The 115,088-nt window shown below is 61.6% G+C and carries 108 protein-coding genes and 1 pseudogene (1 of these 109 running past the window's edge); 58 read left to right on the forward strand and 51 right to left on the reverse strand.

What is annotated here, in order from left to right:
• The 4 genes from IF199_RS26305 to IF199_RS26320 form a co-directional block, all read left to right on the forward strand.
• Positions 1–632 carry the 3' portion of a hydroxymethylpyrimidine/phosphomethylpyrimidine kinase gene (locus IF199_RS26305; protein WP_039771996.1) on the forward strand. Its footprint begins 166 nt before the window's first position, so the window shows 632 of its 798 coding nt (coding positions 167–798); its start codon lies off the left edge, out of view; the stop codon is at positions 630–632.
• Positions 633–650: 18 nt separating this feature from the next.
• Positions 651–1,274, forward strand: a complete 624-nt coding sequence (gene thiE / locus IF199_RS26310) for a thiamine phosphate synthase (protein WP_096820800.1) — start codon at positions 651–653, stop codon at positions 1,272–1,274.
• 17 nt (positions 1,275–1,291) lie between these two features.
• Positions 1,292–2,575, forward strand: a complete 1,284-nt coding sequence (hemL, locus tag IF199_RS26315; RefSeq protein ID WP_064599654.1) for a glutamate-1-semialdehyde 2,1-aminomutase — start codon at positions 1,292–1,294, stop codon at positions 2,573–2,575.
• Positions 2,576–2,800: 225 nt separating this feature from the next.
• A complete protein-coding gene (locus tag IF199_RS26320; protein ID WP_096820799.1) occupies positions 2,801–3,355 on the forward strand; it encodes a tetratricopeptide repeat protein in 555 nt (184 codons plus the stop codon).
• Between the two features lie 18 nt (positions 3,356–3,373).
• Here the strand turns inward: IF199_RS26320 and IF199_RS26325 are convergent, their stop codons facing one another.
• Positions 3,374–3,703: a DUF1820 family protein gene (locus tag IF199_RS26325; RefSeq protein WP_077045543.1), complete on the reverse strand. Its 330-nt coding sequence runs from the start codon at positions 3,701–3,703 to the stop codon at positions 3,374–3,376.
• Between the two features lie 134 nt (positions 3,704–3,837).
• Between IF199_RS26325 and miaB the strand changes: the two genes are divergently transcribed.
• The 5 genes from miaB (at position 3,838) to lnt (ending at position 9,164) form a co-directional block, all read left to right on the forward strand.
• Entirely contained in the window at positions 3,838–5,166 is a 1,329-nt protein-coding gene (gene miaB, locus IF199_RS26330; protein ID WP_015096961.1) for a tRNA (N6-isopentenyl adenosine(37)-C2)-methylthiotransferase MiaB, read from the forward strand.
• Between the two features lie 123 nt (positions 5,167–5,289).
• The gene (locus tag IF199_RS26335) at positions 5,290–6,294 is read left to right on the forward strand and encodes a PhoH family protein (RefSeq protein ID WP_192559071.1); all 1,005 of its coding nucleotides are present in this window, start codon (positions 5,290–5,292) and stop codon (positions 6,292–6,294) included.
• Positions 6,287–6,781 carry an rRNA maturation RNase YbeY gene (ybeY, locus tag IF199_RS26340; protein ID WP_102620844.1) on the forward strand — a complete coding sequence of 165 codons (495 nt, stop codon included), beginning with the start codon at positions 6,287–6,289 and terminating at the stop codon, positions 6,779–6,781. Before IF199_RS26335 ends, ybeY begins: the two co-directional genes overlap by 8 nt.
• A gap of 5 nt (positions 6,782–6,786) precedes the next feature.
• Entirely contained in the window at positions 6,787–7,626 is an 840-nt protein-coding gene (locus IF199_RS26345; protein ID WP_007909641.1) for an HlyC/CorC family transporter, read from the forward strand.
• A 14-nt stretch (positions 7,627–7,640) separates the two neighbouring features.
• On the forward strand, positions 7,641–9,164 hold the full coding sequence (lnt, locus tag IF199_RS26350) for an apolipoprotein N-acyltransferase (protein WP_102620845.1): 1,524 nt from the start codon (positions 7,641–7,643) through the stop codon (positions 9,162–9,164).
• A 35-nt stretch (positions 9,165–9,199) separates the two neighbouring features.
• Here lnt and IF199_RS26355 read toward each other — a convergent pair whose 3' ends face one another.
• Positions 9,200–9,979 (reverse strand): YdcF family protein, encoded by a 780-nt coding sequence (locus IF199_RS26355; RefSeq protein ID WP_192559072.1) that lies wholly within the window; start codon positions 9,977–9,979, stop codon positions 9,200–9,202.
• A 104-nt stretch (positions 9,980–10,083) separates the two neighbouring features.
• Positions 10,084–10,407, reverse strand: a complete 324-nt coding sequence (locus IF199_RS26360; RefSeq protein ID WP_096820794.1) for a hypothetical protein — start codon at positions 10,405–10,407, stop codon at positions 10,084–10,086.
• 254 nt (positions 10,408–10,661) lie between these two features.
• On the opposite strand from IF199_RS26360, the gene leuS reads away from it, so the two are divergent.
• The 5 genes from leuS (at position 10,662) to IF199_RS26385 (ending at position 16,727) form a co-directional block, all read left to right on the forward strand.
• Positions 10,662–13,268 (forward strand): leucine--tRNA ligase, encoded by a 2,607-nt coding sequence (leuS, locus tag IF199_RS26365; protein WP_096820793.1) that lies wholly within the window; start codon positions 10,662–10,664, stop codon positions 13,266–13,268.
• 87 nt (positions 13,269–13,355) lie between these two features.
• Complete coding sequence (locus IF199_RS26370) at positions 13,356–13,961, forward strand: LPS-assembly lipoprotein LptE (RefSeq protein ID WP_096820792.1); 606 nt, start codon at positions 13,356–13,358, stop codon at positions 13,959–13,961.
• Positions 13,962–14,000: 39 nt separating this feature from the next.
• Entirely contained in the window at positions 14,001–15,038 is a 1,038-nt protein-coding gene (gene holA / locus IF199_RS26375; protein ID WP_096820791.1) for a DNA polymerase III subunit delta, read from the forward strand.
• 140 nt (positions 15,039–15,178) lie between these two features.
• The gene (gene arfA, locus IF199_RS26380) at positions 15,179–15,343 is read left to right on the forward strand and encodes an alternative ribosome rescue factor ArfA (protein ID WP_007958672.1); all 165 of its coding nucleotides are present in this window, start codon (positions 15,179–15,181) and stop codon (positions 15,341–15,343) included.
• 61 nt (positions 15,344–15,404) lie between these two features.
• Positions 15,405–16,727: a lytic murein transglycosylase gene (locus IF199_RS26385; RefSeq protein WP_096820790.1), complete on the forward strand. Its 1,323-nt coding sequence runs from the start codon at positions 15,405–15,407 to the stop codon at positions 16,725–16,727.
• A 48-nt stretch (positions 16,728–16,775) separates the two neighbouring features.
• Here the strand turns inward: IF199_RS26385 and IF199_RS26390 are convergent, their stop codons facing one another.
• The 13 genes and pseudogenes from IF199_RS26390 to IF199_RS26450 form a co-directional block, all read right to left on the reverse strand.
• Positions 16,776–17,723 carry a S66 peptidase family protein gene (locus IF199_RS26390; RefSeq protein WP_192559073.1) on the reverse strand — a complete coding sequence of 316 codons (948 nt, stop codon included), beginning with the start codon at positions 17,721–17,723 and terminating at the stop codon, positions 16,776–16,778.
• Between the two features lie 174 nt (positions 17,724–17,897).
• Entirely contained in the window at positions 17,898–18,896 is a 999-nt protein-coding gene (gene lipA / locus IF199_RS26395) for a lipoyl synthase (RefSeq protein ID WP_162130488.1), read from the reverse strand.
• A 25-nt stretch (positions 18,897–18,921) separates the two neighbouring features.
• Positions 18,922–19,569 carry a lipoyl(octanoyl) transferase LipB gene (lipB, locus tag IF199_RS26400; protein ID WP_096820788.1) on the reverse strand — a complete coding sequence of 216 codons (648 nt, stop codon included), beginning with the start codon at positions 19,567–19,569 and terminating at the stop codon, positions 18,922–18,924.
• Positions 19,569–19,844, reverse strand: a complete 276-nt coding sequence (locus tag IF199_RS26405; protein ID WP_007958664.1) for a DUF493 domain-containing protein — start codon at positions 19,842–19,844, stop codon at positions 19,569–19,571. Before IF199_RS26405 ends, lipB begins: the two co-directional genes overlap by 1 nt.
• Before the next feature lie 84 nt (positions 19,845–19,928).
• A complete protein-coding gene (locus tag IF199_RS26410) occupies positions 19,929–21,086 on the reverse strand; it encodes a D-alanyl-D-alanine carboxypeptidase family protein (RefSeq protein WP_096820787.1) in 1,158 nt (385 codons plus the stop codon).
• Between the two features lie 189 nt (positions 21,087–21,275).
• Positions 21,276–22,287, reverse strand: a pseudogene (locus tag IF199_RS26415) (septal ring lytic transglycosylase RlpA family protein).
• Positions 22,287–23,297, reverse strand: coding sequence for a lytic murein transglycosylase B (mltB, locus tag IF199_RS26420; protein WP_096820785.1), 1,011 nt, complete (start codon positions 23,295–23,297; stop codon positions 22,287–22,289). Before mltB ends, IF199_RS26415 begins: the two are co-directional and overlap by 1 nt.
• A gap of 17 nt (positions 23,298–23,314) precedes the next feature.
• Entirely contained in the window at positions 23,315–24,418 is a 1,104-nt protein-coding gene (rodA, locus tag IF199_RS26425; protein ID WP_085712360.1) for a rod shape-determining protein RodA, read from the reverse strand.
• Between the two features lie 31 nt (positions 24,419–24,449).
• Positions 24,450–26,345 carry a penicillin-binding protein 2 gene (mrdA, locus tag IF199_RS26430; RefSeq protein WP_096820783.1) on the reverse strand — a complete coding sequence of 632 codons (1,896 nt, stop codon included), beginning with the start codon at positions 26,343–26,345 and terminating at the stop codon, positions 24,450–24,452.
• Between the two features lie 10 nt (positions 26,346–26,355).
• Entirely contained in the window at positions 26,356–26,823 is a 468-nt protein-coding gene (gene rlmH, locus IF199_RS26435) for a 23S rRNA (pseudouridine(1915)-N(3))-methyltransferase RlmH (RefSeq protein ID WP_009051038.1), read from the reverse strand.
• A gap of 10 nt (positions 26,824–26,833) precedes the next feature.
• Entirely contained in the window at positions 26,834–27,328 is a 495-nt protein-coding gene (gene rsfS / locus IF199_RS26440) for a ribosome silencing factor (protein WP_008087903.1), read from the reverse strand.
• A gap of 70 nt (positions 27,329–27,398) precedes the next feature.
• Positions 27,399–28,121 carry a nicotinate-nucleotide adenylyltransferase gene (gene nadD, locus IF199_RS26445; protein ID WP_244142414.1) on the reverse strand — a complete coding sequence of 241 codons (723 nt, stop codon included), beginning with the start codon at positions 28,119–28,121 and terminating at the stop codon, positions 27,399–27,401.
• A complete protein-coding gene (locus IF199_RS26450; RefSeq protein WP_192559074.1) occupies positions 28,090–29,361 on the reverse strand; it encodes a glutamate-5-semialdehyde dehydrogenase in 1,272 nt (423 codons plus the stop codon). The genes nadD and IF199_RS26450 overlap by 32 nt, the downstream gene beginning before the upstream one ends.
• Positions 29,362–29,538: 177 nt before the next feature.
• Between IF199_RS26450 and IF199_RS26455 the strand changes: the two genes are divergently transcribed.
• Entirely contained in the window at positions 29,539–30,234 is a 696-nt protein-coding gene (locus IF199_RS26455) for a DNA-3-methyladenine glycosylase (RefSeq protein WP_096820781.1), read from the forward strand.
• A gap of 54 nt (positions 30,235–30,288) precedes the next feature.
• Positions 30,289–31,605, forward strand: coding sequence for a bifunctional DedA family/phosphatase PAP2 family protein (locus tag IF199_RS26460; protein WP_192559075.1), 1,317 nt, complete (start codon positions 30,289–30,291; stop codon positions 31,603–31,605).
• Here IF199_RS26460 and IF199_RS26465 read toward each other — a convergent pair.
• Both IF199_RS26465 and IF199_RS26470 read right to left on the reverse strand, forming a co-directional pair.
• Positions 31,602–32,180: a hypothetical protein gene (locus tag IF199_RS26465; protein WP_192559076.1), complete on the reverse strand. Its 579-nt coding sequence runs from the start codon at positions 32,178–32,180 to the stop codon at positions 31,602–31,604. The two genes, IF199_RS26460 and IF199_RS26465, sit on opposite strands and share 4 nt — an antisense overlap.
• A 55-nt stretch (positions 32,181–32,235) precedes the next feature.
• Positions 32,236–32,430 (reverse strand): hypothetical protein, encoded by a 195-nt coding sequence (locus IF199_RS26470; protein WP_192559077.1) that lies wholly within the window; start codon positions 32,428–32,430, stop codon positions 32,236–32,238.
• A 184-nt stretch (positions 32,431–32,614) separates the two neighbouring features.
• On the opposite strand from IF199_RS26470, the gene IF199_RS26475 reads away from it, so the two are divergent.
• Entirely contained in the window at positions 32,615–36,061 is a 3,447-nt protein-coding gene (locus IF199_RS26475) for a calcium-binding protein (protein WP_244142415.1), read from the forward strand.
• Positions 36,062–36,308: 247 nt separating this feature from the next.
• Positions 36,309–37,745 (forward strand): hypothetical protein, encoded by a 1,437-nt coding sequence (locus IF199_RS26480; protein WP_244142416.1) that lies wholly within the window; start codon positions 36,309–36,311, stop codon positions 37,743–37,745.
• Positions 37,746–37,757: 12 nt separating this feature from the next.
• On the opposite strand, the gene IF199_RS26485 is transcribed toward IF199_RS26480, so the two are convergent.
• The 3 genes from IF199_RS26485 to IF199_RS26495 are packed head-to-tail and all read right to left on the reverse strand — an operon-like array spanning position 37,758 to position 39,437.
• Entirely contained in the window at positions 37,758–38,348 is a 591-nt protein-coding gene (locus IF199_RS26485; protein ID WP_192559079.1) for an LON peptidase substrate-binding domain-containing protein, read from the reverse strand.
• A gap of 10 nt (positions 38,349–38,358) precedes the next feature.
• Positions 38,359–39,075: an LrgB family protein gene (locus IF199_RS26490; protein ID WP_096820777.1), complete on the reverse strand. Its 717-nt coding sequence runs from the start codon at positions 39,073–39,075 to the stop codon at positions 38,359–38,361.
• On the reverse strand, positions 39,075–39,437 hold the full coding sequence (locus IF199_RS26495) for a CidA/LrgA family protein (RefSeq protein WP_007958636.1): 363 nt from the start codon (positions 39,435–39,437) through the stop codon (positions 39,075–39,077). Before IF199_RS26495 ends, IF199_RS26490 begins: the two co-directional genes overlap by 1 nt.
• Before the next feature lie 193 nt (positions 39,438–39,630).
• Here IF199_RS26495 and IF199_RS26500 point away from each other — a divergent pair, with 193 nt between their 5' ends.
• The 4 genes from IF199_RS26500 to IF199_RS26515 all read left to right on the forward strand — a co-directional run bounded on the left by IF199_RS26500 (position 39,631) and on the right by IF199_RS26515 (position 45,431).
• Positions 39,631–40,086: a MaoC family dehydratase gene (locus IF199_RS26500; protein WP_007909575.1), complete on the forward strand. Its 456-nt coding sequence runs from the start codon at positions 39,631–39,633 to the stop codon at positions 40,084–40,086.
• A 110-nt stretch (positions 40,087–40,196) separates the two neighbouring features.
• Positions 40,197–41,924, forward strand: coding sequence for a C13 family peptidase (locus IF199_RS26505; protein WP_192559080.1), 1,728 nt, complete (start codon positions 40,197–40,199; stop codon positions 41,922–41,924).
• 27 nt (positions 41,925–41,951) lie between these two features.
• Entirely contained in the window at positions 41,952–42,593 is a 642-nt protein-coding gene (locus tag IF199_RS26510) for an oxidoreductase (protein WP_096820775.1), read from the forward strand.
• Between the two features lie 243 nt (positions 42,594–42,836).
• Positions 42,837–45,431, forward strand: coding sequence for a hypothetical protein (locus IF199_RS26515; protein ID WP_192559081.1), 2,595 nt, complete (start codon positions 42,837–42,839; stop codon positions 45,429–45,431).
• Between the two features lie 42 nt (positions 45,432–45,473).
• Here IF199_RS26515 and IF199_RS26520 read toward each other — a convergent pair whose 3' ends face one another.
• The 4 genes from IF199_RS26520 to IF199_RS26535 all read right to left on the reverse strand — a co-directional run bounded on the left by IF199_RS26520 (position 45,474) and on the right by IF199_RS26535 (position 49,715).
• The gene (locus tag IF199_RS26520; RefSeq protein ID WP_039771878.1) at positions 45,474–45,758 is read right to left on the reverse strand and encodes a YceK/YidQ family lipoprotein; all 285 of its coding nucleotides are present in this window, start codon (positions 45,756–45,758) and stop codon (positions 45,474–45,476) included.
• Positions 45,751–46,383, reverse strand: coding sequence for a flavin prenyltransferase UbiX (gene ubiX, locus IF199_RS26525; protein ID WP_192559082.1), 633 nt, complete (start codon positions 46,381–46,383; stop codon positions 45,751–45,753). Before ubiX ends, IF199_RS26520 begins: the two co-directional genes overlap by 8 nt.
• Positions 46,380–47,729, reverse strand: coding sequence for a UDP-N-acetylmuramate:L-alanyl-gamma-D-glutamyl-meso-diaminopimelate ligase (gene mpl / locus IF199_RS26530; RefSeq protein WP_007958628.1), 1,350 nt, complete (start codon positions 47,727–47,729; stop codon positions 46,380–46,382). The genes ubiX and mpl overlap by 4 nt, the downstream gene beginning before the upstream one ends.
• A gap of 69 nt (positions 47,730–47,798) precedes the next feature.
• Complete coding sequence (locus IF199_RS26535) at positions 47,799–49,715, reverse strand: sigma-54-dependent Fis family transcriptional regulator (RefSeq protein WP_192559083.1); 1,917 nt, start codon at positions 49,713–49,715, stop codon at positions 47,799–47,801.
• A gap of 301 nt (positions 49,716–50,016) precedes the next feature.
• Here IF199_RS26535 and exaC point away from each other — a divergent pair, with 301 nt between their 5' ends.
• From exaC to IF199_RS26590, 11 genes are all read left to right on the forward strand, one after another.
• Complete coding sequence (gene exaC, locus IF199_RS26540) at positions 50,017–51,537, forward strand: acetaldehyde dehydrogenase ExaC (protein ID WP_096820773.1); 1,521 nt, start codon at positions 50,017–50,019, stop codon at positions 51,535–51,537.
• Positions 51,538–51,741: 204 nt separating this feature from the next.
• Positions 51,742–53,112, forward strand: a complete 1,371-nt coding sequence (gene eat / locus IF199_RS26545) for an ethanolamine permease (protein WP_096820772.1) — start codon at positions 51,742–51,744, stop codon at positions 53,110–53,112.
• Between the two features lie 80 nt (positions 53,113–53,192).
• Entirely contained in the window at positions 53,193–54,587 is a 1,395-nt protein-coding gene (locus IF199_RS26550; protein ID WP_192559084.1) for an ethanolamine ammonia-lyase subunit EutB, read from the forward strand.
• The gene (gene eutC, locus IF199_RS26555) at positions 54,584–55,417 is read left to right on the forward strand and encodes an ethanolamine ammonia-lyase subunit EutC (RefSeq protein WP_371858315.1); all 834 of its coding nucleotides are present in this window, start codon (positions 54,584–54,586) and stop codon (positions 55,415–55,417) included. The genes IF199_RS26550 and eutC overlap by 4 nt, the downstream gene beginning before the upstream one ends.
• 115 nt (positions 55,418–55,532) lie before the next feature.
• Complete coding sequence (locus IF199_RS26560; RefSeq protein WP_096820770.1) at positions 55,533–55,994, forward strand: GNAT family N-acetyltransferase; 462 nt, start codon at positions 55,533–55,535, stop codon at positions 55,992–55,994.
• Positions 55,995–56,232: 238 nt separating this feature from the next.
• Positions 56,233–56,883 (forward strand): DedA family protein, encoded by a 651-nt coding sequence (locus IF199_RS26565; RefSeq protein ID WP_096820769.1) that lies wholly within the window; start codon positions 56,233–56,235, stop codon positions 56,881–56,883.
• Positions 56,884–56,887: 4 nt separating this feature from the next.
• Positions 56,888–57,700: a M90 family metallopeptidase gene (locus tag IF199_RS26570; RefSeq protein WP_192559085.1), complete on the forward strand. Its 813-nt coding sequence runs from the start codon at positions 56,888–56,890 to the stop codon at positions 57,698–57,700.
• A gap of 112 nt (positions 57,701–57,812) precedes the next feature.
• The gene (gene ppa, locus IF199_RS26575; RefSeq protein WP_007990564.1) at positions 57,813–58,340 is read left to right on the forward strand and encodes an inorganic diphosphatase; all 528 of its coding nucleotides are present in this window, start codon (positions 57,813–57,815) and stop codon (positions 58,338–58,340) included.
• A 221-nt stretch (positions 58,341–58,561) separates the two neighbouring features.
• Entirely contained in the window at positions 58,562–59,299 is a 738-nt protein-coding gene (locus IF199_RS26580; RefSeq protein WP_192559086.1) for a S24 family peptidase, read from the forward strand.
• Positions 59,300–59,752: 453 nt separating this feature from the next.
• A complete protein-coding gene (locus tag IF199_RS26585) occupies positions 59,753–60,184 on the forward strand; it encodes a hypothetical protein (RefSeq protein WP_244142417.1) in 432 nt (143 codons plus the stop codon).
• A 121-nt stretch (positions 60,185–60,305) separates the two neighbouring features.
• Positions 60,306–61,481: a GGDEF domain-containing protein gene (locus IF199_RS26590; RefSeq protein ID WP_192559087.1), complete on the forward strand. Its 1,176-nt coding sequence runs from the start codon at positions 60,306–60,308 to the stop codon at positions 61,479–61,481.
• Here the strand turns inward: IF199_RS26590 and IF199_RS26595 are convergent.
• The 6 genes from IF199_RS26595 to IF199_RS26620 are packed head-to-tail and all read right to left on the reverse strand — an operon-like array spanning position 61,468 to position 71,641.
• Positions 61,468–62,280, reverse strand: coding sequence for a YfaP family protein (locus IF199_RS26595; protein ID WP_192559088.1), 813 nt, complete (start codon positions 62,278–62,280; stop codon positions 61,468–61,470). The two genes, IF199_RS26590 and IF199_RS26595, sit on opposite strands and share 14 nt — an antisense overlap.
• Before the next feature lie 3 nt (positions 62,281–62,283).
• Complete coding sequence (locus IF199_RS26600) at positions 62,284–63,903, reverse strand: DUF2300 domain-containing protein (protein WP_192559089.1); 1,620 nt, start codon at positions 63,901–63,903, stop codon at positions 62,284–62,286.
• A 1-nt stretch (position 63,904) separates the two neighbouring features.
• Entirely contained in the window at positions 63,905–68,470 is a 4,566-nt protein-coding gene (locus tag IF199_RS26605) for an alpha-2-macroglobulin family protein (RefSeq protein ID WP_192559090.1), read from the reverse strand.
• Positions 68,467–69,132 (reverse strand): DUF1175 domain-containing protein, encoded by a 666-nt coding sequence (locus IF199_RS26610; protein ID WP_192559091.1) that lies wholly within the window; start codon positions 69,130–69,132, stop codon positions 68,467–68,469. Before IF199_RS26610 ends, IF199_RS26605 begins: the two co-directional genes overlap by 4 nt.
• Positions 69,102–70,814 carry a DUF2138 domain-containing protein gene (locus IF199_RS26615; RefSeq protein ID WP_096820762.1) on the reverse strand — a complete coding sequence of 571 codons (1,713 nt, stop codon included), beginning with the start codon at positions 70,812–70,814 and terminating at the stop codon, positions 69,102–69,104. The genes IF199_RS26610 and IF199_RS26615 overlap by 31 nt, the downstream gene beginning before the upstream one ends.
• A 35-nt stretch (positions 70,815–70,849) precedes the next feature.
• Positions 70,850–71,641: a YfaP family protein gene (locus IF199_RS26620; RefSeq protein ID WP_096820761.1), complete on the reverse strand. Its 792-nt coding sequence runs from the start codon at positions 71,639–71,641 to the stop codon at positions 70,850–70,852.
• 277 nt (positions 71,642–71,918) lie between these two features.
• Here IF199_RS26620 and IF199_RS26625 point away from each other — a divergent pair, with 277 nt between their 5' ends.
• The 5 genes from IF199_RS26625 (at position 71,919) to IF199_RS26645 (ending at position 78,292) form a co-directional block, all read left to right on the forward strand.
• Positions 71,919–73,064, forward strand: coding sequence for a Fic family protein (locus IF199_RS26625; protein WP_192559092.1), 1,146 nt, complete (start codon positions 71,919–71,921; stop codon positions 73,062–73,064).
• 88 nt (positions 73,065–73,152) lie between these two features.
• The gene (locus IF199_RS26630; protein WP_007894317.1) at positions 73,153–73,395 is read left to right on the forward strand and encodes an exodeoxyribonuclease VII small subunit; all 243 of its coding nucleotides are present in this window, start codon (positions 73,153–73,155) and stop codon (positions 73,393–73,395) included.
• Positions 73,392–74,279, forward strand: a complete 888-nt coding sequence (gene ispA / locus IF199_RS26635) for a (2E,6E)-farnesyl diphosphate synthase (RefSeq protein ID WP_192559093.1) — start codon at positions 73,392–73,394, stop codon at positions 74,277–74,279. Before IF199_RS26630 ends, ispA begins: the two co-directional genes overlap by 4 nt.
• A 91-nt stretch (positions 74,280–74,370) precedes the next feature.
• Positions 74,371–76,269, forward strand: coding sequence for a 1-deoxy-D-xylulose-5-phosphate synthase (gene dxs / locus IF199_RS26640; protein ID WP_102620867.1), 1,899 nt, complete (start codon positions 74,371–74,373; stop codon positions 76,267–76,269).
• A 139-nt stretch (positions 76,270–76,408) separates the two neighbouring features.
• Positions 76,409–78,292 carry a TonB-dependent receptor domain-containing protein gene (locus IF199_RS26645; protein WP_192559094.1) on the forward strand — a complete coding sequence of 628 codons (1,884 nt, stop codon included), beginning with the start codon at positions 76,409–76,411 and terminating at the stop codon, positions 78,290–78,292.
• Between the two features lie 3 nt (positions 78,293–78,295).
• Here the strand turns inward: IF199_RS26645 and IF199_RS26650 are convergent, their stop codons facing one another.
• The 12 genes from IF199_RS26650 to nrdR form a co-directional block, all read right to left on the reverse strand.
• Positions 78,296–79,096 (reverse strand): cobalamin-binding protein, encoded by an 801-nt coding sequence (locus IF199_RS26650; protein ID WP_192559095.1) that lies wholly within the window; start codon positions 79,094–79,096, stop codon positions 78,296–78,298.
• Positions 79,096–79,515: an MFS transporter gene (locus tag IF199_RS26655; protein ID WP_192559096.1), complete on the reverse strand. Its 420-nt coding sequence runs from the start codon at positions 79,513–79,515 to the stop codon at positions 79,096–79,098. Before IF199_RS26655 ends, IF199_RS26650 begins: the two co-directional genes overlap by 1 nt.
• Positions 79,512–80,129, reverse strand: a complete 618-nt coding sequence (ribA, locus tag IF199_RS26660; RefSeq protein ID WP_065259552.1) for a GTP cyclohydrolase II — start codon at positions 80,127–80,129, stop codon at positions 79,512–79,514. The genes IF199_RS26655 and ribA overlap by 4 nt, the downstream gene beginning before the upstream one ends.
• A gap of 133 nt (positions 80,130–80,262) precedes the next feature.
• Positions 80,263–81,000, reverse strand: coding sequence for a substrate-binding periplasmic protein (locus tag IF199_RS26665; protein ID WP_192559097.1), 738 nt, complete (start codon positions 80,998–81,000; stop codon positions 80,263–80,265).
• Positions 81,001–81,028: 28 nt separating this feature from the next.
• Entirely contained in the window at positions 81,029–81,532 is a 504-nt protein-coding gene (locus IF199_RS26670; protein ID WP_096820753.1) for a phosphatidylglycerophosphatase A family protein, read from the reverse strand.
• Entirely contained in the window at positions 81,529–82,494 is a 966-nt protein-coding gene (gene thiL / locus IF199_RS26675; RefSeq protein WP_096820752.1) for a thiamine-phosphate kinase, read from the reverse strand. Before thiL ends, IF199_RS26670 begins: the two co-directional genes overlap by 4 nt.
• An 18-nt stretch (positions 82,495–82,512) precedes the next feature.
• Positions 82,513–83,013, reverse strand: coding sequence for a transcription antitermination factor NusB (gene nusB, locus IF199_RS26680; RefSeq protein WP_096820751.1), 501 nt, complete (start codon positions 83,011–83,013; stop codon positions 82,513–82,515).
• Positions 83,010–83,486 (reverse strand): 6,7-dimethyl-8-ribityllumazine synthase, encoded by a 477-nt coding sequence (gene ribH / locus IF199_RS26685; protein ID WP_003228649.1) that lies wholly within the window; start codon positions 83,484–83,486, stop codon positions 83,010–83,012. The genes nusB and ribH overlap by 4 nt, the downstream gene beginning before the upstream one ends.
• Before the next feature lie 91 nt (positions 83,487–83,577).
• The gene (gene ribBA / locus IF199_RS26690; protein ID WP_065259547.1) at positions 83,578–84,669 is read right to left on the reverse strand and encodes a bifunctional 3,4-dihydroxy-2-butanone-4-phosphate synthase/GTP cyclohydrolase II; all 1,092 of its coding nucleotides are present in this window, start codon (positions 84,667–84,669) and stop codon (positions 83,578–83,580) included.
• A gap of 16 nt (positions 84,670–84,685) precedes the next feature.
• Positions 84,686–85,348 carry a riboflavin synthase gene (locus tag IF199_RS26695; RefSeq protein ID WP_085712322.1) on the reverse strand — a complete coding sequence of 221 codons (663 nt, stop codon included), beginning with the start codon at positions 85,346–85,348 and terminating at the stop codon, positions 84,686–84,688.
• Positions 85,349–85,395: 47 nt separating this feature from the next.
• Complete coding sequence (gene ribD, locus IF199_RS26700) at positions 85,396–86,529, reverse strand: bifunctional diaminohydroxyphosphoribosylaminopyrimidine deaminase/5-amino-6-(5-phosphoribosylamino)uracil reductase RibD (protein ID WP_192559098.1); 1,134 nt, start codon at positions 86,527–86,529, stop codon at positions 85,396–85,398.
• Positions 86,526–86,990 carry a transcriptional regulator NrdR gene (nrdR, locus tag IF199_RS26705; protein ID WP_003228656.1) on the reverse strand — a complete coding sequence of 155 codons (465 nt, stop codon included), beginning with the start codon at positions 86,988–86,990 and terminating at the stop codon, positions 86,526–86,528. Before nrdR ends, ribD begins: the two co-directional genes overlap by 4 nt.
• Positions 86,991–87,118: 128 nt before the next feature.
• On the opposite strand from nrdR, the gene IF199_RS26710 reads away from it, so the two are divergent.
• The 3 genes from IF199_RS26710 to trxA are packed head-to-tail and all read left to right on the forward strand — an operon-like array spanning position 87,119 to position 89,148.
• The gene (locus IF199_RS26710; protein ID WP_096820929.1) at positions 87,119–87,583 is read left to right on the forward strand and encodes a YbaY family lipoprotein; all 465 of its coding nucleotides are present in this window, start codon (positions 87,119–87,121) and stop codon (positions 87,581–87,583) included.
• Complete coding sequence (locus IF199_RS26715) at positions 87,580–88,236, forward strand: class I SAM-dependent methyltransferase (RefSeq protein WP_192559099.1); 657 nt, start codon at positions 87,580–87,582, stop codon at positions 88,234–88,236. The genes IF199_RS26710 and IF199_RS26715 overlap by 4 nt, the downstream gene beginning before the upstream one ends.
• Before the next feature lie 39 nt (positions 88,237–88,275).
• Entirely contained in the window at positions 88,276–89,148 is an 873-nt protein-coding gene (gene trxA, locus IF199_RS26720) for a thioredoxin (protein ID WP_102620873.1), read from the forward strand.
• Between the two features lie 4 nt (positions 89,149–89,152).
• On the opposite strand, the gene IF199_RS26725 is transcribed toward trxA, so the two are convergent.
• Positions 89,153–89,509, reverse strand: a complete 357-nt coding sequence (locus tag IF199_RS26725; protein ID WP_192559100.1) for a hypothetical protein — start codon at positions 89,507–89,509, stop codon at positions 89,153–89,155.
• Between the two features lie 134 nt (positions 89,510–89,643).
• On the opposite strand from IF199_RS26725, the gene IF199_RS26730 reads away from it, so the two are divergent.
• From IF199_RS26730 to IF199_RS26750, 5 genes are all read left to right on the forward strand, one after another.
• Entirely contained in the window at positions 89,644–90,246 is a 603-nt protein-coding gene (locus IF199_RS26730; protein WP_102620874.1) for a DUF2796 domain-containing protein, read from the forward strand.
• Positions 90,247–90,261: 15 nt separating this feature from the next.
• Positions 90,262–90,972, forward strand: coding sequence for an ABC transporter ATP-binding protein (locus tag IF199_RS26735; RefSeq protein ID WP_192559101.1), 711 nt, complete (start codon positions 90,262–90,264; stop codon positions 90,970–90,972).
• A 1-nt stretch (position 90,973) separates the two neighbouring features.
• Positions 90,974–92,239: an ABC transporter permease gene (locus IF199_RS26740; RefSeq protein WP_096820743.1), complete on the forward strand. Its 1,266-nt coding sequence runs from the start codon at positions 90,974–90,976 to the stop codon at positions 92,237–92,239.
• 11 nt (positions 92,240–92,250) lie between these two features.
• Complete coding sequence (locus tag IF199_RS26745) at positions 92,251–92,769, forward strand: DUF3299 domain-containing protein (protein ID WP_192559102.1); 519 nt, start codon at positions 92,251–92,253, stop codon at positions 92,767–92,769.
• A 158-nt stretch (positions 92,770–92,927) separates the two neighbouring features.
• On the forward strand, positions 92,928–93,626 hold the full coding sequence (locus IF199_RS26750; protein ID WP_007955593.1) for an OmpW/AlkL family protein: 699 nt from the start codon (positions 92,928–92,930) through the stop codon (positions 93,624–93,626).
• 190 nt (positions 93,627–93,816) lie between these two features.
• On the opposite strand, the gene IF199_RS26755 is transcribed toward IF199_RS26750, so the two are convergent.
• Both IF199_RS26755 and IF199_RS26760 read right to left on the reverse strand, forming a co-directional pair.
• Complete coding sequence (locus IF199_RS26755; RefSeq protein WP_192559103.1) at positions 93,817–94,746, reverse strand: NAD-dependent epimerase/dehydratase family protein; 930 nt, start codon at positions 94,744–94,746, stop codon at positions 93,817–93,819.
• Positions 94,739–95,623: a sugar nucleotide-binding protein gene (locus IF199_RS26760; RefSeq protein WP_096820741.1), complete on the reverse strand. Its 885-nt coding sequence runs from the start codon at positions 95,621–95,623 to the stop codon at positions 94,739–94,741. The genes IF199_RS26755 and IF199_RS26760 overlap by 8 nt, the downstream gene beginning before the upstream one ends.
• 178 nt (positions 95,624–95,801) lie before the next feature.
• Here IF199_RS26760 and IF199_RS26765 point away from each other — a divergent pair, with 178 nt between their 5' ends.
• From IF199_RS26765 to IF199_RS26785, 5 genes are all read left to right on the forward strand, one after another.
• Complete coding sequence (locus IF199_RS26765; RefSeq protein WP_192559104.1) at positions 95,802–100,097, forward strand: DEAD/DEAH box helicase; 4,296 nt, start codon at positions 95,802–95,804, stop codon at positions 100,095–100,097.
• 132 nt (positions 100,098–100,229) lie between these two features.
• Positions 100,230–101,441: an MFS transporter gene (locus IF199_RS26770; RefSeq protein ID WP_096820739.1), complete on the forward strand. Its 1,212-nt coding sequence runs from the start codon at positions 100,230–100,232 to the stop codon at positions 101,439–101,441.
• Between the two features lie 186 nt (positions 101,442–101,627).
• The gene (locus tag IF199_RS26775) at positions 101,628–102,425 is read left to right on the forward strand and encodes an endonuclease/exonuclease/phosphatase family protein (protein WP_192559105.1); all 798 of its coding nucleotides are present in this window, start codon (positions 101,628–101,630) and stop codon (positions 102,423–102,425) included.
• A complete protein-coding gene (clsB, locus tag IF199_RS26780) occupies positions 102,422–103,708 on the forward strand; it encodes a cardiolipin synthase ClsB (RefSeq protein WP_192559106.1) in 1,287 nt (428 codons plus the stop codon). The genes IF199_RS26775 and clsB overlap by 4 nt, the downstream gene beginning before the upstream one ends.
• Positions 103,705–104,694: a lysylphosphatidylglycerol synthase domain-containing protein gene (locus tag IF199_RS26785; protein ID WP_192559107.1), complete on the forward strand. Its 990-nt coding sequence runs from the start codon at positions 103,705–103,707 to the stop codon at positions 104,692–104,694. The genes clsB and IF199_RS26785 overlap by 4 nt, the downstream gene beginning before the upstream one ends.
• Here IF199_RS26785 and IF199_RS26790 read toward each other — a convergent pair whose 3' ends face one another.
• The 3 genes from IF199_RS26790 to IF199_RS26800 all read right to left on the reverse strand — a co-directional run bounded on the left by IF199_RS26790 (position 104,695) and on the right by IF199_RS26800 (position 107,726).
• A complete protein-coding gene (locus IF199_RS26790) occupies positions 104,695–105,453 on the reverse strand; it encodes an alpha/beta hydrolase family protein (RefSeq protein ID WP_007955615.1) in 759 nt (252 codons plus the stop codon).
• Complete coding sequence (locus IF199_RS26795) at positions 105,443–106,552, reverse strand: DUF3182 family protein (RefSeq protein ID WP_192559108.1); 1,110 nt, start codon at positions 106,550–106,552, stop codon at positions 105,443–105,445. Before IF199_RS26795 ends, IF199_RS26790 begins: the two co-directional genes overlap by 11 nt.
• Positions 106,553–106,730: 178 nt before the next feature.
• Complete coding sequence (locus IF199_RS26800) at positions 106,731–107,726, reverse strand: GlxA family transcriptional regulator (protein WP_102620882.1); 996 nt, start codon at positions 107,724–107,726, stop codon at positions 106,731–106,733.
• 101 nt (positions 107,727–107,827) lie between these two features.
• Between IF199_RS26800 and IF199_RS26805 the strand changes: the two genes are divergently transcribed.
• From IF199_RS26805 to IF199_RS26835, 7 genes are all read left to right on the forward strand, one after another.
• A complete protein-coding gene (locus IF199_RS26805; protein WP_192559109.1) occupies positions 107,828–108,382 on the forward strand; it encodes a cysteine hydrolase family protein in 555 nt (184 codons plus the stop codon).
• Positions 108,383–108,536: 154 nt separating this feature from the next.
• Positions 108,537–109,205, forward strand: coding sequence for a YjfI family protein (locus IF199_RS26810; RefSeq protein ID WP_192559110.1), 669 nt, complete (start codon positions 108,537–108,539; stop codon positions 109,203–109,205).
• A 17-nt stretch (positions 109,206–109,222) separates the two neighbouring features.
• A complete protein-coding gene (locus IF199_RS26815; protein WP_192559111.1) occupies positions 109,223–109,921 on the forward strand; it encodes a PspA/IM30 family protein in 699 nt (232 codons plus the stop codon).
• Positions 109,922–110,044: 123 nt separating this feature from the next.
• Positions 110,045–110,680, forward strand: coding sequence for a DUF2491 family protein (locus IF199_RS26820; RefSeq protein WP_192559112.1), 636 nt, complete (start codon positions 110,045–110,047; stop codon positions 110,678–110,680).
• 13 nt (positions 110,681–110,693) lie between these two features.
• Positions 110,694–111,119, forward strand: coding sequence for a DUF350 domain-containing protein (locus tag IF199_RS26825; protein ID WP_085712345.1), 426 nt, complete (start codon positions 110,694–110,696; stop codon positions 111,117–111,119).
• A gap of 17 nt (positions 111,120–111,136) precedes the next feature.
• Positions 111,137–111,838 carry a DUF1190 domain-containing protein gene (locus IF199_RS26830; protein WP_192559113.1) on the forward strand — a complete coding sequence of 234 codons (702 nt, stop codon included), beginning with the start codon at positions 111,137–111,139 and terminating at the stop codon, positions 111,836–111,838.
• A 2-nt stretch (positions 111,839–111,840) separates the two neighbouring features.
• Positions 111,841–112,998, forward strand: a complete 1,158-nt coding sequence (locus IF199_RS26835; RefSeq protein ID WP_192559114.1) for a glutathionylspermidine synthase family protein — start codon at positions 111,841–111,843, stop codon at positions 112,996–112,998.
• Between the two features lie 75 nt (positions 112,999–113,073).
• Here the strand turns inward: IF199_RS26835 and IF199_RS26840 are convergent, their stop codons facing one another.
• Positions 113,074–113,592: a single-stranded DNA-binding protein gene (locus IF199_RS26840; protein ID WP_007966163.1), complete on the reverse strand. Its 519-nt coding sequence runs from the start codon at positions 113,590–113,592 to the stop codon at positions 113,074–113,076.
• A 9-nt stretch (positions 113,593–113,601) separates the two neighbouring features.
• A complete protein-coding gene (locus IF199_RS26845; RefSeq protein ID WP_192559115.1) occupies positions 113,602–114,999 on the reverse strand; it encodes an MFS transporter in 1,398 nt (465 codons plus the stop codon).
• Between the last annotated feature and the right edge of the window lie 89 nt (positions 115,000–115,088).

The following is a 115,088-nucleotide window of genomic DNA, read 5'->3' on the forward strand; positions in this document are numbered from 1 at the left end:
TTCGCGTCCTCGACCGTGAGTGGGTACTGGCCCAGGCCAATGCCGTGCTCAACGATTCCGAAGTCGCGGCAGTGAAACTGGGCATGCTCGGTTCCCTGGAAATGGTCGACACCGTTGTCGAACTGCTTCAGGCGCACCCGCACTTGCCAGTGGTCTGCGACCCGGTGCTGCGCGCCGGCGGCGGCGGACGCCTGGGCAAGGACGAAGTCGGCTACGCCATGCGCGAACGCCTGCTGCCGCTGTCGATCATCGCCACTCCCAACCTTCCCGAAGCCCGGATCCTCGCCGAACTGCCAGAAGGCACCGCGGACGAGTGCGCTGAAAAACTCCTGCCGTTCATCAAGAACCTGCTGATCACCGGCGGTCACGGCGACGAAACCGAAATCCACAATCGCCTGTACAGCCGCGACGGCCTGCGCGAAACCTTCAAGTGCCAGCGCCTACCCGGCAGCTACCACGGCTCCGGCTGCACACTGGCCAGTACCCTCGCCGGTCGACTGGCACTGGGCGAAAACCTTGCCAGCGCCGTGCGTACCGCGCTGGATTACACTTGGCGCACCCTGCGCGATGCCGAACAACTGGGCAAAGGCCAGTTCGTGCCGCGTCGTCTGCCGCTGGATTTCTGCTCGTAACGTCGTGAGGTCTGCCTGATGAAACTACGTGGCCTGTACGCCATTACCGACGGTCCGTTGCTGGCCGGCAAGTTCCTGCCGTACGTGGAGGCGGCGCTGGAAGGCGGCGTCACCCTCCTGCAATACCGCGACAAGAGCAGCGACGAAGCCCGCCGCTTGCGTGAGGCCGAAGCCCTGCGCGATCTGTGCGAACGCTACAAGACCCAGTTGATCATCAACGATGACGCCGAACTGGCCGCACGCCTGAACGTCGGCGTGCACCTGGGCCAGACCGACGGTCCGTTGTCACCGACCCGCGCCCTGCTCGGCTCCAAGGCAATCATCGGTTCGACCTGCCACGCGCAGCTTGAACTGGCCGAACAGGCCGCCAAAGAAGGCGCGAGTTACGTCGCCTTCGGCCGCTTCTTCAACTCCAACACCAAACCCGGTGCGCCGACCTGCAGCCTCGATCTGCTCGATCAGGCCCGCCAGACGCTGCACCTGCCGATCTGCGCGATTGGCGGCATCACCCTCGACAACGCCGCGCCGTTGGTGGCCCACGGTGTCGATCTGCTGGCCGTGGTCCATGGCCTGTTCGGCGCTGACAGCACAGCCGAAGTGACCCGCCGCGCCCGTGCATTCAACGAATTGTTCAAATCCTGATTTTTGAGAGCCCGATCATGTCTCGTTCCGAAACCCTGTTTGCCAACGCTCAGAAACACATTCCCGGTGGCGTGAACTCGCCGGTTCGCGCGTTCAAGAGCGTCGGCGGCACGCCGCTGTTCTTCAAGCACGCCGAAGGCGCCTACGTCACCGACGAAGACGACAAGCGTTATGTGGATTACGTCGGCTCCTGGGGCCCGATGATCCTCGGCCACAGCCACCCGGACGTGCTGGACGCCGTGCGTAACCAACTGCAACACGGCCTGTCCTACGGCGCGCCGACCGCGATGGAAACCGAGATGGCCGACCTGGTCTGCTCGCTGGTGCCGTCGATGGAGATGGTGCGCATGGTCAGCTCCGGCACCGAAGCGACCATGAGCGCGATCCGTCTGGCCCGTGGCTTCACCGGCCGCGACAGCATCATCAAGTTCGAAGGCTGCTACCACGGTCACTCCGACAGCCTGCTGGTCAAGGCCGGTTCCGGCGCACTGACCCAGGGCGTGCCAAGCTCGGCCGGCGTACCGGCCGCGTTCGCCAAACACACCCTGACCCTGCCGTTCAACGACATCGACGCCGTTGAAAAAATGCTCGCCGAAGTCGGCCAGGACGTCGCCTGCATCATCGTCGAGCCGGTTGCCGGCAACATGAACTGCGTGCCGCCGGCACCGGGTTTTCTCGAAGGCCTGCGCAGCCTGTGCGACAAGCACGGCGTGGTGCTGATTTTCGACGAAGTGATGACCGGTTTCCGCGTGGCCCTCGGCGGTGCCCAGGCTTACTACGGCGTGACCCCGGACCTGACCACCTTCGGCAAGATCATCGGTGGCGGCATGCCGGTCGGCTGCTTCGGCGGCAAGCGTTCGATCATGGAGCGCATCGCGCCGCTGGGCCCGGTCTATCAGGCGGGCACCTTGTCGGGTAACCCGCTGGCGATGGCCGCCGGTCTGACCACCCTGCGCCTGATCAGCCGTCCAGGCTTCCACGCCGAACTGACCGATTACACCACTCGCCTGCTCGACGGCCTGCAACAGCGCGCTGACGCGGCGGGCATTCCGTTCGTGACCACTCAGGCTGGCGGCATGTTCGGTCTGTACTTCAGCGGCGCTGACGACATTGTTACTTTCGAAGACGTGATGGCCAGCGATGCAGCGCTGTTCGGTCGATTCTTCCACCTGATGCTGGAAGGTGGCGTGTACCTGGCACCGAGCGCGTTCGAAGCCGGTTTCACCTCGATCGCCCACGGCGAAGCCGAGCTGAAACTGACCCTCGACGCTGCCGAGCGCGCGTTCGCCAAACTGAAGTAATGGCTTGATCGCTGACGTTGGCCATTGCCAGCGTCAGCTTTCACCTACATCCCCGCGCTTTCTCCGACGCTTCTGCCAAAAATATCCCGCAAACCGGGTGATATATTCCCCACACAGCAGAAAATCGAGTAAAGACTTTGTAAGGTTGGCCCTGCTTATTTCATAATGCGCGCTTATTGGATCCCTCGATGGGTCCGCGCGCCCTTCAGAGGTAAGTCGATTCTCATGAACCGCACCGGCCGCACCCTTGCCTTGGGCTGCCTGTTGCTCCTTCAGCCACTGCTCGCACATGCACAAGCAGGCGGCAACTCGTTGTTGATCCCGGCGATGGGTCGTTGCACCCTCAATACTCAGCCGCAAGATGTCACGCAGGCCCTCGCCGCCTGCCAAAAGGCATCGGATGAGGGGGATGCGCAAGCGCAATACGAGTTGGGTGAGTTCTACTACGACGGCAAGAATGCGCCGCGCGACCTCAATCAAGCCCTGAGCTATTTCGAAAAGGCCTCGCTGCAAGGCCACGCCCAGGCGCAATTCAAGCTCGGCACCATGTTCTTCCACGGTGAAGGCGTGCAGGCCAACAACATTCAGGCGTACATCGTGCTGAAGATGGCCGCGGTCAACGGCGCAGAAGATGCCCTGGACACCGCCGACGAAGTCGCCGAGAAAATGCCCCGCGAAGACCTGGAAACCGCCACCCAGGTGCTCGGGCAAATTTTCCGTAAATACCTGATGGAACTGCAGAGCGCTGACGGCCGTACGCCGTTCTCGCCGCTTCCGTAGTCCCTTCTCCCGCCCCGCTTACTTCTCGGGCATCGGCACCGGAAACGGCATCACATTGCCGACCGCACCGCGAGCTTCGCTGATTTTCGGCGTACCGAGACGTTCCACTTCGTCGATGCGCACGATCGAATGCATCGGCACAAAGCTGCGCACCACGCCTTCGAATTGCGCCTTGAGCTTCTCTTCGCTCGGATCGACGACCACCTGGGTGCGCTCGCCAAAGACGAACTCTTCCACTTCCAGGAAGCCCCACAGATCACTTTGATAGATCTGCTTGGCGTACATTTCGAACACCTGGCCCTGGTTGAGGAATATCACCTTGTAGATTGGAGCTTCGCGTTTGGTCATGGCGGGCGGACAACACATCGGGGTAAAAATGAGGGCGCGAACTATAGCATAGCCGCCGGACGCGCAACGGTAGGAACCTGGGGACATGTTCCCTATAATGCGCGGTTCTTTGAACCACGTGACGACCCTATTCCATGGCCAAGAAGCTTTACATCGAAACCCACGGTTGCCAGATGAACGAGTACGACAGCTCGCGCATGGTCGATCTGCTGGGCGAACACCAGGCCCTGGAAGTCACGGCGCGGGCGGAAGACGCCGACGTGATTCTGCTCAACACCTGCTCGATCCGCGAACGCGCCCAGGACCGGGTGTACTCCCAGCTCGGTCGCTGGCGCGAACTGAAACTGGCCAACCCGGACATGGTGATCGCCGTCGGCGGTTGCGTGGCCAGCCAGGAAGGCGCGGCGATCCGTGATCGCGCCCCGTACGTCGACGTGGTCTTCGGCCCGCAGACCCTGCACCGTCTGCCGGAAATGATCGACGCCGCGCGCATCAGCAAGCTGCCGCAAGTGGACGTCTCGTTCCCGGAAATCGAAAAGTTCGACCACCTGCCCGAGCCGCGTATCGACGGCCCGAGCGCCTACGTGTCGGTGATGGAAGGCTGCAGCAAGTACTGCACGTTCTGCGTAGTGCCTTACACCCGCGGCGAAGAAGTCAGCCGGCCATTCGACGACGTGATCGCCGAAATCATTCACCTGGCCGAAAACGGCGTGCGTGAAGTGACCCTGCTGGGGCAGAACGTCAACGGCTATCGCGGTCTGACCCACGACGGTCGCCTGGCGGACCTGGCGGAACTGATCCGTGTTGTCGCCGCTGTCGATGGCATCGACCGCATCCGCTACACCACCTCGCACCCGCTGGAATTCTCCGACAGCCTGATCCAGGCCCACGCCGACGTGCCGGAACTGGTCAAGCATCTGCACTTGCCGGTGCAGTCCGGTTCGGACCGGATCCTGGCGGCGATGAAGCGCAACCACACAGCGCTGGAGTACAAGTCCAAGCTGCGCAAACTGCGCGCTGCCGTACCGGGCATCTGCATCAGCTCGGACTTCATCGTCGGCTTCCCGGGGGAAACCGAGAAAGATTTCGAACAGACCATGAAGCTGATTGCCGACGTCGGTTTCGACTTTTCCTACTCCTTCGTCTACAGCCAGCGCCCGGGCACCCCGGCTGCCGACCTGGCCGACGACACCCCGGAAGAGCTGAAGAAAGAACGCCTGAATGCCTTGCAGCACCGTTTGAACCAGCAAGGTTTCGAGATCAGCCGACAAATGGTCGGTTCGATCCAGCGGATTCTGGTGACCGACTACTCGAAGAAAGACCCGGGCGAGCTGCAAGGGCGCACCGAGAATAATCGTATCGTCAACTTCCGCTGCGATAATCCGACCCTGATCGGCCAGTTCGCCGACGTGCACATCGATGCGGCACAACCGCACTCGCTGCGCGGCTCGCTGATCCAGTAACACCGCTAGGAGACCCCGCCAGACGGCTGAATCGGTGCCAGGCTTTTTAAGAGCTTTCGCACCCAGGCCACTGGCGTTATCCTTGATTTCATCCTAATTGCCCCAGGGCGGCTAAATACGACCTTGAACGCACCCATAGAACCTCATCGTTTTATCCTCGAGCCTTTTGAGGCTCGCCGCTTCGCCAATCTGTGCGGGCAGTTCGACGAGCACCTGCGCCTGATCGAACAGCGCCTGGCCATCGAGATCCGCAACCGCGGCAATCAGTTCGAGCTGATCGGCGAACCCAAGCTCACCACTTCTGCGGAAAACCTGATTCGCCGCCTGTACCGGGAAACCAAGGGTTCAGAGCTGTCGCCGGATACGGTTCACCTGTTCCTCCAGGAATCGTCCGTCGTCGAGCTGGACAACCACGCCCCCGCCGAAGCCTCCGTCGCCCTGCGCACCAAGAAAGGCATGATTCGCCCTCGCGGCTTGAATCAGCTGCGCTATGTGAAGGAAATCCTCGGCAACGACATCAACTTCGGCATCGGCCCGGCCGGTACCGGCAAGACCTACCTGGCCGTGGCCTGCGCCGTGGATGCCCTGGAACGCGAGCAGATCCGCCGCATCCTGCTGGTGCGTCCGGCGGTCGAAGCGGGTGAAAAACTCGGTTTCCTGCCCGGCGACCTGTCGCAGAAGATCGACCCGTACCTGCGCCCACTCTACGACGCGCTCTACGAGATGCTCGGCTTTGAATACGTGGCCAAGCTGATCGAGCGTCAGGTGATCGAAGTCGCACCGCTGGCCTACATGCGCGGTCGCACGCTGAACAACAGCTTCATCATTCTCGATGAGAGCCAGAACACCACGGTCGAGCAGATGAAGATGTTCCTGACCCGGATCGGTTTCGGCTCCACGGCGGTGATCACCGGTGACATCACCCAGGTCGACCTGCCGCGCGGCACCAAATCCGGACTGCATCATGTCATCGAAGTCCTGAAAGACGTGCCGGGTATCAGCTTCACTCACTTCATGCCCAAAGACGTCGTGCGCCATCCGCTGGTGCAACGCATTGTCGAAGCCTACGAGCGCTTCGAAAATCGCGTGGCCGATGAAACACCGAAGGACAATCGCCACGATGCTTGAGCTTGACCTGCAAATCGCGACCGAAGCGTCTGCGCCGACCGAAGCCGAATTCCGCCAATGGTGCGAACTGGCCCTGCGCCAGCGCACCGCCGATTCGGAAATGACCATTCGTCTGGTCGACGAAGAAGAAGGCCGCGAACTGAATCACACCTGGCGCCACAAGGATTACGCGACCAACGTCCTGTCCTTTCCCGCCGAAGTGCCCGACGAGTTTCTCGACATTCCATTGCTGGGCGATCTGGTGATCTGCGTGGCCGTGGTTGAGCGTGAAGCCGCCGAACAGGGCAAGGCACTCAACGCCCACTGGGCACATCTGGTCATTCACGGCTGCTTGCATCTGCTTGGTTACGACCATATAGATGACGAGGAAGCCGAGGAAATGGAAGCACTGGAACGCGAGTTGCTTGCCGAACTGGGTTATCCCGATCCGTACGCGGACGACGAAACCGAAACATCCCCTATCGTTACAACAAAGGATTCAGAGTAATCGCTATGAGCGAAGATCGATCGAGCAACGGGCAGAAGTCCTGGCTGGGTAAACTGACCCAGGCTTTTGCCCACGAGCCGAAGAACCGCCAGGAGCTGCTGGAGCTGCTGCGCGATGCACATCAGAACAAACTGCTGGACAGCGAAGCGCTGGCCATCGTCGAAGGCGCCATTCAGGTGGCTGACCTGCAAGTACGCGACATCATGGTGCCGCGCTCGCAGATGATCAGCATCAAGGCGACCCAAACACCCCGCGAATTCCTTCCCGCCGTGGTCGACTCGGCTCACTCGCGCTACCCGGTCATCGGCGAAAGCCATGACGATGTGATGGGCGTGCTGCTGGCCAAGGATCTGCTGCCGCTGATCCTCAAGGAGAACGGCGACAGCTTCAACATCAAGGATCTGCTGCGCCCGGCCACGTTCGTGCCGGAGTCCAAGCGTCTGAACGTGTTGCTGCGTGAATTCCGCGCCAATCACAACCACATGGCCATCGTGATCGACGAATACGGCGGTGTGGCGGGTCTGGTGACCATCGAAGACGTGCTTGAGCAGATCGTCGGCGACATCGAAGACGAGCACGACGTCGAAGAAGACAGCTACATCAAGCCGCTGCCCAGCGGTGATTTCCTGATCAAGGCCCTGACGCCGATCGAGAACTTCAACGAGTTCTTCGACAGCGAATTCTCCGACGACGAGTTCGACACCGTCGGCGGGCTGGTGATGAGCGCGTTCGGGCACTTGCCAAAACGCAACGAAATCACTGAAATCGGCGCCTATCGTTTCCGCATCCTGAACGCCGACAGCCGTCGGATTCATTTGCTGCGACTCACGCCAATCGCCCGGTAAATTTAAGGACTGAAATGCGCTGGACAACCCGCCCCGGCTGGCCCGGTAACCTGCTGGCCGTGGCGGCCGGTGCAATCACCACCTTCGCTCTGGCACCGTTCGATCTCTGGCCGCTGGCCTTGCTGGCGGTCGGCCTGTTCTATGCCGGCCTGCGCGAGCTGAGCCCGCGCCAGGCGCTGGGTCGCGGCTGGTGCTTCGGTTTCGGCCTGTTCGGCGCCGGCACCAGCTGGATCTATTACAGCATCCACCACTTTGGCGGTGCTTCGGTGCTGCTGGCCGGGTTCCTGATGCTGATTTTCACCGCGGCCATTGCCTGGTTCTTCGCCCTGCCCGCCTGGCTCTGGGCGCGCTGGTTGCGTCGCAACGAGGCGCCGCTGGCCGATGCCCTGGCCTTCGCTGCGCTGTGGGTTGGCCAGGAAGCGTTCCGTGGCTGGTTCCTTACCGGTTTCCCGTGGTTGTACTCCGGTTACAGCCAGCTCGACGGCCCGCTGGCCGGGCTCGCGCCAGTGGGCGGCATGTGGCTGGTGTCGTTCGTTTTGGCGCTGACCGCTGCACTGATCTACAACGCACCGCGCCTGCTGCAGACCGGCCGCAAAGGCTTTATCGTCGCGGGCCTGGTATTGCTGGTCGGGCCGTGGGTGGCCGGCATCGCGCTGAAGGGCCATGCCTGGACCAGCCCGGCTGGCGCACCACTGAGTGTTGCTGCGATTCAGGGCAACGTCGCGCAAAGCATGAAATGGGACCCGGCCGAGCTCAACGCACAACTGGCGCTGTACCGCGACCTGAGCTTCCGTTCGAAACCCGTGGACCTGCTGATCTGGCCGGAAACCGCCGTACCGGTACTCAAGGAGTCCGCCGAGGGCTACCTGAACATGATGGGCAACTTCGCCGCCGAGCGTAAATCGGCGCTGATCACCGGTGTGCCGATCCGCCAGACAGTGCGTCACGAGAAGCGCTTCTTCAACGGCATCACCGTGGTCGGCGAAGGCGACGGCACCTATCTGAAACAAAAACTGGTGCCGTTCGGCGAATACGTACCGCTGCAGGACATCCTGCGCGGGCTGATCGCGTTCTTCGACCTGCCGATGTCCGATTTCGCCCGTGGCCCTGCCGATCAGGCGCTGTTGCAGGCCAAGGGTTATCAGATTGCACCGTTCATCTGCTACGAAGTGGTGTACCCGGAATTCGCCGCCAGTCTGGCGGCACGCAGCGACCTGCTGCTGACCATCAGCAACGACACCTGGTTCGGCACCTCGATCGGCCCGCTGCAACACTTGCAGATGGCGCAAATGCGCGCCCTTGAAGCCGGGCGCTGGATGATTCGTGCGACCAACAACGGCGTGACCGGCCTGATCAACCCGTTCGGGCAGATCACCGAGCGCATTCCGCAGTTCGAGCAAGGCGTGCTCTACGGCGAAGTGGTGCCGATGCACAACCTGACGCCTTACCTGCAATGGCGCTCGTGGCCGCTGATCATCCTGTGCGTGGTGCTGTTTGGCTGGGCGCTGATGACCAACCGGATATCCAAGACCCTCTGAAAACCCGCTCACTCCCGCGCTCTGCGCGGGAGTGATCAATCGGCGCTGTCTTCCCCTCGGTAGAACAACGAATAACCGATCTGCCCCACCGCCTCGTTCAACAACTGCCCGCTTTGCCAGATCGACTTGAACTCCGGCATCCAGCCGCCAAACGGCCGGGCATTGTCAGTGCCGAGGAAACCGACCGGCGCCGGCACCACTTCGAATCCGGCCTGTTGATAACTCCATACCGCACGCGGCATGTGCCAGGCCTGGGTCACCAGCACGACACGCTTGACGCCCTCCGGCAACAGCATCTTGGCGCTGAAGGCGGCGTTCTCCCACGTGGTGCGGCTCTCCCCCTCCTGCCAACGCACCGTCACACCGAAATCATCGCGAAGCGAATCGGCCATCAGTCTGGCTTCGCTCGGCGGCGTACCGTAATGCAGGCCACCACTGGTCAGAATCGGCAACCCTGATGTCTTGGCCAACCGCGCCGCATAACGCTGCCGTTCGAGCCCGATACCGGTCGGCTGATCCTCGCCCCAGGCCAGATCACCGCGCTCGCGACCGGAGCCCAGCACCACGATGGCATCGGCGCGTTGTGCAAGGCTTGTCCAGTCTTCCCGGGCCAGCGGCGGCTCGCGCTCCAGGGCCTTGGCCCCCCATTGCACGACCACCGGCAGACTCATCAGCAGGAAACCGCCAAAACCCAAGGCAAAGCACAGCCCGGCCAGTCGCGGCCGCGAGCGACGCAGCCACCAGGCGACGAGCAACAGCAGCAAGAGAAGGCCGGGCGGCAATAGAAGTTGTTTAATGAAATAACGAAAAGGCATCGAGCATCTCCAGAGATGCCCGAAGCCTAAGTGGGTTAGTACAGCGCGACAACCAGTAGGGTCGGATCCGCTGAAAAAGATCCGCTTTTTGACCTGCCATGCGTTTACTTGGCCTGCAGAGTCCGAACCTTGACGGTGTCTCTGCCGGGCGCCTTGTCCTTGAGCCAGATGACTTTGGCCGAACGGGGTGCATCGAGTTGCTTCACTGCCTGTGACAGATATCCGTGGGTTTCACGCTCACTGCGATCCAGATAGGCCTTGACCAGTTCGAACTCGGCGGGGCTCAAGCCACGCAATTCCAGCTCCAGGGGGCGCTCGTCGCGCAGCCGGACAGCGGTTTTTGCAGCGTCCAGGGCCGTCCCCAGGCGATCGATCAACCGCTCGTACAACTCGGGTTTGGTAACGTTTTTTTGCTGTGACTCCACCATCCCTCACCTCATTGAAGATAAGACTCACTCCCCAGTTAGAGCTTAGCTTCGCTGCACAAACCGGCTGCACGCCGCGACCAACGGCCCTCGCCGCGATTTTGCCCGGTCAAACGGCTGCAATCAGGGTTTCCCTAGGCCAAGCGCGGTCATGTATGCTACGGCGCTTCCTGTAACTCCACTTCCAGCCCGTCCGGCCCGCTCCGGATGTCGCATTGAAGAGGATTAGGCCACCCCTATCCAGTACAAAAGTAGCCATGCACGAACAATATCAGCCCCGTGAAATCGAAGCCGCCGCCCAGTCGTTCTGGGACGAGCAAAAGTCCTTTGAAGTCAGTGAACAGCCAGGCAAGGAGACTTACTACTGCCTGTCGATGTTCCCTTACCCCAGCGGCAAGCTACACATGGGGCACGTGCGCAACTACACCATCGGCGACGTGATCTCCCGCTATCAGCGCATGCTCGGCAAGAACGTTCTGCAACCGATGGGTTGGGACGCCTTCGGCATGCCGGCAGAAAACGCCGCGATGAAGAACAACGTGGCCCCGGCCAAGTGGACCTACGAAAACATCGCCTACATGAAATCCCAGCTGCGCAGCCTGGGCCTGGCGGTGGACTGGTCGCGCGAAGTCACCACCTGCAAGCCTGATTACTACCGTTGGGAGCAGTGGCTGTTCACTCGCCTGTTCGAAAAAGGCGTGATCTACCGCAAGAACGGCACCGTGAACTGGGACCCGATCGACCAGACCGTTCTGGCCAACGAACAGGTGATCGACGGTCGCGGCTGGCGTTCCGGCGCGCTGATCGAAAAGCGCGAAATCCCGATGTACTACTTCAAGATCACCGCCTACGCGGATGAGCTGCTGGAGAGTCTCGACGAACTGACCGGCTGGCCGGAACAGGTCAAGACCATGCAGCGCAACTGGATCGGCAAGTCCCGCGGGATGGAAGTGCAGTTCCCGTACAACGTCGACTCGATCGGCGAAAGCGGCACCCTGAAAGTCTTCACCACCCGTCCGGACACCCTGATGGGCGCAACCTATGTTGCCGTGGCTGCCGAGCACCACCTGGCGGCCCTTGCCGCGAAGAACAACCCTGAGCTGCAAGCGTTCATCGCTGAATGCAAGGGCGGCAGCGTCGCCGAAGCCGACGTCGCCACTCAAGAGAAGAAAGGCCTGCCGACCGGCCTGTTCGTCGAGCACCCGCTGACCGGTGAAAAACTGCCGGTCTGGGTCGCCAACTACGTGCTGATGCACTACGGCGACGGCGCGGTCATGGCTGTGCCGGCTCACGACGAGCGCGATTTCGAGTTCGCCCACAAGTACAACCTGCCGGTCAAATCCGTGGTTCGCACCAGTTCCGGTGAAACCAACCCGGCTCCGTGGCAGGACGCCTATGGCGAGCACGGCACGCTGATCAACTCCGGCGAGTTCGACGGCCTGGACTTCGCCGGCGCGTTCGACGCCATGGAAGTCGCCCTGATCAAGAAAGAGCTGGGCGCCTCGCGCACCCAGTTCCGCCTGCGCGACTGGGGCATCAGCCGCCAGCGCTACTGGGGCTGCCCGATCCCGATCATCCACTGCGATGCCTGCGGTGACGTGCCGGTGCCGGAAGACCAGTTGCCGGTCGTACTGCCGGAAGACGTGGTGCCGGACGGCGCCGGTTCGCCGCTGGCGCGCATGCCCGAGTTCTACGAGTGCACCTGCCCGAAATGCGGCCAGCCTGCCAAGCGTGAAACCGACACCATGGACACCTTCGTCGAATCATCCTGGTACTACGCCCGTTACGCCTCGCCGCACTTCGAAGGCGGCCTGGTGGAAAAATCCGCAGCCGACCACTGGTTGCCGGTGGATCAGTACATTGGCGGTATCGAACACGCCATTCTTCACCTGCTCTACGCGCGCTTCTTCCACAAGCTGATGCGCGACGAAGGCCTGGTGAGCTCCAACGAGCCGTTCAAGAACCTGCTGACCCAGGGCATGGTGGTCGCCGAGACTTACTATCGTCGTGAAGCCAACGGTGCCTACACCTGGTTCAACCCGGCGGACGTGGAACTCGAGCGCGACAGCAAGGCCAAGGTCATCAGCGCCAAGCTGATCGCGGACGGCCTGCCGGTGGAAATCGGCGGCACCGAGAAAATGGCCAAGTCGAAGAACAACGGCGTCGACCCACAGTCGATGATCGATCAGTTCGGCGCAGACACCTGCCGTCTGTTCATGATGTTCGCTTCGCCACCTGACATGAGCGCTGAGTGGTCCGACTCCGGCGTGGAAGGCTCGCACCGTTTCCTCAAGCGCGTCTGGCGTCTGGCTCAGGCTCACGTGACTCAGGGCCTGCCGGGCAAACTGGACGTGACCGGCCTGAATGACGAACAGAAAGTCATCCGCCGCTCGATCCACCAGGCGATCAAGCAGGCCAGCCATGACGTCGGCCAGAACCACAAATTCAACACCGCCATCGCTCAGGTGATGACGCTGATGAACGTGCTGGAAAAAGCCGCCCAGGCCACCGAACAGGATCGCGCACTGGTTCAGGAAGGCCTGGAAGCCGTGACGCTGCTGCTGGCGCCAATCACGCCGCACATCAGCCATGAGCTGTGGAACCGACTGGGCCACGCCGAACCGGTAATCGACGCCGGCTGGCCGGTGCTGGACGAAAGCGCACTGGTGCAGGACAGCCTGACGCTGGTCATCCAGGTCAACGGCAAGCTGCGCGGCCAGATCGAAATGCCGGCCGCCGCAACCCGTGAGGAAGTCGAAGCCGCCGCCCGTGCCAACGAAAACGTACTGCGCTTCGTCGACGGCCTGACTATTCGCAAAGTGATCGTAGTGCCCGGGAAACTGGTCAATATCGTCGCCAGCTAATTGGATCGGGCGCCGGGTTTGCCTGGCGCCCTGTAAAACCTTTCGGGCCGCTAGGTCGGCCCACATGGTTTCAAGGGGAGCAACACAATGATCAAACGCAATCTGCTGGTGATGGGCCTCGCTGTCCTGTTGAGCGCCTGCGGTTTCCAGCTGCGCGGCACCGGCACCACCGAACTGGCGATCAAGGAACTCGACCTGAGCGCCCGCAACGCCTACGGCGAAACCGTGACGCAACTGCGTCAGCTGCTGGAGGCCAGCGGCGTCAAGATCGTCTCCGGTGCGCCGTACAAGCTGTACCTGGCCGACGAGCAGGAGAACCAGCGCATCCTCAGCTACGCTGGCGCCGGCCGTACTGGCGAGTATCAGGTAAACACTGTGCTCAGCTACGACATCCGTGGCGACAAGAACCTGCTGCTCAAAAGCGACAAGCTTGAAGTGCAGAAAGTGTTCATCCACGACGGCAACAACCTGGTGGGTTCCGACCAGGAAGCCAACGATGCCCGCAACGAGACACGCCGCGAGCTGGTACAGCGCATGATGCTGCGCCTGCAACAGCTGACTCCGGCTCAGCTGGAAGCTCTGCAACAAGCCGCCAACGACCGGGCCAAGGCAGAAGCCGACGCCCTGGAAGCGGCGCAGAAGGCTGAAGCGGAAACTCCGCGTCAGTCGCCGCTCGAACTGCCGCAGCAGTAAGACGTTCGGGGCGCTCAGGCGCCCCGTTCGCCGTTTCTTATGAAGCTCGCTCCCGCCCAACTCGGCAAACACCTGCAAGGTGCCCTCGCGCCGGTCTACATCATCAGCGGCGATGATCCGCTGCTGTGTCAGGAAGCGGCCGACGCCATTCGCTCCGCTGCCCGTCAGCAAGGGTTCGACGAACGCCAGGTCTTCGCCGCCGACGCCAATTTCGATTGGGGCACGTTGCTGCAGGCCGGCGCCAGCATGTCGCTGTTCGCCGAAAAGCGCCTGCTGGAACTGCGCCTGCCGTCCGGCAAGCCTGGTGACAAAGGCGCTGCTGCACTGATCGAATACTGCTCGCGCCCCGCTGAAGACACGGTGCTGCTGATCAGCTTGCCCAAGCTGGACGGCAGCGCGCAGAAGACCAAGTGGGGCAAGGCGCTGGTCGAAGGTCAGCAGACTCAGTTCATCCAGATCTGGCCGGTGGATGCCAACCAGTTGCCGAGCTGGATTCGCCAACGCCTGTCCCAGGCTGGGCTGTCAGCCAGTCAGGACGCCGTCGAACTGATTGCCGCGCGAGTCGAAGGCAACCTGCTGGCTGCGGCGCAGGAGATCGAGAAGCTCAAGCTGATGGCCGAGGGTGGGCAGATCAGCGTCGAAACCGTGCAGGCGGCCGTGGCCGACAGTGCGCGTTTTGACGTGTTCGGCCTGACCGACGCGGTGCTCAACGGCGAACCGGCTCACGCCCTGCGCATGCTCGAAGGGCTGCGCGGCGAAGGTGTCGAGCCGCCGGTGATTCTCTGGGCCCTGGCGCGGGAGTTGCGCCTGCTGGCCAATATCTCGTTGCAGTACAGCCAGGGCACACCGCTGGACAAGTGCTTCAGTCAGGCGAAACCGCCGGTCTGGGACAAGCGCAAACCGCTGATGAGCAAAGCCCTGCAACGCTACTCGGCGCAACGCTGGGCGCAATTGTTGCTCGAGGCCCAGCGCATCGACGCACAGATCAAGGGTCAGGCGGCCGGCTCGCCGTGGATGAGCCTCAGTCGGCTGGCGCTGTTGATGGCCGGTCAGCGTCTGACCTTACCTGCCGAATGAAACCCGGGATCGCACACCGCGATCCCGTTTTTTTGTACAGACCATGTCCTACAGAACATCCCGCCTTCTGTCCTATAGACAGACGCTCGACATCGGCAGATCATTTGCCGCGCAAAACCCACTCACTCGCGAGAACCCTCATGAGCAAAAAGCCATCGAAACATGGCCATAACAAGGCCAAATCCATCGTTGCCCAACCCCTGTTCCGCAGCCGCCAGGAACGCCCCACCAAGGGTAAAGGCAGCTACCGCCGCGAAGCCTTCCAGTCTGACAGCTGGGAGGCTTCTTACTTTCTGGCCGCTTGAAGCGCAGCACCCCTTCCTCATGTTAAGGTCTGCACCTGATTCGTATCCTCTGGACCTGTGCATGCCCCTTAGTCTTTCCCGTCGTTGGCCCTTTCGCCAACTGATCGCTGCCACAAGTTTCGTACTGCTTGTCGCCTGCGCGGAAAAACCCACCGCCGCCGACGCTCAACCGCTTCAGACCGCTCCTGTTGCCACGGCCCCTGCGATCATCCCGCCGGTAGTGCCGTCCGGTGACGACCTCGACCTGCAACCGACCCAGACCTTCGCCGAGTGGCAGGCCGGCTTCCGCAAGGACGCTTTGGCCGCCGGGATTCGCGCCGACGTCTTCGATCGCGCCTTTGCCAACGTCAGTTTCGACGCCAGCGTGATCCGCGCCGACCGCAGCCAGCCGGAGTTCGCCCGGCCGGTATGGGAATACCTGGATGGCGCCCTGTCGCCGCTGCGAGTGCGCAAAGGCCAGGCGCTGATCAACCAATACGCCGACATCCTGCAACGCATCGAGCAGCGCTATGGCGTCGATCGCCAGGCGCTGGTGTCGGTGTGGGGGATGGAAAGCAATTTCGGCCAATTCCAGGGCACCAAGTCGGTGATCAATTCCCTGGCGACCCTGGCCTATGAAGGCCGCCGCCCGGGCTTTGCCCACGCGCAACTGATCGCGGCGCTGCAAATCCTGCAACAGGGCGATATCACGCCAGAGAAGATGCTCGGTTCCTGGGCCGGCGCCATGGGCCAGACCCAGTTCATCCCGACCACCTACAACACCCACGCCGTGGATTTCGACGGTGACGGTCGCCGCGACATCTGGGGTAGCCCGGCTGACGCCTTGGCCTCCACCGCGCACTACCTGCAAAGCTCCGGCTGGCAGCGTGGCCAGCCGTGGGGCTTCGAGGTGCAGCTGCCGAGCGGTTTCAACTACACCCTGGCCGACGGTGCAATTCGCAAAAGTGTCGCCGAATGGCGGCAACTGGGTGTGATTCTGCCCAACGGCGGCCAGGCACCGGCCGGCTCCGAGCAACTGTCGGCCGCCCTGCTGCTGCCGGCCGGCTATCGTGGCCCGGCGTTCCTGATCCTCGATAACTTCCGGGCGATCCTCAAGTACAACAACTCGTCGTCCTATGCCCTGGCCGTGAGCCTGTTGTCAGAGCGTTTCAACGGCGCAGGCCTGATCAACGGCACCTGGCCAAAAGATGATCTGCCGCTGAGTCGCACCGAGCGCATCGAGCTGCAAAATCTGCTGACTGCACGCAACTACGACGCGGGCACCGCCGACGGCATCATCGGTGCCAATACGCGCAAGGCGATCCGCAGTGCGCAGCAGTCATTTGGCTGGCCCGCGGACGGTTACCCGACGCACAAGCTGCTGGAAAGCTTGCGTAGCCAGTAAAAACAAGACCGCCGCCTCTTCAGGCGGCGGTCTTGTTTTGGGGTTCGGCTACCGAATCACCACATCCTGCTCCAGCATCAACTCCTTCTTCCCCGCATCCAGCCGAACCAGCGCGCCCATCGGCAACGTCAGGTTCGGATCACAATGCCCGCTGCGCCAACCCGACAGCACCGGAATCCGCAACGGTTCAAAGGTCTGCTTGAGCAGGCGGTTCAAGGCCTCGGTATCCACGCCCGCCACATCCCCGACCAACACGCCACGCAATCTGGCCAATTTGCCAGCCAGACGCATCTGGGTCAGCAAGCGGTCGATCCGATACAGCGGCTCGTTGACGTCCTCGATGAGCAGAATCACCCCTTCGACGTCGATTTCGTAAGGCGTGCCCAGGGTCGCGGCGATCATCGCCAGATTGCCGCCCAGCAAACGCCCATGGGCAATGCCGGGCTCAACCGTGGTCAGTGGGTAGGCCACCGGATGGCTCAATACGCTACCGGCCGTCAACTGGCCGCGCAGCATGGCGAAGAACGACGTCACCGTCGGCGGTTCCTTGTCCCCCAGCAAGTCGGCATTCAACAGTGGCCCGTGAAAGGTCACGAACCCGGCGTAGCGACTGATAGCCAGATGCAGCGCGGTGATGTCGCTGTAACCGACGAAGGGTTTGGCATGGCGGCTCAGCAAGTCGTAGTCGATCCGGTCCAGCAACCTTGGCGTGCCGTAACCACCGCGCAGGCAAATGATTGCATCGACTTCCTCGTCAGCGAACGCCGCGTGCAGATCGTTGAGCCGCACCTCGTCGCTACCGGCCAGATAGCCATCCTTTTCGTAGACGCCAGGGAACACCCGCAATCCGTAACCCCGGGCACGCATCCATTGAACAGCCTTTTCGGTATCCAGCGTGCCGGGGCCGGCTGGAGCGATGACGCCTATCAGCCCTTCCGACGGCAGTGCGGGGACAGGCTTGTGCGGACAAAGGGTGTGGGTCGGTCGAACGGTCATCCATGGATCTCCCTGTGTGAAGTCATGCTCACACAGTAGTCAGGAACGGCGACAAACAGAAGAGGCTCGGCTGCGCCGCAGATTGCAGGAAAAGTCAGTAACGAGTGTAGGCCGGGCAAAAAAATGCCCGCCGGGCGATAAACCCCGGCGGGCATTTTTTCATTCAGCGCTGAATCAGGAACCCAGCAGCTCGGCCTTGACCAGTTTCGCCTGCTCGTCGGCGTGGTACGAAGAGCGCACCAACGGGCCGGACGCGACGTTCTTGAAGCCCATCTTGTAACCTTCCTCGGCGAACCAGGCGAAGGTGTCCGGGTGCACGAAACGCTGCACCGGCAAGTGGCTGCGGGACGGTTGCAGGTACTGGCCCAGGGTCAGCATGTCGATGTCGTGTTCGCGCATGCGCTTCATGACTTCGATGACTTCGTCGTCGGTCTCGCCCAGACCCAGCATCAGGCCGGACTTGGTCGGAATGTGCGGCATCATCTGCTTGAAGCGTTGCAGCAGGGTCAGCGACCACTGGTAGTCCGAACCCGGACGCGCAGCCTTGTACAGGCGCGGCACGGTTTCCAGGTTGTGGTTGAACACATCCGGCGGCTCGGCCGCGGTGATTTCCAGAGCGATGTCCATGCGGCCACGGTAGTCCGGGACCAGGGTCTCGAGCTGCACGTTCGGCGACAGTTTGCGGATTTCGCGGATGCAGTCGGCAAAGTGCTGGGCACCGCCGTCACGCAGGTCGTCGCGGTCAACCGAGGTGATCACCACGTACTTGAGTTTCAGGTCGGCGATGGCGATGGCCAGGCTTTCCGGCTCGTTGACGTCCAGTGGCTTCGGACGACCGTGGCCAACGTCGCAGAACGGGCAGCGACGGGTGCAGATGTCACCCATGATCATGAAGGTCGCGGTGCCGCCGGAGAAGCACTCGCCCAGGTTCGGGCAGGACGCTTCTTCACAGACGCTGTGCAGCTTGTGCTTGCGCAGCAGGCTCTTGATGCGGTCGACTTCCGGCGAAACCGGGATGCGCACGCGGATCCAGTCGGGTTTCTTCGGCAGCTCGGTGGTCGGAATGATCTTCACCGGGATGCGTGCAACCTTCTCGGCGCCGCGCAGCTTGACGCCCGCTTCAACCTTGGGACGCGGGGCCGGGCGCTCGGTCACGTCGAGCGTCGGGATCATGGTTTGCACTGCATCAGTAGTCATATCAGTCGATTCCGCCCGTCAGGGTCGTCTGCTCAGCATAGTCGAGGTGTTTGACGAGCTGCGCGCGCAGCCGGGCACTTACCTCGGCAAATTCAATCGATCCTGCATGGTCGCTCAGCTGGGTCATCGCCAGCCCGGCGTAGCCGCAGGGATTAATCCGTCGAAACGGTTCCAGGTCCATGTCCACGTTCAGGGCCAGGCCATGAAAGGAACAACCGTGGCGAATCCGCAAACCCAGAGAAGCGATTTTCGCTCCGTCGACGTAGACGCCGGGAGCGTCTGGCTTGGCCACTGCAGTGACGTCATAGCTGGCCAGCAACTCGATCAGGCACCGCTCCATGCGCGTGACCAGGTCTCGTACACCAAAACCCAGTTTGCGCACATCCAGCAGCAGGTACGCCACCAGTTGGCCGGGGCCATGGTAAGTCACCTGCCCGCCGCGGTCGACCTGCACCACCGGAATATCCCCCGGCAGCAGCAGGTGTTCGGCCTTGCCGGCCTGGCCCTGGGTGAACACCGGTGGGTGCTCGACGAGCCAGATTTCGTCGGCGGCATCACTGCCGCGTTCGTTGGTAAAACGTTGCATGGCATGCCAGACCGGCTCGTAAGCCATCTGGCCAAGCTCGCGAAAGCCCAGCGTGCCGGACATCACAACACCATGTGCACGAAACCGGTCGCCCGCAGTTCGCTGTTGATGTTGTACAGCTGATCCTGGTCGGTCGCGACGATGTGCAACTGGATGGTGGTGTACTTGCCGTTGCTGCTTTGACGCTCGTCCACACGCTCATCGTTGATCTTGGCGTGTTTCTTGACGATGTCGATGATCTTGTCTTTGTTGCCGACGCCCGTATCGCTGATCACCTTAACCGGATAATCAACCTGCGGAAATTCGATCTTTGGCGCCTTTACTTCGGTATCGGTCATGGCGTAACGGCCTCGTAAGCGTAAGCCCGGTAACGAACAAGGCCCCGCTCCGGATCGGAACGGGGCCATGCAGGTCAACTCGAATCAGTTGAACAAGCCGTAGAAGAATAGACGGATGCTATCCCACATGCGGCGGAAGATACCACCCTCCTCGACAGCGTCCAGGGCGATCAGGTCGGCGCTGTGCACCACCTTGTCGTCCAGTTTCACTTCGACTTTACCGATCACGTCGCCCTTGGCGATTGGCGCGGTCAGTTGCGGGTTCATGGTCATGCTGGCAGCGAGCTTTTTCAGCTGGCCTTTCGGCAGGGTCATGGTCAGGTCTTCAGCCAGGCCGGCCTTGACTTGATTGGTGGTGCCTTTCCACACCGGGGCCTGAGCCAGTTCGGTACCCTTCTGGTAGAAGGTCTGGGTTTCGAAGAAACGGAAACCGTAGGTCAGCAGCTTCTGGGTTTCAGCAGCGCGAGCCACTTCGCTGTTGGTGCCGAACACCACGGCGATCAGGCGCATGCCGTCACGTACGGCCGAGGACACCATGCAGTAGCCGGCTTCGTCGGTGTGACCGGTTTTCAGACCGTCAACGGTCTTGTCGCGCCACAGCAGCAGGTTGCGGTTAGGTTGCTTGATGCCGTTCCAGAAGAACTCTTTCTGCGAGTAGATCGCGTAGTGAGCCGGGTCTTCGTGGATGATCGCGCGAGCCAGGATCGCCATATCGTGAGCCGACGAGTAGTGCTCAGGGTTCGGCAGACCGGTCGGGTTCATGAAGTGGGTGTTGGTCATGCCCAGATCGGCGACGGTCTTGTTCATCAGGTCGGCGAAGGCGTCTTCGCTGCCGGCGATGTGCTCGGAAACCGCGACGCTGGCGTCGTTGCCGGACTGGATGATGATGCCGTGCAGCAGGTCGCTGACAGTCACTTGCGAGCCGACTTTGATGAACATCCGCGAGCCGCCGGTGCGCCAGGCGTTTTCGCTGATGGTCACTGGATCGTTTTCACCGATCTGGCCGCGACGGATTTCCAGCGTAGCGATGTACGCGGTCATCAGTTTGGTCAGGCTGGCCGGTGGCAGACGCTGGTCACCGTTGTTCTCCACCAGCACGTTGCCGCTGCTGGCGTCCATGAGCACGTAGGCTTTTGCGGCCAGTTGAGGTGGCGACGGCATCATCTCGGCCGCGAAGGCGGCTGGCGAGAGGAGCAGCGGGACTAGCAGACACAGGCGTTTGGCAAAGGTGGTGATGTTCATCCGTCTCTCGAAATCGCTAATGGAAACTGCCCTTGCGGGCAAAATTAATCAGATGGCTTTCTAACGGGCCATCGCGTGTTCAGTTGCTCACTCCAGTCACCCTTTGCCGGGCTTTTGTTCTTCGACGAGCCAACAACCTGATTCACCCCCCAATCGCTGGTGAACCGTCAATCAAGTGCTACGTATTACTTACTCGGTGACCACGCTTGGCGAACCGAGATTGGCCGAGCGCACGCTGTTCTGTACCTGGGCAATTTCACCCGGCGAACCGATCGGTCCCAGGCGTACCCGGTGCAGGGTCTGCTGATTGCGCACGATCGAGCTGATGAACACCGGAGCGCTCACCATCCCGCTGAGCTTCGACCTCAGGAGTTCTGCAGCGTCCGGGTTGGCGAACGCGCCCACCTGCAGATACTGGCCAGACGCTGGTGCAGAAGCGTTTTTTTTTTGCGCTGATCTGTACAGGTACAGTGTCAGAGGCATGTTGTTGCGGCGGTGGAGTCCACTGCTCGATGGTACCGGCCGAGGCCGTGATCACCGGCGCAGTATTCTGCGCGACTTGCGGCTCGTTGAGCATCAAAGGCGCCGGACGGCCTTTTGCGGCCCACCACTGTTGCGGGTCGATACCCTCGACCTTGACCCGCGCGGTGCCGATTTCGGCATAGCCGAGTTTTTTGGCCGCGGCGTAGGACAGGTCGATGATCCGGTCCGAATAGAACGGTCCACGGTCGTTGACCCGCAGGATCACGCTCCTGTTGTTGTCCAGGTTGGTCACCCGAACGTAACTTGGCAGCGGTAATGTCTTGTGGGCGGCGCTCATGCCGTACAGGTCATAGACTTCGCCGTTGGCGGTGTTCTGACCGTGGAACTTGGTGCCATACCAGGATGCAGTACCCGAAGCCACGTAGGTCTTGGATTCCTGCAACGGGAAGTAGGTCTTGCCCAGCACGGTGTACGGGTTGGCCTTGTACGGACCGGTGTGCAGGGTCGGCGTGGCGTCCGGGATGCGCGACACATCGACGTCCCACCACGGCGCGCCATCCTTGTGGGCCCGGTTGATATCCAGGCCCGGCTGCGCGCGAACAGCAGTGGACGAAGTCTTCTGGCTCGGTGCACGGCTGGTCGAGCAACTGGCGACCAGCACTGCCAACGCAGCGAATGCCACCAGCTTCAGGGGTTTGTTGATAGGCAATGCCTGCATTACTTGACGCCCCGTGCTTTTACCAGCTCTTCAGACAGTTGATGTACAGCCATGGCGTACATCACGCTGCGGTTATAACGCGTGATCGCGTAGAAATTCTTCAGGCCCATCCAGTATTCCGGGCCATTGTCGCCTTCCAGGCGGAATGCAGTAACCGGCATATCATCGCGCAGCGCATCATGACTTGACCAGCCCAGCGCTCGCAACTCCCCGACGGTCTTCGTCGGTTCGATCCCGGTGGTCAAACCCTCATCCACCTGTTCGCCGCGCACATCGGCCCGACTGACCACCGGCTCGCCGGCCACCCAGCCGTGACGCTTGAAGTAGCTGGCGACGCTGCCGATCGCATCATCCGGGTTGTTCCAGATATTGATGTGGCCGTCGCCATCGAAATCCACCGCGTAGGCGCGAAAGCTGCTCGGCATGAACTGCGGCAAGCCCATCGCCCCGGCGTAGGACCCCTTGAGGGTCAGCGGGTCGACCTGCTCTTCACGCGCCAGCAGCAGGAACTCACGCAGTTCCTTGCGGAAAAATTCGGCACGGGGAGGATAGTCGAATCCCAGCGTGGACAAGGCATCGATCACCCGGTAATTACCGGTATTACGTCCGAAAAAGGTCTCAACGCCGATGATCGACACGATCACCTGGGCCGGAACGCCGTATTCCTGCTCGGCGCGGGCCAGCACAGCCTCGTGCTGGCGCCAGAAGTCCACACCCCGGGCGATGCGCGCGTCGGTGAGGAACATCGGCCGGTATTCTTTCCACTGTTTGACCCGTTCGGCGGGTTTGGAAATCGCGTCGAGAATCGCCTGTTTGCGCTGCGCCTCGCGGAACACCGCCATCAGTTGTTCGCCGGCGAAACCGTAGTCGCGGGTCATTTCACCGACGAATTCGGCCACCTGGGGCGAGCCTTCGTAATCGCCGGCCAGCGCTTCCTGCGCGCTGCCAAGGATGCCTACCAGGCCGAGCCACGGTGCGTATCGTGTCGCCCAGTCACGCATTACTTGCATTGAACTCTTCACCTTATTCAAACCTGTGCGATCCATTTGCGATGCGTATGGATCGACATCAAAACCCCAAACGCTGACAGCAGTGTCACCAGCGAAGTTCCGCCGTAGCTAATGAACGGCAACGGCACCCCCACCACCGGCAACAGGCCACTGACCATACCGATGTTGACGAAAACATAAACAAAAAACGTCATGGTCAAGGCGCCGGCGAGCAGTTTGCCGAACAGCGTCTGCGCCTGGGCGGTAATCACCAGGCCGCGACCGATCAGCAACAGATAGATCAGCAGCAGCGCGCAGATGCCCACCAGTCCGAACTCTTCGCCCAGCACCGCGATGATGAAGTCGGTGTGGCTTTCCGGCAGGAAGTCCAGGTGCGACTGGGTACCGAGGAGCCAGCCCTTGCCGAACACGCCGCCGGAACCGATGGCGGCTTTCGACTGAATGATGTTCCAGCCGGTGCCCAGCGGATCGCTTTCCGGATCGAGGAAGGTCAGGATCCGTTGTTTCTGGTAGTCGTGCATGATGAAGAACCACATGGCGATCGCCACGGGTACGGCGGCGGCCAGCACGCTGAGGATCCAGCGCCAGCGCAACCCGCCCATGAACAACACGAACGCGCCACCGGCCAGAATCAGCAGCGAAGTGCCCAGATCCGGCTGACGCACGATCAGGATGAACGGCACGCCAATCAGCATCAGGCTGATCCCGACGTGCTTGAGCTGCGGTGGCAGCGTGCGTTTGGACAGGTACCAGGCGATGGTCGCCGGCATCAGGATCTTCATGAATTCCGACGGCTGGAAGCGGATCACCCCGGGAATGTTGATCCAGCGGGTCGCACCCATGGCGTTGTGGCCCATGATGTCCACCACCATCAGCAGCACCACCCCGACCACATAGCCGAGCGGCACCCAGCGGGCCATGAACCGCGGTTCGAACTGGGCGATGACGATCATCGATACCAGACCGATGCCGAACGATGTGGCCTGTTTGGCCAGCAGGTCCCAGCTCTTGCCGCTCGCCGAATACAGCACGAACAGGCTGCCGGCCGCGAGGATCAGCAGTAGGACCAGCAAGGGTCCGTCGATATGCAGGCGTTGCAACAGCGTTGCCCGGCGACGCATCACATCCTCGCTGGAGAGCATGCGATCGAAATTATTCTTCACGGGCCGTAGCCTCCGCACTGATAGGGCTGGCGTATTCGGCCTTCAAGCGTCCGTCCTGATCCAGCAGCCAGGCGTCCATCACCTGACGCACCACCGGCGCGGCGACGCCGGAACCGGACTCACCGTTCTCGACCATCACCGACACCACGATTTTCGGGTTGTCGGCCGGTGCAAAACCAACGAACAAGGCGTGGTCGCGGTGGCGTTCCTGCACTTTGGAGCGGTCGTATTTCTCGCCTTGCTTGATCGCGACCACCTGGGCCGTACCCGACTTGCCGGCGATCCGGTATTGCGAGCCGATAGCCGCTTTGCGCGCGGTGCCCCGGGCGCCGTGCATCACCTGTTGCATGCCGTGATTGACCTTGTTCCAGTCCGACGGATCGCGCAGGACGATGTCCGGCATCGGGTTTTCATCCTTGGGCCTCTCGCCTTCGACGGTCTTGGCCAGGTGCGGACGGTTCCACACACCCTTGTTGGCCACCAGCGCAGTGGCCTGGGCCAGTTGCAACGGGGTCGATTGCATGTAGCCCTGGCCGATCCCGAGAATCAGGGTCTCGCCCGGGAACCAAGCCTGACGACGGGTCGCACGCTTCCACTCACGGGACGGCATCAGACCGGGAGATTCTTCGAACATGTCGAGCGAGACCTTCTGGCCGATGCCGAACTTGTTCATGTAAGCCGACAACCGATCGATGCCGAGCTTGTGCGCCAGGTCATAGAAGTAGGTGTCGTTGGACCGCATGATCGCCGTATCGAGGTCGACGAAGCCGTCCCCCGTGCGATTCCAGTTGCGGTATTTGTGATCGTAGTTGGGCAGCATGTAGTAACCCGGGTCGAACACGCGGCTCGACGCCGTCACCACGCCCGCGTCCAGACCGGCAATCGCTACCGCCGGCTTGATCGTCGAGCCCGGCGGGTACAGACCGCGCAGTACGCGGTTGAACAGCGGCCGGTCGATGGAATCGCGCAGCTCGGCGTAAGCCTTGAAGCTGATGCCGGTGACGAACAGGTTCGGGTCGAAGCTCGGCTGACTGACCATCGCCAGTACTTCGCCGGTGCTCGGATCCAGCGCCACCACGGCACCGCGTCGCCCGCCCAGCGCGGCTTCGGCGGCTTCCTGCAATTTGATGTCGAGGCTCAGGACGATGTCCTTGCCCGGCACCGGATCGGTGCGCTTGAGCACGCGCAGCACGCGACCCCGAGCGTTGGTCTCGACCTCTTCGTAACCCACCTGACCGTGCAGTTCGGCTTCGTAGAAACGTTCGATGCCGGTCTTGCCGATGTGATGGGTACCGCTGTAATTGACCGGGTCGAGGGTTTTCAGCTCTTTCTCGTTGATCCGCCCCATGTAACCCACCGAGTGCGCAAAATGCGCGCCCTGCGGGTAGTGACGCACCAGTTGCGCAACCACTTCCACGCCCGGCAGGCGGAACTGGTTCACCGCGACGCGGGCGATCTGCTCTTCGGTCAGCTCGAACAGGATCGGCACCGGCTCGAACGGCCGGCGCCCCTGACGCATGCGTTTCTCGAAGATCACCCGGTCTTCCGGCGTCAGCTCCAGCACCTCGACGATCACATCGAGCACTTGCTGCCAGTCGCCGGAGCGCTCGCGGGTCATGCTCAGGCTGAAGCTCGGGCGGTTGTCCGCCACCACCACGCCGTTACGGTCGAAGATCAACCCGCGGGTTGGCGGAATCGGCTGGACATGCACCCGATTGTTTTCCGACAGGGTCGAGTGGTACTCGTACTGGATGACCTGCAGGAAATACAGCCGGGCAATCAGCACGCAGATCAGCAACACCACCGCAATGGCCCCGAACACGACGCGGCTACGCACCAGACGGGCGTCTTTTTCGTGGTCCTTGATGCGGATCGGCTGGGACATGAGGACAGGATTACTTGTGGTAAGGGTGGCCGGACAACACGGTCCAGGCACGATACAACTGCTCGCCGATGAGGATGCGCACCAGCGGGTGCGGCAGCGTCAACGGCGACAACGACCAGCGCTGATCCGCGCGGGCACAGACTTCCGGCGCCAGCCCTTCCGGGCCGCCGACCATGAAATTGACCGTGCGCGAATCCAGCCGCCAACGGTCGAGTTCGACCGCCAGTTGCTCGGTGCTCCAGGGCTTGCCGTGCACTTCGAGGGTGACGATCCGCTCGTTCTGCCCGACCTTGGCCAGCATGGCTTCGCCTTCCTGACGGATGAAGCGGGCCACGTCGGCATTCTTGCCACGGGTATTGAGCGGTATTTCCACCAGTTCCAGCGCCAGCTCGGACGGAAGACGCTTGGCGTATTCATGCCAGCCTTCTTCCACCCATTTGGGCATGCGTGAACCGACGGCGATCAGTCGCAGTCGCACAGCGCGTCCCTTACAGCTGGTCTTTGTTGAGCTTGGTGAAATGCTCGTGGGTGTTTTCCGGGCTGTGGTGCTTGGCGTCCGCCGCACGGCTTTGCTCGGCACCGGCCCACAGGCGCTCCAGGTCGTAGAACTGACGAGCCGAGGCGGTCATCATGTGCACGATCACCAGGTCCAGGTCCAGCAGCACCCAGTCGCTGTCGCCCTTGCCTTCTTCGCCCAGCGGCTTGGCGCCCTGCTTTTTCACTTCTTCGCGAACCTTGTCCAGCATCGCGTTGATCTGGCGGTTGGAAGTACCGGTGGCGATGATCATGTAGTCAGTGATGCTCTGCTTGTCGCGCACATCGATGATCTGGATGTCCTGGGCCTTGACGTCTTCCAGGGCTGCCACGGCAATCTTGACCAGTTCGTCGCCTTTCAGCGGCTCGTTGGTGTTGACCGGCTCTGGCAGCGGAGCGCTCTTGAACGTGCCTTTGCGCTTTACTTTGGTTTGGTCTTTGTCAGTCATATAAAACTCGTTTTGCTCATGTATTCGGCGTCTCGTCCCACGATGATCGTGTTACTTGAGCACGCCTTGTTCAGTTCGACGCACGATACAGACCGTGCGCATCGATGTAGGCCAGGACCGCGTCGGGCACCAGGAAACGTACCGACTTACCGCTGGCCAGCAGTTGACGGATCTGGGTGGCGGAGACCGCGAGCGGTGTCTGCCAGACGAATGCAATCTGTCCGCTCGGCCCTTTCAGGGCCAGCGGGTCGCTCACCGAACGCGCTGCCAGCAGGTTGCGCAAGGCATCCGGCGGTTCGCTGTCGGCGTCCGGGCGCTGTAGCACCAGGATGTGGCAATGCTGGAGCAACTCTTCCCAGCGGTGCCAAGTGGGCAGGCCGCAAAATGCGTCCCAGCCCAAAAGCAGAAAAACCTGGGTCTCGGCGGCCATTTCGGCACGCAGCGACTCCAGGGTATCGATGGTCCAGGACGGTTTGTCCCGCTGCAATTCGCGGGCGTCCACCACCAGCGGCGGCACTCCGGCCACCGCACATTCAACCATTGCCAGCCGATCCTGCGCCGACACCTGCGGGGTATCGCGATGCGGCGGCCGGGCGCTGGGCATCATGCGCAGCTCATCGAGGGCCAGCGCTTCGGCGACTTCCAGCGCGCCACGCAAATGACCGACATGCACCGGATCGAACGTTCCGCCCAGAACGCCAATGCGCTGGGGGCGAGACTTTCTGCCGGATTTCGGCGCTTTCAGGTCGAGGTCGGACAAGTCAGACCGTCGCCTGGCCGCGCAACTGGCCATCACCGACCACGATGTACTTCTCGCAGGTCAGTCCTTCGAGGCCAACCGGGCCACGGGCGTGCAGCTTATCAGTAGAAATGCCGATCTCGGCACCCAATCCGTATTCGAATCCATCGGCGAAGCAGGTCGGGGTGTTGATCATCACCGACGCCGAGTCGACCTGAGCCACGAACTGGCGGGTGTCGGCGAGGTTTTCGCTGACGATCGAATCGGTGTGATGGGAGCCGTAATGGTTGATATGTTCGATGGCCTGGTCCAGACCGTCGACCACACGGATCGACAGAATCGGCGCCAGATACTCGGTGCCCCAGTCTTCTTCGCTGGCCGGCACCGCATCGATGATCGTCCGGGTGCGCTCGCAACCACGCAGCTCGACGCCTTTTTCGCGGAACTGGGCAGCCATCGACGGCAGGAAATCCTTCGCAACACTTTGATCGACCAGCAAGGTCTCCATCGCGCCGCAGATGCCATAACGATAGGTCTTGGCATTGAAGGCGATGCGCTGGGCTTTCGGCAGGTCGGCGTGTTCGCTGACATAGACGTGGCAGATGCCGTCCAGGTGCTTGATCACCGGCACCCGCGCGTCACGGCTGATGCGCTCGATCAGGCCACGGCCACCACGCGGCACGATCACATCGACGTACTCGGGCATGGTGATCAACGCGCCAACGGCGGCGCGGTCGGTGGTTTCCACCACTTGCACCACGGCAGCCGGCAGCTCGGCTTCAGCCAGGCCGCGCTGGATGCAGGCGGCAATTGCACGGTTGGAATGAATCGCTTCGGAACCGCCACGCAGGATGGTCGCGTTACCGGATTTCAGGCACAGGCTCGCGGCATCGATGGTCACGTTCGGACGGGACTCGTAGATGATCCCGATCACGCCCAGCGGCACGCGCATCTTGCCGACCTGAATGCCCGACGGACGGAAGCTCATGTCGCGGATCGCACCGACCGGGTCCGGCAAGGCCGCCACCTGGCGCAGACCGACGATCATCCCGTCGATACGCGCCGGGGTCAGTTCCAGACGTTCCAGCAGTGCAGGCTCCAGACCGTTGGCGCGACCGGCGGCCAGATCCTGTTCATTGGCTGCCGCAAGCTCGGCGCGGGCGGCATCCAGGGCATTGGCGGCAGCCAGCAGGGCGCGGTTTTTCTGCGCGGTGCTGGCACGGCCGATGACCCGGGAAGCTTCGCGGGCGGCGCGACCCAATCGGGTCATGTAGTCAAGAACGGACTCAGTCATGGTCTGCTGGGGTCTTGGCAAAGAGGAAAGCGGCAGATTATAGCTGTCGCGTCCCGGGACTAACAGCGGTGACGGGCGGATGGTCGAAATGGACGGCGATTTGCCGATGTTCAGCCGTAATTAAGGCTCGGATTGTTATCATCACGACCTCTTTCGCCTGGATAAACACCGTTTGCCATGTCCAATCTGACCGTTCGTGCCCACGCCGAGCGCCTGCCGATGGGCCTTCCGGACGCTTTTTTCGACCGTGACGCCCAGACGCTTGCCCGGGATCTGCTCGGTAAAGTCATCCGTCACCGGGTCGGCGACCTGTGGCTCAGCGCCCGGATCATCGAAACCGAAGCGTATTACTGCGAAGAAAAAGGCAGCCATGCCTCCCTCGGCTACACGGAAAAGCGTAAGGCTTTGTTTCTGGATGGCGGCCACATCTATATGTACTACGCCCGTGGCGGCGATTCGTTGAACTTCAGTGCACAGGGACCCGGCAATGCGGTGCTGATCAAATCGGCCTATCCATGGGTCGATGAAATCAGCGGCCCGGCCAGTCTGGCGCAGATGCTGCTGAACAACCCCGACGCTCAGGGTCGCCCGCGACCGTCGCAAAAGCTTTGCGCCGGGCAGACCCTGCTGTGCAAGGCCCTGGGGCTGAAAGTGCCGGTGTGGGATGCCAAGCGTTTCGACCACGAGATACTGCTGGTGGAAGACACCGGCCCCGCGCCAGGCCACATCATCCAGACCACCCGCCTGGGCATCCCCCATGGGCGTGACGAGCATTTGATGTATCGCTTCGTCGATGCGGCCTACGCCCAGTGGTGCACCCGGAACCCGCTGCGCCGGGGTCAGGTCGAAGGACGCGATTATTTTCTGCTGTGAATTTCCCCTCTGCGGTACGCCGGTCAGGGACATCAATGAAATGGAGTGTGTTGTATGGGCCCATGGCTCGATAGCGTGACCGGGTGGCTGGCCGCCAATCCGCAGTGGCTGGCCGCTGCGGTGTTCCTCGTGGCCTTCGTCGAGTGCCTGGCGATTGCCGGGCTGATTGTTCCCGGCACCGTGTTGCTGTTTGCCGTGGCAGTGCTGGCCGGCAGCGGTGCGCTGTCGTTGAGCGAAACCCTGTTGCTGGGTTTCCTCGGCGGGATTCTCGGCGACGTGATTTCGTATTTCCTCGGCCGCCACTTCCATCAGAACATCCGGCGCCTGCCGGGCCTGCGCCATCATCCGGAATGGATGGCCGGCGCAGAAACCTACTTCCAGCGCTACGGTATCGCCAGCCTGCTGGTCGGACGGTTCATCGGCCCGTTGCGACCGATGCTGCCGATGGTGGCCGGGATGTGCGACATGCCCTTCCCGCGCTTCGCGGCCGTGAGTCTGCTGGCGGCGGCGGGCTGGAGCATCGCGTACCTGCTACCGGGCTGGGCCACCGGGGCGGCGATTCGTCTGCCATTGCCGGAAGGCTTCTGGCTGCAGGCCGGGATCGTCGCCGCCAGCATTGCGGTGATGGTCGGCCTGAGTGCCAACAGCAGCCTGCGCCGCCATCGTCGGGCAACAATCTGGATCAGCAGCATGAGCCTGTTGATTCTGATCGGTCTGTTCATCGGTTACCCGTACCTGACTGCGCTCGATCAGGGCGTCATGACCCTTGTACAGGAACACCGCAACGCGGTGCTCGACGAGGTCGCGGTGGTCTTTACCTTGATCGGCGAGTTCCGCAACATGCTGGTGTTCAGCATTTTGCTGACCGGCCTGTTGCTGCTGTGCCGCCAGTGGCGTCAGGCAATCTTCGCCGGCAGTACCCTGCTCGTCACCGCGCTGGCCAACACCGGGACCAAACTGTTTTTCGCCCGGGTACGCCCGGAGGTGCTGACCGACCCGTTGACCAGCTACAGCATGCCCAGCGGCCATGCGTCCGGATCGTTCGCGCTGTTCCTGACCCTGGCCGTGCTGGCCGGACGCGGGCAACCGCCAAGAATGCGACTGACCTGGCTGTTGGTCGGCTGCATTCCGGCACTGGCGATTGCCTTGTCACGGGTGTACCTGGGGGCACACTGGCCAACCGATGTGCTGGCCGGTGCAATGCTTGCCGCCTGTGTCTGCGCCGCGAGCCTGTGGCTGATTCAGCGCCGCTCCCCCCTTGAAGCGATGCCGCAGAAAGTCTGGTGGCTGGTGTTGCCGGCGCTTGTCGCTCTGTTCGGCTTCTTTGTGCTTCGACACTTGCCGCATACCTTGTTGCGCTATTCGTACTAGGCACAAGACATCAGAGCTGAAGGATTGGTCCTCAAGACGAACGACACCGACGAAGGGTTGTAGGCATTGTGCCCGGTGTCGTTCGGATTCCTGTCCAGGAAGTACGTGAGCCCCTCCTTCGTTTCATGCTGAAACAGGCGCATTTTCTTCTCGACACTGAACAGCGCTACAGAAACCGGATTGGACGGCAGGTCGCCAAACGATTTGAGCTTTCCGGCATACGTTTCGAGTTCAAAGGAACTGCCGACACTCTCTGCTGCCAGAAGATGCCGGGTACTTTGATCAAGTCGCAGTCGCCAATTAAAGTAACGCCCGGGCGTTTTGACATTGAGGGTATAACGCCCCTGATAATCCGGAACAAACTCCAACAACAGCGGTTCGGCATCATCATGATCTGCAAGCGTCAGGATTGGCGATCTGACTTCATCATTCAGAGAAATCTCGGCATTCAATCGCTGCCCCGTCGTGATCCGGGGATGTTTTAAACGCTGCTCCATGACTTGATAGTTGAGTACCAGTGGAAGCCCACCCGCGAACAGATGCCCGGTAAAGATAATATTATTTGCATCAGACATATGACAACACTCTTGTTATTAACAACCAGATCACGCACCGAATAAAACCTTACTTTCAGGCCGTCGACTTCCCCTGGCCAGAATCGTTCTTCACACGCTTGCGCTTGCGGCGCTCAAGCACCATTGAGTCTGCGTAGTAACTGGCGGCCTTGAGGACAATGTCGGTATTAAGATCAACGCCCGCATGCTTGAAAATATACTTCCCGGCAATATCATCCCAGAACGCCCATTCATCTTCATAAATCGTCATGCCATTCTCCTTGATAATGTAACTTGCTTCCTGCGAGTCGACTTCAACGCTAAATGAAAAACGCTCAGCAGACCACTTCAAACACAATACAAAAAACAACAATACAATCGGAAAAACAATAACAACTGAACACAACCAACAATCATGCCAAAGTCGCTCAACATTTCATCAATGAGCATTGATCTTGGCCAAACCTTTTAACATCAACTCTGAAACTATTCTTACAGCCCCCATAACAATTTCCGACATTAACATTCCGTCAAACTCGGCAACGGCCAAAACCGATGCACCGTCCGGTAAAGTTCCCGACCTGAACGATCTGGACAAACTGTTCGGGGCCATGCGATTTGGCGAGCTGACCGTGAGCCGCCAGACACTTCAGGCGCTGGGGGCCCGGGTCAACGGCGAGGCTATTACAGCGGCCAACACGTACTTCCCCGAGCCCGATCAGGCCTTTACCGATGGGCTGGAGTTCGATCCCGCCCAGGTTGAGCAACGGATCAAGTCCGCCGATGGCCAGGAGCGCCAACGGGTACCGGAGTTACTCTACGAAATCGCCACGCTGCGCTCCCCCGATGCAACCCCACTGCTGCGTGAAATGCCCGCAAGTGACAATGAGCAACCCATACAGAAAATCAGCAAACTTCTGATCGCCACTCAACAGCTGGATATCCACAGGAGCCCGCTGCCCGAACATCTGCCGAGTTGGGTCGACAAGGCCAAGAGTCGCGGCATGACCAGCGTGGGCGTGGGGCTACAGGCGTACGGACTGTACAGCGCCTACCAGGGTGCAATCGACGCCCTCAAGAAAGGCGAGACGGGAGAAGTGCTGATCAATGTGGGGGGGGCTCTCGCCGAGATCACCTCATTGGGCTTCGAATACGCACTGAACAAGACCGGTGAACAGATGATCCGTCAGGGCTCCATGGCCCTTGAGCAATTCGGCAAGACCACCATGGGCAAATGGCTGTGCCGGGGCGCAGGCCTGGTCGCCAGCGTGCTGACGCTGCCCTTCGACATCTACACCGCCATCAAATCCTTCAACGATGCCGCCAAGGTCCAGGGCAAGGAAGCTCAGGATCTGTATGTCACCGGCGGACTGAGCGTATTCAGCGGCGCACTGTCCATCGCCCTAGGCTGTGCAGCGCTGATGGGCTTTCAGGCAGCAGGCCCGGTGGGGATTGCGGCAGCGGCGATCATGATTGTCGGTGCCCGAATCTACGGCGCCGCGCGCATGGTCGACGATATCGACGACTACATCGAGCTGACCGTGCACGAACGCTGGCGTGCCGGCTGGTTTGCATTCACCGGGCAGGACCAGGACAAGGCGCTGATGGATCGCCACCTGATCGCCAAAACCACGAGCGATTACGCCAAAGCCTTGAAGACCCGCAGCCTCGACTGGCTCGAAAATGAGTTCAAGGAAAGTGTCGACGTGATCGTCAATGGCCGTTTCGAGGTTACGTTGCAGCCGACTCGCCTTTATCGTTTCCAATGGGATGAAAGCAAAGGCGAAACGCCCTATACCAGCGAAAATCGCCCTGTCATCAGCGACACGAATGACACCTACGATGCGAAGAAAGGGTTATCAGAGTCGGATGCCGTCATCACCAAGACGAAAAATGACCCGGAAAAAGGGGTCTTCTGGAACCTGGGCGGCGGCCATGACACGGTGCAAGGCGTTGAGGACAAGCCGAACTTCTTCAGCTATGCCAACGGCCGTAAAACCCTCGACGGCGGCAACAAGGATGACTCCTTTCTGTTTCAGTCGGCATCCGAAGCGCTGTCTGACGACCCGACCACCGTCAGTGAGCTGTCCGGCGGTGACGGAACCGACCTGCTGTGGCTTCAAGGCAAACACCGGCACGAAGACCATGGCGCTCACCCACCGCGCCATATCGGTTTTGACATCGATCTGCAAAACGGCAGGCTGGCGGTGCGTCCTGCAGACCCGGCGGCTGAACCGGTGCTGCATTCAACATTCAAGTCCATCGAAAAGATCGAGACACTGGCCGGCGCGCTCAACCGCGTGACCGGTTCCGACTACGCCGACACCATTGCCGCCAATGGCGATGACCGCGTCGATGCCGGGGCCGGCGATGACCGCATCTCCGTCCGCGGCCTTCATGGCACCGTCAATGGAGGCCGCGGCAGCGATACCTACGAAATTGCCCCGAACTGCCTCAAGGTTTCCCTCCACGAGGATGGCCAGGAACCGAGCAAGGTCTATCTGGGCGTGACGCTTGAAGCCATCCAGCGCTGGTACGTGCGCAATGACGCGCTGGTCATTGAGTCACTGCGCGACGATGACATCCAGTCGCCGATGCGGGAACTGGCGCTGGAGGCGGTGTACCGGACGGTCGATGGCAAGCGTTCTCTGCGTAACGACAAGTGGATGTTCATCACGCAGGACGGCTACCACCTGCAGCCGGCATGGCCGGTTGATACACCGGACCTGACCGACCTGGCCGTGAGTGTCACCGTCCTGACTGCCGGCGTGTCCAAGACCTCTCCGGTGCCGGTCACTGGTCGCCCTTGCAAGACTTCGAACAAACCGCACTCATACTATTTCGTCTCCCGTCAGATCCATCACACGACCCTGGTGGCAACGCCACACGAAAAGCCGACCCGAAGCACTCTTTACGTCGACCGCGACAGCACGGAAATCGACGAAGTGCGGGCCGTCTACGTCGTCAGCCAGACAAAACAGAATGCCTTCACCTTCCTCAGCTACACGAACGTCCACTTCACCCTCACGTTCCACCAGGGTGGCCTGCTCTCCTTGCACGGTGCCGTTAAAGAAAAACCGGGTCGCAAAAGCAACATGGGTGCCAGCATCATGGCCTCGGGCTGGCAAGTGGATCACCCCCTGACGCTGATCATGCGGGACGGTGTCTCCTATCACCTCGACGTCCCCCGCAATTCGTATTTCGACGATGCAAAAAAGCCGGGTTATACCGTCCTGCAAAGCCGCGCCTCATTGAGGGAGCGGGCAGGCCAGTACCTTTTCGTCCGGCCCTCTGTCGAGGAACGCATCTTGAAGTCGACTCCGCAGCGGGTCGACTTTCAGACAGCCGAGCACAACGCGACCTACTGGCTGAAAGGGCGATCCGCGCGCTATGAGCTGTTCCCCGCCAGCGCAACGTCCATCCGCCTGTCTACGACAGAAGCAGACGCCAGCGTTTCGGGTTCTTCCACCTGGGTCATTCACACACAACATTTACAGGAGCGGATCACGCACCGCGACCTCACCATCAAGGACAACCTGCTCAGGATCGGCAGCATCTGGATTCAACTGCCTGACAGCAACGATCCGCAGCTGCCACTGGAAACCATCGAAGTCGTGGTCTCCTCGGGAAACCGCTATCGGATCAATGCACTGTTCGAGGTGATCGGTCTGTGCGCCATCGATGCACGAGCCTACACATCGGTTCAGGCCATCGCCCTGGACGTTCGTGGGCATCAACTGCGTGAAGAGCTTGAGTCCGACGAAGTGTCGGTTCACAACATTCGCCTGAGCGAGACCGCTACCGACAAGATTTCATACAACGTTGTCACTAACGTCTGGAGTTCCGAATCCACTCCGTCCCGCTCGATCCCTGTCGAGCACCTGATCATCGTCAAGGAATGACACCATGCGACCTAAACCACCCTCGCTACCCACATCTCCCAAAGGCAGCACGTCCGTCGACTCGCTCACTCAACCACCACGGTTGAGACCCCATGTTCAAGATTCGCCGTTACCTCATTCGTTGACTGACCTGACAGCCCTGCATAACCGAACCCCGGGATACGCAACGCCGCCAGCAGGCACGTCCGAACGGCCAGGAATCGAGGTATCCGACCTCCCGGTCGCTACCCGTGAAACAGCGACTGGCTTGAACAGCTACCTGTTGAATCCCGGCTTGTTGCGCAACATGCAACCGGCCAACGAGGACGGCCTGCGCTATATCGTCGGACGCACATTCGTCGATGTGAAAGACAGCGGCACGGTGTACGTGGAATTCGATACGAACCTGGGTAGCTATCGGGCAATGGACTTATACAAGAAGTTGTCCCCCGGACCGGTGCTCTACAGAAATGCCGGTGAGTCAACCTGGAGCCCGGACTCACACATCCCTTTGAAACGCCCCGGGCCGCAGATCAATGACATCGATACCCGACTGCCGGCCAAACAACCGCTGACCACTCCGCTATCTGCGCATGAAGCGACCACTCAACTGTTGAATGACTCATTGCTCACGATGTACCCGCTGATGACGCTCGGCCAGCGCGTTGAGCTGCTGCGTTCCTACAACCTGTCGCCACGGCAACACATCCAGTTACACAACGATCTGATCACCGATCCGCGAGTGATGCCGGAGTGGGCCGAGCAGCATCACTTGCGCTCCCGGGACGAGAACGACTCGAGCCGCTTCGATCAACTGCACGATGAAATCGAACCGCTGCTTTTGCCCGTGAGGAACGGAACACTGCGCAGCAACCTGGTCGACTTCGACAAAAGTGTCACCCGCGAATTTCTCGATGCCTTTCTGACCCGACTCGGTTACCTGCGCAACAGCAGCGACTGCCTGTACCGCACCGATATTCCGGGCCTGTTCAGGGCCGATGAGCGCACCCCGTTCGAGTTCTACAACGACGGACGCATGCTGCCTCGCCTGAAACACCCGCGCGGCGCCACGACCGAGAAACCGATCAGTGCCACGGTCAGCCACCAACTGGTCAAGATGTATGGCGGCAGGGGCACCGACGCTCCCGATCCGGAGTACCTGCGTTACAACAGTCAGAGAAACATATATCCCGGCAGGAAACCGGGTGAATCGGACAACGATTCGGGGAACTCCGATAACGACTGGTCCGATGTTTCAGACATAGAGCTGGATTCCGAACGCAATTACGAGACGATCCGCCACGATCAGCAGTTCATCTTCTCTTACGTCATTGATACACGAAGGATGGAAGTGGTCCTCAACGAAGAGAACCACCTGCTCAATCTGGCTGCGCTGGAAAAAAGTGCCTGGTTTCCCGAAGACGAACTCGAAGCGTTGATTTCCACGTCGAAGCGGGGCATTGAATCGGAGCGTCTCTGGCTGCTGGACTCGACCTTCACCCGTGCGGCGAAGGTCGATGATGTCGCCGCTGAAGCCCAAAGCAGCTACATCGGCAGCGACATCGAGGCGCGGACCCACAGCGGCGTGGCCAATCAACGTGAATACGATGCCTTGATCGATGCGGTGGCCAGGGCAGGCAAGCCGATCCTTTCACTGCCGAGCGGCAAGGACTGGTTCGCCAACGACATCGTCTGGCCCGAATAACCTGAACGCGTCTTAAGCGAACAACTCGCCCTGCAATTCATCGAGCAGCGCCTGGATCGCATCCAGTCGCTGCTGTGGGTCGTCGAGTTGCAGCAGGTCGATCTTGTCTTCCTCGGCGAACGGCAGCAGATACGCCAACTGATTGGCCAGTGATTGCTGCCCGGCCGCTTCGATGCCCATGTTCAGCGCCTCGACCATCGGGTGCTCGGCCAGGGCCTTGAGCAGCGCCACCAGATCGGCGTCTTCATCCTGCAAGGGTTGCTCGGGTTCGTCGTCCAGCCACTCGACTTCGGCGACGATCAGTTGATCGCGCTGCACTTCGGTGCGCTGCACGATGAACCGGCGCCCGCCCTGCACCCGGATGCCCAGCAGTCCGTTGTCCTGCTGCTGGAAATCGGTGATGCGCGCTTCGCAGCCGACCATGGCGAAACCTTCGGGGGCGATGCCGACTTCGCTGCCTTCAAGGATGCACACCACGCCGAATCCGCCGCCCTGCTTCATGCAGCGACCGATCATGTCCAGGTAGCGTGCCTCGAAGATCTGCAAATCCAGGTTGCAGCCGGGAAACAGCACCGTGTTCAGCGGAAAAAGCGGCAGACTCATAGACATTTCCTTACACCACCATCGACACCGCCAACGGCAGGAACACCGCCGTGGCCACGCCCATCAGACTCATCGCCAGCGCCGCGAAGGCGCCGCACTCATCGCTTTCCTGCAACGCCACCGACGTACCGACCGCATGCGCCGTCATGCCCAGCGCCATGCCGCGCGCCTCCGGGCTGTGTACCCCGAGGCGGGTCAACAGGGCCGGACCGAAGATCGCGCCGATCACCCCGGTGATCAACACGAACACCGCGGCCAGCGCCGCGACGCCACCGATCTGCTCGGCTACCAGCATGGCGATCGGCGAGGTCACCGACTTGGGCGCCATGGTCATCAGGATCATGTGATCGGCACCGAACCACCAGCCCAGCGCCACGCCCATGCCCGTGGCGACCACCCCGCCTATCACCAGCGTAGTAAAAATCGGCCAGAACAATTGGCGGATGCGCCGCAGATTCAGATACAGCGGCACGGCCAGTGCCACGGTCGCCGGGCCCAGCAGAATGCTGAGGATCTCGGTGCTCTTGCGGTACTCGACATAAGTCAGGCCGCAACCCACCAGCACACCGATCACCAACAGCATGGAGACCAGCACCGGTTGCAGGAAAATCCAGCGGGTTTTCTCGAACGCCGCCAACACCAGTTGATAAGCCCCCAGGGTGATACCGATGCCGAACAGTGGATGGTGAATCACCGAAGCCCAGGCACCTTGCCAATCGAACAGCATCAGGATTCCTCCGAATGCGGGGCGTGACGCTTGACCAGCCGTTGCATCAGCACACCGGCGAAGGCCATGGACAGAATCAGTGAGACCACCAGCGCACCGACGATGGCCCAGAAATCGGCGGCAATGGCCGTGGCGTAAACCATCACGCCCACCGCCGGCGGCACCAGCAGCAACGGCAGATAACGCAACAGACTGCCGGCGGCGAGATTCAGCGGCTCGCCGACTTCACCGCGCACGATCAGGAACACCAGCAACAGCAAAAGGCCGATGATCGGCCCCGGCAGCACCGGCAACAGCAAATGATTGAGGGCGGTGCCGAGCAATTGAAACAGCACCAGCATGGTCAGGCCGCGTAGCAACATCCGTCATCTCCGTCCGACATCCCGCCAAGCACGGGCCGGGCATTATAAGCACGCCAGCGCTATGGATCGGCATTCGCCAAAAGCATGGTCGGTTGACCTGAGCAAATCGTCATGATGATCTACAGTGGTTCGCAGGGCGGTCAAATCCCCCACCTGAAAAACTATAAAACCGATGAACCCAAGGAGAGTCTCAATGCCCTATGTTCCAGTTGCAGAGCTCAAAGATTATGTCGGCAAGGAACTCGGACGTTCCGAATGGCTCACTATCGATCAGGAGCGCATCAACCTGTTCGCCGAAGCCACCGGGGATTATCAGTTCATCCATGTCGACCCGGTCAAAGCCGCGCAAACGCCATTTGGCAGCACCATTGCACACGGTTTCCTGTCGTTGTCGCTGATCCCCAAACTGATGGAAGACATCCTGATCCTGCCGCAAGGCGTGAAGATGGTGGTCAACTACGGCCTGGACAGCGTGCGTTTCATCCAGCCGGTCAAGGTCAATTCCAAAGTCCGGCTCAAGGTCGATCTCGGTGAAGTGACCGAGAAGAAACCTGGCCAGTGGCTGCTCAAGGCCACCGCCACCCTGGAGATCGAAGGCTCGGACAAACCGGCCTACATCGCCGAACCGCTGTCGCTCTGCTTCGTCTGAGTGCCGGGATGCGAAGCGGCTCACGCTGTTTCGCATCCACTCCCCTCTGCCGGCTGTATAAGGTCACATAGCTGCGGCATACTCGGTCGCCTAATTGCCCGGATCCCGCTATGCGCTCACTCGCTGCTCTTGCACCGCTTGCCTTGACCCTGATGCTCACCGCTTGCGGCGATGGCGAATCGCTGTTGCCCCCGGATGCGCGCCTGCCTGATGGCGGACGCTATCGCGGCGAGCTGGTCAACGGTCTGCTGCAAGGCCAGGGCCGGGTCGACTACCCGAACGGCAGTTGGTACGCGGGCGAGTTCGACAAGGGCCAGTGGCACGGTCAGGGCGAATGGCACGGCAGCAACGGCGAGGTTTATCGCGGGAATTTCCAGCAAGGCCTGTTCGACGGCCAGGGCACACTGACCACCCACGGTGGCAGCTACACCGGCGGCTTCAAGCTCGGCCGACGCGAAGGCGAAGGCACCCTCAAAGAAAACGCGATGACCTATCGCGGCGAATTCAAGGCCGACCAGTATTCCGGGCTCGGCCGCCTGGAGCTGGACGACGGCAGCTCCTATCAAGGCCAGTTCGCAAACGGCAAACCCAACGGTGAGGGCCAGCGCGGCGATGCCAGCGGCAATCAGTTCACCGGCCATTTCGTGAACGGCCAGCTCGAAGGCAACGGCACCTTCAACAGCGCCGACGGCGACATCTATGTCGGCGGCTTCAAGAACAATCAGCTACACGGCAAGGGCCGCTACGAAAACGCCGACGGCGACGTCTGGCTCGGCCAGTTCAAGGAAGGCGCGCTGACCGGCAAGGGCGAGTTGATCGGCGCCGACGGCAGCCATTACACCGGCTACTTCAATGACTGGCGCTTCAGCGGTCAGGGCCGACTGAACCTGTCCGACGGCAGTTTCTACATCGGCGGGTTCGACAGCGACAGTTATGCGGGCCGAGGCACGCTGGTGCTGACTGACGGCAGCGTGCTCAGCGGCACCTGGATCAACGGCCAGCGCGTGCGCGACGCCGACGGCAAATTGTTGCCCGATACGCTCGAACTTGGCCTGTTGGCCCAGGGCCGCCTGCTCGAGGAAGCGCTGGCCAATGTGCCAGCCTCGACCCCGGCGGTGGAGTTGTACTCCCTGACCCTCGGCGGCGACGGCAAACAGAGCGTGTTCCTGCGTGAGTCCGATTACGTGGCCAACATGCTCGCCAGCCGCTTCGGCGCCTTTGGCCAGATCCGCCTGGTCAACCATCGCGACCACCTCGGTGACCGGCCGATGGCCACCCGCGAAAATCTGCGCCGCGCGGCGTTGACCCTGGCCGAACGCAGCGGCCCGGAAGATCTGGTATTCATCTACCTGACCAGCCACGGCACCGCCGAACACGAACTGGTGCTCGACCAGCCGCGCATGGAACTGGCCGACCTGCCTGCCGACGAACTCGCCGCCGTGCTCGCACCGCTGAAGAACCGCGACAAGATCATTGTCATCTCCTCGTGCTATTCCGGTGGTTTCATTCCGGCGCTGAAGGACGAACGCACGCTGATCATGACTGCCTCGCGCGCCGACCGGGTCTCGTTCGGTTGCTCCGAGGAGGCCAACTTCACCTACTTCGGCGATGCCCTGTTTGCCCAGGCGCTGAACCAGACCGATGATCTGGAGCAAGCCTTCAAACTGGCCAAGGCCACTGTTGCCGAGCGCGAACTGGCGGACAACTTCGAAGCCTCGGAACCGCAGATCTGGGCGCCGAAAACAGTGCTGGCGCATTGGCAACTGTTGCGCAAGCAGCAAGCGAGAAAAGCGTTGCAAAGTGCTGCGTTGAACGACGGAGCGACAAAGAGCAACTAAGCTGAACAGTATCAAGGGAGAGACACTATGTACTTGACGCCTCAGCATGTCTTGCTTGCCGGAGCCACCGGGCTGACCGGTGAACACCTGCTCGACCGTTTGCTCAACGAACCGACGATCACTCGCGTCCTGGCCCCTTCACGCCGGCCGCTGGCCGAACATCCCCATCTGGAAAACCCGGTCGGCGACCCGCAGACCTTCCTGCCGCAACTGGCCGGTCGCGTCGACATCGCCTATTGCTGCCTCGGCACCACCATCAAACAGGCCGGCTCCGAAGAAGCGTTCCGCGCCGTGGATCTGGACATGGTCGTGGCGTTCGCCAAACGCGCCCGGGAAATGGGCGCACGGCACCTGATCGTGATCAGTGCCCTGGGGGCTGATCGCCGATCCTCGATTTTCTACAACAAGGTCAAAGGCGAGATGGAACACGCCTTGCGCGCGCAGGACTGGCCACAACTGACCATCTGCCGGCCTTCGTTGTTGCTGGGGGATCGCAGCGAGCCACGGCTTGGCGAGCAGCTTGCTGCACCGTTTTCGAAACTGATTCCCGGCAAATACCGCGGCATCGAAGCCTGCCAACTGGCCCGGGCCATGTGGCGGCTGGCGCTTGAGGAACAGGACGGAGTGCGAATCGTCGAGTCGGATGAATTGAGAAAGCTCGGCAAGTAAGCTCACTCGTCACAGCGGTTCAACGCGGATCCGGTCAGTCATTACCAATGACGTTCAAGATCTTGCGTTGAACTGCCTGACATCTGAAATGAACTGCATCGAATCAACCCTCGTGTCGTAACTATCTACCACGTGCCCCTTTCCTTTCATCGATAACGTGCCCTCCGGCACGCCTGCGTCTGCAGCCATTGCGTTACGAAATGGCTCAGCCCCACGTCAGGCAATCAATGAAAGGAATCCTTGATGGCACCGCAAACAAAAACGTCCAAAGGCACCAGCAAACCCCATCCCACCCTCGACAGGTCGGCACCAGAAACTCCATTGACTCCACATCAGGGCATCTCGGGAGCTATTCGATCCGCAGAAACAGTCACTACAGTCCGCCCTTCAGAGACGCCAGCGGCGCACTCTTCCAGTGACACCTTGTCTGCGATACAGATTCAAGACTTGATCAATCCGGTCGGAAACAGTCAGGGAGGCTTAGCCAGCAACGCTCGCTCGACCGAATCGATCCGCCACTATGAGCTGTCGACACAGGTGAGAAATCTACTGCCTGCCGTCAATACAGAAGGATTGCGCGTCCACAGGGGACGCATCTATGCCGAGGTTCAGTACACCACGACCACGACTGTCATGGTGGCCTGGGACGAAGGTCTCGGAACCTACCGAGCCATGCGCCCACAGGAACTGCAACCTTCGGGTCCCGTCCTGCATTTCGACGCCGAGAGCAATACCTGGCGGGTCGGCGAGCCGCAGATTGTCAGTCATACCATCGAATCAACGGTACACCGGCAGGCTGACAACGCCGGCAGTAACCCGACACAAACACCCCAACCCCACCTGCCGGGACCGGCCCTGACGCCGCCGAATACTGCAGCGACATACGTCGACACCCAACACTACGTATGGAACAACGCCGCCGCCAATCATCATGGTTATGTGGTCATGCACCGAAAAATGCGCCGGGACGACTCGGTCGGGCCGTTGCTGCATCATGCGTTCATCGACGACAACGGCTCGTTTGTCAGTGTTGAACCTTCCGCCTCGCGAATCGATCAACCCGCCGAACTACTACCAGCCTGGACAGACCGCGACCTCTGGGATCTCTACGGGATACAGGGCGCAGAAATCACCCGTTTTCGCACCGAAGCGCACAGCACCGGCAAAAAACCTCTGTGGGCGACCGTTCGGGCGCAACGGATGGAGAACGCCTACCTGTTTGACGAGCTGTACCGCTGGTCTGGTATGGACATGGAGCGCGGCATGTTCAACAGCCTCCTGAGCCATCAGAACCGTACTCCCGCCCAATGGGCAGAACACCTCGAATCCGTCACCTTGCACCGCAGCACATCCGGCCCGAAAACGCCGTTGCCAAACCTGCCGACACCCGGCTCACCGTCTCCACGTCCATCAACACCCGACATGTCCAGGACAACAGACGCCACGCTTCCCTACGGTGATCAGCGCTACTACACCTGGGATCTCGACAAATCGAATTACCATGGTTATGTCGAGATGCAGCGTAAGCCTGGCCTGGATGACAATCATGGACCGCTCACCCAACTGGCATTTCGTGAAGGTGCGAGACTGACTGTCGTCAAACCCACCAATTATCCGATCTACAAAGAGAATGTTCTGCGTCCCTTCTGGCGGGACATCGATATCTGGAACCTTTACAGGATCGAAGGGCCGGACATCGTGCGCTTTCGTCAGGACGTTGCGCTCCATCAGAAACCGCCTGGCTGGGTCAAACAACGGGAATACCCTTCCCAGCGTGAACAACTGATCGACTATCTGCGGCTGTGGACCAATCCTGACTCTCCACTCAAATCACGAGAGCAAATCCTCGCCCGATTCCAGCCCTACAATCTTTCCGTTCAGCAACTGGAGCGATTGTGCAAGGAGCTGTCGCCAACAGGTCAGTTCAAGAGTCTCATCAATGATGAGGTGCCCGTGTGGGTCAGGACCCATCAACATCGCTCGCGACTGGTAACCAACGAAAAACTCTTCGATCCGTTTCTGCCGGAAATCGATGCTGAAATCATCCAGCTGAGAAATCAGGGAGAAGGTACCAGCCTGCTGAAGGCCAGTCTGACCGAACCCTTCTTTCAAGAATTGCTGCGCCTCAGCGGCTTCAAACGCAACAAGCACAATTATCTGTACAGAACCGACATTCCCGCCGTGTTCAAAGTGGATGACCGGACACCTTTCGAAATAGCCCGGCCCGCTGCCATGGTCCCGCGCGTGGTATCGGCCGTGGGCGCCACGAGCGAGATACCCGTCAGTGCAATGTTCAGCCTCAAGACCGCCATGGATTTTGCAAATGAAACCAGGGGAGTGACAGGCAAGGAACCGTCACAGACAACCAGCGGCACTTCGACGCCCCACGCTCAGCGCATCCGGTTTTGCTACTTGCTCGACACCCGCAATGTGGAGGTCGTTGCGGGGCAGGATAATCGCGTCTACAACCCGACGCGGCTCGACCGAAGCCCCGCGGAAGGCAAAACATGGTTCCCGAGCATGAGGATGGAGGGCCATGTTTCGATGTCGTCGATCGGCTTCACGTCGAGGCGCGTCTGGCTGGTCAACTCAGGCATGACCCGTGCGGCGACAGTGGAAGATATCTATTTGCAGGCGCTGACACACGTCACCGGATCACATCAGAACCCTGCCGACGCCATCGAAGCCCGCACTCGGGCAGGAGAGTTGAACCGGGACGAATATGACGTGCTGATCGATGAGGTGGCGACAGCCGGCAAACGCGTTATCGAATTGCCGACAGGACAGGACATTTTTTCCGACGACATCGTCTTTCCGCCCGAAACGATCACGCTGTAGGGCGTTTCAAAGGCTCGACCCAGTGGGTCGAGCCTTTGATTTTCATAGTCCGCCAGTCGCCTGAAATCCCACGCCGATCACCGTCAGCAACGACAACGGCAACAACAGCGTATCGAGCAACGCACTGGCCGGCAGATCCACCCCGGGATAGCTTGGCGCCTCGGCTCCGAACCGATCCATCGCGCAACAGCCACCGTTCATGGCGTACAAGTCCAGCCGAGTGCCGGAATACACCACCGGCGCGCCGGGCTTGGCGGCATCGAGCGTGCGCGCCGTGGCACAGCCAGTCAGTTGCAATATCAGCAGGATCGCCAGCAGCTTATTCATCGCTGCTCAGGTGATGCTCGCCCCAGCGCGGCAGCATGTCCTGGGGGATGCCCAGCAGATTGAGAATCCGCGCCACCACGAAATCGATCAGGTCATCGATGGTCTGCGGCTGGTGATAAAAGCCAGGCGAGGCCGGCAGGATAGTCACGCCCATGTTCGACAACTTGAGCATGTGCTCCAGGTGAATGCTCGAATACGGCGCTTCGCGCGGTACCAGAATCAACTGGCGACGCTCTTTCAACGTTACATCTGCCGCTCGCTCGATCAGGTTGTTGCAGGCGCCTGTGGCGATGGCCGACAAGGTGCCTGTCGAGCACGGCACCACCACCATCGCCGCCGGCGCCCCGGAGCCCGAGGCCACTGGCGACATCCAGTCTTCCTTGCCATACACGCGGATCTGCCCGGCGGCGGCGCCGGTGTATTCGGTGAGGAACGCCTGCATCATTTGCGGCTTGGCCGGCAGCGACACGTCCGTCTCGGTAGCCATCACCAGTTGCGCGGCCTTGGAGATCAGGAAATGTACTTCGCGATCCTCGCGCACTAGGCAATCCAGCAGACGCAAGCCGTACTGGGCGCCGGACGCGCCGGTCATCGCCAGCGTGATGCGTTCCGGGCCGTTGCTCATTTCAGCGCCTCGGCGAGTTTGCCGTGCAGACCGCCGAAGCCGCCGTTGCTCATGATCACCACGTGGGTGCCGGGCTGGGCCTGGCTTTTCACGCGTTCGATGATGCCTTCCAGCGAATCGCTGACGATCGACGGCACGGTGCACAACGCGGCAGTGCCAGCCAGGTCCCAGCCGAGGTTGGCCGGGGCGTACCAGATCACCTGATCGGCATCGACCACGCTGTCCGGCAAGCCATCACGGTGTGCGCCGAGCTTCATCGAGTTGGAACGCGGCTCGATGATCGCGATCAGCGGTGCGTCGCCAATGCGTTTGCGCAGGCCGTCGAGGGTGGTCGCAATGGCGGTCGGGTGGTGGGCGAAGTCGTCGTAGATGGTGATGCCGCGCACTTCCGCGACTTTTTCCATCCGACGCTTGACGCTCTTGAACGCGCTCAACCCGGCGATGCCCATCGACGGCACAACACCAACGTGACGCGCTGCCGCCAGAGTAGCCAATGCGTTGGCTACGTTGTGCTGCCCCGTCAATTCCCACTCGACGACGCCTTGGGAGACGCCCTCGAACATCACTTCGAATGCCGAGCCGTCGTCCTTCAGCAACTTGACCTGCCACTGACCGCCAGCACCGGTGGTTTGCACCGGGGTCCAGCAGCCCATCTCGATCACGCGCTGCAAGGCGGGTTCGGTGGTCGGGTGGATCACCAGGCCTTCGCTCGGAATAGTCCGCACCAAGTGGTGGAACTGGCGCTCGATGGCCGGCAGATCCGGGAAAATGTCAGCGTGATCGAACTCAAGGTTGTTGAGGATCGCCGTACGTGGACGGTAGTGGACAAACTTCGAGCGTTTGTCGAAGAACGCGCTGTCGTACTCGTCGGCCTCGATCACGAAGAACGGCGTGCCACCCAGACGCGCCGACACCGAGAAATTCTGCGGAACGCCGCCGATCAGGAAGCCCGGGCTCATGCCGGCATGTTCCAGTACCCAGGCGAGCATGCTGCTGGTGGTGGTCTTGCCGTGAGTACCGGCAACCGCCAGCACCCAGCGACCTTGCAGCACATGGTCGGCCAGCCACTGCGGGCCGGAGACGTACGGCAGGCCTTTGTTCAGCACATATTCCACCGCCGGATTGCCGCGGGACATGGCGTTGCCGATCACCACCAGATCCGGCGCCGGATCAAGCTGGGCCGGGTCGTAGCCCTGAGTCAGCTGAATGCCCTGGGCTTCAAGCTGGGTGCTCATCGGCGGATAAACGTTGGCATCGGAGCCGGTCACGTGATGGCCCAGCTCTTTGGCCAGAACCGCCATCGAGCCCATGAAAGTCCCGCAGATACCCAGAATATGAATGTGCATAGTCGACCTCGTAAAACATGGCCGCAGGGTAGCCCAGGCAGGGGAAAACCGCATCCTCGTTTTCAGGGGTCAAGCGCTGCGGGCGATCCCGTGCTTGCGCAGCTTTCTATAGAGCGTATTGCGACTGACGCCCAGTTGCTGCGCCGTGTGGGTCATGTGCCAGCGCGTGTGTTCCAGCGCATTGAGCAACGCCAGCCGCTCGGCATCCTCCAGCGGCTGCCCGGATGACGCTTCATCGACTTTGACCAGCAGCGGTTGTACCTGCCGGAACATCGCCGGCAGATCATCCAGCCCGATCCGCCCCTCATCGCACAACGCCGCCAGCGTTCGCAGCACGTTGCGCAACTGCCGCACGTTGCCCGGCCAGTTGAAGCCCAGCAACGCCTGGCGCGCCGGTTCTTCGATCAGGATCGTTTCACCGCCCGCCTCTTCGGCCAGCAGGAAATCCAGCAACTGCGACTTGTCACTGCGCTCGCGCAATGGCGGTAGCGCCACTTCCAGCCCGTTGAGCCGGTAATACAAATCTTCCCGAAAACTGCCGTCGCCAACCCGTTCCAGCAAGTTACGGTGTGTGGCACTGATGATCCGCACGTTGACCGCTTCCGGCTCGCCGCCAATCGGCACCACTTGCCGGTCTTCAAGCACCCGCAACAGACGGGTCTGCAAGGCCAGCGGCATGTCGCCGATTTCATCGAGGAACAGCGTGCCGCCATCGGCCTGCTGCAACTTGCCGCGCATGCCGTCCTTGCGCGCGCCGGTGAAGCTGCCGCCGCGATAGCCGAACAGTTCGCTCTCGATCAGGCTTTCGGGAATGGCCGCGCAGTTGAGGGCGACGAACGCTTTGCCGGCGCGTTGACTGGCCTGATGCACGGCCTTGGCGAACGCTTCCTTGCCGGAGCCGGTTTCACCGTTGATCAGCAGCGGCACGTCACGCTCGAACACTCGCAAGGCCTTGCGGAAATCCGCTTGCAGCCCGGCGTCGCCCAGACAAATGCCAGCCAGGCGTGGCGCCTCGGGAGCCTGAGGTTTCGGCAAGACGATGGATGGCTTGCGCGACTCGCCACGCAGCACCGCGAACAGATGCCGTCCGTCACGAGTGCGCAACGGCCAACTGGCGCTGGCATTGGCACTCGCACGCCCCAGCAACTCATCCAGCGAACAATCGAAAAACGCCTCCACCGGTTTGCCGAGCAAACCACCGCGAATGTGTCCCAGCAGGTTCAAGGCGCTCTGATTGACCGCACTGATCCGCCCTTCCCCGTCAAACGCCAGCAGCCCTTCGCTGAACAGCCCGACGGATTCGGCCTGGAGATGAAAACGCAGCAACCATTGGTTATCGAAACAGCGCAGGAAGTAGCAGCTCTCGATCATCTTCGCCGACAAATTGACCAGCGCCATGGTGTGGAACTGGCTCTGGCGCGAGACGTCATGCCGCGCAGAGGAAACATCGAGCACCGCCAGCAGTTCACCGTGCGGGTCGAACACCGGGCTCGCCGAGCAGGTCAGGCCGGTGTGACGGCCGCGAAAGTGTTCGTCCTGGTGGATGGTCAGGGCCTGACGTTCCACCAGGCAGGTGCCGATGCCGTTGGTGCCTTCACAGGCCTCGCTCCAGTCGGAACCGAGCCAGAGCCCTGCGCGTTCGAAGATCTTGCGTTCGGCAGGAGCGGTGACGCAGTTGAGGATTACCCCACGGGCGTCGGTCAGCAGTACCGCGTGGCCGGCGCCGGAGAGTTGCTGATGCAGGCTGCTCATTTCGTTGCCGGCGATCTGCAACACCTGTTGCAACCGTTCGCGGCTTTCGAGGACACGACCGTGTTCGAGTACGGTCGGCGCCATGGTCAGGGCCGGGTCGAGGTGATAGTCCTCAAGACAACGCAGCCACGAGCGGGCGATCGACGGGTCGGCACCGGGGCCGTGCAGGTGCGGCTTGCCCTGGGTGACGGTGAGAACCTGTTGGGCATGGCGACTCAAATGGTTGTCGTGCATTTCTTATTATTCTCCCCGAGGCTCATCGGCCCATGCGTGAAGTGGTGCCCAGCATCCTCCAGCCAACCGGTCTTTGCAATGCTGGCAAGACCACCCGGTCACAGGTTGTGCCAGAAGCGGTACAAACTGTCACCCGAGCTGTACCGATACCGTCACAGACGCTTGCCACTTGTCCGACAGAAATCACGCAAGGCCTTGATTTGCCTGAGCTGCACGGCGGTGGCCCGACCTTTGCTCTACGCTTATAGCAAGCGCTCATGCGCGTTTCTCTAATAAGTACAAAGCCAAGGAGAACATCATCATGCGTTACGCTCACCCCGGTACTGAAGGCGCCAAAGTCTCGTTCAAGAGCAAGTACGGTAACTACATCGGCGGCGAGTTCGTCGCGCCTGTCAAAGGTCAGTACTTCACCAACACCTCGCCAGTGAATGGCCAGCCGATTGCCGAATTCCCGCGTTCCACTGCCGAAGACATCGACAAGGCCCTGGACGCCGCCCACGCTGCCGCCGATGCCTGGGGCTCGACCTCCGCCCAGGCCCGCTCGCTGATCCTGCTGAAAATCGCCGACCGCATCGAACAGAACCTCGAACTGCTGGCGATCACCGAAACCTGGGACAACGGCAAAGCCATCCGCGAAACCCTCAACGCCGACATCCCGCTGGCCGCCGACCACTTCCGCTATTTCGCCGGGTGCCTGCGCGCCCAGGAAGGCAGCGCCGCCGAGATCGATGGCAACACCGTCGCTTATCACATTCATGAACCGCTGGGCGTGGTCGGCCAGATCATCCCGTGGAACTTCCCGATCCTGATGGCCGCATGGAAACTCGCCCCGGCCCTGGCCGCCGGCAACTGCGTGGTGCTCAAACCTGCCGAGCAAACCCCGCTGGGCATCAGCGTGCTGCTGGAGCTGATCGGCGACCTGCTGCCGCCGGGCGTGCTCAACGTGGTGCAAGGGTTCGGCAAAGAAGCTGGCGAAGCCCTGGCCACCAGCAAGCGCATCGCCAAGATCGCCTTCACCGGCTCGACCCCGGTCGGCTCGCACATCATGAAATGCGCGGCCGAAAACATCATTCCGTCCACCGTGGAACTGGGCGGCAAGTCGCCGAACATTTTCTTCGAAGACATCATGAAAGCCGAGCCGAGCTTCATCGAAAAAGCCGCTGAAGGTCTGGTGCTGGCGTTCTTCAACCAGGGCGAAGTCTGCACCTGCCCGTCCCGTGCGCTGGTACAGGAATCGATCTACGACGAATTCATGGCCGTCGTCATGAAGAAAGTCCTGCAAATCAAACGTGGCGATCCGCTGGACACCGACACCATGGTCGGCGCCCAGGCGTCCGAGCAGCAATTCGACAAGATTCTTTCGTACCTGGAAATCGCCAAGGGCGAAGGTGCCGAACTGCTGACCGGCGGCAAGGTGGAAAAACTCGAAGGCAACCTGGCCTCCGGTTATTACATCCAGCCGACCCTGCTCAAGGGCACCAACAAGATGCGTGTGTTCCAGGAAGAAATCTTCGGCCCGGTGGTGAGCATCACCACCTTCAAGGACGAAGCCGAAGCCCTGGCAATCGCCAACGACACCGAGTTCGGCCTGGGCGCCGGCCTCTGGACCCGCGACATCAACCGCGCCTATCGCATGGGCCGCGCCATCAAGGCCGGTCGTGTGTGGACCAACTGCTACCACCTGTACCCGGCGCACGCCGCGTTCGGCGGGTACAAGAAGTCCGGCGTCGGCCGTGAAACCCACAAGATGATGCTCGACCACTACCAACAGACCAAAAACCTGCTGGTGAGCTACGACATCAATCCGCTGGGCTTCTTCTAAAAAACCGAGGGCGGTGCCGAGATTTCGGTACCGCCCTTTTCATCCCGATGACTACTCCCTGGCCTGGCCGCTCTGGCACGGGCCTTGCGTACCCGTCATTCAGGATTTGCGTGAACACTGCCGCTGCGTGAACAGCGCCCACCCACTCAACCGCTGCACCCGAAAGTCCAACAGATCGAACAATAAAAAAGACAGAGAGGACTTATGACTTCCACCACACAACTCAAACCCACACTCGGCACCCTGCATCTCTGGGGCATTGCCGTCGGCCTGGTGATTTCCGGCGAATACTTCGGCTGGAGTTACGGCTGGGGCACGGCGGGAACCCTGGGTTTCCTGGTCACGGCCCTGATGGTCGCGACCATGTACACCTGCTTCATCTTCAGTTTCACCGAACTGACCACCGCGATTCCCCACGCGGGCGGGCCGTTCGCCTACAGCCGCCGAGCCTTTGGTGAGAAAGGCGGATTGATCGCCGGGATCGCCACGCTGATCGAGTTCGTGTTCGCCCCGCCGGCCATCGCCATGGCCATCGGTGCCTATCTCAATGTGCAATATCCGGAACTTGATCCGAAAGTCGCGGCGGTCGGCGCGTATTTCGTGTTCATGACCCTGAACATCCTCGGCGTCAGCATCGCCGCGACCTTCGAACTGGTGGTCACCGTGCTCGCCGTCGCCGAACTGCTGGTGTTCATGGGCGTCGTTGCACCGGGCTTCAGTTTCAGCAACTTCGTGCTGAACGGCTGGTCGGGCGCCAACGAATTCACGATGGGCTCGATTCCCGGCATTTTCGCCGCCATTCCCTTCGCGATCTGGTTTTTCCTCGCCATCGAAGGCGCAGCCATGGCGGCCGAGGAAGCCAAGGACCCGAAACGCACGATTCCCAAGGCTTACGTCAGCGGCATCCTGACCTTGGTGTTTCTGGCCATTGGTGTAATGGTGATGGCGGGCGGCGTCGGCGACTGGCGCCAGCTGTCGAACATCAACGACCCGTTGCCTCAAGCGATGAAAGCGGTGGTCGGCAACAATTCGACGTGGATGCACATGCTGGTCTGGATCGGCCTGTTCGGGCTGGTGGCGAGTTTCCACGGGATCATCCTCGGTTACTCGCGGCAGTTCTTCGCCCTCGCCCGGGCCGGTTATCTGCCGAAAAGCCTGGCCAAACTCTCGCGTTTCCAGACGCCGCACCGGGCGATTCTGGCCGGCGGTGTGATCGGCATCGCGGCAATCTACAGCGACGGACTGGTCAATCTGCAAGGCATGACCCTGACGGCAGCGATGATCACCATGTCGGTGTTCGGCGCCATCGTGATGTACATCATCAGCATGCTCAGCCTGTTCAAACTGCGCAAAACCGAGCCGAACCTGGAACGCACCTTCCGCGCGCCGGGTTATCCGGTGGTGCCGGCCATCGCGCTGTTCCTGGCGGTGGTGTGCCTGGTGGCGATGGCCTGGTTCAACACGCTGATCGGTTGTGTATTCCTCGGGTTCATGGCCGCCGGTTACCTGTACTTCCAGCTGACCGCCAAGCAACGCTCCGAAGCACCGGCAGACGCTATGCTCGAAGGTATCTAAACGCTAACTGAGCTGCACCGGCATCGGGCCTCGGGCTCGGTGCCCGCACTAAAAGCATTCATTCAGGAGGAACGCGCCCCATGGCCGCATTTGCCCATACCGTCGGCGCCCAGACCTATCGCTTCGACAGCCTCAAGGACGTGATGGCCAAGGCCAGCCCGGCTCGGTCGGGGGATTTCCTGGCTGGCGTCGCTGCGCTCAACGATGGCGAGCGAGTCGCCGCGCAAATGGCGCTGGCCGACATCCCGCTGACACATTTCCTGCAGGAAGCACTGATTCCCTACGAAGCCGATGAAGTCACCCGACTGATCATCGACAGCCATGACAAGCAGGCCTTTGCGGTCGTCAGCCATCTCACCGTTGGCGGCTTTCGCGACTGGCTGCTGAGCGAAGCGGCCGACGAGTCCAGCCTGCGTGCCCTGGCCCCTGGCCTCACGCCGGAAATGGTCGCCGCTGTGTCGAAGATCATGCGCGTGCAGGATCTGGTGCTGGTGGCGCAGAAGATCCGCGTCGTCACGAAATTTCGCGGCACCCTCGGCCTGCGTGGACGGTTATCCACAAGGCTGCAACCCAATCACCCGACCGACGAACCGTCCGGCATCGCGGCGAGCATTCTCGACGGTCTGTTGTACGGCAACGGCGATGCGATGATCGGCATCAACCCGGCCACCGACAGCATCGCCTCGATCTGCGCGATGCTGGAAATGCTCGACGCGATCATCCAGCGCTACGACATTCCAACTCAGGCCTGCGTCCTGACCCACGTCACCACGTCTATAGAGGCGATCAACCGTGGGGTGCCGCTGGATCTGGTGTTCCAGTCGATTGCCGGCACCGAAACGGCCAATGCCAGTTTCGGCATCAACCTGAATATCTTGCAGGAAGGCTATGACGCCGGGCTGAGCCTCAATCGCGGCACGCTGGGGCAGAACCTGATGTATTTCGAAACCGGCCAGGGCAGCGCGCTGTCGGCCAATGCCCACCACGGCGTCGATCAACAGACCTGCGAGACCCGGGCCTACGCCGTGGCGCGACATTTCAAACCGTTTCTGGTGAACACCGTCGTAGGATTCATCGGCCCGGAGTACCTCTACAACGGCAAGCAGATCATCCGCGCCGGCCTCGAAGACCACTTCTGCGGCAAGCTGCTCGGCGTGCCGATGGGCTGCGACATCTGCTACACCAACCACGCCGAGGCCGACCAGGACGACATGGACACCCTGCTGACCCTGCTGGGCGTGGCGGGGATCAATTTCATCATGGGCATCCCCGGCTCCGACGACATCATGCTCAACTACCAGACCACTTCGTTCCACGACGCCCTCTACGCGCGTCAGACCCTGGGCCTGAAACCGGCGCCGGAGTTCGAGCAGTGGCTGGCGAACATGGGCATCTTCACCCAGGCGGACGGCAAAGTCCGCTTTGGCAACAACCTGCCGCCGGCCTTCCGCCAGGCGTTGGCGCAACTGGGATGAGTCAGATGGAAAAACCGCCCGTCGATCCACAGAACCCCTGGCTTGAGCTGCGCCGCCTGACCCCGGCGCGGATCGCTCTCGGCCGCACCGGCACCAGCCTGCCGACCCGCGCGCAGCTGGATTTCCAGTTCGCCCACGCTCAGGCCCGTGATGCGGTGCATTTACCCTTCGACCATGCAGGGCTCAGTGCCCAACTGACGGAGCGTCAGCGTGACAGCCTGCTGCTGCACAGCGCGGCTGCGGATCGCAACAGCTACCTGCAACGCCCGGATCTGGGGCGCAAGTTGAGCGATCAATCGGCGCAAGCCCTGCGTGAATACGCCCTGGCGCATCCGGGCGGCGTGGACCTGGTGATCGTCGTGGCCGACGGCCTCTCGGCGCTGGCGGTGCATCGGCACACCCTGCCCTTTCTCACCCGTCTGGAAGAACAGATGACCGCCGACGAATGGTCGACCGCGCCGGTAGTGCTGGTAGAGCAAGGCCGAGTGGCGGTTGGCGATGAAATCGGCCAATTGCTGGGCGCAAAAATGGTCGTGATGCTGATCGGAGAGCGCCCCGGCCTCAGCTCGCCGGACAGCCTCGGTTTATATTTCACCTACAATCCAAAGGTCGGCCTCACGGATGCCTACCGCAATTGCATCTCCAATGTGCGGCTGGAGGGACTCAGCTACGGCATGGCGGCCCATCGCTTGCTGTATCTGATGCGTGAAGCCTGTCGGCGACAACTGTCGGGCGTCAATCTGAAGGACGAAGCGCAGGTTCAGACGCTGGAATCGGAAGCCGGTGCAGATATGAAGAGTAATTTCCTACTCGATCCGCCCCCAGCCTGAACCGTTTCCGCATTGCGTTTCTGCGCCGGTTTCAGGCAGGATCGATGCACGGCCGCACGGGTTTCCCATCGCCGTCAGAGCAGTTGAAGACAGCCACTTGAAGACGAGACCTATCATGCGGATTATTCAAGCGACCCTCGAGCACCTGGACCTGCTGGCCCCGCTGTTCGTCAAATATCGCGAGTTCTACGGTTCCCTGCCCTATCCGGACTCGTCCCGGGCATTCCTTGAAAAACGCCTGCGGCGCAAGGAATCGGTGATTTACCTGGCCCTGGCCGATGACGACGACAAGAAGCTCATGGGGTTCTGTCAGCTCTACCCGAGCTTTTCCTCGCTGTCGCTCAAGCGTGTGTGGATCCTCAACGACATCTACGTCGCCGAAGACGCCCGCCGCCAGCTGGTCGCCGACAACCTGATCCGCACCGCGAAGAGAATGGCCAAGGAAACCCAGGCCGTGCGTATGCGCGTATCCACCAGCAGCAACAACGAAGTGGCGCAGAAAACCTACGAATCCATCGGATTCAAGGAAGACACCGAGTTCAAGAACTACGTGCTGCCGATCAGCGACGAACTCTGATTTTTTCTAACATTGCGCAAGCCGGCCATCGTGGCGAAGGAGCAAACCTCCTCGCCACCAAGGCTGGCGCCTCGTTCCACCCTCGAAACGCCCCGCTACAAAACCAACGCGCTTTTCACCTATCAGCTCGTATAATCCTGAGCTTTCCGGCTTGTAAGAAAAACTACACCCGCTTGTAGGCTTACACCGAATCATCCGCACAGGCCTGCCGAGTCGGGCCGTCACCACAGGTGCCCACATGGATTTCAACCCGATCGACCTCATCCTGCATCTCGACGTCTATCTCGACATGCTGGTGAACAACTATGGGACCTGGATCTACGCCATCCTGTTTCTGGTGATCTTTTGCGAGACCGGCCTGGTGGTCATGCCATTCCTGCCGGGTGATTCGCTGCTGTTCATCGCTGGCGCCGTCGCCGCAGGTGGCGGCATGGACCCGGTGCTACTGGGCGGCCTGCTGATGCTGGCGGCGATCCTCGGTGATAGCACCAACTACGTGATCGGACGAACGGCCGGCGAAAAACTGTTCAGCAATCCGAACTCGAAGATCTTCCGCCGCGACTATCTGCAACAGACCCACGATTTCTACGACAAGCACGGCGGCAAGACCGTGACCCTGGCGCGCTTCCTGCCGATCATCCGCACCTTTGCGCCGTTCGTCGCCGGTGTCGCAAAAATGCCTTATGCGCGCTTCTTCGGTTTCAGCGTGTTCGGCACCGTCCTGTGGGTCGGTGGTCTGGTGACATTGGGCTACTTCTTCGGCAACGTACCGTTCATCAAGAAAAACCTGTCGCTGCTGGTCGTCGGCATCATCCTGCTGTCGCTGGTACCGATGATCATTGGCGTGGTTCGCAGTCGTTTCGGCGGCGCCAAAGCCCAATCGAACTAAGTCGATGTGGTCGCTGAGCGCCTGGCGACGCCGGCGCATCCTGGCAAAGCACCCGATTGCCGATGATATGTGGCAGCGGGTGCGCCACCACCTGACCTTTCTCGACGGCATCAGCGCCGAGGAGGATCAGTGGCTGCGCGAAACCAGCGTCCTGTTCCTTGAAGACAAACACCTGACCGCCCTGCCCGGCGTCGAGCTGCATCAGGAACAACGCCTGCTGCTCGCCGTCCAGGCACAATTGCCACTTTTGCATCTGGGCGATCTGAACTGGTATCAGGGTTTTCACGAAATCGTCCTCTACCCCGACGACTTCCTCAGCCCCCAGCGCCATCGCGATGCCAGTGGTGTGGAGCATGAATGGGACGGCGAACACAGCGGTGAAGCCTGGCAGCAAGGGCCGATCATCCTCGCCTGGCCCGGGGTGATGGCCAGTGGTGGCTGGGAAGGCTACAACCTGGTGATCCACGAACTGGCGCACAAACTCGACATGCTCAATGGCGACGCCAACGGCCTGCCGCCGCTGCATGCCGACATGCGAGTCAGCGACTGGGCCCAGGTGATGCAAGCGGCCTACGACGATCTCAACCGCCAGCTCGACCGCCATCCCGACGCCGAAACCGTCATCGACCCGTATGCCGCCGAGAACCCGGCCGAGTTCTTCGCCGTCACCAGCGAGTACTTTTTCAGCGCCCCGGATCTGCTGCACGAGGCTTATCCACAGGTGTATGCGCAGTTGCAGCTTTTCTACCGACAGGATCCGCTGGCACGACTGAAGCAACTTCAGGCCACGGACCCGGTCTATCAGGCACACGAGTAAGGCCTGGACGACCTTCGGTGCATGGCATCGCGGGTGGAATATGCCTATAATCGCCGCCACTTTTTGGTCAATCCGGCCAAGTGTTTTGGTCTACTAACGGGGGCAACGCCCAATGAGCTACAGCAAGATTCCGGCTGGCAAAGACCTGCCGAACGACATCTACGTCGCGATCGAGATCCCGGCCAACCACGCGCCGATCAAATACGAAATCGACAAAGACAGCGATTGCCTGTTCGTTGACCGTTTCATGGCCACCCCGATGTTCTACCCGGCCAACTACGGTTACATCCCGAACACCCTGGCTGACGACGGTGATCCCCTGGACGTGCTGGTCGTAACCCCTTACCCGGTTGCTCCAGGTTCGGTGATCCGCGCTCGTCCAGTCGGCATCCTGAACATGACCGACGACGGCGGCGGCGATGCCAAAGTCATCGCAGTCCCACACGACAAGCTGTCCCAGCTGTACGTGGACGTGAAGGAATACACCGACCTGCCAGCCCTGCTGATCCAGCAGATCGAGCACTTCTTCGCGAACTACAAAGATCTCGAAAAAGGCAAATGGGTGAAAATCGAAGGCTGGGCCGGTGCAGACGCCGCCCGCGAAGCGATCACCAAGTCGGTTGCTGCCTACAAAGGCTAAGCCTCGCGACCTGCGACACGCTTGAAGAAAACCCCGGTTGATCCGGGGTTTTTTGTGCCTGACTGGCAGGGGCTTAAACAGCTTGTTTATGGCTGCCTACAGAAAAGTTTTAGTGTGTGTAATTTCCCACAAGTACGTCTTACATCCCGTCGCAAAATTTGCCGCGATTTTGAACGCCAGGTTTATTCAAACCGCTCTAGGCCGGCCGTAGACTCGTGTTTATGAGAAAGAACACTAGCGGTCCAAGATTCAAGGCACTCCTGGAAGCTGCGAATATCACCACCACGGGATTCGCAAAGTTCTGGGGCACGGAAGCCCAAAACGTTCATAACTGGTACACCCGGGGCGTACCCGCGTACCGCATGGAAGAAGTCGCGCGCCTGCTGTCCGTCAACAGCCAATGGCTGAAAACCGGTGAAGGCCCGAAAGAAGCGCCGCATCTGTACACCGCCGGCGACACACTGGATGCCCAGGCGATTCAGGGCGTCTATACGGTGCCCGAATCCACCGACATCGAACTGCCGCTCTACAAGGAAGCCCCGACGGCCCCTGGCTCCGACAAAACCCATGTCATCAAGGACCCGGAGCAAACCATCCGCCTGCCCCGCAGCCACCTCGAAACACTGGAAATCCGCCACACCGACGCCATCTGCACGCACATGATCGGCAACAGCATGGCCGAGAAGATCGAAGACGGCTCCACCCTCGCCATCGACCGCGGCCTCACCCAGGTGGTGGACGGCGAAATCTACGCCATCGAACACGACGGCATGCTGCGCATCAAATACCTGCACCGTATGCCCGGCAACGCCCTGCGTCTGCGCAGCCACAACAGCGCCGAATACCCGGACGAGATCTTCCGGGCAGCGCAGATCGAGGAGCAGAGGATTCATGTATTGGGGTGGGTGTTCTGGTGGTCGACGCTGGGCAAACGGCGGCCGGTGGTGCCGTTTCTCTGAAGCGAGAGCCATCCTGCTGGCGATGAGGCCCGGATAGTCGGTACAAATCCCGGATTTTCTCCAGTTTGATCGCTCTAAACCGCACTTCAAGCTGGGAATCAGAAGCAAAACTCAGTATCCTGCGCCCCACATTCGCGCATCGACCCGCCAAGCGGCCCAGATGACGCCTGACGCGGCAGACCACTGTCTGACCAAGTCCCACAGCCGGACGCAAGATCCGGGTGTACGTTTTGAAGGCTGGCGCGGTTTACCAAAAATAAACCAAGCCAGTCCCCGAGAAGCCGGCCACAAGCCGGCTTTTTAATGCCTGCTGAAAAGCCGGTCGGGTGTCGGTTTACAGACAGAGCGCTGTGCAAGGGCGCCTGCACAACTCATCGCACAACAGAGCCCCGTCTGCTGGAAGCAACGGCAACTCTGATTGCTCAAGTCACCCCACAAGGACGTTCATTATTGATGCCCCAATCCATTGGTTCTCACGTGAAATCAACTGGCCTGGCAGCCGCCTTGTGCCTTTGTCTTTCAGGATGCGTTGGAGCAATCGTATCGCTCCCGGAAAAGACAACCGTCAAGACAGACGCTTACAAAGCACAAAGCTATCGGTCAATCACACCGCATATCAGCAGAACGGTCACGTCGACGCCTACACGGGAATGGTGCGGGATAACCGTTTGGGCACTGATCATTCCGGTGCCATTGAAACTACCGGTGTGCACATCGTATTTCGAGCAGTCCTTCGGCAACGACGAATTCGGAAACGAAGCCGTTCTGCTCGACTCGCAACAAACGGTGCCATCCCCTTTCTACGCCTGCGGCCCATTCATGATGTTGGGACCGATCGTCCATGGTTACCAAGGCAATGCGCTTTGCGGTGTTTTTCCGAAATGATGGCGGATCTGTAACTGCCCCCCAACACTTGCCAACCCCAACCCCCACAGTGCTAAATCCCGCGCGACAACACCCTTCACCGGCCGGATTTCGGTATTGAACCCCACGGGGAACCCAAGGAATGGCGCTCCACATCCCGACTCTGCTGGTCGTCTCGGTCTTCGTTTTCTTGTTAATGGGCCTGTTGACCCTGCACGCCTGGTATCGCGAAACCCGTGAGCGGCCGCTGGCGTATCTGGGCTGCATGATGTTGCTGGCCGCGCTGGGCATGCTGTTGGTCAGTTGGCGGGGTAAAGGGGTCGATTTCATTCCGATCGTGATCGGCAATGTGATACTGCTGCTCAGTGCCGGGCTGAACTGGACGGCCATGCGGGTGTTTGTCGGTCGGGCGCCGTCAGTGCCGGGGATCGTGGGCGGTGCAATCATCTGGTTGACCCTGTGTCTGATCCCCGCGTTCTACAACGCGATGCCGGCCCGCGTTGTTGCGTATTCGCTGCTCGCGTTCGGCTATGGGCTGCTGACGGCAATGGAGCTCTGGCGCAGCCGCAAAAGTCTGGACGTTGCCTACACGCCCGCGCTGCTCCTGACGTTGTGGCACACCGCGTTCTACGGCATCAGAAGCCTGATCGATGAGGGTTTGCCGCTGGATCAATCGCGATCCGGCGTCGGCGATGGCGCGCACTTTTTCTCTTTCATGCTGTTCGAGTCGATGCTCTATGTGATCGGCATCGCCTACATGACGCTGGCGATGGTGAAGGAGCGCGCCGAACGGAAATTCAAGGCGGCTGCGCTGACCGATCCGTTGACGGGGATTGGCAATCGCCGGGCCTTTTTGCAGCAGGCCGAACAACTGCTGACCCTGGGCAAGCGCCGGACGGAAACGGCTGCATTGCTGCTCTGCGATCTCGATCACTTCAAGCGTCTTAACGATACCTTTGGCCATCCGGCCGGTGATCAGGCATTGATCGCCTTCAGTCGAGTGATGAGCAATCAGTTGCGTAAGGGTGACGCGTTTGGGCGTATCGGTGGCGAAGAGTTCGCCTGTCTGCTGACAGGCGCCGATGAACAGGTTGCCGTGCAAGTCGCCGAGCGGATTCGTGAGGCGTTTTCCGAACTGACGATTCTGGGAGCCGGCGTCCTCAGCGTCAGCATCGGCGTCGTGACGACACGGGAGTCGGGTTACGAACTGTCACGCCTGCTCTCGGAAGCCGACGAAGCGCTGTACGGCGCCAAGGATCGGGGACGCAACCGCGTGCAGACCTTGCGCAAACTGTACCTGAGCCTCACGGATAGCTGAACGACTTCACCAGCGTCAACTCTCCCACCGCCCGCATCGGCACGATGAAAGTCTCCATCTTCTCGCTCGGCGTCCCTTCCTCGGTAATCACCGTCACCTGCGCCGTGGTCAGCGGCTGCACCGCCTCCTCCCCGCCCTCGTCATCACCGCGATAACCACCGCCGAAGTAGTTCACATACACCAGATACTGCCCCTTGATCGGCGCCGGCATGGCGAAGATTTCCGGGCCGTAGCCAGTGGTCACGTCAACGTCCAATGCAGCGCCGTTGGGAGCGACGCGGTTGCCGTACCAGATGTGCGCGCCGTCCGGTGTGACCAGGTGCAAGTCGAGGTCGGTGCCGTCGCTGTCCCAGGACAGCAGCACGCGCAGTTTGGCCGGGGTGGCGCCGCCGCTGACGTTGAGGAATTGCGTGCGGTGGCGTTGCTGGCCGTCGGGGCTGCGGACTTCGACGCTGTTGCTGCCGTTGGGGAACGAGAACGGGCGGTCAAAGCGGCCGCTGTCGTCGATTTTCAGCGGCATGCTGACGCCGTTGACGATCAGCCGGCCGGGCTCTTTGTTTTTCGGTGTGGCTTTGATTTCGCCGCTGATGCGTGCGGTGTTGGCCTGACCGACCGGGGTGTTCACCGAGGAGGCCGGGTAGTTGACGGTCTGGCGGAAGCTTTCGCCTTCGCCCTCGGGTGCGCCGCTGCGCCAGCCGCCGATCGGGGTGTCGAGTTTGACGCTGTCGGCGGCCATCGCCATCGGCAATGCATTGAGCGCGCAGAGCAACAGCAAGACCTGTGGATAACGGAGTGTCATGGTCTATTCCAGCAAAAGGTGACGGGCGAGCCCTTCGATATAGGTTTCATCCTGGCCGTTGGGGTGTGCTTCAAAGGCCAGGTGCAGGTATTCGTGAGTCAGGTCGAGGCGATCCTGCAAAGTCAGCACGCCACGCACGTAGATGCGCTGACGTTCGCGGTCGACGAAGGGTCGCCCGAACGCGAGCTTGCAGACGGCGAAAGTGCTGACTTCGTTGTAGCCGGTTTCGCTTTCCAGCCTCGGACGCCAGCCGCGCCGCTGTTTTTGCAGCCAGTCTTGCGCAGCGGACAACGCTTCGCAGGACGCCACCGGGTTGTCCCAACGGCTGAGGCTCGCGCGGGGATAGGCGTGCAGCAGAATCGCGTCGTAGCGCTGGCCGGCATTGGCTTGTTCGACGGCTTGCTGCCAGGCAAGTTTGTCGGGGCCAGGTTGATCGGAGTGATAGGTGACGGTGCTGCCGGCCAACACCAGATCTGCCGTCCACGCCGCAATGCTGCGCGACTCGGCGGAGGCTGGACGCGGTGCGACCCGTTGGCGGGTGCTGCTGTCATCGATGCTCAGGCATTCGCCGTTGCGCGTGGCGTTTTGCAGCAGATACGTGCGGATTGCCACGGCCAATGCTTTGGCGGCTTCGGCGGGTTCGGGTTTGGCTTCACGCTCCAGCACACGGGCGACGTACTCTTCACGATCGAGCCGAGCAACAAGCTTGTCGTTGAGCAGAAACAGTTCGCCGTCGCTGTGGATATCCAGCGCATTGCCATTGGCGAATTCGACGCGGTAATCACCCTGCAATGGGCCTGAGCCAGCAACGCGCTCACCCGACAGAACCCGCGAAACCGGATAACGCGAGAACAGTCCGACCTCAACGCAACGCCCCGCTTCTGCCGGCCAGGAAGAAGGCAACACCGTCGCCAACGCCGGGCCGTAATGCCGCAGAACCATCTGACTGGTGCCACGGCCACCGGCCCAGATCGGCGTGCCATCCGCCGTCCAGCCGGCGAATCCGCCCTGGCGTGACTTAGAGTCCTGATCGCCGAGCCAGCTCCAGGTTTTCACCCGCAAGCGGCCGCCCAGTTCACCGACGACATTGCCGTCCGCCGCGTTCAGCACCACGTCGAGCAGCACACGGCGCATCTGATCCTGAGCCGGCAACAAAGACAAAACCTTCAGCAAGTCAGCCACGGAAACCCGAGTAGTCGGTTGCACCGATGGCAGGTCCAGCAACCACGACGGCGCCTGTCGCGCCTGCCAATAGGTTTTCCAATCGCCAGCGGTTATGCCCAACCGCGCCGGCTCGAAATACAGCCCGCAGGATTTCACCAGCGCCTGATCACGTTCGATCTTGCCGCCCGCGGTGCAGCAATAGACTTCTTCCTTCGACTGCCCGCGGCATTCATACGCCGGTTCTTGCGCGCCGGTATCCACCAGCCACGCGTAAACGAACATCTTCCACAGACTGCCCAGCGGCGTATCCAGAGACGAAGGCAGCGGCTCGCGAGCGGTCAGTTGCGTGGTGTTCAGCGACAGCAACTCGCCCTTGTAGGCCATGCGCAACGGTTCATCCTGCGCCGTCGCCAGCGCAGGAATCACACACATCAGCAGCCACAGCAGCGGCCGTGGCATGTCAGTTGACCGTGACCTGACCGAGGGCGGCTTTCGCTTCCTGGGCCTGATGCTGCGGCGCGTAGACCTGAGTGAAGCGCACCGGCGGCAGATTGAACTGGCCTTTCTGCGAGAACCGCACCAGATGCCGCAGACGCAATTCACCGCTCAGCGCATCCACCGGCACCGCGTAGGCCAGTTGGCCCGGTTCGAAACGTGCTTTCTCCAGCGCGGTCGGCTCGGTGCCGTCCTTGCCCTGCAACTTGATGCCCCAGGTCGTGCGCTCGACATCCGCGCCCGGCGGCAGCGGCACTTCGAGCATGCCGTAGCGCAGCGGTTTCGGTGCCTTGCTGGTGAGGATCACTTCGTCCAGATACAGGCTGTCGCTGGACAGTGGTTTAGTACCGACCGGCTCCAGTTTGAAGGTAAAGGCTTCGTCACCCGGCACCAGACGCGACAGACGACGAGTGATGGTCACCGCCATCGGATCAACCGCCGGTTGCTGGGTCTGGAAGCTCAGCGCGGCACGCAACGGACGCTCCTGAGTACCCGACACCGTCAACACGCTCGGCACCGGCGCAGCACCTTGCCACGTCCAGAACATCTCGCCGGTCGCGCCGTAGTTTTTCTTCCAGCCTTCACCCGGTGCCAGCGCGATGGTCGGCGACGCCTGAGCGATGCTGCGTTGCAGCCAGGTCAGCGCCAGCGCGCGTTCGAGGGTCGATTGCTGCGGCAACAGGCGTTGCAGCAGCGCGTTCGCACGAGCCTGATCGAACGGTTGCAGCGACAGGTTCAATGCTTCGACAAACGGTTGAGAGCTGACGGCCAACCGCTGCTGCGCAGCGCCCAGTTGACGATTGAACGCATCCGGCAAAGCGACTTTCGACTGGGTCGCCAGCGATGCGGTCAGGACCCGCGCCGCCGCCAGACCGAGCGCCGAATCCGGATCGCTCATCACCAGACTGTCTTCGCCGTCGTCCATCAGGTTCGCGGCATTGCCTTCACCGGCCTTGGCCAGATCCTCCATCAAACCGCTGAGCAGCGTGTTGACCGGCAGGTGCATCTGTTTGGCGAACGACAGGATCAGCGCCCGTTGCAGCAACGGCGTATTCGGCGCCTGCTTGGCGTAGACCTCCAGTACCCGCTGCCAGTGTTCCGGCGGCAAGGTCAGCTCCAGCACCTGACTGGCGTTCCAGTCGGCGTAATAGGCGTAAGCGGTTAGAAACGCATCCGGCTCACCGTCGAAGCCCCACCAGGTGAAGCTCGCCGACGGCCCGGCCATTTGCACCAGACGCAGACGGCTGTTCTGCATGATCAGACGCAAGCGATCGCGGACCTGCGGGCTCGACGCCAGCGACGGATAAGCGATGCTCAGCGGCAGCAAGCGACTGGCGGTCTGTTCGACGCCGCCGTACGGATAGCTCAGCAGATCGTCGAGGGCCGAACGGAACAGCGCTTGCGGACTGTCATCCAGACGCAGGCGAATGTCGGTGGCGTCCGCCGGTAGAGTCAACGGCGTGTCGCCGCTGGCCACGTCGAGGCTCTGAGTCTGCGTCACTTGCCAGCCTTCACCGGTCGCGGTGAGGCGTACAGCGAGGGCGTCGGCGGTCTTGCCGTCCTGCACCAGCTCGGCTGTCCACTCGCCGGTAGCCAATGCAAACGCCGGCAGCGGCAGGTAGTTGATACCGTTGTTGAGGGTCACCGGCAGGCGCTGTTCGGCGCCGGCGTAGTGCGTCACCAGTTCAGCCTTGACCGGTTTCTCGGCCTGGCTGAAGGCGAACACGCCGAGTTGCGGCTGATCGCCCTTGCGGAATTTGCTCGGCCCGCTCCACTTCAGGTACAGCGGTTTTTCCGAGCGGACGAACTGCTTCTTCTGCCCGACCTGACCGTCGTCGGCGATCGCCCGCGCGGTGATGCGCCAGCGGGTCAGCGAGTCCGGCATCTTGAAGGTGAAACGGGTCTTGCCGTCGGCATCGGTCAGCAACTCTGGCTGCCACGCGGCGGTGTCGACGTCTTCGCGACGCGGCCGCTCCAGCACTTTCACCCCGCGTTCGCTGCGGTTGGCCTTGCCCGGTGCGCCGGGGCTGCCCGGCAATGCCACGTCGTAACTGATGAACGACAGGCTGGCGCTGGTACGCACGTTGTTGCGGCGCGGGTGATAGAAGAACTGGTCGATAGTCGGCGCGACTTCCGGTTGCAACGCGTAGACCATTTCATCCACGACGCTGACCGTCAGGTGCGCCGGCACTGCCTTGCCGGCGAACTGCGTGGTCAGGTCGACCGTCACGGTATCGCCCGGCTGATAAGTCTCTTTGTCAGTTTTGATCGCCACGTCGATCTGCGGCGCGACGACCTTGATCCCGGCGTTCTGGAAGCTGTACTGACCGCCCTTGGTGTAGAGCACGGAGAACGTCAGGTTCGGCGCGAAGTTGTCCTTCACCGGGATGCGTGCGCGGTATTGGGTGTCGCTGAGTTTTTCCAGTTTCAGCCAGTCGCCGCCCTTGGCCAGCAGCGCGGTGGCTTCGACCTTGTCGCGCTCCAGCGACAGCAGCGCATCGCTCACCGGCTCCGGGAACGTGATCAGCGCCAGTGCTTCGTCGCCGGCCTTGTACTCGGGTTTGTCGAGGACGATTTCCACGGTGCCCGGCACCGCCTTGACGCCGTCGCCGGTGACCGAATGACCGGTGCCACCGAGCACCCGGCCGAACTGATCCTTCAGCGACAGGTTGTAGGTCCCCGGACGATCAAACGTCACGCTGAAGCCTTTGTCTTTCGCCGCCAGTTTGCCTTCGCCGGTGGTCTGGTCTTCCAGACGCACCCAACTGTAGCTGCTCGGCACAACGGCCTGAGCCTGCACGCTGCCACCCTCGTTGGCGTAGCTGAATGCAACCTTGTCGCCCACCGCGCTGAAACGCTGCGGCGCAGTCAGGCGGAAGCTGGCGGCGCCACGGTCGATGAGGATTTCCTTGGTGGTCTTGACCCGGTACGCCGCGCCATCGCTGGCGAACACGGTGAGCATGTAGCGGCTCGGTTTGTCAGCGGCTGGCAGGTCGAGGGTCGCGTTGCCTTTGCTGTCGGTGGTCAGTTCGGTGCTGGTCAGCTCCACCGGGAATTGCCCGAGGTATTGCAGCTCGTTGTCGACCATCGACAGTTGCTGGGCGCGCAGGCTCAGGGTCAATTTGGCGTTGGCCACTGGTTTACCGTCCGGGTACAGCAGCACCAGGCTGCCCTTCACCGGTTCGCCGGTGCGGTAATCCTGCTTGGCCAGATTCAGCGAGATTTCGAAGTGCGGCTTGATGTACTCCGCCACACGGAACGCGCTGCTGTAGGCCTGATCCTTGTAGTTGAAACGCAGCTCATAACCACCGGCCACCGCGTTGTCCGGCAACTGGAAACGGCCCTGGGTGCCGGCCTTCGAATCGAGTTTCAGGTCGAGCCGCTGCAACTCGGTACCGGTCGCATCGAGCACGCTGACGTTGACGTCCGCCGCGCCCGGCAACACCGAGTCCCGCGCGTTCTTGAATTCGCGGCCGACGATTTTCAGCGACACCCAATCGCCCGGGCGATACAGCGGCCGGTCGGTGAAGGCGTAGAGTTTGGTGTCGTAGATTTCGCTGTCGTAATAGAAGTTTTCCGAGACGAACACGCCGCCCTCTTCGTCCTCGCCAATGACGAACGAACGCTCCGGGCTGACGTGTTTCAGGCGCAGCAAACCATCGGTGTCGGTGGCGCCGCTGCTCATCACGCCGAGGCCGTCGGTCCACAGCACATTGACCTTCGGCACCGAGTTGCCTTCGTGTTTGCGCGCGGCCCACACCAGCAACTCATCACCGGCAATCTTGCTCACCGCCACGGTGTTGGAAACGAACACCATGGTGGTCGCGCGGTACTTGCCGATCAGCGCTTCAACCAGGTACAGGCCCGGTTTCAGGTTGCCCAGCGGGATGTAGACGTTGCCCGGCGCGACGCTGACGAACTCGCTGGAAGAACCGGCCAGATTCACGCCTTCCGGCGGCTGGATCGGCTTGGCCTGCCACAGCGGATAACGGAACTGGCTGACCACCGGCAGACCCGGAATCAAGGCGAACTGCGGTTGCGCGTCGTACGGCGTCGGCGCGGCGATGGCGTTGCCCATCTTCAGCTCCGGCACTTCCTCGGTGACTTGCTGACGCGATTCGTAGGAGAACGCACGCTGCATCACCCGACGGGATTTGCGGTACCAGTTGTCCCACAGGTACGCGAGGGTATTCGACAGGCCTTCGCCCTTGAACTGGCCGTCGCTGACCACGCGGTGCAGGTTCTTCTGGCGCTTGAGGAAGTCCAGCGGCTTGTCGATCTTGTACACGCGAATGTCGGCGCCGCCGTACGGTTCCATGCGGAAACGACGGTAGTCACGGCCCGGCGCTTCGAGGCGCACAACCGCCTGTTCGTCGCTGGCGAAACTGCTGTCGGCCAGCAGGAAGAAGCTTTCACCGGAGACCGGCGTGTAGCCGCTTGGCTCGACGGAGTCTTCGGCATTCACTGCCGAAAACGGCAGGACTAACAGCAACAGAAAAGGCAGTAAACGCAGCATGCGGGCACCGGTCATTGGGAGAGGAAGTTCAGTCGATAGACGCCGATGAAGTTGGGGTTGGCTGCGTCGGGTATCCATCGGGTGTCCTTCCATGTCGTGAGTTGCTGCAGGCTTGCCGAACGCATGCCGTTGTCAGTGGGGGTGGTCGTGCCGGTGTGATAGGCGATGTAACGGCCCATCCAGATCATCAGGTGCTGGTCGTCGCCCTGATCGAAAAACATCAGATCGCCGGGCCGTGCCTGAGACACGTCGCGGCCGATCAGATGGCTGTTGAACTGAATCAGTTTGATCGCGTTGACGTAGGGCCCGACCTTGCCGCCGCCCTGTTGCCATTGCTGGGCAAACTTGCGTTGCTCGTCGCTCAACGCCAGCTCCGGCGGCAGGTAGCGGTTGGACACGCCATTGCTGCGCAGCCATTTGTCGTCATGGACTTTCAGCGCTTCGTTGGCGGCGAAACGCACCAGCCCGGCGCAGTCCTGCTGATACCAGCGCGGGCTCGGGCCTTTGCTCAACTGTTCCTGAGCGATGCGCACGAACCAGGCACGAAAGACCTGGGACTGCGCAGGATCGAGCGCCGGCGCTTCAACCGCTCGGGCACCCGCGCTCAGTAACAGCGCGAGCAAGCCGAGGCTGCGGATCAATCCAGTCACAGCGCTTTCCACTCCAGCGGCAGCCATTGCCAGTGACCGTCGGGCTCACTGCCTTCCGGCAACGTCAGGGCGTATTTGCCGTAACCGCCGAGGGTGCGCAGTTTCGGGATCAGGTAGGTTTGCGCGGCGTTGTAGAACACCGGCTCCATGTCCTGCGGCAGGCTGTCGAGGGTTTCCTGCTGCATCAGTTGCGCCATCGAGTCCGGACCAAAGTAGATCGGCATCAGCACGTCTTTGGGCAGCACATCGGCCATCGGCGGGAAGCGTTTGTCGAGGGTGCCGAGGGCCTTGTCGACCAGTTTGTCGTCGAGGGAAAACAGCAGCGTCGAACCGTGGCGTGCCAGGCTGACTTTCATGAAAGCCTTGCCGGTGATCGCGTCCGGGTTCTCGGCATCCTTGGCCGCGTAAGGGCCGAAGTTGGAGCTGACCTGACGCTGCCAGAGGTGGCTCTGACCTTCCTGTTTTTCCACCACCGGGAACGCGTGCTCATCGACGTTGCCTTCATAGGCACCGACCATCGAATCGAACAACGTGCCGATATCGCCGTCGAGCTTGCCGCTGTCCTCGTCCTTCAGACTGGCCACCAGCAACGGCGTGTACAGCCGCGAATCGGCATACCAGCACAGGCCCGCCGCGCCGGCCACGTGTTCGGTAAGTGTCTGCGCCACCGCTTCTTCGGCGCCGAGTTTCACCAGCAACGGTTTCTGCGGCTCGGCAGCTACCGGCAAGGTCACGCAGGCACTGGCACCCAGCGGCATGGCTTGCCAGACCGGTTTGAAATCGAAGTCCGGCTGGTTCTCCAGTTCATCCATGGCGAGGAAGCTGTGCCAGCCCTTGTCGTCCATGTCGAAACGCAGGCCGGCGAAGTTCGGGATGAAGCGCTGGTAACCCATGGCGAGGACGCTGGAATTGACCGACAGACGCTGTTTGGTTTCAGGTGTTTTAGCTGGCAGCCCGAACGCTTCGGGGAACAGTTTTTCGCCATTGAGCAGCGCCGCCAGCGCTTGTGGCGAAACATGGCCAGACTCTTCAGAGGCGCCACTTTCAGGGTCGTAGAATTTGGTCGGGTTGGAAAGCACCACCAGTTTGTCGCCACGGGAAGCGAACAACAGTGATTTGCTGGCGTTGTAGGTCAGTTGATACAGCGGCACCTCGTCACTGCCGACTTTCAGGGTGCTCAACACGCTCAGTTGCGAATCATCCAGCGCGACTTTCGCCAGCGGCTCCAGCAGCTTGGCCAGTCCGCCGCGATCCATCACCAACAGGAAATCCTTCAGACGACCATCGGCGCCACGCCACAACGCCACGTCTGCCGGTTGATCGAAGAGTTGCTCAATGAGGCTGTCCTGCAGCTTCAGGTCATGCTCGTAAATGATCCGCCGCAGACTGCCGATCAGCCCGAGGCGATCAGCATGAGTCTCGTAATAGAAGACGAAATCCTCGGTGAGCGTGGCCTTGAGGAACGGTACTGTCAGCAGGTCCTTGGGCAACTGGCTCAGGGAGCGGGTTTCCAGCAGCGCGTCCGGGCGGCTCAGGCCGAGCTTGTCGCTGGCCAGCGCAGCCGCAGGCAGCTTGGGCTTGTGCATCAGCCAGCCGAGCCCGCCCGCCACGCCGGCCACCAGGCACAGCCCGACCACCAGCAACGGCCAGCGCCGGGAGGGTTTGCCGGCAGGCGTTACGGCGGCCGGTGTAGCAGTGTTATCGCTCATCTTTCCAGAACCCGAGTTCATCCGTGGCGGGATGCTTAATAGTTGAAAGTCTTGACCAGCAGCAGATCACCGATGGCCCGCAGGGGCACGATGAACGTTTCGCGTTTTTCGTCGACGGTGTTTTCGTTGAGCACCAGCGTGATCTGCGAGGTGATGACCTCGTTCTGGTTGCTGGTCTCCTCGAAGTTATAGCCGCCGTCGCCAAAGTTGCCCCAATAGTTGACGTAAACCAGATAGGTGCCATGCAGCGGCGCAGTCATGGTGAACATTTCCGGGCCGGGGCCGTCGACACCGTCCGGGTCCAGACCGCCGCCGTTGGTCAACGCCGTGTGGGCGAAAAACGCATGCTGGCCGTCAGGCGTAATGATGTGCAGATCGAGTTCGGCCTTGGGATCATCCCAGCCGAGCACCACGCGAATCCGCGCCGGTGTGCGCAGGTTGTTCGCTTCGTAGAACTGCACGCGCTTGAGCGACTGGCCTTCGGCGCTGCGCACTTCGACGCTGTTGGAGCCTGCGCCAAATGCATAAGGCCGGGCGAAACGCCCATCGTCGTCGGTGTACAGATTCAGCGGATTGCCGTTGACCGCCAGGGTGTGCGGCCCGCGCTGGTTGCCGATGGCCTTGAGCTGGCCCTGGATCATCGTGCGATTGCGCTGGATGCCGCGATCGATCGGCGGCGTGGGATAGGCGACTTGCGGGTTTTCACTGCGGTCGAGCAAACCGTTATAGCGCCAGCCGCCCACCGGTTCCGACAGATCAGCGCTCGGCGCCGCCCATAAAGCGGGGGCGCAGGCCAACCCGACCAGCAGCAAAAGAAATGAACGCATGTGATGCCTCCTGCCATGCCTGAACGAAACCTTGCACCCGATCCTCGGTACTTCACAGCGGTGAAAACTGCGTTTCGTCTGAAAGACCCGTGACTGTCGGGTCGTAGAAGGCGCGAAGGTTAGCGATTCGGCAGTTTTTTAACAATCGGATACATCTTGAAATGCGGTGGGAATCACGCACCTGGGTGGACGATGAGCCGAATAGGCGTCATATTCGGCTCACAAAATGAGCCGAATAGCATTTCTATTCGGCTCACGCACTCAGGAACAGCATTTCATGGCAACTCACTGGATCTGGCAGCAACCCGATTGGCCCGACTTCAATTGGCAGGCAGAGCGTCTCACTGCGCTGTTGCGCGAATGCGTTCAGGCGCAGGGACAATTGATGGGCATGGCGGGATCAGTGGGCAATTCACTGAGCGCTCAGATTGAGCTGGACGCGTTGCTGCAGAACATCGTGACCTCCTCGGCGATCGAGGGGGAGCAGTTGAATGTTGAGTCCGTGCGTTCTTCATTGGCACGACGTCTGGGGCTGGAATCACCGGATGCAGACAACGTCAGCAAGCGCAGCGAGGGGCTGGCGCAACTGATGCTCGATGCCACTCAACGTTTTGCCGAACCGCTGACGCTGGAACGATTGCTGGAATGGCATTCATGGCTGTTTCCAGAACAGGAGAGTGGTTTCCTTTCGCGAGCAATCAATGTCGGCGCATTACGCGGCGATGAGCCGATGCAGGTGGTTTCCGGACGAATCGACCGTCCGACCGTGCACTTCGAGGCGCCACCGCGACAAGGCCTTGAGCGACAACTCGACAGTTTTCTCAAGTGGTTCGACGCCAGTCAGCATCAGGCAGGCCTCGATCCTTTACTGCGAGCCGGTATCGCACATTTCTGGTTCGTCACCTTGCACCCGTTCGATGACGGCAACGGACGCCTGACTCGCACCCTCACCGATCTGGCACTGGCGCAGGGCGAAGCGCAGGCGATTCGTTTTTACGCGATGTCCGCCAGCATTCTCGATGACCGCTCGGGCTACTACCGAATTCTGGAATCCAGTCAGAAAGCCACGCTGGACATCACCGACTGGCTCGCATGGTTCCTGCAAACCCTGTTGCGCAGCCTGCAGCAGGCCATCGCACGGATTGAAAGTGTGTTGGGCAAGTCGCGCTTCTGGCAGGCACACCGCGAGTCCGGGCTGTCGGTGGAGCAGATTAAAGTGCTCAACCGCTTGCTCGACGGTGGTGAACGCGGTTTCGAACACGGTATCAGTGCGGCGCAATACCAGAGTGTGGCCAAGGTCTCCAAAGCCACGGCGACCCGACATCTGGCGGAGCTGCTGGAAAAAGACTGCCTGCAACGTCTTCCGGGCGGCGGGCGGAGCACTCGTTATCAGATCCGTTATCCGGTCGAATCGACTGACTGACACCATTCTCCGTCGGCCCGCTCATTTGCCCATAAACCCCCTATCTGCTAGTGTCGCGCCGGTTTAACGTCAACCGGAATTAGCCGCCATGGCCCGCAAAAAAGCTGCACTGGATTTCGAACAGTCCCTCGCCGACCTGCAAACGCTGGTCGAGCGTCTGGAGAACGGTGAATTGTCGCTGGAAGACTCGCTGACCGCTTTCGAGCAGGGCATCGGCCTGACCCGTGACTGCCAGGCAGCGCTGGCCCAGGCCGAGCAGAAGGTCCAGGTGTTGCTGGAGCGCGATGGAGAGCTGGCCGAGGAACCCTTCGACGCGGATCAGCCAGAATGATCGCGGCGTATTCGGCGACCAGCCAGGCGCGGGTCAATGCGGCACTGGAAACCTTGTTCAACGCACCGCTGCCAGAGCTGGCGCGGCTTTACGAAGCGATGCGCTACAGCGTGATGAACGGCGGCAAACGCGTGCGTCCATTGCTGGCCTACGCTGCGTGCGAAGCCCTCGGCGGCAAGGCCGAGCAGGCCAACGGCGCGGCGAGTGCAGTGGAGTTGATCCACGCCTATTCGCTGGTACACGACGATTTGCCGGCGATGGACGACGACGATCTGCGTCGCGGCCAGCCAACCACCCACAAAAAATTCGATGAAGCCTGCGCGATCCTTGCCGGCGACGGTTTGCAGAGCCTGGCGTTCAGCGCCCTGCTCGACCCGCGCCTGAGCGACCTGAGCGCGGATATCCGTCTGCAACAGGTCACGGCGCTGGCGAACGCGGCAGGCCCGGCCGGCATGGTCGGCGGTCAGGCCATCGACCTCGGTTCGGTCGGTCTGAAGCTCGATCAGAAAGCCCTTGAACAAATGCACCGGCACAAGACCGGCGCGCTGATCGAAGTCAGCGTCAAACTCGGCGCCCTGGCCAGCGGCCGCGCCGAGAAGGATGAACTCAAGGCCCTGCAAAGTTATGCACAGGCCATCGGCCTGGCGTTCCAGGTGCAGGACGACATCCTCGACGTCGAAAGCGATACCGAAACCCTCGGCAAACGCCAGGGCGCCGACATTGCCCGCGACAAGCCGACCTACCCGGCCCTGTTGGGTCTGGACGCAGCCAAGGCCTATGCCCTGGAACTGCGCGATCAGGCATTGCACGCGCTGCGACCGTTTGACGCGGCTGCCGAGCCATTGCGCGATCTGGCCCGGTATATCGTCGACCGGCGCAACTAAAGGCTAATCAGCCAAAAAAGACCAACGCGTGGGCAGGGGACGATGCATCAGGTAAACTGCCGCATCTTTTATACCTATAACGATTCGCCTGATGCCCACGACGTTCCATGAGATTCCCCGCAAGCGCCCGACCACGCCCCTGCTCGACCGCGCGAACACGCCGGACGGCCTGCGCCGGTTAGGCGAAGCCGAGCTGGAAACCCTGGCTGATGAGTTGCGCCTGGAATTGCTCTACACGGTCGGCCAGACCGGTGGGCATTTCGGTGCCGGCCTGGGCGTCATCGAGCTGACCATCGCGTTGCATTACGTCTTCGACACCCCGGACGACCGGCTGGTGTGGGACGTCGGTCATCAGGCCTATCCGCACAAGATCCTCACCGGTCGCCGCGAGCGCATGGAAACCCTGCGCCAGAAGGACGGCATCGCTGCCTTCCCGCGTCGCTCCGAGAGCGAGTACGACACCTTTGGCGTCGGCCACTCCAGCACCTCGATCAGTGCCGCGCTGGGCATGGCCATCGCCGCTCGCCTGCAGAACAGTGATCGCAAGGCGATTGCCGTGATCGGTGACGGCGCATTGACCGCCGGCATGGCCTTCGAGGCGCTGAACCACGCGCCGGAAGTGAACGCCAACATGCTGGTGATCCTCAACGACAACGACATGTCGATCTCGCGCAACGTCGGCGGTCTGTCGAATTATCTGGCGAAGATCCTTTCCAGCCGCACTTACGCGAGCATGCGTGAAGGCAGCAAGAAAGTCCTGTCGCGCCTGCCCGGCGCCTGGGAAATCGCCCGTCGCACCGAAGAATACGCAAAAGGCATGCTGGTTCCCGGCACCCTCTTCGAAGAACTGGGCTGGAACTACATCGGCCCGATCGATGGCCACGACCTGCCGACCCTGATCGCCACCCTGCGCAACATGCGCGATCTGAAGGGCCCGCAGTTCCTGCACATCGTCACCAAGAAAGGCAAAGGCTTCGCCCCGGCGGAAGTCGACCCGATCGGTTACCACGCCATCACCAAACTCGAACCGCTGGGCGCCCCGGCTGCCGCGCCGAAGAAGGCCGGCGGGCCGAAGTATTCCGGTGTGTTCGGTGAATGGCTGTGCGACATGGCCGCTGCCGACCCGCGTCTGGTGGGCATCACCCCGGCGATGAAGGAAGGTTCGGATCTGGTGGCGTTCAGCGAACGCTTCCCGCTGCGCTACTTCGACGTGGCGATTGCCGAGCAACACGCCGTGACCCTCGCGGCCGGCATGGCCTGCGAAGGCGCCAAACCGGTGGTGGCGATCTACTCGACGTTCCTGCAACGCGGCTACGACCAGTTGGTGCATGACGTTGCGGTGCAGAACCTCGACGTGCTGTTCGCCATCGACCGCGCCGGTCTGGTGGGCGAAGACGGCCCGACCCACGCCGGCAGCTTCGATCTGTCGTTCCTGCGCTGCATCCCGGGCATGGTCATCATGACCCCGAGCGATGAAAACGAACTGCGCAAGATGCTCACCACCGGTCACCTGTACAACGGCCCGGCGGCGGTGCGTTACCCGCGCGGCACCGGCCCGAACGCGACCATCGAGAAAGACCTCGAACCGATCGAGATCGGCAAGGGTGTGGTTCGTCGTCAGGGCAGCAAGGTCGCCCTGCTGGTGTTCGGCGTGCAACTGGCCGAAGCGCTGAACGTCGCCGAAACGCTGGATGCCACCGTGGTCGACATGCGTTTCGTCAAACCGATGGACGAAGCGTTGGTGCGTGAAATCGCCGCCAGCCACGACCTGCTGGTGACCATCGAAGAGAACGCGATCATGGGCGGTGCCGGTGGCGCGGTCAGCGAATTCCTCGCCCGTGAAAACATTCTCAAGTCGGTGCTGCACCTGGGCTTGCCGGACGTTTACGTCGAGCACGCCAAACCGGCGCAGATGCTGGCCGAGTGCGGGCTGGACGAGGCAGGGATCGAAGCGGCGGTGCGCGAGCGCCTGGAGCTGCTTAACAAGTAAAACGCAATGCCCATGTGGGAGCGAGCCTGCTCGCGATAGCGCACTGTCAGTCACTTCAATGTCGACTGACACACCGCAATCGCGAGCAGGCTCGCTCCCACATTGATTTGCGCACACCGGAAATACCGACGGAATACCGATGAACCTCTCGCGTCTCGCCCTGCCCCTTCTCCTGCTGCCAACCGCCAACGCCCTCGCCGATACCTTCGAACGCGATCAGGCCCTGAAGCTGCCGGACATGCTGATCAGCGCCAACCGCCAGGTGGAAGCACGCAACGACAGCAGCGCCGCCAACACCGTGTTCACCCGCGAAGACATCGAACGTCTGCAACCGAGCAGCGTCACCGACCTGCTGCAACGGGTACCGGGCGTGCAAGTGGCGCAAACCGGCGGGCGCGGCAGTCTGCCGGGGATCTACATTCGTGGTACCCAGTCGGCGCAAAGCCTGGTGCTGGTCGATGGCCAGCGCATCGGCAACTCCACCTCCGGGGACAGCAACCTGCAACACCTGAACATCGAACAGATCGAACGCGTCGAAGTGCTGCGCGGTTCGCGTTCGGTGATCTATGGCAGCGATGCAATTGGCGGGGTGATTCAGATCTTCACCCGGCGCGGCGGCGAACAAGGCTTGCAGCCGCGGATGCATGTCGGATTCGGCAGCCATCAGACCTGGGAGCGCAGTGTCGGCCTGTCCGGCGGCGACGAGAAAACCCGCTTCAACCTCGGTGCCAGCCTCGATGAAACCGCCGGTCTCGACCGCACCCACGAGTCGTATCCCAGCGACAGCGACCACGACGCCTACCGCAACAAATCCATCAGTCTGAGCCTCAGCCATGCGCTGACCGATGGTGTCGAAGTCGGCGCCAACCTGCTGGATAACCGTGGCAAAAGCGAGTTCGACAACCCGTTCGGACGCTTCGACCCAGTCACCTTCGACTCCGTCCAGCAGCAGCCCTACAGCGATTTCACCGTCAGCAGTTTCAGCAGCTACATCGACGCACGGATCAACGAGCGCTGGAAATCGCGTCTGGAACTCGGCCACAGCGAAAACCGCGAGAAGACGTTCGACAAGCTCAGCGACGAACGCTCGGTGTTCAACACCTACCGCGACTCGGTGACCTGGCAGAACGACCTGACCCTGGATGCGCGCAACAGCCTGATCCTCGGTGGCGACTGGTATGAAGACCGAGTCAACAGCAGCACCGCGTTCGACGAGGACAGCCGCTGGAACCGTGCGGCCTTCATTCAGCATCGCTTCCAGGCCGACAGTTTCTCCACCGAACTCGGCCTGCGCCGTGACGACAATCAGCAGTTCGGCGGCCAGAACAGCTGGAGCGGCACGCTGACATTGCCGGTCAACCCGGACAACGATCTGCTTCTCAGCTACAGCGAAGGCTTCCGTGCACCGACCTTCAACGACCTGTATTACCCGGACTTCAGCAACCCGGATCTGAAACCGGAAACCTCGAAAAGCTACGAGCTGCAATGGCGCAGCCAGTTGAGCGACAGCAGCCGCCTCGAAGCCTCGCTGTATCGGACAGACCTGGAAGACGCGATCATCTTCGGCAGCAACTCACGCCCGGAAAACGTCGCGTCGGCGCGGATCAACGGCTTTGAGGCAGCGCTGAAACAGGAACTGCTGGGCTGGCAGAGCAACCTCGGCGTCGCAATCATCGATCCCCGCGACCGCGACACCGGTCACACCCTGGCGCGCCGTGCACGCCGGACGCTGAGCTGGGATCTGGATCGACAATTCGATCGTCTCGGCCTCGGCGCCAGTTGGCAGGCCGTCAGCAGCAGCTATGACGACCTGAACAATCAACAACCATTGGGTGGTTATGCGCTACTCGGACTGCGCAGCAGTTGGGCGCTGAACCGTGAGATCAAGCTGGATTTCAAGGTGGATAACCTGCTGGACAAGGGTTACAGCCGAGCGCTGTACAGCCATGACGGCAGTCAGTATGGCTATCGCGAGGAAGGTCGGGCGTTCATGTTCGGAGTGACCTGGACACCGCAGCTGTAGCGGTCAACGGTCTGGCGCAATCAGCTGGCAGAGCTTGGCGGTCGCCTCGATCATCTGCCCGCTCGGACGCTCCAGACCTTTGTCCGTGACCAGCAGCAACTGCCTGTGCTTGACTGCTGCCACCTGCGGCCAGGCGTTCCATGCGTTCAGTTGTGACTGGTCGCCGGCCAGAATCACTTCGGGGTCACGCTGTAAAACGGCTTCGATGCTCACCTGCGGCGCCGGCAATGTCAGGTCGGCAAACGCATTGCGTGCACCGCACACTTCAAGCGCATCGCTGATGATCTGCCCGCCACCGACGGTGTACAGCGGCTTGTCCCAGACCTGGTAGAACACCCGCAACGGCGTTTCCCGCCGATAGCGTTGGCGCAGCTCGTCGAGCTTGCGCCGCAACCCAGTCGCCCGCTCAACCCCGCGCTCAGGGCGACCAAGCTGCGCAGCGATGGCTTCGATCTGCGTGATCAACTGTTCGAAACTGTGGGGTTCGGCAACGAAAGTCGGGATGTTCAGACGCTTGAGCTGATCGCGCTGGGCCGGGCCGACACTGCCGGGCCACAGCAGCAACAAGTCAGGCTTGAGGCTGAGCAGCCGTTCCATGTCGAGCTGACCATAACGACCCACCGAAGGCACATCCTTGATCGCAGACGGCCGGTCACCGGCATCCAGCACGCCGACCAACAGATCGGCCGAATCCAGCTCGACGACGATTTCAGACAAGGATGGCGCGAGGCTGACCACTCGCAGAGCGGCCAGGGTTTCACTGCTGACGGCCAGCAGCAGAACCGCCAGCCAGAGACGGCGCATCAACCGAGTTGACGCGGGATACGGTAGAGGTAGAACAGCACCGCCGTGGACAGCGCCAGCAACATCAGCGGTACGGCCTCCAGGCCGACGAACACCGCCAGTGCACCGATCCACGCCGGCAACCCCGCCACCAGAAACGCTGTGCGACGACGCGCAGCGAGGGCTATCCACGCAGCGGGTTCTTCAGGAGTATCGAGGGCTTTTTGTGTGGCGATCAGCGCATGTTTGTAACGGCCGAAAAACTTCAGGCTGACAAACATCGAGGCCACACCAGCGATAAACAAGGGCATCGCCAGCACTGGCAGGATGGCTTCGCTCTCGCCGAACACGCCGTTGAGTACAAACAGCGGCACCAGTGCCAGCGCCAGGTATTTCCACCAGGCGACTGACAGACGGCGCCGCACCTGACCGCGAGTCACGCCCGGTCTACCTCGCCCTGATGTTCGTTGCCCATCATGTGGTCGAGTTTGCTGGCTTTGGTCGCCAGGTAGAGTTTGTTGTGCGGGTTGTGGCCTGTGTGCAGCGGCACGCGCTCGGCGACGACGATATTCATGTCGGTCAGGGCTTTGACCTTGCGCGGGTTGTTGGTCATCAGGCGCAGGGATTTCACGCCCAGATGCTCAAGCATCGGCAGACACATGGCGTAGTCACGCTGGTCGGCGGCAAAACCCAGACGCTCGTTGGCTTCAACGGTGTCGGCACCGCCGTCCTGCAATTCGTAGGCACGGATCTTGTTCAGCAGGCCAATGCCACGGCCTTCCTGACGCAGGTACAGCAACACGCCACGACCTTCACGGGCGATCGCCTTGAGGGCGGCCTCCAGTTGCGAGCCGCAGTCGCAACGCTGACTGAACAAGGCATCGCCGGTCAGGCATTCGGAGTGCAACCGGCCGAGTACCGGGGCACCGTCGGCAATCTCACCCAGGCTCAGCACGACGTGTTCGCGGCCGGTGGCTTCATCGAGAAAACCGTGCATGGTGAATTGCGCAAAAGGCGTTGGCAGCTTGGAAGCGGCGACAAAAACGACAGGCACCGGTGTGCTCCTGATCTAAAAAGTCTGAAGATTCGCTGGGCGGCATTGTAACAGCAGGTTCCTGCAGGCGCTTAGGCTGAATTATCGGCCATAACGATCAAAAAGTTTGATAACAGGCCCGACATCATCGCGTTTACTCGAACGGATACGGCTGCTTCCAGTGTTCGAAGATCGGTTTCAGCTCGCCGCTTTTCACCAGTTGTTCCATGCGCTGGTCGTAGATCGACATCAGTGCGCGGGCCTGCGGGGTGTCGGCGAAACCGAGGTACAGCGGCAACTCCGCCAGATGCGAGTAATGGTATTGCGAAGGGTCGGCGGCGTTTCTCACCACCGCTTCGATTTCCGTCAGCGCATCGATGTAGTAATCCGCCCGCCCCTGCTTGAGCATCGACAGGATTCCGGTGCGGCGTTCGATCTGGTTGAAGCGTTTGACGTTCGGCAGGTAGGTTTCATACCGATAACCCCGCACCCAGGCCAGTCGGTACTTGCCAAGGTTCGCCTGGGTCGGCGACGGGTTGCTGGCAAGGCCGAGTGCGTAGATGTGGTCGGAATCGAAGTTCCATTTCGGGTACAGCACCTGCTCGGCTTCACCGCGATAGGAGCCGACCAGTGCGTCGACTTCCTTCAGTTGCACCAGGCCCACCGAACGGGTGTACGGCACGGAGCGGATATCCAGAGTCACGCCGGCCGGCTCGAACACTTTGCGCAACACGTCCCAGCCCAGGCCGTGGCCATCGGCAGCGGTGTAGTCTTCCCATTCTTCGCTGGCCAGGTGAATCACCGACGGCGTTGCGTCCTGCGCCTGTGCCACCGCACCGGCCAGCACACCCAGCAGGGTAAAAAACAGTACCAACAAGCCGCGTCGAGCCATCCCTGTGTCCCTCATCCACGCCTTGAAATCAGGCGAAAATCCACACCAGTCCCTGCATCGCCAACCAGGCGAACACACCCGCCAGCACGTCGTCGAGCATGATGCCGACGCCGCCATGCACATGCCGGTCGATCCAGCGGATCGGCCATGGCTTGAGGATGTCGAAGAAGCGGAACATCAAAAACCCGGCGAGCAACCAGTACCAGCCTTCCGGCACCAGCCACAGGGTGATCCACATCCCGACCATTTCGTCCCAGACGATGCCTTCGTGGTCGTGTACCCGCAGATCGTCGGCGACCTTGCCGCACAGCCAGAAGCCGAACAGCATGGTGATCCCGAGCATCAGCCAGTAACCCCAGTCGGGCAACATCTGCCACAACGGAATAAAGGGTAGCGCAACTAACGAGCCCCACGTGCCCGGTGCTTTCGGCAAGGTGCCGGAACCGAAGCCGAACGCGAGGAAATGCCAGGGGTTGCGCCAGACCGACGGCGGAACGAACTCGCCGGGAACCTGTTTCGGGTGATCTGTCACGGTGACTCCTGAAAATGTTGATAACCCCGGATTTGCGGGGTGATGTCATGCCCTTCGCGATCCAGCAGCACCACGCCCTGCCCCTCGGCCACGCGCCCGATCACATGGATCGGCCAGCCATCGGCCAGCAGCGCCGGCAATTCGACGGACGGCAAGGTAAAGGCCAGCACGTAATCATCGCCACCGCTCAACGCCGCACGCTCGGCGCCGCGCTGACCGAGAAACGCCACCAGCGCCTCCGACAGCGGCACGCGCTCGCGCTCGACTTCGAGGCGAACCTTCGAGGCCAGTGCGATGTGGCCGCAATCGGCGAGCAGGCCATCGGAGATATCCAGTGCCGACGTAGCCTTGCCACGCAAGGCCTGACCGAGGGCGAGTTGCGGTTGCGGCGACCAGTAATGATCGAGCAGCGGCTGGGCGATGTCCGGCTCGGCTTCGCGCTGGCCGAGCACCAGCGGCAAGGCCCCTGCGGCATTGCCCAGTTCGCCGCCGACGCACAGCAGATCGCCCGGCTGCGCGCCGCTGCGGGTCAGGGCCTTTCCGGCCGGGACGCGACCGAACACGGTGACGGTCAGGCTCAACGGCCCGCGAGTGGTATCGCCGCCAACCAGCGCCACGCTGCAGCTTTGCGCCATACGGTTCAAACCACGGGCATAGGCTTGCAGCCAATCGGCAGTCACCGTCGGCAAGGTCAGGGCAAGGGTAAAGGCAACGGGCGTGGCGCCCATGGCAGCCAGATCGCTGACCGCCACGGCCAGCGAGCGCTGACCGAGCAGAAACGGATCGCAGGGATCGGCGAAATGCACGCCGGCCACCAGCGTATCGGTGGAAATCGCCAGCTGCTCCCCGGAAGGAACCGCCAGCAAGGCGCAGTCGTCGCCGATCCCCAGTGCAACGCCTTCGCCCCCCTGCGCACAAGGCGCGGCGGCGAAGAAATTGCGGATCAGCTCAAACTCGCCCATTGCGATATCAAGCGCTGATCAGCGCTTGAACGCCTTGACTTCAGCTTCACGCAGGCGCGGAGCCAGCTTGTCGAGAACGCCGTTGACGAACTTGTGGCCGTCGGTGGAACCGAACACCTTGGCCAGTTCGATACCTTCGTTGATCACAACGCGGTACGGCACGTCGACGCGCTTGAGCAGTTCCCAGGTGGACAGGCGCAGAACCGCCAGTTCAACCGGGTCCAGCTCTTCGATCGCCAGATCCAGGCAAGGCGTGAGCGCGTTGTCGATTTCGGTGCGGCTGGCCGGAACCCCGTGCAGGATTTCGCGGAAATACGCGCCATCGACATCGGTAAAATCGTTATCGACCCGGAATTGCGCTTCGATCTCGTTCAGCGAAGCCTTGGCCATGTGCCATTGATACAGAGCCTGAGTCGCGAGCTGACGGGCTTCGCGGCGCTTGACGCTCTTTGATGGCTTGCCGGCATCCGCAGGTTTCGGGTCGCGCGGGTTGAAACGATCGCTTTCGTCGCTAATCACTTGGCCTCCAACTGCGCCAGCAGGCTGACCATTTCCAGAGCGGACAGGGCAGCTTCAGCACCTTTGTTGCCGGCCTTGGTGCCGGAACGTTCGATGGCTTGCTCGATGGAATCAACGGTCAGGACGCCGAAAGCGACCGGTACGCCGAATTCCATGGACACCTGGGCCAGGCCCTTGGTGCACTCGCCAGCCACGTATTCGAAGTGCGGAGTGCCGCCACGAATGACCGCGCCCAGGGCGATGATTGCTGCGAACTCGCCTTTCTGGGCGACTTTTTGCGCAACCAGCGGGATTTCGAAGGCGCCAGGTGCGCGGATGATGGTGATGTCGCTTTCGCTCACGCCGTGGCGAACCAGGGCATCAACTGCACCGCTGACCAGGCTTTCAACCACGAAACTGTTGAAACGGCCTACTACCAAAGCGTAGCGGCCTTTAGGGGCGATGAAGGTACCTTCGATGGTCTTCAGGGTCATTCGTCAGATCTCTTAAAGAGCCGGGACGCGTCTGTTCCGCGTCCCTCAGTGATTTATTTGCCGCGAATTCGGGTCCGGAAACAACCGGTCATTATTCGGAGGGCACGTATTCTACAACTTCCAGATCGAAACCGGATATCGCATTAAATTTCATCGGTGCGGACATCAGGCGCATTTTGCGCACACCGAGGTCACGCAGGATCTGCGAACCGGCACCGACGATGCTGTAGGTGGTCGGTTTTTTCACCGCCGCCTGATCGCCGGTTTCGCGGATATGCGCCAGCAACACGTCGCCATCGAGCGGGTGACCGAGCAGCAGCACCACACCGCTGCCGGCCTCGGCAACCGCAGCCATGGCGGCGCGCAGGCTCCAGCGGCCCGGTTGCTTGACCATCAGCAGGTCGCGCAGCGGGTCCATGTTGTGCACACGAACCAGGGTCGGTTCTTCGGCGCAAACGGTGCCCAGGGTCAGTGCCATGTGCACGTCGCCTTCCACGGAATCACGATAGGTCACCAGGTTGAATTGGCCCAGTTCGCTGTCCAGTGGCTGCTCGGCAATCCGCTGAACGGTACGTTCGTGGATCATCCGGTAGTGAATCAGGTCGGCGATGGTGCCGATCTTGATGTTGTGTTCGGCCGCGAAAGCTTCCAGTTCGGCGCGACGGGACATGGTGCCGTCGTCGTTCATCACTTCGCAGATCACGCCGCTCGGCTCGAAACCGGCCATGCGTGCCAGGTCGCAAGCCGCTTCGGTGTGACCGGCGCGCGCCAGGGTGCCACCGGCCTGAGCCATCAGCGGGAAGATGTGGCCCGGGCTGACGATGTCTTCGGCTTTCGCGTCTTTCGCCGCAGCCGCTTGCACGGTGCGTGCGCGGTCAGCGGCGGAGATGCCGGTAGTCACGCCCTCGGCAGCTTCGATCGACACGGTGAACTTGGTGCCGAAACCGGAACCGTTGCGCGGTGCCATCAGCGGCAGCTTCAGGGTTTCGCAGCGCTCGCGGCTCATCGGCATGCAGATCAGGCCACGGGCGTGCTTGGCCATGAAATTGATGTGCTCGGCCTTGCAGCATTCGGCGGCCATGATCAGGTCGCCTTCGTTCTCGCGGTCTTCGTCATCCATGAGGATGACCATCTTGCCTTGGCGGATGTCTTCAACCAGTTCTTCGATGCTATTGAGCGCCACAAGGCACCCCCTTCAGTCAGGATTTGAGGTAGCCGTTGGCGGCCAGAAAGCTTTCAGTGATGCCGCCGGACGTTGGCTCTGCAGCCTTGTCGCCCAACAGCAGACGCTCCAGATAACGCGCCAGCAAGTCGACTTCCAGGTTCACCCGGCGACCTGGCTTGTAGGACGCCATGATGGTTTCGCTCAAGGTGTGCGGGATGATCGTCAGCAGGAATTCGGCGCCATCGACCGCGTTCACGGTCAGGCTGGTGCCGTCGACGGTGATCGAGCCTTTGTGGGCGATGTACTTGGCCAGCTCTTTCGGCGCGCGGATGCGAAATTCCACGGCGCGGGCATTGTCGCTGCGCGAGACCACTTCGCCGACACCGTCGACGTGACCGCTGACCAGATGCCCGCCGAGACGGGTGGTCGGGGTCAGGGCTTTTTCCAGGTTGACCGGGCTACCGCTCTTCAGGTCATTCATGGCGGTGCAGTCGAGGGTTTCGCGACTGACGTCGGCGGCAAAGCCGTCGCCCGGCAGCTCCACAGCGGTCAGGCACACGCCGTTGACCGCGATGCTGTCGCCGAGTTTGACGTCGCTCAGGTCGAGCTTGCCGGTTTCGACATGCACCCGCACATCACCGCCCTTTGGGGTCAGTGCGCGGATACTGCCGATGGATTCGATGATGCCGGTAAACATGGGGTTCTCCTTGAGAACGAAGCCAGCGCTAACGCGATGGCCGGGAATTATACGCTCGCCGATGAGACAGGGATTGCAGTGACTCGCCAGTCATCGCCAACCGCGCGAATTTCAGTGATTTTCAGTTCCGGCGCATCCTTCATATAGGCTAGCGGCCAGTCCAGCAACGGACGCGCCGTGGAGCCGAGAAACTTGCCGGCGATGAAGATCACGAACTCGTCGACCAGACCGAGCTGGGCAAACGCACCGGCCAGTCGCGGACCGGCCTCGACCAGCACTTCGTTGACGCCACGGCTGGCCAGTTCAATCAGCAATTGGCGCAGATCGACCTGACCGTCATCACCCGGCACGATCAGGCATTCCGGGCCGTGGGCGTACTGTTCTTCGATGGCCACGCAGGTGGCGACCAGCGCCGGGCCGGCCTTGAAGAACGGCGCATCCAGCGGTACTCGCAGGCGCCCGTCGATCAGCACGCGCAGCGGCGGACGGCTCAGGGCCAGCGCAGTTTGCTCGGCATCCAGACCCAGCTCATCGCCGCGCACGGTCAGTCGTGCACCATCGGCCAGCACCGTGTCGGCACCTGTCAGCACCACGCTGGCCTGGGCGCGCAAACGCTGCACCGCCGAACGCGCGGCAGGCCCGGTGATCCATTGGCTCTCTCCGCTTTCCATCGCTGTGCGGCCGTCGAGGCTCATGGCCAACTTGACCCGCACGAACGGCAAGCCGTGCTCCATGCGTTTCAGAAAACCTTGATTGAGCTTGCGTGCTTCGGCTTCCAGCACGCCGCTTTCGGTGGCGATGCCGGCATCGGCCAGACGCTGCAAACCGCGCCCGGCGACTTGCGGATTGGGATCGCGCATTGCCGCGACCACCCGCCCCAAACCGGCATTCACCAGCGCATCGGCGCACGGCGGTGTACGACCGTGATGGCTGCAAGGTTCGAGAGTGACGTAAGCGGTCGCGCCCCGGGCCAGCTCACCGGCGGCGCGCAGGGCGTGGACTTCGGCGTGGGGTTCGCCGGCACGCTCATGCCAGCCTTCGCCGACAATCTGCCCGTCGCGCACGATCACGCAGCCGACCCGTGGATTGGGATGGGTCGTGTAATGCCCTTTGCGCGCCAATTCCAGGGCCCGGGCCATGAAGTGGGCGTCGAGGATGGCCTGTTCGGCGGCGCTGGTCATTCTTTCACCGGTTCACGGGCGAGGCGGTCGATCTCTTCGCGGAACTCGTTGAGGTCCTGGAAGCGGCGATACACGGAAGCGAAACGGATGTAGGCGACTTCATCGAGCTTTTGCAGCTCGGCCATCACCAGTTCGCCGACCACGAGGGATTTGACCTCGCGTTCGCCGGTGGCGCGCAGCTTGTGTTTGATGTGCACCAGCGAGGACTCGAGACGCTCGACGCTCACCGGACGTTTCTCCAGGGCGCGCTGCATGCCGGCGCGGAGTTTTTCTTCGTCGAACGGTTGGCGGCTGCCGTCGGTTTTGATCAGGCGCGGCAACACCAGTTCGGCCGTCTCGAACGTCGTGAAACGTTCGCCGCAGGCCAGGCATTCACGCCGGCGGCGCACCTGTTCGCCCTCGGCGACCAGACGCGAGTCGATGACCTTGGTGTCGTTGGCACCGCAGAAGGGACAGTGCATGGTGGCTGGCAACAAAAAAAGGGAGGGCCATGGTAGCGCATCCCGGTGGCAAGACAAGCCATAGGCTTTGCGGTATACAGACTGCCATGATCGTTTGATCCATGGATTTCATTTTGCTGGAGCCGCCAATGTCGTTACGACCGCTCGTTTTGCTCAGTGTTTTCAGCCTGCTGGTGGCCTGTGGCAGCGACGCGCCCAAGCCGCAGCCGCCTACACCGGGCCCGGCGCCGCAACAGGCGCAGAAAAAGGCCAGGGAAGCTGCCGACCTCGGCCCGTTGCCCGCGTATCAACGTGAACTGAGCGGCACCCTGCAAGGCGTGCCGGCTGGCGCCGAAGTCGAACTGGCGCTGCTGGTGATCGACGAGAAAGGTCGCCCACAGCAGTTACTCGCCAGCTCCAGTCTGATCGGCAACAACCAGGTTCTACCGTTCCGCCTGCGTTTCAACCCTGATGCCTTCCCGGCCGGCGCGCGGGTCGAACTGCGGGGCCGCGCCACTCAATCCGGCCAGTTGATCCTGCACCTGCCGTCGCAGACCATCAGCCAGCCGACCACCCAGGCGTTGGGCCAACTGCAATTTGTCAAAGCTCCATGAATGCACCGTTAGACCTGCAACAGGCGCTGGGCGAGTTGCTCGGCGACGCGCGACTGAAAGCCTGTGCGTTGCCGGACACCGATTTGCAGCTGTGGCTGATCGACGGCGACAACATGGCGCGCGAATTCAGCCAGGAAGAAACCCAACGAATCCTGCATGAACCGCCGTACTGGAGTTTCTGCTGGGCCAGTGGTCTGGCGGTGGCGCGTTATCTGGCGGAGTTTCCCGAGTGGGTGCGTGGTAAACGCGTGCTGGATTTCGGCGCCGGTTCCGGGATCGCCGGGATTGCCGCCGTGAAGGCCGGCGCGCTGGAAGTGGTGGCCTGCGACCTCGACCCGCTGGCGATTGCCGCCTGCCGGGCCAACGCCGAACTCAATGATGTGCAGATGAGCTATTCCACGGACTTCTTCGCCGAGGCGGATCGCTTTGATCTGATCCTGGTGGCCGACGTTCTGTACGACCGCGAGAACCTGCCGCTGCTTGACGCGTTTCTCAGTCGCGGCCGCGAAGCATTGGTGGCGGATTCGCGGGTCAGGGATTTCCGTCATCCGCTGTACCGGCGGATCAAAATGCTCGAAGCCATGACCCTGCCGGATCTGGCCGAGCCCGAAGAGTTTCGCCATGTCAGCCTCTACCACGCGGCCCGCGCCTGACCGTATAGTTGCCCCATTCACGCTTTTACGAGATACCCCATGAGTCAGCAAACGCCGTACATCTTCGACGCCACGACGGCCGACTTCGACCAGTCGGTGATCGAGGCCTCCTTTCAAAAACCGGTGCTGGTGGATTTCTGGGCCGAATGGTGCGCGCCGTGCAAAGCGCTGATGCCAATGCTGCAAGGGATCGCCGAGAGCTATCAGGGCGAGTTGCTGCTGGCCAAGGTCGACTGCGACGTCGAGCAGGACATCGTCGCCCGCTTCGGTATCCGCAGCCTGCCGACCGTGGTGCTGTTCAAGGACGGTCAACCGGTGGATGGTTTCGCCGGGGCCCAGCCGGAGTCCGCTGTGCGTGCCCTGCTCGAACCGCATGTGAAGATGCCGCCACCGGCCGCCGCCGATCCATTCGAACAGGCTCAGGCGCTGTTCGACGAAGGCCGTTACGCCGATGCCGAAGCCGCGCTGGTGGTGATGCTCAATGAAGACAACACCAACGCCAAGGCGCTGATCCTGTATGCCCGCTGCCTGACCGAGCGCGGTGAACTGGGCGAAGCGCAAACCGTGCTCGACGCGGTCAAAAGCGACGAGCACAAAGCCGCACTGGCCGGTGCCAAGGCGCAGATCAAGTTCCTTGGTCTGGCCCGCGACCTGCCGGACGCCGCCGACCTGAAAAGCCGTCTGGCGCAGAACCCGCAGGACGATGAAGCGGTGTATCAACTGGCGATCCAGCAACTGGCCCGTCAGCAATACGAAGCGGCGCTGGACGCTCTGCTCAAGCTGTTCATCCGCAACCGCAGCTACGGCGAAGGCCTGCCGCACAAGACCTTGCTGCAAGTGTTCGAACTGCTGGGCAACGATCACCCGTTGGTGACCGCTTACCGGCGCAAGGTGTTTGCGGCGCTGTACTAAGCGCTTACTCGATCCAGCTGTAGAGCGGCGTATCCCCGCCGCTCAGCACTTTCACGTCGGATGAATGACGCAGGCGCACCAGCAAGCGCTTGCCCGCCGCCGCACTGCCGGTCAGCCCTTCGAGCTGATCCAGCAGCTCCGGCCCGCTGAGTTGCCCGGCCTTGCGCAACAGATCCCTGGCGACCTGCCACAACGCGTCATCCTGATTGACCGGTTTCGCCACCGGCGCCGCGGCTGCTTGCGGCTGGGCCGTCTGCACCTGCACGCCCAACTGCGAACCGAGCCGCGCCCAGTCGCTTTCATCCAGTTCCAGGGTCAAATCCACCGGCAACTCGCCGACGGTTCCGCGTATCCGCAACATAACTTCGCTCCCGCACATTTCTGACCTGCATGCTCCCATGGGACTTGTGTAACGCCAAGCGGGCGGGCAAACTCTGCGCACTTTCGTTATAAGATTACATAACAAACTCTTCACTTTACTTCCCGGAGTTCGCCATGCGTCGTCTGCTGCTCGCTTTGCCGTTTGCCCTGTTGCCGCTGGCCATCGCCCAGGCTGCCGATGAGCATGACCACGATCATGAACACGGCAGCCTCGGTGCCCACGAACATGGCGTCGGTCGCCTGAACGCTGCGCTCGACGGCCAGACCCTGGAACTGGAGCTGGAAAGCCCGGCGATGAACCTGGTCGGCTTCGAACACGTCGCCACCAGCGATGCCGACAAGGCCAAGGTCGCTGCCGCTCGCGCGCAACTCGAGAAGCCGCTGGCGCTGTTCAGCCTGCCGGCCGCCGCCGGTTGCAAGGTCACCCGTCAGGAACTGTCGAGCCCGCTGTTCGGTGACAAGCCGGATGCCGACGATCATGACGACGATGACCACGATGAAGACGCCAAGGGCGGCGAAGCGCATCACCACGATCACAGCGAAATCCATGCTCACTACCAGTTCACCTGCGCAGCACCGGGCGCCTTGACTACTCTGGATCTGGCGAACATTTTCAATACCTTCCCGGCGACCCAGAAAATTCAGGTACAACTGATCAGCCCGAACGGCCAGCAAGGCACGGAAGTGACGGCCAAATCCGCCGCCCTGAAATTCTGATCACGAACCGGCACCATGACCCAAGCACTCATCGAACTGTCCGACCTGGGCTTCAACTGGCCCGGTCACCCGCCGCTGCTGGACATCCCGGCGTTTCGTCTGGAACCGGGTGAAACCCTGTTCCTCAAGGGCCCCAGCGGCAGCGGCAAGACCACCCTGCTCGGCCTCCTCGGCGGGGTGCAGAAGCCCGGTCGCGGCAGCATTCGCCTGCTCGGCCAGGAACTGACCGAACTGGGTGCCGGCGCTCGCGATCGCTTTCGTGTCGATCACACCGGCTACATCTTCCAGCAGTTCAACCTGCTGCCGTTTCTCTCGGTACGCGAGAACGTCGAACTGCCGTGCCACTTTTCGAAGCTGCGTGCAGAACGCGCGAAGCAGCGTCATGGCAGCGTCGATCAGGCAGCCGCCACCCTGCTCGCCCACCTGGGTTTGAAGGACGAAGGCATTCTCGGACGACGTGCCGATTCGCTGTCGATCGGTCAACAGCAACGGGTTGCCGCTGCGCGCGCGTTGATCGGTCAGCCGGAACTGGTGATCGCCGACGAGCCGACCTCGGCGCTGGACTACGACGCCCGGGAAAACTTCATTCGCCTGTTGTTCGCCGAGTGCCGTGAGGCCGGGTCGAGCCTGTTGTTCGTCAGCCACGACCAGAGCCTGGCGCCGCTGTTCGACCGTCACCTGTCCCTGGCCGAACTCAATCACGCCGCCACGTCTGCCGAGGTCTGAGATGTATCTGTTCCGTCTGGCCATGGCCAGCCTCGCCAACCGCCGCTTCACCGCCCTGCTCACCGCTTTCGCCATCGCCCTCTCCGTCTGCCTGTTGCTGGCAGTGGAACGGGTGCGCACCGAAGCCAAGGCCAGTTTCGCCAGCACCATCAGCGGCACCGACCTGATCGTCGGCGCTCGCTCCGGTTCGGTGAACCTGCTGCTGTACTCGGTATTCCGCATCGGCAACGCCACCAACAACATTCGTTGGGACAGCTTCGAACATTTCGCCAGCAACCCGAAAGTGAAGTGGGCGATCCCGATGTCCCTCGGCGATTCCCATCGCGGCTATCGGGTGATGGGCACCACCGAAGCCTATTTCGAGCATTACCAGTACGGTCGCCAGCAGCATCTGGAACTGGCCGACGGCCGCGCCTTTGCTACCGATCCGTTTGAAGTGGTACTCGGTGCCGAAGTGGCCGAGGCGCTGCACTACAAACTCGGCGACCAACTGGTACTGGCCCACGGCGTGGCGGCGATCAGTCTGGTCAAGCACGATGACAAACCGTTCACCGTGGTCGGCATTCTCAAGCGCACCGGCACGCCGGTGGACCGCACGTTGCACATCAGCCTCGGTGGCATGGAGGCAATCCACATCGACTGGCACAACGGTGTGCCGGCCCGTGGCAACGGGCGGATCAGTGCCGATCAGGCGCGCAACATGGACCTGACGCCACAAGCGATCACCGCGTTCATGCTCGGCCTCAACAGCAAGATTTCGACCTTCGCGCTGCAACGGGAGATCAACGAATTCCGTGGCGAGCCGATGCTGGCGATCCTGCCGGGCGTGGCCCTGCAGGAACTCTGGAGCCTGATGAGCACCGCTGAAAAAGCGCTGTTCGTGGTCTCGCTGTTCGTGGTGCTGACCGGGCTGATCGGCATGCTCACGGCGATTCTCACCAGCCTCAACGAACGTCGCCGCGAAATGGCGATCCTGCGTTCGGTGGGAGCGCGGCCGTGGCACATCGCGAGCCTGCTGGTGCTGGAAGCGTTTGCGCTGGCGCTGACCGGGGTGATCGCCGGGCTGGCGTTGCTGTACATCGGCATCGCCGCGGCACAGGGTTATGTGCAGGCCAATTACGGCTTGTATCTGCCGCTGGCATGGCCAAGCGAGTATGAATGGACGCTGCTCGGTGGCATTCTGGCTGCCGCGCTGCTGATGGGCAGCGTGCCGGCCTGGCGCGCGTATCGCCAATCATTGGCCGATGGCCTGTCGATCCGTTTATGAGGATGTTCACCATGCCCCGCGCTGTCCTTGCGCTGCTGTTGCTGGTCGCCCTGCCCGTGTGGGCAACGGCGCCGAAAGACCTGACCTGGTCGGAGATGATCCCGCCGGACGCGGCGCCCGAAGTGCCGAACATGACGCCGCTGCATGACCTGTCGAAGATGAGCGATGCGCTGTCCGCAGAATCCGCGCCAGCGGCCAAGCAGGACCTGCCCAACGCCCCGGTGGTGCAAAGCCTCGACGGCCAGAACATCCGCCTGCCGGGCTACATCGTACCGCTGGAAGTCAGCGAGGAAGGCCGCACCACGGACTTCCTGCTGGTGCCGTATTTCGGCGCCTGCATCCACGTGCCGCCACCGCCGTCGAACCAGATCGTGCATGTGAAAAGCGCCGTCGGCGTGAAGCTCGACGAGCTGTATCAGCCGTACTGGGTCGAGGGGCCGTTGCAGGTCAAGGCGTCCACCAGCGAACTGGCCGATGCCGGGTATCAGATGGATGCGGACAAGATTTACGTCTACGAGCTGCCGGAGTAAATCCGGCACTCAGTTATAGCCCGCCAAATCGGCTTCGCGAGCAAAGGTTCCACAAAAAAACCGCCCATCACTGTTTCATTGAGCTGAGTCAAAAGACCGTATCAGACGGATTCGTACCATAGGACATCAAACATTTTTAACGTCCTTTGGGAGCTTCCATGAACAAGTCCTTGCTCAGCGCTTCGCTGTTTGCCCTCGCGCTCGCAGCCCCGCTCGCCCACGCCCACGAAGCCGGCGACATCATCGTTCGTGCCGGTGCGATCACCGTCAACCCGAAGGCCGACAGCTCCAGCGTCAAGGTCGATCAGGGTCCGCTGAGCGGCACCAACCTGGGCGGCAAGGCGACCATGAGCAGCGACACCCAACTGGGTCTGAACTTCGCCTACATGCTGACCAACAACATCGGTATCGAGCTGTTGGCCGCGTCCCCGTTCGAGCATGACGTGAAGCTCAAGGGCACTGCACTGCCAGCCGCCAACGGCAAGCTCGGCACCCTGAAGCACCTGCCGCCGACCCTGAGCGTCGTCTACTATCCGCTGGACGCGAAGTCGGCCTTCCAGCCGTACATCGGCGGCGGCATCAACTACACCTGGATCTACGACGAACACGTCGGCAGCGAAGCCCAGTCCAACGGCTTCAGCAACTTCAAGGCGAAAAACTCCTGGGGCCTGGCCTGGCAGGTCGGTGCGGACTACATGCTGACCGACAACATCATGCTCAACGCCCAGGTGCGCTACATCGACATCGACACCCGCGCCACCGTCGAGAACAACGCCGTGGCTCCAGGTACTCGCGCAAAAGTGAACGTCGACGTCGATCCATTTGTGTACATGGTCGGTCTGGGCTACAAGTTCTAAGCGAGCAATCAAAGAACGTTCACGTGGTGGTGAATGAGGCTTGGTGGCGGGCAGACTCAGAACTGACGGCGATGTTACGCAATCGACCGGGGAGCAAGCTCCCTCGCTACAGGAAATGTGTTTGAAATCCGATTTCCGGCCGTGAAAAAGGCGCCTGTCAAAAGGCGCCTTTTTCATGTCCGCGAGAAGCTCAGCGGCCGAGCAAACGTGCCAGGCCGACGCTCATCGGCGTTGGCGTCGGGCACTTGAATCGCTCGAGCAACCGAGCGTTGTTCGCCCGCGAATGACGGATGTCACCGGAGCGCGCCGGGCCATAGCTGACCGGCGGCAACTCGCCGACCACCGCTTCCAGCGCAGCCAGCATCTGCTTGAGATTGGTCGCCTGATTCCAGCCGACGTTTACCGCGCCGACTTGCGCTTCAGGCTTTTCCAGGGCCTGCACCAGCACGTCGACCAGATCTTCGACGTACATGAAATCCCGGGTCTGCTCGCCATCGCCGAACACGGTGATCGGCAAGCCTTTCTGCGCGCGTTCGCTGAAGATGCTGATCACGCCGGAGTACGGCGAGGACGGATCCTGACGCGGGCCGAAAATATTGAAGAAGCGGAAGATCACCGGCTCCAGACCGTGCTGGCGGCGGTAGAAATCGAAGTAGTGCTCACCGGCCAGTTTGTCCGATGCATACGGCGTCAATGGCGCTTTCGGCGTGTCTTCGTTGATCGACTCGCCCTCGCCATTGTTGCCGTAGACCGCGGCGCTGGAGGCGAACAGCACGCGCTTCACGCCGGCCTCGCGCATGGCTTCGCAGACGTTGAGCGTGCCGATGAAATTGCTCTGGTGAGTCTTCACCGGATCATCCACCGACGCCTGCACCGACGCCACGGCGGCCAGGTGCGCGACCGCGCTGCAACCTTGCATCGCTTGTGCAACCAGCGCGGCGTCGGCGACGTCGCCGACGATCAGTTCAACCTTGGGATTGTCCAGCGGCAAGTTGCTGCGTTTGCCGGTCGACAGGTCATCGAGGATCCGTACCGAATGGCCGTTGGCGAGCAACGCGTCAGTCAGGTGCGAACCGATGAAACCGGCGCCGCCGGTGATTAAAACAGGGCCGTCAGCCATGGCGATAAAACCTATCCAGTAAGCCCGGGAGTGCGGCGCGCCAGGCGCGCGGCTTGATCCCGAAAGTGTGCAGAATTTTCTTGCAGGCCAGCACCGCGTGTTGCGGCTCTTCAGCGGCATCCTCACGCGCGGCATGGGCCTGGGCGGTCGGTTCTTCGATCGCCAGCGGATGCAGGCTGCGAGCCTCGGTGAGAATCGCCTGCCCCAGGGCCAGCGGTGTGGTCGCCTCGTGGCCGGCGTAGTGGTAAGTGCCCCACAGCGGCGCGGCGCAATCGAGTTGTTTGAGCACCGAAATGATCACCCGGGCCGCATCGTCGACCGGGGTCGGATTGCCGCGACGGTCGTCAGCCAGCAGCAATTCTTCCGGCTGTTCGGCACGGGCCAGGAATCGCCCGAGGGTGCCTTCCGGGCTGTCATCGAGCAGCCAGCCAAAACGCAGCAACACGTGCTGCGGGCAAGTGGCGCGTACGCTCTGCTCGATCCGCCACAGCGCCTGACCGCGCAGGCCCAACGGCACGGGCTCGTCCTTTTCGCTGTAGGCGGTGGCACGGGAACCGTCGAATACCCGGTAGCTGGACGGTTGCACCAGCACGATGTTGTGGTGCTGGCACAGTTCGGCCAGACGCTCGATGGCGCGTTCCTGGCCCGACAGACGGCTTTCGCTGACGGTCTCGGCCTGGAACCAGTCGAAATAGTAGGCAAGGTTGATCAATGCATCGGGACGGGTGTCGTCGAGCAGTTGTGTCAGGCTCGCGGCATCCCAGCCGTCTTCGGGCGGGCGGGGGGCGAGGAAACCGATGTCTTCCTCCGCACCGAGGCGAATCAGCGCCTGCCCAAGGGCATTTCCGCCGCCCAGTAACATAAGGCGCATTCGCATAGAGTCAGCAGGCCCAGTCTGATTGGAACGATGGCTTTAGCGACGATGCGCGTGGCACCGTCGTCGATAATTGCCGGAATCGTTGCATTTTGCGGGTTTAGTGCGCAACCGTCACCCGTAAAGTGTAGATCCCCAGCGGTACTTGCAACTTCGCCCGCTCACCCGCATAACTGAAGCCATGAATCTGCCCCTCCCCAAGGACGCGGCCCTGGCAGGCTTCCACCCCGCTGTCAGCGCCTGGTTCAGCCACACATTCGCGACGGTCACCGCCGCCCAGGCCCGCGCATGGCCGTTGATCCGCCAGCGACGCTCGACGCTGATCGCCGCGCCCACCGGCTCCGGCAAGACCCTCACCGCATTTCTCGCGGTGCTTGACGATCTGGTCCACCGTGGCCTGGAAACCCCGGACGGTCTGCCGGACGAGACGCTGGTGGTCTACGTTTCGCCGCTCAAGGCGTTGTCCAACGACATCCGCATCAACCTGCAAAATCCGCTGGCCGGGATAACCGACCAGTTACGTCAAATGGACCTGCCGGCACTGGAAATCACCACTGCCGTACGCACCGGTGACACCCCGCAAAAAGACCGCGCCGCCATGCGCAAAAGTGCGCCGCACATTCTGGTGACCACCCCGGAATCTCTCTACGTACTGCTCGGTTCCGAGTCCGGGCGCAAAATGCTCGGCACCACGCGCACGGTGATCGTCGATGAAATCCACGCCATTGCCGCCAGCAAACGTGGCAGTCACCTGGCCCTGAGCCTCGAACGCTTGCAGGCGCTGTGCGCCGAACCGCTGACCCGCATCGGGCTGTCGGCCACGCAAAAACCGATCGATGCGGTCGCACGGTTTCTGGTCGGCCATGAGCGCCCGTGCGAAATCATCGACATCGGCCACGCGCGCCCACGGGATCTGGGCATCGAAGTGCCGCCGGTGCCGTTGTCGGCGGTCATGGCCAATGATGTCTGGGAGCTGGTCTACGACCGCCTCGCCACGCTCGCCAGCGAACACCGCACCACGCTGATTTTCGTCAACACCCGGCGCCTCGCCGAACGCCTGAGTCGGCACCTGAGCGAACGCCTCGGCAAACACGCGGTGGCCGCGCACCACGGCAGTCTGGCCAAGGAGTTTCGTCTCGACGCCGAACAGCGCCTCAAGCGTGGCGAACTGCAAGTGCTGATCGCCACTGCGTCGCTGGAACTGGGGATCGACATCGGTGAAGTCGACCTTGTGTGCCAGATCGCTTCGCCGCGGTCGATTGCCGGTTTTCTGCAACGGGTCGGCCGTTCCGGACACCAGGTTGGCGGCACGCCCAAGGGGCGCCTGTTCGCCACCACCCGCGATGACCTGATCGAATGCGCCGCGCTGCTCGACTGCGTGCGCCGGGGCGAACTCGACACCCTGCACATCCCCGAAGCGCCGCTGGATGTGCTGGCGCAACAGATCATCGCCGAGGTCAGTTGCCAGGAGTGGGCCGAGGACGCGTTGCTCGCACTGCTTCGTCACGCGGAACCCTACGCCGACCTCGACGAAAAGCATTATCAGGCGCTGCTGACCATGCTCGCCGAAGGCTACAACGGTCGTCAGGGCATCCGCAGCGCCTACCTGCACCGCGACGCTGTAAGCCGAACCTTGCGCGGACGACGCGGTGCGCGGCTGACGGCCGTGACCAGCGGCGGCACCATCCCCGACAACGCCGACTACAGCGTGCTGCTGGAACCCCAGGGCCTGAACATCGGCAGCGTCAACGAAGACTTCGCCGTGGAAAGCATTGCCGGCGATGTGTTCCAGCTCGGCAACACCTCCTACCGAATCCTGCGGGTGGAAACCGGCAAGGTGCGGGTCGAGGATGCCCAGGGCCAACCGCCGACTATTCCGTTCTGGCTCGGCGAAGCACCCGGTCGCAGCGCCGAATTGTCGATGGCCGTGGCCCGCCTGCAGGCACAGCTCGATCAACTGCTGAGCGCCAGCCCCGGCAACCTGCAACCGGCCCTCGACTGGCTGACCGCAACCCTGGGACTGGACCTGGCCAGCGCCGAACAGCTTGTGGATTATCTGGCCCGAGCCCGCCTCTCCCTCGGCGCCCTGCCGTCCCAGGACACGCTGCTGATGGAACGGTTTTTCGACGAGTCCGGCGGCACCCAACTGATCATCCACTCGCCATTCGGCAGCCGTATCAATCGCGCCTGGGGCCTGGCCCTGCGCAAGCGCTTCTGCCGCACCTTCAACTTCGAATTGCAGGCTGCCGCCAGCGAAGACGCCATCGTGCTGTCGCTGTCCACCAGCCACAGTTTCGAACTCGACGAGGTCTGGCGTTATCTGCACAGCAACAGCGCCGAGCACATCCTGATTCAAGCAGTGCTCGACGCACCGTTGTTCGGCGTGCGCTGGCGCTGGAACGCCGGGGTGGCGCTGGCCCTGCCGCGTTTTGTCAGCGGGCGAAAAGTCCCGCCGCAGTTGCAGCGAATGAAAAGCGAAGACCTGATCGCCAGCGTGTTTCCCGATCAGATCGCCTGCCTGGAAAATCTCGCCGGCGAACGAGAAATCCCCGAGCATCCGCTGGTGGAACAGACCCTCGACGATTGCCTGCACGAAGCGATGGACAGCGAGGGCTGGCTCGGTCTCCTGCGACGGCTGGAACGCGGTGAAGTGCGCCTGATCGCTCGCGATCTGCCGGCGCCCTCGCCGCTGGCGGCGGAAATCCTCAGCGCACGCCCCTACACCTTTCTCGACGACGCGCCGCTGGAAGAGCGTCGCACCCAGGCTGTGCTCAACCGCCGCTGGAGCGATCCGCAATCCACCGATGACCTCGGTGCGCTGGACGCCGACGCGATCACCGCCGTACGTGAAGAAGCCTGGCCAACGCCGAACAGCCCCGACGAAATGCACGAAGCGCTGATGAGCCTGGCCTGCATCAGCGACCACGAAGTCGAGGCCAACCTGCATTGGCGCGATTGGCTGAATGCGTTGGCCGACACGGGTCGAGCCTGCCAACTGCAAATCGATCCCGAGCATTCGCTCTGGTTGGCGCGAGAACGCCTGACCTGTCTGCAAGCGCTTTATCCACAGGCATCTTCAGTGCTGCAAGCCCTGCCCGGTTTTGATGAAGTCTGGACCGCCGACGATGCCTTGGTGGAAGTCATCCGCGCGCGACTGAGTGCATTCGGCCCGCTGCCACTGGAGACCATCGCGCAACCGCTGTCATTGCCGCCCGAACACGTCCATCAAGCCCTCGCCCGACTGGAACGCGAAGGCTATGTGCTGCGTGGTCAATTCACGCCGGGGCTGAAGACTGAAGAATGGTGCGAACGGCATCTGCTCGCGCGTATTCACCGCTACACCGTCAAGCGCCTGCGCCGGGAAATCGAACCGGTGGCGTTGCAGGATTTTATGCGTTTCCTGTTCGACTGGCAGCATGTCTCCTCGTCCACCCGGGGTCAGGGCAGCGCCGTGTTGCCGGCGGTTGTCGGTCAGTTCGAAGGCTACCCGGCAGCAGCGTCGGCGTGGGACAGCGACATTCTTCCGGCGCGGCTCAAGGACTATTCACCGAGTTGGCTGGATGATCTGTGCCGCAGCGGAAAACTGGTGTGGACTCGCCTCAGCGCCCGGCAAAAAACCAGCGGCACGGCGCTGCGCAGTACGCCCGTGGTGCTGTTGCCGCGCAGTCAGGTCGGGTTGTGGAGCGCACTGGCCGAGCAGACGCCGATCAGTGAACTGTCGCCTAAAACGCAGAAAGTCTTCGAGGCCCTCAGTCAGCACGGGGCGCTGTTTTTCGATGAGCTGATTCATGAAGCGCACCTGCTGCGCACCGAACTGGAAATCGCCTTGCAGGAACTGGTCGGCGCTGGCCTGGTGAACGCCGACAGTTTTGCCGGCCTGCGGGCACTGATCACCCCGGCGAGCAAGCGTCAGCAACGCAGCAGTCGACGCGGGCGCGGGGCGTTCGTGGGTGGCATGGACGATGCCGGGCGCTGGGCGCTTTTACGTCGTGGGTCGGTTGTGGAAAGCAGCCAGACAGCGTCGCCCGAGACGCTTGAACACATCGCCATGACCTTGTTGCGCCGTTACGGCGTGGTGTTCTGGCGCCTGCTGGAACGCGAAGCCGATTGGCTGCCGAGCTGGCGCGAACTCCTGCGCACCTTTCACCGGCTGGAGGCCCGGGGCGAGATTCGCGGCGGGCGTTTTGTCAGTGGCCTGGCCGGTGAACAATTCGCCCTGCCCGAGGCGATTCCGCTGCTGCGCGAAGTGCGCCGTCGCCCCCATGACGGCAGCCTGATCGCGGTGTGCGGGGTCGATCCGCTGAACCTCGCCGGCACTTTGTTGCCGGGCGCGAAAGTGCCGGCGCTGGCGAGCAACCGGCTGGTGTATCGCGACGGGTTGCCGGTGGCGGCCGAGATTGCCGGCAAGCAGCAGTTCTGGCCGGAGCTGGATCAGGTCTCCATGGAACAGGTGCGCAACAAACTGATTCGGCATTGAGCTCAAGAACGCCTTGAGGGCAGCGTTTGATCTTTGCTCCCAGGTCAAATATCAAATGCCCATCCCTGTATTTTTCCTCCCTCGCCAAACCCCGACACTGCGCTCCATTCAATCCTCAACCGGAGTGCTGTCATGCCCATTGCCTTGCTCGCGCTGACGCTCAGCGCATTTGCCATCGGGACGACCGAGTTCGTCATCGTTGGCCTGCTTCCTACCATCGGCGCCGATCTTGGCGTCAGTCTGCCGTCCGCCGGTCTGCTGGTCAGTCTCTACGCCCTCGGCGTGGCCATCGGTGCGCCGGTGCTGACCGCGCTCACCGGCAAAGTCCCGCGCAAACTGTTGCTGCTGTCGCTGATGGTGCTGTTTACCCTCGGCAACCTGCTGGCCTGGCTGGCACCGAGTTATGAATCGCTGGTGCTGGCACGGATCGTCACCGGCCTTGCTCATGGCGTCTTCTTCTCCATCGGCTCGACCATTGCCACCAGCCTGGTGCCCAAGGAAAAGGCCGCCAGCGCGATTGCAATCATGTTCACCGGCCTGACCGTGGCACTGGTCACCGGCGTGCCGCTGGGCACGTTCATCGGTCAGCATTTCGGCTGGCGTGAAACCTTCCTCGCCGTGTCGGCGCTGGGCGTCATCGCGTTCATCGGCAGCTTGCTGTATGTGCCGAAAAACATCGCCCACAGCAAGCCGGCTTCGTTGCTGCAACAGTTGCAGGTGCTCAAACAGCCGCGCCTGCTGCTGGTCTACGCCATGACCGCCATCGGTTACGGCGGCTCGTTCATTGCCTTCACCTACCTGGCGCCGATTCTTCAGGACATCTCGGGCTTCAGCGCCGGCACGGTCAGCCTGGTGCTGCTGGTGTACGGCGTATCGGTCGCCGTCGGCAATATCTGGGGTGGCAAACTGGCGGACAAGCGCGGGCCGATCAGCGCCCTGAAAATCATCTTCGCCCTGCTCGCTGCCGTGCTGTTCGTGCTCACTTTCACCGCCGGCAACCCGTGGCTGGCACTGGCCACCGTGCTGGTCTGGGGCGCGGTCGCCTTCGGCAACGTGCCGGGTTTGCAGGTGTACGTGGTGCGTCAGGCTGAACATCACACGCCGCAGGCAGTCGATGTGGCTTCAGGGCTGAACATTGCGGCGTTCAACCTCGGGATCGCCGGCGGTGCCTGGGGTGGCGGGCTGATTGTCGAGCACATCGGCCTGATCCACACCGCGTGGATCGGCGGGCTGGTGGTGCTGGTGGCATTGGCCCTGACAGCCTTGAGCGGTCGCCTCGACCGGCTGGGCCCGGTGTATGCCGAACCCGCTGAAGGCTCTGCTCGCGTCATTACCGGCCACTGATCCGGCGAATACCGACCGTCCGTAGTCCCGCCGAAACTTTCTCGAACCGCCCGCAGTCACCAATAGACAGAGGCGGTACGAGGACTTTCGACGGGAGGACGGCATGGCGGCGATTCGCATCGATGACTCAAAGGGGCGCCCTGCCCCTTGGCGCGACCAGCGCCACCCCCCTGCGGGCATGCCGTCATGAGCATTCCCGAGCCGGTCGGCGTCACCGATGAACAGGCCACCGTCATCACCACGGTGCGTCGTTTCACCGTGCTGACGGTCAACACCCACAAGGGCTTCACCGCGCTGAACCGCCGCTTCATTCTCCCGGAACTGCGCGAAGCGGTCCGCAGCGTGTCCGCCGACGTGGTGTTCCTGCAGGAAGTCCACGGCACCCACGAACACCATCCCAAGCGCTACAACAACTGGCCGACGATGCCGCAATACGAGTTCCTCGCCGACAGCCTGTGGCCGCAGTTCGCCTACGGGCGCAACGCGGTGTACCCGGAGGGTGATCACGGCAACGCCCTGCTGTCGAAATTCCAGATCGTGCGCCACGACAACCTCGACGTTTCCATCAGCGGTCATGAAAACCGTGGTCTGTTGCATTGCGTGCTGCGCCTGCCGGGAGACGCTCGCGAATTGTACGCGATCTGCGTGCACCTGGGCCTGCGTGAAAGTCATCGCAACGCACAGCTGAAACTGCTGCGAAAACGCCTCGCCGACCTGCCCGACGATGCACCGGTGATCGTCGCCGGCGACTTCAACGACTGGCGCCAGCGCGCCGATGCGCTGCTGGAACCTTGCGGTCTGCGTGAAGTGTTTGCCGAGCATCAGGGCAAACCGGCGCGCAGTTTTCCGGCGCGCTGGCCGGCACTGCGGCTGGACCGGATCTACGTGCGCAACCTCAAGACCAGCCAGCCGAAGGTGCTCGCCAACCGGCCCTGGTCACATCTTTCCGATCACGTGCCGCTGTCAGTGGAGATCGAACTATGAGCAGCGCGCCGCTGGAAAAGTCCGCCGTGGAACCGATCACCATCACCCCACCGATCCGCGAGCCCGGCCAAGTCGATGTCGACTATGGCTGGCAGGGCAACAACCGCGTCGAACTGCTGGAAAACGGCGAGGATTATTTCCCGCGAGTCTTCGATGCCATGCGCACGGCGAAGAGTGAAATCCTGCTGGAGACCTTCATCGTTTTCGAAGACAAGGTCGGCAACGAGTTGCAGCAGATTCTGATCGACGCCGCCCGGCGTGGCGTGCGCACCACCGTCAGTCTCGACGGCTTCGGTTGCGGCGAATTGAGCACCCGTTACCTCACCGCGTTGAGCGAGGTCGGTGTGCACCTGCAAATCTTCGACCCGGCGCCCAAACGCCTGGGTTTTCGCACCAACTGGTTTCGTCGCCTGCACCGCAAGATCGTGGTGGTCGACGGGCTGATTGCGTTCATCGGCGGGATCAATTTTTCCGGCGATCACCTGGCGGATTTCGGCCCCGAGGCGAAGCAGGATTACGCGGTGCAAGTTCAGGGCCCGGCGGTGGCCGACATCCATCATTTCGCCCTGCTGCAAAGCGGTCGTCCCGGCCGGGCGCGGTTCTGGTGGCAGCGTCGACGCCAGCGGCGGGCGGAGATGGCGTTCACCGAACATGACGGTCAGGTGCGATTGGTATTCCGCGACAACGACCAGCATCACACCGATATCGAAGACGTTTATTTACAGGTGTTGCGCCGCGCCCGGCGGCGGGTGGTGATCGCCAATGCCTATTTCTTTCCCGGTTACCGCTTGCTGCGCGAGATGCGCAACGCGGCCCGGCGCGGCGTCGATGTGCGGCTGATCCTGCAGGGCCAGCCGGACATGCTGGTGGCCAAACTCGCAGCGCGCATGACCTACGACTACCTGCTCAAGGCCGGGGTGCAGATCCACGAATATTGCGAGCGGCCGCTGCACGGCAAAGTCGCGCTGGTGGATGAGGATTGGAGCACTGTCGGGTCGAGCAATCTTGATCCGCTGAGCCTGTCACTGAACCTGGAAGCCAATGTTTTGATCCGCGACCGGGCCTTCAATGGTCATCTGTTTGAACGTCTCGAAGATCTGAGCAACAACCACTGCAAAACGATGGACGCCAGCAAGTCGCCGCGCGGCCGACTCTGGCACATGACCGTGGGGTTTCTGGTGTTTCATTTCCTGCGCCATTTCCCGGCCATGGCCGGCTGGCTACCTGCACACAAACCACGGTTGAAACCCTTTATCCGCACGACCGGGAGCGATCCGTCATGAGCCGTTCCGATGCTCCCGCCGCCACACATTCGAAGCCAGCGGCCACGTCACGCTGGAGTCGCTGGAAGCGTCCGCTGACATTGCTGTTTTTCCTCGCGCTGATCGTCCTGCTGACGATGTTCGCCAGCCGCATCGAATGGGCCGAGGTGCTGCAAACCCTCGCCGACTTCAAGGTGCGCACGCTGATCATCGCCTCCAGCCTGACGCTGTTGAGCTTTCTGGTATACGCCAGTTTCGACCTGATCGGCCGCACTTACATTCGCCAGGAGCTGACCTGGAAACAGATCCTGCCGGTGGGCATCATCAGTTACGCATTCAACCTCAATCTGAGCGCGTGGGTCGGCGGGATCGCCATGCGTTATCGGCTGTACTCGCGACTCGGCGTGAGCAAAAGCAACATCGCCAAGATCCTCGGGCTGAGCCTGGCCACCAACTGGTTCGGCTACATGACCATCGCCGGCGCGGTGTTCAGCAGCGGTCTGGTCAGCATGCCGCCGGGCTGGAAAGTCAGCAGCGATGCGTTGCAGGGCATCGGCGTTTTGCTGCTGTTGCTGAGTGCCGGTTACCTGGTCGCCTGCCAGTTTTCCCGGCGCCGCGAGTGGTCGATTCGCGGGGTGGAAATCAATCTGCCGTCGCTGCGCATGGCCGTCCTGCAGCTGTTGCTCGGCGCGCTCAACTTGTCATTGATGGCGGCGGTGATTTTCACCTTGCTGCCGGGCAAGCTCGACTATCCACTGGTGCTCGGGGTGCTGTTGATCAGCGCGATTGCCGGGGTCATCACTCACATTCCGGCCGGGCTCGGCGTACTCGAAGCGGTGTTCGTCGCGCTGCTGCAACACGAGGCGTCGCGCGGCAGTCTGGTCGCGGGGTTGCTGGCCTATCGGGCGATCTATTTTCTGCTGCCGCTGCTGATCACGGTGGTGATGTATCTGGTGGTGGAAGCCAAGGCCAAGGCACTGCGGATCGAGAAGAAACCCAAGCCCTGATCAGCGCGACTGAATGATGCTCAACCGTTCGCCCACCACCATCTCGGTGATCCAGTCGACCAGGATCGAGGTGTACGCCTGCTGCGAGGTCGGGTCGCTCAGGGCATGGTCGGCACCGTCGATGATCCGATGGGTCAGCGAGTGGGTCTGCTGACACGCCGCGCGATAACTCATGATCGTCGCGTGGGGCACGTAGTCATCGGTTTCCGATTGCACCAGCAGCACGTCCCCGGTGAATTGCGAGCAGGCATGCAGCGCCCGATTGCTGTCGGCGCGCACCAGCGTACCGCGATAATCGCGCAGGTCAGCCTTGTCCAGATCGCGCTTGGGCGTGTGCCATTGCTCGTCGCGATAAAGCGCCGGCACCCGCAGCGCCAGCCAGCGCACCGGGCGCAATGAGGTGAGGATCGAAGCGAGATAACCGCCGTAGCTGGTGCCGACCACCGCGATGGCCGAGGTGTCCAGCGCCGGGTGCGCGAGCAGCCGGTCGTAGGCCGCCAGCAAGTCGCGCAGGTTGTCTTCACGGGTCACCCGGCTCAGCGGAATACCGGTGCCGCCGGTATGCCCGCGCAGATCAAACGTCAGGCAAACGCAGCCCAGGCCGGCGATGCCTTTGGCCCGTTCCAGATCTCGCTCCTGACTACCGCCCCAGCCGTGCACGAACAACACACCGGGGACTTTCGATTTGGGGCTGAGGAAGGTCCCGCTCATCTGCTCGTCATCAATGTCGATTTGAATGCTTTCGCTTCTAGCCGTCATAGGATTTGACCGTCACGTATTTGAGGAGAAAGTCGCTGTTCTCGGCAGGGCCGCGATAGACCTCGATAGCATCCGCCGGCAGGGCCTGGTCGATGTAGGTTTCCACCGACGACACGCGGATCGCGCACATCGACGGATCGTTGACGAAACTCTGCAACGCCGCCACCTCGGCACTGCTCGCGCCGCCCATGCGCCAGGATTGTTCGAGCACGCCGCTGCGCTGCTGACCATCGCTGCCCAGGCCCTGGGCGATGTCGTAATTGCGCCGCGAAGCGTAGAACCGTGGATAGGCTTCATCCGCCGCGCGGTCGAACACCTGCGCCTGCTCGATGGCCAGCCGCACATCGTCCGGCAGGTCCAGTGTCAGCAGTTCCTCGTAACCGCCCTGCACCACCAGCAGGTTCGAGCCGCCGTACACGTCTTCGCCGTGGGCGTCTTCGGTCAAGTATTGATCACCACAGTAACTGAGCACCCGGTCGCCGATGAACGACTGGCCGACGCTGTGGGTAACTACCTGGCTCAGGTCCTGCTCCAGCACCACGCCTTCGTTGAACTGTTTTGCAATGTCCGGGCGAGTGAGGATCTCGTCGAAAGCGTCGAGGCTCTTGATCACTTCCTGTCCGCGGCCGGCGCACGCATGAATCGGTTTGAGACGGATCGGGCCGCTGTACAGCAGATGTTCGGCGGCGGGTCGTGCATCTTTCAGATCAAACACGCTGAGCCCGTCGAGCACGACATTGCGCGTGCGTTCGGAAAACAGCGGCGACCAGCCTTGCGGCGCGCGGGCCAGATGACTGCGCAAACCGTGGCTGATGGCTTTGGTGCAGATGAAATCGTGCTCGACGAAACCGCCCCACAGATCGTTCGGGCCTTTGATACCCAGTTCATGGGCCTTGGCAGCGCCGACGATGGTTTGGGTCGGCAGCAGATACAGGTCGCGACCGCGGTGCTTTTGCGCGTCGTAGTTGTCGCCGAATGTCAGCCCGAGAATCTGCGCCAGCCAGCGGGCCAGCGCCTTGTTGGTCTGCACTTCGTGTTGAGGTGCGTCGGGGCGTACGGAATGGGCGACCACTATTTTGTTGCGAGGTGTCGGGGTCATGCGTCCCCCTTCCTGCGGCTCGGTGAATGTAGGTCAGAGGGTGCAGAGATCAGGCCAAACGGCTGCTGCGCGAAACCCCACGCAAATCAGTGAATTAGCCTTTTCGTACTGGCACCCCGCCCGTTTCAATCTGCACGACCGGCGCCATGGCTCCGGCATTTTGCACGACCGTCAGACGCTATCTCGCCAGCGCCGTCGGCGGTGTCACGCCAAACCGCGCCCGATAATCGCTCGGCGCCAGCCCGGTGATTTTCTTGAAGATGGCGCGAAATGCACCCGGATCCTGATATCCCACCGTCCACGCGATATGGTCGATGGTGCCGTTGGTGAACTCGAGCATTTCCCGTGCCTTGCCGACCCGCAGGTGCTGACAGTACTCGGTGGGTTTCAGGCCGGTCGCGGCACGGAAACGACGCAGGAATGTGCGCTCCTCCAGCCCCGAGCGCTCAGCCATCGAGGCCAGCGAAACGTCAGTCGCACCGGTGCTTTGCAGCCAGTGCTGGACCTTGAGAATCGATGCATCGCCATGGCTGAGGATCGGCGCGAAATTGCTGCCGCAGGCACTGGCGCTGTCGCTGTGTTCCATCACCAGGAACCGCGCTGTGGCGCTGGCGATGCTCGGCCCCAGCAAACGATCGACCAGCCGCAACCCCAGCTCTGACCAGGCCATCAGCCCGGCGGTGGTGATCAGGTCGCCGTCATCGACAATCGGTGTGTCGGCCTTGAGCTTGATGTCTGGATAACGCTCGGCAAACGCCTTGGCCGAGGTCCAGTGAGTGGTGGCGCTGCGACCGTTGAGCAGGCCGCTTTCGGCCAGCAGCCACGAGCCCACGCAGACGCCGCCCAGCGTCGCGCCACGGGCATGCTGATCGCGCAGCCATTGCAGCAATCCCGGCGATGTCTGCTCTGCACTGAACCCGGCGATCGAAGGTGGGATCAGCACCGCCAGCAAGCCTGTTTCGGCTGCAGGATGACTGTCGTAAACCCTGACCGGAGCCTGTTCGTTTTCGACCTGCCAGTGACTCACCCGCAGCCTTGGCAATTGCGCGGCCTGATGCTCGACCGCGATCCGGTCGGCCACGCCGAACAGGTCGGTCAAACCATGCACCGCCGCCAGTTGCGCACCGGGATAAATCAGCACGCCCAATTCGGCAACGGCCCTTTCAACACCCATTGTCAGTTTTCCCCTGTCTATTGTCGGTGCGGCCAATCCTCGAAGACGTAGCTGGCGCCGATACTGATTCCACACCCAACAAACACTTCGAGGACACACCCATGGCCAGGCAAGCACTCATCGTAGTCGATATCCAGAACGACTACTTCCCCCAAGGCAAGTGGCCGCTGGCTGGCGTCGACGCTGCCGCCGACAACGCTGCCCGACTGATCGCAGCGTTCCGTGAAGCGGGTGAGCCGGTGATCCATATCCGTCACGAATTCACCTCGGCGGATGCGCCGTTCTTCACCCCGGGCTCCGAGGGCGCCAAGCTGCACCCCAAGGTGCTCAACCGCGCCGACGAACCGGTGGTGCTCAAGCACTTCGTCAACTCGTTCCGCGAAACCGAACTGCAATCGATCCTTGATGAGCAAGACATCAAGGAACTGGTGGTGGTCGGCAGCATGAGCCATATGTGCATCGATGGCGTCACCCGTGCGGCGGCGGATCTGGGTTACACCGTCACGGTGATTCACGATGCCTGCGCCACCCGCGATCTGGAATTCAATGGCCTGACCGTGCCGGCGGCCTATGTACACGCAGCATTCATGTCATCGTTGGGTTTTGCCTACGCCAGCGTGGTCTCCGCAGACGAATTCCTCGCCACCAGCCGTTAATTCTCGTGCGCGAACCTTCGCAATAGACACAGGCCCGCCATGTTGCGGGCCTTTTTTCGCGCACTGAAAAAATCTCACGCGTGAGCCATTGATGGCACTTTGAATTGGTTGTAGTGTGGCTCACGCGTGAGTTATTCATAACAGAGTCATCGCCATGAAAAGCAACTCCCCAGCAACAAAATCGGAGAGCCCGAAGGGAGTACGCTCGACAACGTCCGCGAAAAAACCATCGAGTTTCTATATGAAGCAGATGCGTGCGGGCCTGGCGGCCGCCGGTTATGTGAAACACGAAACTTGGGTGCTTCCGGAGAACCGAAGCTTGCTCAAGCAAATGGAGCAACAGCTACGCCAACCGATTCTGGCTGGCTCTTTCATGTCGGAGAATTACATGAGCGCAGGCAACAACTGGAACATCGATAGCCTCTACAACGCTTTCAAGGCACTGGACGAAGTGGCTTCGCAAGAAATCACCCTGTCCCTGATCCAGAGCTCCGAACCCAGCCTCAAGCTGGAAATGAACGAATTCGGCGGCCTGCCGATTCACATCGCCATCGCGGGTCAGCAGATCATCGTCGACACCGTGCTGGTGGACATCGATTCGATCACCGACGTGCGTACCTTCAACGATGCGGTCCTGCGCAGCCGGGAAATGTTCCCGCTGTCGTCGATCGGCATCGAGACCATGCCCAACGGCCAGACTGTCTACAACATGTTCGGCGCGCTGAGTGCAGATTCGAGCCTGACCAACGTGGTCACCGAGGTGAAAACCCTGGTCGATAACGTGCAGCGCGCCAGCGAAGCCTTCGAACATTTCTTCAAGTAATCAACAGGGAAAGTCCAATGACTCAGTCCATCTGGAACAAGTTGTTCACCGCGCTGCGCGGCGGCGCCAATGAAGTCGGCGAAGCGATCGTCGATCAACAGGCCCTGCGCATCCTCGATCAGGAAATCCGTGACGCCGACAGCGCCCTGTCCAACGCCCGTCGCGAACTGGTCACCATCATGGCCAAGCACAAGCTGTCCGCCGATCGCGTGAGCGAGTACGACGCCAAGATCAAGGATCTGGAAGCCAAGGCAGTCTCCGCCCTGAACGCCGGCCGTGAAGACCTGGCGATGGAAGTGGCCGAAGCGATTTCGACCCTGACCAACGACCTGACCACCGAGAAGGCCCAGAGCGACGAGTTCGGTACCTACGCCGACAACATGCGCAAGGACATCAACAAGGCCGAAGCGCGGATCAAGAGCCTGCGTCAGCAAGTGGACATGGCCAAGGCCCGTGAAAGCGTGCAGAAAGCGCAGGTCAGCGCCTCCATCGCCAGCGGCGGCGCCAACGGCAAGCTGGAAACCGCAGTCGGCACCCTGAACCGTCTGCAGGAGAAGCAAAAGCAACGCGCCGCCGAGCTGAACGCTCAGGACGAACTGGCCGATGCCACGACCGGCAACGACCTGGAGCGCAAACTGCGCGACGCCGGCATCACGCCGAACGAGGGCAGCGCCAACGCGATCCTCGAGCGACTGAAGCAGAAGTCGGCCCAGTAAGGGCAGCCAGAGAAAAGAAGGGCACCGGGTGCCCTTCTTTTTCGCCTGCTCGTTTGTCACGAGGCCGGTACACTAGCGGCGTTTTGCCAACGAACACCTCCACCCGCTTCAAGGAATGTACCCATGGGATGGTTAAAGAACTTGCTGGGGACCCCGGCTCCAACACCTGAAGCTGTCGGCGGCCCGCTTGGCCTGGCGCAGGGCAAGGGGATCCGGTTCGATACGACGCTCGGCCTGCTGCTCGATGGCAGCACCTCGGTACGGGTTCCCGATGCCCAGGCCATCTGGAGCGCCGGCTGGATCGACCTCGGCCAGTCGAACAAGCTGCATCGCTATTACCTGAACAACGAAGATTTCTGGCTGCAGGTGCATGTCACCGGCGACGATCAGATCGAATCGGTGACGCTGTTCAATTACGTCAGCTATGTCACGGTCAACAGTGACGCCGAGCTGCAGCGCCTGGCGGGCCCGAACAGCCTGATCGGCCTACCGGCCTACACCCATGACGGCGTGTCCTTCACCCGTGAATGGGGCACCGAACGCGGCCAGACCGAACTGGTCCCGCTCACCGAACAAGTGATCAATCCCGACGAGTCCTACACCATCGAACACCATTCGATGCTGTACGCCCGGGAAACCGGCCTGACCGACCGTCGAGAGCTGCTGCTGTTCTCCGTCGAACAGGACGAAGAAGGCACCGTCAGCCTGAGCACATCGCTGGGCATCTCGCTGTACACCACCGATCTGAGCACCATTTAAAAGGAAGTTCCCCATGCTGGAAGTGCTGTCCGTTTCCCTGAACAAGGCCGCGCTGGTCGGTTTCGCCGCCTACCTGATCGGCGCCGTGCTGCTGTTCATGCTGTTTCAGTTCGTCTACACCCGCATCACGCCGCACAAGGAATTCGAACTGATTCGCGGCGGCAACAACGCTGCCGCCATCGCCCTGTCGGGTGCGATCATCGGTTTCGCGATTCCGGCGAGCAACATCATCGCCCACTCGATCAACGTCCTCGATTTCGTGCTCTGGGCGGTGATCGCCGCCGCGGTGCAATTGCTGGCATTCCTGGCGACCGGCCTGGTGCTCAAAGGCACGTCCCAGCGCATCGCCAACGGTGAAGTCGCCGCCGGCATCTACGTCGCGGCGGTGGCGATCAGCGTCGGCATGCTCAACGCCGCGTGCATGACACCGTCCTACTGATCGGCAGGAAGCCTGAGATGAAACGAAGCAAGTACGTTCAACTGTCCCTGGCGGCCTCCGTGGCGCTGGCGATTTCCGGCGAAGTGGCCGCCCAGGAACAACGCAACTTCCAGAGCGTGGAACAGTGCGTTGACGCCGAAGTAGCCGCCGATGCCTGCTCGAACGCCTACGTCGCGGCCCTGACCGAACACCGGCGCATCGCCCCGGCGTATGACGATAAAGCGCAGTGCGACGCAGACTTCGCCGCCGGCTGGTGTCAGAAAAATTCCGACGGCCGCTTTGTGCCGAAGCTGGGTGGCTTCAAGGTGCCGCAGAACGTTGAGCCGGCGCAGAACCTCGATGCGATCGCCAATGCGCAGATGCCAGCGGGTGACCCGGCACCTGCCCAGACCACACAGAGCACTTCCCATGGTTCCAGTGGCGGTGGCGGTGGCGGTGGTAACGGCTGGCTCAGCGGATGGCTGATCGGCAATGCCATGAGCAACAATCGCGCAAGCGACACGCGGACGGTCTATCGCGATCGTGACACTCGCCAGACGTACGACACTTCGACGCTGAACCGCCGGATCGAATCGGCTCCGACGACTCGAAACGATTCGGACTACACCAGCTCCCGAAGCAAATCGGTCAACGTGGCGTCCTCGACTTCCCGTGGCGGTTTCGGCAGCCAGTCCAGTGCGCGCAGCGGTTGGGGCGGCTGGGGCAGTTCGAGCAGCTGATCATGAAGAAGATCCATTGCGCTGAGCGCCCCGACTGGAAACAGACCGCCGAAAGTCTCGGCTTCCTGTTTCACACCATCGACGACGAACCCTATTGGGACGAACGCGCGTACTACCAGTTCACGCTCGCGCAGATCGAAAACGATCTCGAGGATCCGACCACCGAACTGCACGAGATGTGCATGGACCTGGTCGACCGGGTGGTGCACAGCGAAGAGTTGCTCGATCGCCTGAGCATCCCCGCGTCGTACTACGACATGATCCGAACGTCCTGGCTGGAAGGTCATCCGCATCTGTACGGACGCATGGACTTCTCCTACAGCGGCAACGGCCCGGCAAAGTTGCTGGAGCTCAACTACGACACGCCCACCAGCCTGTACGAAGCAGCGGCGTTCCAGTGGGGCTGGCTGGAGCAATGCATCGAGCGCGGAATGCTGCCGCGCCATGCCGACCAGTTCAACAGCATCGACACCCGCCTGCACGAAGCCTTTGCCCAGCTGAAGCTCAAGCGCCCGTTCTACTTTGCCTCGATGAAAGGCTCGGTCGAGGACAAGGGCACCACGGACTACCTGCGACTGATCGCGGAAAAGGTCGGCATCGAATCACTGCACATCGATATCGAAGACATCGGCCTGACTCCCGAGGGACGTTTTGTCGATCTTGAAGATCGCTGGATCCCGCACCTGTTCAAGCTGCACGCCTGGGAGTTCATTTTCCATGAGCCGTTCGGCGCAGCCATCGCCGAATGCGACACGCAGTTTTTCGAACCGGCCTGGAAATCCATTCTCTCCAACAAGGGCGCCCTGCCCTTGCTCTGGGAGCTGCACAAAGGCCATCCGAACCTGCTGGCGGCGCATCTCGACCCGAATCCGGGTAGCGCAGTGCCAAAAGGTTGGGTACGCAAACCGTACTTTTCCCGGGAAGGCGCCAACATCGAGCTGCAAACCGCCGACGGTCTGGTCGTCAAAGAGGACGGCCCCTACACGGACGCGCCCTTCATCCTGCAGGAATTTGCGCCGCTGCCCAAGTTCGATGACAGCTACACGCTGATCGGCTCCTGGGTGATTGGTGATCAGGCCGCAGGAATAGGCGTGCGGGAGGACAACAGTCTGATCACCAAGGATTCGAGCCGGTTCTTGCCGCATTTGATTCTTGACTGAAAAACCTGCGCCCATGAAAAAGGCCCGTCGTGTTCAGCGACGGGCCTTTTTATTTAAAGCGGATACAGCAGCGAATCAGAACGGGATATCGTCATCGAAGCTGTCGAAATCCGGAGCCGGTTGCGGTGCGGCCTGCTGTGGAGCCGGGGCCGGACGCTGCTGAGGTGCCGACTGCTGCGGACGCGGAGCCTGCTGGCGTGGCGCCTGCTGCTGATAGTTGTTGCCACCGCCTTGTTGGTCGCCCTGTTGTGGACGGCCGCCCAGCAGTTGCATGGTGCCTTGCATGTCGACCACGATTTCGGTGGTGTAACGCTTGATACCGTCTTTTTCCCACTCACGGGTCTGCAGCTTGCCTTCGATGTACACCTGCGAACCCTTGCGCAGGTATTCGCCGGCGATTTCGGCAACCTTGCCGAACATCGATACACGGTGCCACTCGGTCTTCTCGACCTTCTGACCGGTCTGCTTGTCGGTCCACTGCTCGCTGGTCGCCAGACTCAGGTTGGTCACGGCGTTACCGTTGGGCAGGTAGCGTACTTCGGGATCCTGGCCGCAAGTACCGACCAGAATGACTTTGTTAACCCCACGGGCCATAACGTTCTCCTAGGCTTCGCACGCAGTCTGCGCCGGGTTGTTCACCAGGCGCTCAAGAGTGGTGCGATCCATTAATTCGGTGTCCAGTTTGATGTAGATCGCCGCTTCATCAGCGACTATGACTGCATCAGTTACCCCTACGAGGGCCTTGAGGCGCTCGACCAGACCCGCTTCGCGGATCGCTTCGGGCGACAACGGCAGGCGCAGGCTCGTCACGTAGGGAGGTTCGCGCATGGTAACAGCAAAGGCCAGCCAAAGTGCAGCCAGCCCGGCACATCCGAGGAACACAACCGACAGACCGCCATGCTGGAACATCCAGCCGCCGAGAATCCCGCCGAGTGCAGATCCGAGGAACTGGCTGGTGGAGTACACGCCCATGGCCGTGCCTTTGCCACCTGCCGGTGAAACCTTGCTGATCAGCGACGGCAGCGAAGCTTCCAGCAGATTGAACGCGGTGAAGAACACCACCGTCCCGATCACCAGAGCCCGCAGGCTGTCACCGAACTGCCAGAAGAATAGCTCAGTGAGCATCAGCGTCATCACGGCGCCGAGCAAAACTCGTTTCATTTTGCGTTTTTTCTCGCCGTAGATGATGAACGGAATCATGGCGAAGAACGAGATCAGCAAGGCTGTGAGGTAGACCCACCAGTGCTGTTCCTTGGGCAGACCGGCCTTTTCGACCAGGGCCAGGGGCAGCGCGACGAAGCTCGACATCAACATCGCATGTAACACAAAAATGCCCAGGTCCAGCCGCAGCAGGTCCGGGTGTTTGAGCGTCGGCATCAACGCCTGACGCGCCACGCCGGACTCACGATGACTCAGCGGCCCGGTGGACTTCGGCACCATGAACATCACGATCACGATACCGATCAGTGCCATCCCGCCGGTGGCGAGGAACAGGCCGGACAGACCGAATGCGCGGGTCAGCAGCGGACCGACCACCATGGCCACGGCGAACGACAGGCCGATGGTCATGCCGATCATGGCCATCGCCTTGGTGCGGTGTTGTTCGCGAGTGAGGTCGGACAGCAACGCCATGACCGCCGCGGAAATAGCGCCGGCGCCCTGCAGGACCCGGCCGGCAATCACGCCCCAGATCGAGTCGGCCTGGGCCGCCAGCACACTGCCGAGGGCGAAGACGATCAGCCCCAGGTAAATCACCGGGCGACGGCCTATGCGGTCGGAAATGATCCCGAACGGGATCTGGAAAATCGCCTGGGTCAAGCCGTAAGCGCCAATCGCCAGCCCGATGAGGGCCGGGGTCGCTCCCGCCAGATCCATGCCATAGGTCGCCAGTACCGGCAGCACCATGAACATGCCAAGCATACGGAAGGCGAACACCAGGGCCAGACCGCTCGCCGCGCGGGTCTCGCTGCCACTCATGCGTTCGCTGTGGGGATCGTGCATGGAAAAACCTCGTGTGAACCGGCGGCGATTCTACCAGTCCCATCGAAAGACGGGGTATATCGCGACGCTTTGCCACGTACAGATGAAAC

It is taken from the genome of Pseudomonas allokribbensis (assembly GCF_014863605.1).
GTDB lineage: Bacteria > Pseudomonadota > Gammaproteobacteria > Pseudomonadales > Pseudomonadaceae > Aquipseudomonas > Aquipseudomonas allokribbensis.

Bases quoted from the DNA above. Each gene is read 5' to 3' on its own strand.
- thiE (WP_096820800.1), top strand. From the start codon at position 651: ATGAAACTACGTGGCCTGTACGCCATTACCGACGGTCCGTTGCTGGCC.
- hemL (WP_064599654.1), top strand. From the start codon at position 1,292: ATGTCTCGTTCCGAAACCCTGTTTGCCAACGCTCAGAAACACATTCCC.
- IF199_RS26320 (WP_096820799.1), top strand. From the start codon at position 2,801: ATGAACCGCACCGGCCGCACCCTTGCCTTGGGCTGCCTGTTGCTCCTT.
- IF199_RS26325 (WP_077045543.1), bottom strand. From the start codon at position 3,703: ATGACCAAACGCGAAGCTCCAATCTACAAGGTGATATTCCTCAACCAG.
- miaB (WP_015096961.1), top strand. From the start codon at position 3,838: ATGGCCAAGAAGCTTTACATCGAAACCCACGGTTGCCAGATGAACGAG.
- ybeY (WP_102620844.1), top strand. From the start codon at position 6,287: ATGCTTGAGCTTGACCTGCAAATCGCGACCGAAGCGTCTGCGCCGACC.
- IF199_RS26345 (WP_007909641.1), top strand. From the start codon at position 6,787: ATGAGCGAAGATCGATCGAGCAACGGGCAGAAGTCCTGGCTGGGTAAA.
- lnt (WP_102620845.1), top strand. From the start codon at position 7,641: ATGCGCTGGACAACCCGCCCCGGCTGGCCCGGTAACCTGCTGGCCGTG.
- IF199_RS26355 (WP_192559072.1), bottom strand. From the start codon at position 9,979: ATGCCTTTTCGTTATTTCATTAAACAACTTCTATTGCCGCCCGGCCTT.
- IF199_RS26360 (WP_096820794.1), bottom strand. From the start codon at position 10,407: ATGGTGGAGTCACAGCAAAAAAACGTTACCAAACCCGAGTTGTACGAG.
- leuS (WP_096820793.1), top strand. From the start codon at position 10,662: ATGCACGAACAATATCAGCCCCGTGAAATCGAAGCCGCCGCCCAGTCG.
- IF199_RS26370 (WP_096820792.1), top strand. From the start codon at position 13,356: ATGATCAAACGCAATCTGCTGGTGATGGGCCTCGCTGTCCTGTTGAGC.
- holA (WP_096820791.1), top strand. From the start codon at position 14,001: ATGAAGCTCGCTCCCGCCCAACTCGGCAAACACCTGCAAGGTGCCCTC.
- arfA (WP_007958672.1), top strand. From the start codon at position 15,179: ATGAGCAAAAAGCCATCGAAACATGGCCATAACAAGGCCAAATCCATC.
- IF199_RS26385 (WP_096820790.1), top strand. From the start codon at position 15,405: ATGCCCCTTAGTCTTTCCCGTCGTTGGCCCTTTCGCCAACTGATCGCT.
- IF199_RS26390 (WP_192559073.1), bottom strand. From the start codon at position 17,723: ATGACCGTTCGACCGACCCACACCCTTTGTCCGCACAAGCCTGTCCCC.
- lipA (WP_162130488.1), bottom strand. From the start codon at position 18,896: ATGATCCCGACGCTCGACGTGACCGAGCGCCCGGCCCCGCGTCCCAAG.
- lipB (WP_096820788.1), bottom strand. From the start codon at position 19,569: ATGTCCGGCACGCTGGGCTTTCGCGAGCTTGGCCAGATGGCTTACGAG.
- IF199_RS26405 (WP_007958664.1), bottom strand. From the start codon at position 19,844: ATGACCGATACCGAAGTAAAGGCGCCAAAGATCGAATTTCCGCAGGTT.
- IF199_RS26410 (WP_096820787.1), bottom strand. From the start codon at position 21,086: ATGAACATCACCACCTTTGCCAAACGCCTGTGTCTGCTAGTCCCGCTG.
- mltB (WP_096820785.1), bottom strand. From the start codon at position 23,297: ATGCAAGTAATGCGTGACTGGGCGACACGATACGCACCGTGGCTCGGC.
- rodA (WP_085712360.1), bottom strand. From the start codon at position 24,418: ATGCGTCGCCGGGCAACGCTGTTGCAACGCCTGCATATCGACGGACCC.
- mrdA (WP_096820783.1), bottom strand. From the start codon at position 26,345: ATGTCCCAGCCGATCCGCATCAAGGACCACGAAAAAGACGCCCGTCTG.
- rsfS (WP_008087903.1), bottom strand. From the start codon at position 27,328: ATGACTGACAAAGACCAAACCAAAGTAAAGCGCAAAGGCACGTTCAAG.
- nadD (WP_244142414.1), bottom strand. From the start codon at position 28,121: ATGGCCAGTTGCGCGGCCAGGCGACGGTCTGACTTGTCCGACCTCGAC.
- IF199_RS26450 (WP_192559074.1), bottom strand. From the start codon at position 29,361: ATGACTGAGTCCGTTCTTGACTACATGACCCGATTGGGTCGCGCCGCC.
- IF199_RS26455 (WP_096820781.1), top strand. From the start codon at position 29,539: ATGTCCAATCTGACCGTTCGTGCCCACGCCGAGCGCCTGCCGATGGGC.
- IF199_RS26460 (WP_192559075.1), top strand. From the start codon at position 30,289: ATGGGCCCATGGCTCGATAGCGTGACCGGGTGGCTGGCCGCCAATCCG.
- IF199_RS26465 (WP_192559076.1), bottom strand. From the start codon at position 32,180: ATGTCTGATGCAAATAATATTATCTTTACCGGGCATCTGTTCGCGGGT.
- IF199_RS26470 (WP_192559077.1), bottom strand. From the start codon at position 32,430: ATGACGATTTATGAAGATGAATGGGCGTTCTGGGATGATATTGCCGGG.
- IF199_RS26485 (WP_192559079.1), bottom strand. From the start codon at position 38,348: ATGAGTCTGCCGCTTTTTCCGCTGAACACGGTGCTGTTTCCCGGCTGC.
- IF199_RS26490 (WP_096820777.1), bottom strand. From the start codon at position 39,075: ATGCTGTTCGATTGGCAAGGTGCCTGGGCTTCGGTGATTCACCATCCA.
- IF199_RS26495 (WP_007958636.1), bottom strand. From the start codon at position 39,437: ATGTTGCTACGCGGCCTGACCATGCTGGTGCTGTTTCAATTGCTCGGC.
- IF199_RS26500 (WP_007909575.1), top strand. From the start codon at position 39,631: ATGCCCTATGTTCCAGTTGCAGAGCTCAAAGATTATGTCGGCAAGGAA.
- IF199_RS26505 (WP_192559080.1), top strand. From the start codon at position 40,197: ATGCGCTCACTCGCTGCTCTTGCACCGCTTGCCTTGACCCTGATGCTC.
- IF199_RS26510 (WP_096820775.1), top strand. From the start codon at position 41,952: ATGTACTTGACGCCTCAGCATGTCTTGCTTGCCGGAGCCACCGGGCTG.
- IF199_RS26515 (WP_192559081.1), top strand. From the start codon at position 42,837: ATGGCACCGCAAACAAAAACGTCCAAAGGCACCAGCAAACCCCATCCC.
- IF199_RS26520 (WP_039771878.1), bottom strand. From the start codon at position 45,758: ATGAATAAGCTGCTGGCGATCCTGCTGATATTGCAACTGACTGGCTGT.
- ubiX (WP_192559082.1), bottom strand. From the start codon at position 46,383: ATGAGCAACGGCCCGGAACGCATCACGCTGGCGATGACCGGCGCGTCC.
- mpl (WP_007958628.1), bottom strand. From the start codon at position 47,729: ATGCACATTCATATTCTGGGTATCTGCGGGACTTTCATGGGCTCGATG.
- IF199_RS26535 (WP_192559083.1), bottom strand. From the start codon at position 49,715: ATGCACGACAACCATTTGAGTCGCCATGCCCAACAGGTTCTCACCGTC.
- exaC (WP_096820773.1), top strand. From the start codon at position 50,017: ATGCGTTACGCTCACCCCGGTACTGAAGGCGCCAAAGTCTCGTTCAAG.
- eat (WP_096820772.1), top strand. From the start codon at position 51,742: ATGACTTCCACCACACAACTCAAACCCACACTCGGCACCCTGCATCTC.
- IF199_RS26550 (WP_192559084.1), top strand. From the start codon at position 53,193: ATGGCCGCATTTGCCCATACCGTCGGCGCCCAGACCTATCGCTTCGAC.
- eutC (WP_371858315.1), top strand. From the start codon at position 54,584: ATGAGTCAGATGGAAAAACCGCCCGTCGATCCACAGAACCCCTGGCTT.
- IF199_RS26560 (WP_096820770.1), top strand. From the start codon at position 55,533: ATGCGGATTATTCAAGCGACCCTCGAGCACCTGGACCTGCTGGCCCCG.
- IF199_RS26565 (WP_096820769.1), top strand. From the start codon at position 56,233: ATGGATTTCAACCCGATCGACCTCATCCTGCATCTCGACGTCTATCTC.
- IF199_RS26570 (WP_192559085.1), top strand. From the start codon at position 56,888: ATGTGGTCGCTGAGCGCCTGGCGACGCCGGCGCATCCTGGCAAAGCAC.
- ppa (WP_007990564.1), top strand. From the start codon at position 57,813: ATGAGCTACAGCAAGATTCCGGCTGGCAAAGACCTGCCGAACGACATC.
- IF199_RS26580 (WP_192559086.1), top strand. From the start codon at position 58,562: ATGAGAAAGAACACTAGCGGTCCAAGATTCAAGGCACTCCTGGAAGCT.
- IF199_RS26585 (WP_244142417.1), top strand. From the start codon at position 59,753: ATGCCCCAATCCATTGGTTCTCACGTGAAATCAACTGGCCTGGCAGCC.
- IF199_RS26590 (WP_192559087.1), top strand. From the start codon at position 60,306: ATGGCGCTCCACATCCCGACTCTGCTGGTCGTCTCGGTCTTCGTTTTC.
- IF199_RS26595 (WP_192559088.1), bottom strand. From the start codon at position 62,280: ATGACACTCCGTTATCCACAGGTCTTGCTGTTGCTCTGCGCGCTCAAT.
- IF199_RS26600 (WP_192559089.1), bottom strand. From the start codon at position 63,903: ATGCCACGGCCGCTGCTGTGGCTGCTGATGTGTGTGATTCCTGCGCTG.
- IF199_RS26605 (WP_192559090.1), bottom strand. From the start codon at position 68,470: ATGACCGGTGCCCGCATGCTGCGTTTACTGCCTTTTCTGTTGCTGTTA.
- IF199_RS26610 (WP_192559091.1), bottom strand. From the start codon at position 69,132: ATGGCTGCCGCTGGAGTGGAAAGCGCTGTGACTGGATTGATCCGCAGC.
- IF199_RS26615 (WP_096820762.1), bottom strand. From the start codon at position 70,814: ATGAGCGATAACACTGCTACACCGGCCGCCGTAACGCCTGCCGGCAAA.
- IF199_RS26620 (WP_096820761.1), bottom strand. From the start codon at position 71,641: ATGCGTTCATTTCTTTTGCTGCTGGTCGGGTTGGCCTGCGCCCCCGCT.
- IF199_RS26625 (WP_192559092.1), top strand. From the start codon at position 71,919: ATGGCAACTCACTGGATCTGGCAGCAACCCGATTGGCCCGACTTCAAT.
- IF199_RS26630 (WP_007894317.1), top strand. From the start codon at position 73,153: ATGGCCCGCAAAAAAGCTGCACTGGATTTCGAACAGTCCCTCGCCGAC.
- ispA (WP_192559093.1), top strand. From the start codon at position 73,392: ATGATCGCGGCGTATTCGGCGACCAGCCAGGCGCGGGTCAATGCGGCA.
- dxs (WP_102620867.1), top strand. From the start codon at position 74,371: ATGCCCACGACGTTCCATGAGATTCCCCGCAAGCGCCCGACCACGCCC.
- IF199_RS26645 (WP_192559094.1), top strand. From the start codon at position 76,409: ATGAACCTCTCGCGTCTCGCCCTGCCCCTTCTCCTGCTGCCAACCGCC.
- IF199_RS26650 (WP_192559095.1), bottom strand. From the start codon at position 79,096: ATGCGCCGTCTCTGGCTGGCGGTTCTGCTGCTGGCCGTCAGCAGTGAA.
- IF199_RS26665 (WP_192559097.1), bottom strand. From the start codon at position 81,000: ATGGCTCGACGCGGCTTGTTGGTACTGTTTTTTACCCTGCTGGGTGTG.
- thiL (WP_096820752.1), bottom strand. From the start codon at position 82,494: ATGGGCGAGTTTGAGCTGATCCGCAATTTCTTCGCCGCCGCGCCTTGT.
- ribH (WP_003228649.1), bottom strand. From the start codon at position 83,486: ATGACCCTGAAGACCATCGAAGGTACCTTCATCGCCCCTAAAGGCCGC.
- IF199_RS26695 (WP_085712322.1), bottom strand. From the start codon at position 85,348: ATGTTTACCGGCATCATCGAATCCATCGGCAGTATCCGCGCACTGACC.
- ribD (WP_192559098.1), bottom strand. From the start codon at position 86,529: ATGACCAGCGCCGCCGAACAGGCCATCCTCGACGCCCACTTCATGGCC.
- nrdR (WP_003228656.1), bottom strand. From the start codon at position 86,990: ATGCACTGTCCCTTCTGCGGTGCCAACGACACCAAGGTCATCGACTCG.
- IF199_RS26710 (WP_096820929.1), top strand. From the start codon at position 87,119: ATGTCGTTACGACCGCTCGTTTTGCTCAGTGTTTTCAGCCTGCTGGTG.
- IF199_RS26715 (WP_192559099.1), top strand. From the start codon at position 87,580: ATGAATGCACCGTTAGACCTGCAACAGGCGCTGGGCGAGTTGCTCGGC.
- trxA (WP_102620873.1), top strand. From the start codon at position 88,276: ATGAGTCAGCAAACGCCGTACATCTTCGACGCCACGACGGCCGACTTC.
- IF199_RS26725 (WP_192559100.1), bottom strand. From the start codon at position 89,509: ATGTTGCGGATACGCGGAACCGTCGGCGAGTTGCCGGTGGATTTGACC.
- IF199_RS26730 (WP_102620874.1), top strand. From the start codon at position 89,644: ATGCGTCGTCTGCTGCTCGCTTTGCCGTTTGCCCTGTTGCCGCTGGCC.
- IF199_RS26735 (WP_192559101.1), top strand. From the start codon at position 90,262: ATGACCCAAGCACTCATCGAACTGTCCGACCTGGGCTTCAACTGGCCC.
- IF199_RS26740 (WP_096820743.1), top strand. From the start codon at position 90,974: ATGTATCTGTTCCGTCTGGCCATGGCCAGCCTCGCCAACCGCCGCTTC.
- IF199_RS26745 (WP_192559102.1), top strand. From the start codon at position 92,251: ATGCCCCGCGCTGTCCTTGCGCTGCTGTTGCTGGTCGCCCTGCCCGTG.
- IF199_RS26750 (WP_007955593.1), top strand. From the start codon at position 92,928: ATGAACAAGTCCTTGCTCAGCGCTTCGCTGTTTGCCCTCGCGCTCGCA.
- IF199_RS26755 (WP_192559103.1), bottom strand. From the start codon at position 94,746: ATGGCTGACGGCCCTGTTTTAATCACCGGCGGCGCCGGTTTCATCGGT.
- IF199_RS26760 (WP_096820741.1), bottom strand. From the start codon at position 95,623: ATGCGAATGCGCCTTATGTTACTGGGCGGCGGAAATGCCCTTGGGCAG.
- IF199_RS26765 (WP_192559104.1), top strand. From the start codon at position 95,802: ATGAATCTGCCCCTCCCCAAGGACGCGGCCCTGGCAGGCTTCCACCCC.
- IF199_RS26770 (WP_096820739.1), top strand. From the start codon at position 100,230: ATGCCCATTGCCTTGCTCGCGCTGACGCTCAGCGCATTTGCCATCGGG.
- IF199_RS26775 (WP_192559105.1), top strand. From the start codon at position 101,628: ATGAGCATTCCCGAGCCGGTCGGCGTCACCGATGAACAGGCCACCGTC.
- clsB (WP_192559106.1), top strand. From the start codon at position 102,422: ATGAGCAGCGCGCCGCTGGAAAAGTCCGCCGTGGAACCGATCACCATC.
- IF199_RS26785 (WP_192559107.1), top strand. From the start codon at position 103,705: ATGAGCCGTTCCGATGCTCCCGCCGCCACACATTCGAAGCCAGCGGCC.
- IF199_RS26790 (WP_007955615.1), bottom strand. From the start codon at position 105,453: ATGACGGCTAGAAGCGAAAGCATTCAAATCGACATTGATGACGAGCAG.
- IF199_RS26795 (WP_192559108.1), bottom strand. From the start codon at position 106,552: ATGACCCCGACACCTCGCAACAAAATAGTGGTCGCCCATTCCGTACGC.
- IF199_RS26800 (WP_102620882.1), bottom strand. From the start codon at position 107,726: ATGGGTGTTGAAAGGGCCGTTGCCGAATTGGGCGTGCTGATTTATCCC.
- IF199_RS26805 (WP_192559109.1), top strand. From the start codon at position 107,828: ATGGCCAGGCAAGCACTCATCGTAGTCGATATCCAGAACGACTACTTC.
- IF199_RS26810 (WP_192559110.1), top strand. From the start codon at position 108,537: ATGAAAAGCAACTCCCCAGCAACAAAATCGGAGAGCCCGAAGGGAGTA.
- IF199_RS26815 (WP_192559111.1), top strand. From the start codon at position 109,223: ATGACTCAGTCCATCTGGAACAAGTTGTTCACCGCGCTGCGCGGCGGC.
- IF199_RS26820 (WP_192559112.1), top strand. From the start codon at position 110,045: ATGGGATGGTTAAAGAACTTGCTGGGGACCCCGGCTCCAACACCTGAA.
- IF199_RS26825 (WP_085712345.1), top strand. From the start codon at position 110,694: ATGCTGGAAGTGCTGTCCGTTTCCCTGAACAAGGCCGCGCTGGTCGGT.
- IF199_RS26830 (WP_192559113.1), top strand. From the start codon at position 111,137: ATGAAACGAAGCAAGTACGTTCAACTGTCCCTGGCGGCCTCCGTGGCG.
- IF199_RS26835 (WP_192559114.1), top strand. From the start codon at position 111,841: ATGAAGAAGATCCATTGCGCTGAGCGCCCCGACTGGAAACAGACCGCC.
- IF199_RS26840 (WP_007966163.1), bottom strand. From the start codon at position 113,592: ATGGCCCGTGGGGTTAACAAAGTCATTCTGGTCGGTACTTGCGGCCAG.
- IF199_RS26845 (WP_192559115.1), bottom strand. From the start codon at position 114,999: ATGCACGATCCCCACAGCGAACGCATGAGTGGCAGCGAGACCCGCGCG.